The organism is Nonomuraea ferruginea, from assembly GCF_039540635.1.
In the GTDB taxonomy this organism is placed as follows: Bacteria; Actinomycetota; Actinomycetes; order Streptosporangiales; family Streptosporangiaceae; genus Nonomuraea; species Nonomuraea ferruginea.
Map to the genome: position 1 here is coordinate 1 of NZ_BAABFD010000024.1, position 113,912 is coordinate 113,912.

The following is a 113,912-nucleotide window of genomic DNA, read 5'->3' on the forward strand; positions in this document are numbered from 1 at the left end:
CGGCACACTGCCACCGGAACCGGACACAACCCCCCATCCACCACATACACCGACGTATTCGCCACCGGCGTGCCGATGAGGATCGTGGTGGCGTCACGCGGCACCCGGTAGGCGGTGGACCAGATGGTGGTCTCCGTCGGGCCGTAGAAGTTCCACAGCTCCCCGGCCACCTTCAGCAGCCGCGCCGCCAGGTCGGGCGGCAGGGGCTCGCCGCCGAGGATGACCCGCGGCAGGCCCGGCGGCAGGTGCCCGGCGACCAGGCCGGCCACCGAGGGGGTGAGCTGCACCAGGTCCACCCCTTCGGCCGCGCGACCGGCCTGACGGGGCACGCGGGAGGTGTCGTCCGGGGCGACGACGAGGGTGCCGCCGGACAGCAGCGGCGTGAAGATCTCCAGCGCGGCGATGTCGAAGGACAGCGACGTCATGAGCAGCGCGCTGCCGCCGCCGACCCGGCGGATCACGTCGGTGACCAGGTTGACGACCCCCCGGTGCGGCACCTCGACGCCCTTGGGCCGCCCGGTCGAGCCGGAGGTGTAGATCAGGTAGGCCAGGTTGTCCGGACCCACCCGTACCGGAGTCGCGGGCGGCCCTTCCGGCGGCCGGTCCAGCAGGAACACCGGCGGCCGGTCGGCGGGGAGGTCGCCGGCCAGGCGCGAGGTGGTGATCAGCAGGCGCGCGCCGGAGTCGGCCAGGATGTACGACAGCCGTTCCGCCGGGTACGCCGGGTCCAGCGGCAGGTAGTGGCCGCCCGCCCGCAGGACCGCCAGCAGCGCCACCACTAGTTCGGCGTCGCGGGGCAGGCACAGCGCCACGCAGGTCTCGGCGCCCACGCCGGCCGCCGCCAGCCGCCCGGCCAGCGCGCGGACGCGCTCGTCCAGCTCGGCGTAGGTGAGCGTGCCGCCGGCGAGGTCGCGGAGCGCGACCTCGTCCGGGGTGCGCGCGGCCTGCTCGGCGACCAGCTCGTGCAGGGTCCCGGCGGGGTATGGGGCGGCGGTGGCGTTCCAGCCGGTGAGCAGCTGCCGTTCCCGTTCCGGTGTCATCAGCGGCAGCCGCGACACCCGGATGCCCGGGTCGGCGACAGCGGCCTCCAGGACGAGCCGGTACGCCTCGGCCATCCGCGCCACCGTGTCCGCGTCGTACAGCTCGGTGCTGTACTCGAAGTAGAGGCCCGCGCCGGAAGGGGTCCTGACCACGTCGAGGCCGAGGTCGTGCTGGGCGGTGCCGTTGGGGAACTGGCCACGCGTGTCCATCGGCAGCAGGTTGAAGCCCACCTGGTACAGCGGGGTGCGGCTGGGGTCGCGGGCCGGCCGCAGCGCCTCCACCAGCCGGTCGAACGGCACGTCGGCGTGGTCCAGCGCCTCCAGGACGGTGCCCCGCACCCGGTCCAGCAGCTCGTCGAAGGACGGGTCGCCGGACAGGTCCGTGCGCAGCACCAGCGTGTTGACGAACATGCCGATGACCGGCTCGAACTCGGGCAGGTCCCGGCCGGCGACCGGCGAGCCGACCACGACGTCGTCCTGGCCGCCGTAGCGGGCGAGCAGCGCCTTGAACCCGGCCAGCAGCACCATGAACAGGGTGGCGCCGCGCCGCCTGGCCAGCTCCTCCAGCGCGTCGACGAGGTCCCCGGGCAGGGTGCGGGCGTACTCGTCGCCGGCGTGGCCGCGGGTGGCCGGGCGCGGCCTGTCGGTGGGCAGGCCGGTGTCGCCGGGCAGCCCGGCCAGGCGTTCGCGCCAGTAGCCGAGCTGGCCGGCGAGCACGCCCCCGGCGAGGTGCTCGCGCTGCCAGGCGGCGTAGTCGGCGTACTGGATGGGCAGTTCGGGCAGGTCCGGCTCGCGGCCCTGGCCGAGCGCGTCGTGGATCTCCTTCAGCTCACTGGTGAAGACGACGCCGGAGCGGGCGTCGAACACCGCGTGGTGCACGACCAGCACGATCCGCTGCAGCTCGTCGCTCATGCGGACCAGCCGCGCCCGCCACAGCGGCGGCCGGTCCAGGGCGAACGGCCTGCGCGCCTCGGCCAGGGCCAGGGCGCAGAACTCGCGTTCGGCCCGCTCGGGCGGCAGGCCGCGCAGGTCGGTGCAGGGCAGCGTGACCGGCAGGTCCACCCGGACGACCTGGACCAGGTCGCCGTCCTCGGTCGCCAGCGACGTGCGCAGCGTCTCGTGCCGCCGGACGACCTGGCGCAGCGCGTCCAGGCACCGCTCCGGGTCGCTGCGGCCGGGCAGCTCGATCACCGCGTTGACGTGGTGCGCGGGCGCGTCCGGGTCGAGCCGGGCGAGGAACCACAGGCGTTCCTGGGCGTACGAGGCAGGCAAGACGTAGGTGCCGGTCACGGCCGGTGTCCTCCTAGTGTTGGTCCATGGCCTCGCGCAGGCTGCGCGGGCGCATGTCGGTCCAGACCTGCTCGATGTGGTCGAGGCAGCTCTGCTTGGCGCCCTCGAACCCGGTCTCCCGCCAGCCGTCGGGGACGGGGCGTTCGGCGAACCAGATCGAGTACTGCTCCTCGTCGTTGACCACGACCTTGTACTGGCCGTCCCGCATGTCAGCGCCTTTCCGTCCGGGGGAGCCTGCTGATGGTGGTGGTGCCGGTGGCGGGGGCCTGCTGCTTGCCGCGCAGCTCCTCCACGAGCGCGGCCATGCCGGCCACGGTCGGCACCTGGAAGAGGCTGCGCATCGGCAGCCGGACCCCGACCTTCTTCCTGATGAGCGCGATGAGCTGGACGGCGACGAGCGAGTTGCCGCCCAGGTCGAAGAAGTCCTGCTCGACGCTGACCCGGCGGGCGCCGAGCACCTCGCCCCACAGGCCGGCGAGCGTGCTCTCCAGCTCGTTGCGCGGCGCGACGTGGTCGTCGGGAAGCTCGTCGGCGCCACCCGCCGCGGCGGCCGCGTCCAGCTCTCCGGCGACCGTGTCCTGGGTCAGCTCGCGCACGCCGGCGACGTACTCGGCCAGGTCGGTGGCGTTGACCACGACCTGCGGACCGAGGTTCGCGGCGAGCAGCCGGCGGAACGCCTCGGCGCCTTCTGCCGGGCTGATGCCGCGCTTGGCGCCGTCCACGTCGAGCGCCTGACCGGCGGCGGCCGACTCCTCGTCGACGGCGGTGTCCTCGGCCTGCCGGCGGGCGCCCTCGCCGACGGTCCGCGTGACGGCGTCCTTGTCGATGCGGCGCAGCACGAAGTCGGCGATGGTGACCACCGGTTCGCCGGCGTCGTCGTACAGGGTGAGGTCCGCGGCGAGCACCTCGCCGCCGCCGGTGTCGCGGTGGCGGGCGTGGCTCCACAGGCGGGCCGGGAGCGGCGCGTGCACGGTGACGCGGCCGTAGCCGAGCGGCAGGTAGCTGTGGCCGCCGGAGACGGAGCTTGACGCGACAGAGATGAACGCCGTCGCCTCGTCCAGCAGCGCCGGGTGGAGCGGCAGCCGGTCCAGGTCGGCGGCCACGTCGGGGCCCGCCTCCAGGCGGGCGAGCCGCTCGTCCCCGCCCTGGCTCACCGAGCGCAGGCTGTTCCAGCGGGGGCCGAAAGTGACCAGGCCGGAGGCGGAGGCGAACGGGCTCGGCCCGTCCTCGCCGCCGTACACGCATCGCTGCCGGGCGCCCGCCAGGTCCGACGGCGGCGGCTCCCCGGCGACCCAGGCGGCCGAGCCGCGGGCGTGCTGCGTGGCCTCGCCGCCGGTCACGCTGACCACCTCGAAGTCCATGCCGTCGCCCGCCGGGGTGAGCAGCACCCGAAGCTCGGCGGCGGCGCCGTCGGCGACGGGCAGCGGGGCGACGAACGCGACGTCGCGCAGCTCGATCGCGTGGCCGGGGCCCGGGCTCGGCACCGCGGCCTCGAACGCGGCCCGCGCCGTCTCCAGGTAGCCGGTGCCGGGCATGACGGGCACGCCCGCCACCCGGTGCTCGTCGAGCAGCCAGTGCGTGGACGGGGAGAGCGTGGCCGCGTACCAGGGCCGGCGGCCGGCGCTCTCGTGGCGGTGGCCGAGCACCGGGTGGTCGATCCTGGTCACCCGGTCGCCGCGCTGCAGCGCCCGGAACGCGGCCGGGGCCGCAACCTCGGCCGCCATGCCGACCTCCAGCCAGGCGCCCCAGTTGACCGAGACCGCCCGGCCGGGCCAGGCGTGCGCGCAGGCGTCCATGAAGGCGTTGGCGCCGCAGTAGTCGACCTGGCCGAAGCCGCCGGCCACGGCGGTGACCGACGAGCACAGCATGACGAAGTCGAGCGGCAGGTCGCCGAAGACCTCGCGCACCGCCAGCGTGCCGGCGAGCTTCGGGGCGAGCACGGCCTCGGCCGCCGCCCGCTCCTTGACCTCGGCCATGCCGCCGCCGGGAACCCCGGCCGCGTGCACCACGCCGTCGATGCGGCCGAACCGGTCGAGCGCCTCGGTCCTGGCGCGGCGCAGCGCCCCGGGGTCCGCGGCGTCGGCGGCCAGCACGACCACCTCGGCGCCGGCCCGCTCCATGCGGCGCACGGCGGCGACGGCGCGGCGGACCCGGTCGGGGGCGCCGTCGAGGGTGTCCCACTCCTCCCGGGGCGGCAGCCCCGACCGGCCGAGCAGGACGAGCCGGGCCTGCGCCCGACCGGCCAGGTCCTCGGCGAGGGTGAGTCCGATGCCGCCGAGCCCGCCGGTGATGACGTACACGCCGTGCCGGCGCAGCGGGTCGGCCTGCGGCGGCAGCGGCACCCGGGTGTACCCGCGCAGCCAGCGGCGGCCGGCGCGCAGCGCGACCGGCGACGGCGGCTCGCCCTCGGGCGGCTCGCCGGGCTCGGCGGCCAGCTCGGCGAGCACGGCGGCCGGGTCGTACGGGCCCTCCTCCAGGTCGACGTGGCGGGCCGTCAGCCAGCGGGCTTCCAGCGGGACGACGGCGGTGAAGCCGGCGACGGTGGCGTGCTCGGGCCTGGTGACGTCCCCGCCGACGACTCCCTGGGTGCCCCTGGTGACGATGTCGAGATGGACGCCGCCGTCCCGGTCGGCCTGGGCGAGCGCCTGGACGAGGCCGAGCAGGCTGAAGAATCCCAGGTCCTGGGCGGCGTCGGTGGCGGCGATGTCCCCGGCGGGGGTGCCGTCGAGCGGCCAGGCGTGCACGATCCTGGCGGGGACGCCGGTCTGCGCGATCAGCGCCTCGTAGTCCTCGCGCTCGGCGGGCCTGATGGTGACCGTGCCGTCGGGGGCGACCCCGTACGCGGTGCCGGGGACGACCTGGACCGCGTCGGCGCCGGCGGCGCGCAGGGCGTCGAGGAGCGGCACCCCGCCGGGCCCGGCGAAGACCAGGCAGCGGGCGCCGGCGAGGGAGTCCGCCGGGACGGGGGTGACGGGGGCCTGCCGCCAGGCGGGCACCGAGAAGCGCTCCTCCTGCGGCAGCGCCCCGGTCCGCGCGGCTCTCGGGTAGATCAGCTCGGGGTCGACCGCGGTCGGCACCCAGTGGCGGGTCCGCTCGTACGGGTAGGCGGGCAGCGGGACGCGCCGCGCGGGCTCGGTGATCGCGGTGACGTCGAGCGGCGCGCCCGCGGCCCACAGCGTGCCCGCGGCCGCGTACAGGACCTCGAGGTCGGACTTGGTGTCGGCGGGTCCTGGCAGGCTGGGCAGCGGGGCGGGCGCGGTGCGCGGCAGCTGTGTCCTGGCCAGGCCGGCGAGCTGGCGTCCTGGGCCGCATTCGAGCATCCGCCACTCGCCCTCCGCGGCGAGCGCGGCCACGCAGTCGCCGAACCGGACCGCCTCGCGCAGGTGGCGGGTCCAGTAGCCGGGGTCGGTGGCTTCCTCGGGCGTGATCCAGGCGCCGGTGACGTTCGACAGGAACGGGATCCTGGGCGCGTCGCGGGTGGCGGCGGCGACGGCGGCGTGGAAGTCGCCCAGGATCGGGTCCATCATCGCCGAGTGGAAGGCGTGCGACGTGCGCAGCGCGGTGTGCTGGACCTCGGCCTCGTCCAGCGTGGCCGCGTACCGCTCGACCAGCTCGGCCGGGCCGGCGACGACGCAGGTGCCCGGGCCGTTCACGGTGGCGACGGACAGCCCGTCCGGCAGGGTGCGGCGGACCTCCTCGTGGTCCTGGCGCACGGCCAGCATCGAGCCGGGCGGCATCGACTGCATGAGGCGGCCGCGGGTGGCGACCAGGCGCAGCGCGTCCGGCAGCGGGAAGACGCCGGCGACGGCGGCGGCCACGTACTCGCCGATGCTGTGGCCGATCATGGCGGCCGGTTCGATCCCCCACGACGACCACAGGCGGGCCAGCGCCCACTCGACGGTGAACAGCGCGGGCTGGGCCAGCTCCGTCTGGCGCAGCCGCTCGTCGGCGGCCTCCCGCTCGTCGTCGCCGGGGAACAGCAGCGTCCGCAGGTCCAGGCCGAGCTCGTCGCGGAGCAGCGCGGCGCACTCGTCCACGGCGGCGGCGAACACCGGCTCGGTGCGGTAGAGACCGGCGCCCATGCCGGCGTACTGGGCGCCCTGGCCGGAGAACAGCCACGCCACCCGGGGCGTGCCCGCCTTGGCCTTGGTCACCCGGCGTGAGTCGCGCAGGGCGGCGACCGCGTCGGCGGGGTCGGCGGCGACCACGGCCGCCCGGTGCTTGTGCTGCTTGCGCCCGGTGCGCAGCGTGTGCGCCACGTCGGCGAGGGAGACCTCCCGGTCCTCCAGGTGGCCGGCCAGCCGCCGCACGGCGGCGTCGAGCGCGGCCGGGGTGCGGGCCGACAGTTGCAGCAGGTGGGCGGGGCGCGGCCGGGCGGTCGGCAGCGGGGCGGGCGGCGCCTGCTCGACGACGACGTGCGCGTTGGTGCCGCCGATGCCGAAGGAGCTGACGCCGGCGCGGCGCGGGTGGCCGTTCGTCTCCCACTTGGTCAGGGTGGCGTTGACCCGGAACGGCCCGGACTCGAAGTCGATGCGCGGGTTGGGCCGCTCGTAGTTGAGGCTGGGCGGGATCATGCCGTGCTCCAGCGCGAGCACGGTCTTGATGAAGCCGGCGATGCCTGCGGCCGGTCCGAGATGGCCGATGTTGGTCTTGACCGAGCCGATGCCGCACCAGCCGGTCTCCTCCGAGGCCGCGCCGAGCACGCCGGCCAGGGCGGAGACCTCGATCGGGTCGCCGAGCGAGGTCCCGGTGCCGTGCGCCTCGACGTAGGTGACGGTGCGCGGGTCGATCTGGGCGACGCCGAGCGCCTGCGAGACCGCCGCGGCCTGGCCCTCGGCGCTGGGCGCGGAGAAGCCGACCTTCGTGGCGCCGTCGTTGTTGATCGCGTTGCCGATGACGACGGCGCGGACGTGGTCGCCGTCGGCGATCGCGTCGGACAGCCGCTTGAGCACGGCCATGCCGCCGCCACCGCCCCAGATCGTGCCCTGCGCGGACGCGTCGAAGGCCCGGCAGTGCCCGTCCGGGGAGTAGATGCCGTCCTGGTGGTACAGGTAGCCCCACTCGGCGGGCAGTTCCAGCGACGCGCCGCCGGTCAGCGCCATGTCGCACTCGCCGGCGCGCAGCGCCTCGCAGGCGACGTGCAGCGCCACCAGCGAGGACGAGCAGGCCGTGTGCAGGGTGAGCGACGGGCCGCGCAGGTCGAGCTTGTACGACACGAGCGTGGCCAGGTAGTCGGGGTGGTTGCCGGTGTAGACGGCCAGGTTGCCCACGGAGGCGAACACCTCGGTGTTGGGCCGCACGTACAGCCACTGGTACTCGTCGGAGCCGATCGCCCCGTACACGCCTATCTCGCCCGGGTAGCGCGCCGGGTCGTAGCCGGCGTCCTCCAGCGCGGTGTTGGCCAGCTCCAGGAACATGCGCTGCTGCGGGTCGCGCAGCTCCGCCTCGCGCGGCGACATGCCGAAGAAGGCGGCGTCCAGCGCGCCGTAGTCGTCGGCGACGGAGGCCGCCGGGACGAACATCGGATCGTCGAGCAGGTGGGCGGGCACGCCCATCGCCTCCTGCTCGGCCCGGGTGTGGAACTTCACGGACTCCACCCCGTCCACCAGGTTGCGCCAGAACGCGGGCACGTCCTCGGCGCCCGGCAGGCGGCAGGCCAGCCCGACGACCGCGATCGGCTCGACCCCGTTGCCTTCTTCGTGGTTCATTCGTTGCTCTCCTGTCTGGGCTGCTGTGGCCGGTGGGGTGAGGATCGTGCCCGCCGCGCGGCGACCCGCCGGGCGGCTCGGTCCCAGCCGGCCGGACGGCGTTCGCCGTCGAGGTGCGCGGCCAGATCTCGTACGGTCGGGAAGCGGAAGAGGTCGACGATCGGCACCTCACGGCCGAGCGAGGCGGCCAGGCGGGCCTGGACCTGCGCGGTGGCCAGCGAGTGCCCGCCGATCTCGAAGAAGTTCGCGCCGGCGGAGATGCTGGGCAGGCCGAGCACCTCGCGCCAGACGCCGGCGACCAGGCGTTCGGTGCCGGTGGCGGGCTCCTGGCCGCTCGCCGGCGCGGGGCGGGGCGGCGGGGCGGGCAGCCGGGCGCGGTCCACCTTGCCGTTGGGGGTGAGCGGGAGCGCGGGCAGCAGGACGAGCTCGGCCGGCAGCGCGTAGCCGGGCAGGCTCGCGGCCAGGTGACGGCGCAGCTCGGCCTGGCCGACGGCGGGCCCGTCGGTGACCGCGTACGCGAGCGGCACCCTGCCGCCCGGCCGCTCGGCGACCGTGGCCGCGGCGGCCCGCACGCCGGGGTGGGCCAGGATCGCGGCCTCGACCTCGCCGAGCTCCACCCGGTAGCCGCGGATCTTCACCTGCCCGTCGGCCCGGCCGGCGAGCACGACGCGGCCGTCCGGGTCGTAGCGGCCGAGGTCGCCGGTGCGGTAGCGGGCCGTCTCGCCGTCCCGCTCGCGGGCGAACCGCTCCCGGGTGAGGGTCTCGTCCAGGTACGACTCCGCCAGGCGGCGGCTCCTGACCACGACCTCGCCCAGCTCGCCGACGGCCGCGGGCGCGCCGGCCGCGTCGAGGACGAGCAGCTCGGCGCCGTCCACGCCGTGCCCGGCGGGAACCGGGTCGCCGTGGTCGGGCGGGTCGCCGATCTCGTGCACGGCCTGCGCCTGCGGAGTCTCGGTGGTGCCGTAGGCGTTGACCAGGCGGGCGTCCGGGGCGACGCGGCGGAACCGGGCGGCGTCGGCGTAGGTGAGCCGGTCGCCGCCGAACAGCACCAGCCGCAGATCAGGCAGCCGGACCCCGGCGGCCGCGATGAGCGCGGCGAGCTGCGGGGTGAGGTGGGCGACGGTGATCCTTCGCCCGCGCAGCCATCCGGCCAGCTTGGCGGGGTCCCGCACCAGGTCCGGGCCCGGCACGTGCAGGGTGGCGCCGAGCACCAGCGGGGTGAACGCGTCCCGCAGCAGCGGGTCGTGCGCCAGCCCGGCCAGGAGCGCGAACCGGTCATCCCCGGTGAGGCCGTACGCGCGCGGGTACCAGTCGAGGAACCGGGCCAGCGGGCGCTCCGGCGTCCGCACGGGCTTGGGCTCCCCCGTGGTCCCCGACGTGAACGCCAGATACCCCCGCTCCTCCATCGCCACCACCCGACAGGCCGTCCCACCCTGCTCTGAACCCGCCTCCGCCCTGTCACCACTCCCGTTCGTGACCGCTTCCGCCCCGTCACCACTCCCGCCTAAGAGCACCCCTGTCCGGTCCCCACTGCCGTTCGTGGCCGCTACTACCCGGTCACCACTCCCGTTCAGGACGTCGGAACCCGCCTCTCCCTCACCGAGCAGCTTCCGAGCGGCAAGATCGACCGACTCCCCCTCACCGCTCCCGCCAAGGACGCCAGGACCCGCGGTCCCTTCCTCACCGGTCAGATTCCGGGCCGCCAGGTCGGCTGGCCCTTTCTCACCGTTAGCGGGGGTACGGGGTTCTCCTGCTGGAGGGAGCCATGCCAGGTCGGGCGGGATCTGGATGCCGGGGCAGGCGATGATGCTGGTGGCGCCGGCCACGCGGGCTTGGGCCGCGAGCCGGGCGGGCGGCAGCGCCGTGTCCAGCACCGCCCAGCGGGCTCCCGCCGCCAGCACGCCCAGCATCAGGGCCGGCAGCTCGCGCGTACGCTCGGCGAGGATCGCCACCGTCTCCCCCGCCCGCACGGCCGCGCCCGCCGCATCGGCCAGCCGGGCCAGACCCGCGTACGTCAGCTCGCCGTCCTCGCCGCTGACCGCCACCCGCTCGGGCCCACCCGCCACCTGCTTGAGCACCCGCTCCACCACCCCGGCCCCGTCCCATCCGGACAGCACCGCAGTCCCGTCCGGCAGCCGGACCGCCCCGGATGCGTCCATGAGCCCCGTACTCACATCCGGCGAAGCACCGCCCCACACCCCGTGACCGCCCTGCGCCCCCGCCGACGCTCCGCCGTCGCGGAAGACCTCGCCGCCCTGAACCTCGGCGACTTCAGCCATGTCACCGGCGCCCACCACCCCGCCGTGGACTCCTGTCACCTTGGCCACGTCACTCGCCACCCCGTCGTGGACTCCGGCCACTTCCACCACGTCACCGCCCACGACCACCCCGGCGGGGACCCCCGTCACGTCACCGGCGCTCACCACCACCCCGTCCGCGGCTCCCGGCGTCCCGGCCGCATCACCGACGCCCACCACCCCGGCCTGGGCCCCCGCCGCCACCTCCACGCCATCGGCGCTGGCCGCCCCTGCCGGGATCAGCGGCTTGACCTCAGCCGGGTCCGGGAGCGGCCCGTCGTCACCTCGTCCAGGACGGGGGCGCAGGCGTGACTCGCGTACGGGACGGGCCGGGTCGGCGGTGAGGTCGGTGAGGAGGCGCAGGTAGCCGTGCAGCAGAGCGTCGACGCGCGACCGGCGGAACAGTCTGGGGTTGTAGACGGCCTGCAGCACGTAGCACCCGTCGCGCTCCCCCACGTACAGGGTGAGGTCGAACAAGGACCCGGGCAGCCCGGGAGGCAGCGGGGCCGCCGCGACGCCGGGCAGGTCCAGCCGCGGCTCGGTGAAGTCGTACATGTTGAACAACACCTGCACGAGCGGGTTGCGCGACAGGTCGCGGCCCGGCCCGAGCCGGTCCACCAGCCGCTCCAGCCGCACGTCCAGATGGGCCAGCGCACCCGACAGCGCCTCCTGGCAGCGGGTGACGTGCGCGGAGAACGGCGCGCCGTCGTCCACCCGCAGCCGCACCGGCAGCACCTGCACCAGGCACCCGGCCACAGGGTCGAGCGCCGGGTCGCGGCGGTCCGCGACGGGGGTGCCGACGATCAGGTCGGGCTGGCCGGACAGCCGCCGCAGGACCTGCCCGTAGGCGGCGAGCAGCACCGCGTACGGGGTGCCGCCGAGCCGCACGGCCAGCTCCCGCACGGCGGCGCTGACCCCGGCGCCCGCCTCGGCGGTGACGGACTCGCCGTCGAACGTCTGCACCGGCGGGCGCGGATGGTCGCGCGGCAAATCCAGCACCGTGGGCGCGCCGTCGAGGTGCCCGCTCCACCAGGCCACGTCCGCCTCGCCGTCGCGCCGGCCGAGCCAGTCCACGTACCCGCCGTAGGTGGCGCGCAGCGGCGGGAACGCCTCCTGCCGGTACGCGCGCGAGATGTCCTCGTACAGCACCTTCTGTGACCAGCCGTCGAACACCAGGTGGTGGACCGTGACGGCCAGCACATGCTCGTCCCCGGCGAGCCGCAGCAGCCTGGCCCGCCACAGCGGCCCCTCGGCCAGGTCGAACGCCAGCCGCGCCTCGGCCTGCAGCCGTTCGCGCAGCTCCGCGTCGGTCACGTCCTCGACGGGCAGCGGCACCGGGCCGGGCGGAGTGACCGTCACGGACGGGACACCGCCAGCCTGGGGCACCCGCCAGCGCAGCACCTCGTGCCGTTCGGCCACCGACGCCAGCGCCCGGCGCAGAGCCGCCACGTCCAGCGGGCCGGTGAGCCGCTGGGCCATGGCGATGTTGTGCGCCGGCGTGCCGGGGGCCAGCCGTTCCACGAACCACATCCGCCGTTGCACCGCCGACAGCGCCGCCGGTCCGTCGCCGGGCGGCTCCTCCCGCAGCGGAGGCGCCGCCGCGGCCCGGCGGGCGATCCCGGCCACGGTCCTGCCCGCCAGCACGTCCTCGACGGCCAGTTCCCGGCCCAGCCGGGTCCTCAGCAGCGCGGTCAGCCGCATGGCCAGCAGCGAGTGGCCCCCGCGGGCGAAGAAGTCGTCGTCCGCCAGCGGCTCCGCACCCCCGAACGCCTCCCCCCAGGCCGCGGCCACCTCCCGCACCATCACCTCACCCCCGCCCAGGTGATCGCTCTCGCGGGCCGCAGACGAACCGGCCCCCTGCTCGCCGTCGCGAGGAGTCGTCTGCTGGTCGGCCGTGGGCGGGGCCGTCCGATGGGTGCTGGTGGTTTCCTCGTGGGCGAGCCAGTGGCCGGATTCCTCCGTGGTGACCTCGGGGCCGGAGGGGTGGGCGTGCTGGTCGCCGAGGGTGCGCAGGGCGGCCAGGTCGACCTTGCCTGCCGGTGTCAGCGGGAGTGCGGGCAGGCGCAGCACCCGGGTGGGGACCATGTACGCGGGCACGCTGTCCAGGCAGTGGGCGCGCACCCCTTCCAGGTCCGGGGCCTCCTGCGGGGTCAGGTACGCGACCAGTTCCGTCAGCCCGCCCGCTCCGGTGCCGGCGTCCACGACGGCCTGGCGGATCTCGGGGTGGGCGCGCAGCACCACCTCGATCTCGCCGATCTCCACCCGCTGCCCCTGGACCTTCACCTGCCGGTCCAGCCGGCCGATGAACCCGATCCGGCCTTCCGCGTCCAGCACCACCCGGTCCCCGGTCCGGTACAGCCGCGCGCCGGGCTCGCCGTACGGGTCCGGCACGAACCTCTCGGCCGTCAGCCCAGGCCGGTGCAGGTAGCCGCGGGCGAGCTGCGGCCCGCCGACGCACAGCTCGCCGGGCGTGCCCGGCGGGACCGGCCGGAGCAGGTCGTCGAGGATGTACGCGGTGCAGCCCGGCAGCGGGTGCCCGATCGGCAACGGCCGGTCCCAGTCGCCGTCGAGCTCGGTGCCGACCACGCACACGGTCGTCTCGGTCGGCCCGTACCAGTTGTGGAACCGCCTGCGGCCCGGCCGCGACCACCGCGCCACCTGCTCGGGCCCGGCCGGCTCCCCCGCGGTGAGCAGGTCGCGCAGCGCCGGCAGCCGGTCGGGGTCGAGCAGCGGCAGCAGCGCGGGCGGGATCGTGCCCCAGGTGACCCGGTGCCGTTCCAGGAACCGCTGCAGTCGTACGGGATCGACCCGGTCCTCGTCGGCGGTGAGCATGACGCACCCGCCCCGCGCGAGCGGCGCGAAGATGTCGAGCACGGACACGTCGAACCCGAGCGCCGCGAACCCGATGGAGCGGCACGACGCGTCCAGGCCGAAGTACGCGCCCGCCATGGTCACGAACGCCACCGCCGACGCGTGGCTCACCACGACCCCCTTGGGCCGCCCGGTGGATCCGGAGGTGTAGAGCACGTACGCCGCGGAGCCCTCCGCGGCGGCGGCCGGTTCCGGGGGCGGGAGCTCGCCCTGGGCGGGGGCGACGAGGCGGAGGGGGAGGTCGCGCAGGACGCCGCGGCCCGCCTGGTCGGCGACCACCAGGGTGATCCCGGCGTCGCCGATGACGGTCTCCAGCCGCTTGCGCGGGTGCGACGGGTCGAGGGGGACGTACGCGGCGCCGGACATCAGGACTCCCAGCACCGACACCAGCAGTTCGGGCGTGCGCCGCCCGCACACGCCGATCCGCGTCTCCGGACCTGCGCCCAGCTCGCGCAGCCGGTGTGCCAGCGCTCCCGCCTCGGCGGTGAGCCCGCGGTAGGTCAGGCTCGTGTCCCACTGCCGCACCGCGGGCGCGTCAGGAGTGCGGGCGGCCTGGGCGGTGACGAGTTCGTGGAGCAGCGTCGCGGTGGTCACGTTCACCCCGTCATCCGGCCCGGTCGGGCAGCGTGTCGAATCTCAGCCGCACCCGGTCGTACGGCACGGCCACGGCGGCCGGCGCCTCGCCCCGGGCGGTGGGCACCGGCAGGTGGACGACCCGCCAGCCGGACAGCCGGCCTTCCGAGGCCCGCCACGGCGCCGGATCGGCCAGATCGGGGAACCCGGCGGCCGTCGGGTCGGCGCCGGGACCCGCCGCGGCGGCGAGCGCCCGCTTCGCGGTGACGGCCCGCAGTTCGAGCCACCGCCGGTCCTCTTCCGCGGCCCCTTCGACCTGCTCCCGCTCCCCGGGGCTCAGCCACCTCGCCGCGTCGACCGGCCCGGCCGGGTGCGTGAGGGCCACGCCCACGGTCGGGGCGCGGGTTGCCGCTGTCAGGACGAGGCCGGCCGCCTGGCAGGTGGCGACGGTCAGCCCGGCGTCTCCGTGTTCGCCGTACGGAAGCGGTCCGCTGCCCAGCCAGAGGTGGACCTCGCCCAGGTCAGGGAGGGGGTGGACGCCGGCGAGGTCGGCGGCGATGAGGGCCGCCAGGTCGCCGGGCCGGTCCTTGACGAACAGGTGGCCGCCCGCGAGGGTGCGCAGGCGGAAGCCGGCCGTCGTGTGGCGGGCCCAGCCGAGCATGTCCGCCGCGCCCACCTCGCCGTCGTCCAGGCCGGTGAAGGCGACGATCGGGGTGTCGACGGGCGGCTCCGGCTCGTACCGGTAGCTCTTGATCCAGGCGAAGTCGGCGCGGAGCACGGGCAGCAGCAGCTCGCGCAGCTCGGGCACGTGCTTGAGCTCGGGCAGCGCGCCCGAGCGGCGGACGAGCTGGTCGATGAACGCCTCGTCGGGCAGGTCGGCGGTGGCGGCGAGCGGGACCTTGCGGTGCGGCGGGTGGGCGCCGCCCACGTACAGGCGCGAGGGCGGCGGCAGGCCGCGCCGGCGCAGCTCGCGCACCACCTCGAAGGCGAGCCGCGCGCCCATGCTGTGCCCGTACAGCGCGTACGGGGCGCCGGTGGCGGGCTCGATCTCGTCGGCGATCTCGCCCACGGTGAAGGCCGGCGGCTCGGCGATGCGGTTCTCGCGGCCGGGGAGCTGGATGGGGGTCACCGTGAGGCCGGCGAGCTCGCGGAGGAGACCTCCGTAAGCGCTCGCGCCTCCTCCGGCGTAGGGCAGGCAGAACAGCGTGCGGGCGGGAGCGGGCACCGTGGGATGGGGGGTCCGCTGCGCCGCCGTCAAGAAGCCGGCGATCGTCCAGCACCTCCCCGGCGGGGAGCGGCGCAAGTTGTCGGAGTGTGATGGATTCGTCGCTCGATGTGCAGGCCGTCAATCGCCATGTTACGGCGCTCCTCGACAAATGCCTCGGAACAACTAAGCAAATGGGGAATTACTACGAAGGGTCACTACATTTCGTGCGATGTAACGCGGTAGTGCGACAAGAACTCTTATATCCAGGTTGAGAGGAGGAGTCAACGCCGCGATTAACGCTCTTCCGCCATGCGACGCGACAAAAATCAGACCCGGGGAAATATTGCCCAGGCAGCCCTGGGATGATAGGCGCGCGTGCGAGGCGGCCGAATGCGACCGAAACCAAATACGGCGGACCGATTCCGGGCCTCGCTGTCCGCTATATCCGCCTTTATCTCCAAATCTGCCTCTATAGGGTGATTCACTGCTGCGCCCAGCCGTCGGTGAGCTTCCGCACGGCGAGCCGGAGGCGCCCCCGAGCCTCAGGGCGGCCGGCCCCGTGACAAGAATTCCCGGCTCGCGCGTTTTTTCGTCAGATCCCGGCCCCGGCGGCCACGGTCCGGCGATCCGGCCACCACCATCGGCGCGATTCCACACCGCTTTCCGGCCCACATGAATAGGAGCTTGTCAAGGCGAGAAAGCTGTTCGAGCAATATCGGCCGTAGTCGCTACGAGCAGGCCGACGGCACCGTTCCCCGGGGACCGGAAACACGGGGAACCGCGACCGGGCACGACATCATGACAAGGACGGCCCTTGGTTGCAACACATCCAGTAAGAAAGCCTCGAAATCCCTCGCCCGCATTTCCCGGAGAAAAATCCCTATCAATATGAATGCGCCCCGCCTCGGAGCCGCCGGAAAACAATTCGCCCACGTTTGAACGGGCTCGATTCCGGTAGGGCGTCGCGTGTGGGTGGATTGCGGATGCGCGAGCGCTGGGACGACGTGGGTGGCCGCCGGATGCGGAGCCTGGAGGTGGGGCGCCGCGGCGAGACGGTCGTGCTGCTGCCCGGCCTGGGCGCCGTCGGCTACATGAAGGACACGCTGGCCGGTTGCGCCTCGTGGGCGCACGCGTTCCTGCTGGACGTGCCGGGGTTCGGGCACCGGCCGCCGAGGCCGTGCGCGGCCGAGGTGCCGGCCGTGGCGGAGGCCGTGGGCGACTGGCTGGAGACGGTGCCCGACGGGCCGGTGGTGCTCGCGGGGCACTCCAGCGGCGCCCAGGTCGCGCTGCGGGTCGCGGCCGCGCACCCGGCGCGGGTGAGGTCGCTGGTGCTGCTCGGGCCGACGTTCCCGCCGCGCCAGCGGACGCTGCGGCGGATGGCGCGGCCCTTCCTGCGCACGGTGGTGCGCGAGCCGCTGAGCGTGCTGCCCGTCACGCTGCCGTACTACCTGCGGGGCGGGCCGGCCGAGGTGCTGCGGTGCGTCCGCTCGGCACAGTCCGACTTCCCCGAGTACCTGATCGGCAAGATCTCCTGCCCGGTGCTGGTCGTCCGCGGCGCGCGCGACCACATGTGCCCGAAAACCTGGGCCGACGGCCTGGCCATCACGGCCCCGCTGGGGCGGTCGGTGACGGTGCCGGGGGCGCACGTGTTCCCGTTCCAGCATGGCGGGATGACGGCCTCGCTGATCGCGGAGGCGGCCGCCCTCGCCGACTCCTACGCCCCCGTGCGGCCTTCCTCCCGGTGGGCGGAACCGCCGGCCGTGGTGCTGCCGTCTTCGGAGGAGCCCCGGTCGGCCTCGCCGGGCGTGTAGTAGCGGCGCAGCCAGGCGGCCAGCCCGTCCAGGCCGGGCAGCAGCACCCGCTCGGTGATGCCCGCCTGGTCCAGCCGGTTCCTGATCTCCAGTTTGACCCGGGCGGGGAGCAGCCAGCCCCGCCACAGGTCCGGATGCCCGGCCAGCCATTCCTGCACCTGGTAGGCGGGGGAAGAGGTCGCCGACAGCACCGACGACTGGTTGACGACCCGCTCGTCCAGCGACGGCGGCTCGAAGAACGTCAGGAACGGCCGGTCGCCGGCCAGCCGGCCGAACCCGTCCAGGTCGCCCGCCACCCGGGCGAGCATCTCGGTGGTGAACACCAGCGCCCCCTCCCGCTCCAGCTCCTCGCGCAGCGGCCCGGGCAGCAGCCGGTGCGCGCGCTCGCAGTCGACGGCCAGCAGCGCCCCGTCCTCCTCCGGCCAGGACGCGGTCGCGAAGTGCAGGGCCACCAGCGGCGAGAACGTCCAGTCCAGCAGCCGGGTCGGCAGCCCGTGGTGCTGGCCGAGCGCCAGCCAGTCCCACACGGTCTCCCCCGGCGTGGCGCGGTGGGCGTACTTGCGGAAGTTGCGCACCAGGTGCCGCTCCAGGGCGGCGTAGTCGCCGCGCAGCCGCGACAGGCTGGACACGTGCGCGTCCGTGCTCCGGGCCAGCCCGCGGAAGACCAGCGTCGGATGCACGTGGGCGCTGCCGCGCGGCCTGCTGGCCTCGCAGATCGCGTCGTCCAGCTCCCGCCACGACGACACCTCGTGCGACCTCATCCCCGCACCGCTGCCCCGAGGCAGCCGGTTGACACCGATGACCTGCGACGTTACGCGCCGGCGCGGCCGTGCCACTCGGTGAGCAGGACCGTGGCGTCGTCCTGGAGCCGGCCCTCGTGGTGGTCCATGACGTCCTTGATGAGCCGGCGGAGCGTCTCCGGCACCGGCAGCCGGGCGCAGGAGTGCCGCAGGATGAAGTCGACGAACCGCTCCATCCCGAACTGCTCGCCGCGGTGGCGTCCCGCCTCGACGATCCCGTCGGTGTACATGAGCAGCCGGTCGCCGGGTTCGAGCTGCTCGTGGCAGACCTGCGCGGGAAGCTCCAGGCCGAGCCCGAACGGGGCCGTCGGCGGGCAGTCCAGCGTGGTGACCCATCGGCCGGCCCTGATGAGCACCGGCGGGTGGTGGCCGCGGTTCACCCACGACAGCATGCCGGTGCGCAGGTCGAAGTCGGCCATGATCGCGGTGACGAACCGGGCCGTCTCCCCGAACTCGCGCAGCAGCATGTTCTCGATGCCCTCGCTGGTCGCGGCCAGGCAGGCGCCGTCGCGCCGCAGGTTGCGGCTGGCGGCCATGACCAGGTTGGCGGCCAGCCCGGCGGCCACGTCGTGGCCCATCGCGTCGAAGATGGCCAGGTGGACGATCTCGTCGCCGAGCGCGTAGTCGAAGGCGTCCCCGCCGATCTCGTAGGCGGGCTCCAGCACTCCCGCGATGGTCACCTCGGCGTTGGCGAAGGTGAGCGGCGGCATCAGGTGCCAGAGCATCTCGGCGGCGACGTTCATCCGCCGCGAGCGCACCAGGCGCGTGTACGAGTCGCTGAAGGAGCGCCGGCCGGCGACCAGGAGAGCCAGCAACTGGGCCAGGTCGAGCACGTCCTCCTCGGCCACGTCGTCCGGCCGCTCGACGAGGACGCGGAGCGCGCCGAGGCGCTCGGCGCCGTTCAGCAGCGGCACCCACCAGCATTCCATGCCGCGCTCGGCGGGCTTGCGCAGGATGCGCACCTCCTGGAAGGCCCGGCCGCCGTAGGTGGCGTCGATGCGCAGGTCGTCGGGCGGCTTGTCCTCGGTGACGTCGTCCGGCGCGCCGGGGTGGCCGTACGGCCCGTCCCGCTCGGCGAGCAGCCGCAACGTGCTCTGCTGCAGGTCGGCCAGGTAGATCAGGCACTGCCGGACACCCACCTGCGGAGCGTGGCGGGCGGCCAGGTTCGGCAGGTCCTCCAGCGTGGCCTGCTGCCCGTCCCGCAGCAGGCCGCTCAGCGCATTCCGGACATCACGAGGGCCGCTCATCGGATTTCGCCCCCCATTTCGCCTTTATGGTTGCTGGCCATTATTCGCGGTTGCCGTGTCCCGCCGGTCAAAGGCGGCGGCAAACATCCGCAAACGCGTCGCATGGAGGGGGTGGCCGGGCTCTGACCTGGGTCATCACCCCGGAAAGCAAGAAACGCGCCGGCGAACCGCCGGCGCGTCCCTTGTCCTCACGGGCTCGTCACAGCACCGCGCCCGAGCCCTCGCGGGCTCGCTTGACACGCGGCTGCGGCGGCTCGGGCGGCGGCTGCTTGTCGAACCGGCCCAGCGTGATGGCCAGCGGCCCGGCCACGAACGACGACGACAGCGTGCCGACGATGATGCCCGTCACCAGGGCGATGGCGAAGTCGCGCAGCGAGTCGCCGCCGAACACCGCCAGCGCCATCAGGATGAACAACGCGCCCAGACCGGTGTTGATCGTCCGGGGCAGCGTCTGCAGGATCGCCCCGTTCACCGACTTGGCCAGGGGCTCCTTGCGGTTGAGCGCCCACAGCTCCCGGACCCGGTCGAAGACCACCACCTTGTCGTTGACCGAGTAACCCACGACGGTGAGCATCGCGGCCAGGAACACGCCGTCGATCGGCTTGCCCAGCCAGGCGAACAGCCCGATCACCACCGACACGTCCACCACCAGCGCGGAGACCGCGGCGGTGCCGAACGTCCAGCGGAACCGGTACGCCAGGTAGGCGAGCTGGGCGGCGATCGCCACGCCGAGCGCGATCAGCGCGTTGCGGCGCAGCTCCTCGCCGAGGCTCGGGCCGATGAACTCGTCGCGGCTCTTGTTCACCTCACCGCCGACCTCGCCCAGCGCCTCCTGGATCCGGTTGACCTCGGCGATCTCCAGCTCGCCCGCCCGTACGGAGACGTCCGGGCCGGAAGCCTGCACCACCGCGTTCGGGAAGCCGGCGTCCGCGACCGCCTGCCTGGCCGTGTCGGCCGTGATGGGGGTGGAGGTGGAGAACTCGACCAGCCGGCCGCCGGTGAACTCGACGCCGAAGTTGAGCCCGCGGGCGAACAGCCCGGCGAGCGAGACCACGGTCACCACCACCGCCATGCCCAGCCAGAGCGTCTTGCGGGCCATGACCTGCGGGTCGCGCTTGGTCAGCCAGGTCCTGACCCGCCCGACCGAGCCGAGGCCGGACACGCGCGGGCCCATCCGGTCGATGATCAGCGAGGTGAACACGCGGGTGATGAGCATGGCCGACACGAGCGAGGCCAGCACACCGATGCCGAGGGTCACACCGAAGCCCTTGACCGGCCCGGAGGCCAGCCAGAACAGCAGCCCGGCGGCGATCAGGGTGGTGATGTTGGAGTCGGCGATGGCGCTCCAGGCCATCTTGAACCCGCGGTCGAGCGCATGGCGCAGGCCCCGCTTGGGCGCTCCCGCGTACTCCTCCCTGGCGCGTTCGAACACCAGCACGTTGGCGTCCACGGCCATGCCGATCGCCAGCACGAAACCGGCCAGGCCCGGCAAGGTCAGCGTGGCGCCCATCGCCACCAGCGCCGCGTACGAGATCAGCCCGTAACAGGCCAGCGCGAGGGCGGCGGCGAGGCCGACCATCCGGTAGATGACGACGATGAACAGCGTGGTGAGAAGCAGACCCACCACGCCGGCCTTGGCACTGGCCTCGATGGCGTCGGCGCCCAGCGTGGGGCCGACCGTGCGCTGCTCGACCAGCTCCATCGGAACGGGCAGCGCACCGCCCTTGATCAGCACGCCCAGCTCGCGGGCTTCCTCAAGGGTGAAGTCACCGGTGATGTCGGTGCCGCCGCCGGGGATGCCGGCCCGGCACGCGATGGACGGGTCGAGCTGCGGGGAGGAGATGATCTCGTTGTCGAGCAGGATCGCGAGCCGCCGGCGCGGGTCGCCCGCCTCGAAGCAGGCGACCTCCCCGGTGAGCTTCTGCCAGGCGGCGGCGTCGCGGAACTGGACGCTCACCCACCAGCCCGGCCCCTGCTGGGGGTCGCTGCGCTCGTTGGCGTCGCTGACGCCGTCACCGCTGATGACCGGCGGGCCGAGCCTGAGACGCTGCCCGCTCTCGTCGGCGACGACGATCTCGCCGTTCTCCGCCTTCTCGCCCTCCTGGGCCACTCCCTTCACGGCGTGGAAGGACAGCTGGGCGGTCTTGCCGATGACCTCGGCCGCCTGCTCCGGGTCGAGCACGCCGGGCAGCTCGACGATGATGCGCTGCTCGCCGGAGCGGACCAGGGTGGGGTCGACGACGCCGAGCGCGTCGGCCCGCCGGCGGAGCACGTCGAGGGCGCGGTCGGTGGCCTCGGAGTCGGCCTTCATCGTGGGCGAGTCGCGCGTCTCGAACACGAGCTGGGTGCCGCCGCGCAGGTCGAGGCCGAGCCGCGGCGCCATGGTGAGGGCGAGGACCAATGAGGTCGCGATGACGGCGAAAGCCGCCAGTGCGCGCCAGAGCGGCGCACGTGACATGGGAAGCCTCCACGGGCTTGAGAGGAAAGAAGGGACCAGGTGTTCTCAGAGCGCCGTGGAGGAAGGGGGCGCGCGAGCGGGGGTGGTCTCCTGGCAGGCGGCGGTGAACCCCGCGCAGGCGTGCGGCCGCTCGGCGGCTGCGGCGTGCAGCGACGGACGCGGCGGGCCGGGCGGGAGCAGGGCGGCGCCGCCGCTCATCTCGTACGAGATCGTCCGGGCCTGGGCGGTGGACGGCGGGAGCGGCGACTTGCGCGCGCCCGGGTGGTGACTGCCCTGCTGGGCCTGCTGGGTCACCCCCTGCGCGGTGACGACCTGGACGACCTGTCCGTGGGCGGGGGCGGGCAGGAACCACGACAGCATGAGGAGGAGCGCTGCGGGCACCCTGGTGCGCACGGTCCCTCCTCGTCGCTGCCTTGATCTTGACGTGCTTGCGGTGTGGACGCCGGAGATCCGGCCGGGCCGCACGGAACGCGGCTTCCCCGCTGCGCAGCCGCCGCCATCGGTGACGATGATCTTACCGGGACGATCAGCGGGATCGTCCCGTCCACCGGCGGTACGCGACCGGACGGCTGGATCCGATCTCCATGCTGGCACACGCGCGCCGCGAAGGCACTCACGCGCGTAAGCCTCCACCCTACGGCGTGCCCGCCCCAGCACCGGACGCCTCGCCGGTATCGGCGCCTTTCAGGGGTGCTTTCCCGGGCCCGTTCCAGAGTGCGGACGCCACCCTGATCAGGCGACTTTGACCGGTGCTTCCACCAGGAAAGTGAGCTATGGTCGGCCTCATGGCGACCCGGAGCATCACACGTGGCTCCACCCCGTTTCTCGCGGTGGTGGGCCTGCTGCTGCTTGCCCTGGTCATGGTCGCCTCCACGCCTCGCTGGGCCGGGGTCCACCCGGTGCAGCAGCGCGTCCAGACCGCGGGGGTGATGACGCCCGGGTCGGAGGTGACGGCGGTGTCGACGCTGCCGCACCAGCAGGTCAGGGCGGAGCACCTGCCCCGCCTGTGGCCGGCGCGCCAGCGTGCCGAGACGGTGTCCGTCAGGCACGCCCCGTCCTGGCCGGAAGCGGGCTCGGCCGCCATCCGCGGCCCCCAGCAGCCGGGTCATCGCGCGGCCGGCTCCCGGAGCCCGCCGCCCGTCTAGAGATCCTCCCTCCCCGTGCTGTCGCGGCGCGGGGCCTCCTCGGCGTACGCGCCGGATCTCTCAGGCTAGGAGCGATGCCTCATGGCTTCATTGCAGACACTCATGCAGGACTACGACCAGCACCGTGCGCGGCTTGAGGAGCTGCGCGACCTGCTGGAGGAGCGGCTCGCCGCCGCTCGCGCCGACCTGTCGGCCGCCGTGACGGCGGGTTCCGCGGCGCTGGCCGGGCTCGCCCGCCGGGAGAGCGACGCGATCGAGTCGGCGCTCGCCCGGATGGACCGCGGCCTGTACGGCACCTGTGTGCGTTGTGGCGCCTTCATTCCGTACGGTGTGCTGCGCCGCATCCCGCACGAGCAGCTCTGCCTCGCTTGCGCCGGCACCAGGGAGCGGCAGGGGCACTCCGGCGCCACCGAGATCCCGGCGCCGCGCCCGGCCCCCGCGGGAGTCCCGGAGCGGAGCCGGCCCGAGGCGGCCGTCCCGCCGGGACCTGGAGCCGGAGACGAGGCGGGGAACGGGACGTGACCGGGAACGGCCGCGTTTCCTGGCTGGACGACAGGGCCGCGGTCGATCTCGGCACCGCGCGGATCCGCCTGATCGGTTTCGGCCACCCTTCGATCGTCGACGAGCCGTCCGGCGTGCCCGGCTCCGCCCGGCCGGTCAGGCACGGCCTGGTCGCCGACGTCGCCGCCTGCGCGCGGCTGGTCGACCAGGTGCTGCGCACCGCGCTGCCCGAGGGCGCGCGGACGCCCGGCCGGGTGCTGGTGGGCGTGCCGGTGACCGCCTCGCCCGCCGAGCGGGCCACGGTCACCGGCATCGTCGAGCGGGCCGCAGGCTGTGCGGCGACCGTGGTGGAGGAGCCGCTGGCCGCCGCGCTCGGCAGCGGCCTGGACATCACCGGCCCGCGCCCCCGGCTTCTGATGGACGTCGGCGCGGGCATCATCGAGGCGGTGGTCATCAGGGACGCCGCCGTCACCGACGCCGTCGCCGTCCAGCTGCCCGCCGATGGCGACGGGTCGCTGCCCGCGCACGTCCAGGACCGCGTCACCGAGATGGCGGCCGAACTCCTGGCCCGCCTGCCGGCCCGGCTGCGCCCGGCGGCGCGCGAGGGCGGGCTGATGCTCACCGGCGGCGGCGCGGCGGAAGCCGGGCTGGCGGGGCGCCTGTGCTCCAGGCTGCGCATGACGGTGAGCAGCGCCCCCGAACCCGCGCACGCCACCGTGCGCGGGCTGGCGCGGCTGTGCCTGCCTCCCATGGCGGCACTGCTCGCCCTTCCCACGGCCTGAGCGCCGTCCCCTCTTCCGCAGCTACGAACACCTCTCTCTCACGTAAGGACGCATTCCATGACCCAGCACGACGAGCACGTCATGCTCAGCGAAGTCCAGGTCCAGACCATCAGCGAGAACCTGCAGAGCCAGCTCATGTGGCGCGCCTCCAGGCTGGACGAGCTCCGGGCACTGGTGGAGGGAGGCGGTGGCACGGACGACGGCTCCAAGCAGGGCGTGCTGGCCGACCTGGCCTCCACCGAGCGGACCATCACCGAGATCCGCGACGCCCTGGAGCGGCTGGCGGACGGCAGCTACAGCCGCTGCGCCGACTGCGGCACCAGCATCCCGTTCGAGCGGTTGAAGATCAGGCCGCTGACCCGGCACTGCGTGCCCTGCCGTCAGCGGCACGAAGCCCGCTGAGCATCCGGTCCAGATAGCCGCGCGTCTTTCCCGGGGCGCGCGGCAGGCAAGACTTACGATTGGGAAACGGTCGGTAACGAAACCGCCTTGATCGGCCATGATTGTCTCGGCGCGCCGTTGACGTCTCACGGCCGGGAGTTCGTGCACGCTCGGGGAGGAAAGTGCTGGGAGCGCGGGTCGGGACTGGGCGGCGACGGGGCGAGGGGCTCCGGTGAGATCGCAGGTCGTGCTGCGCTACCTGCCGTTCGCCGTGCTGCTCGCGGTGGCGGTGACCGACCTGATGGCCGGCCGCGATCTGGGTTTTCTCCCGCTGCTGACGCTGGGCCCGACGTTCGCCTCCGTATACGGGAGCGTGCGCAGGACCGCTTTCGTGGGCGTGGCCGCGCTGGCGCTGTGCGTGCCCCTGGCGCAATACCAGGGCACGCTGCTGACCCGGCAGAACAACATCACCATCGCCACGGTCGCGGGCGTCACCGCGGCCAGCATGATCGTCAGCCGGCTGCGGCTGCGCCGCGAGCGCGAGCTGGCCAACGTGCGCCTGGTCGCCGAGGCCGCCCAGCGGGTGCTGCTGCGGCCGGTGCCGCGCCGAGCCGCCGACCTGCGGATCGCGCTGTCGTACACGTCGGCGGCGGCGGAGGCGCAGATCGGCGGTGACCTGTACGAGGTGGTCACGACACCGCACGGGGTGCGGCTGCTGATCGGCGACGTGCAGGGCAAAGGGCTGACCGCGGTGGAGACCGCCGCGTGGGTGCTCGGCGCCTTCCGCGAGGCCGCGTACGACATGAGCGAGCTGACCGAGGTGGGCGAGCGGCTGGAGGCCAGCCTGGGCCGCCACCTGAGCGCGGAGACGTTCGTGACGGCGATCCTGGCCGAGGTGCACGACGAGGAGATCTCGCTGCTGAACTTCGGGCATCCCGCGCCGCTGCTGATCCGCGGCGAGGGGAAGATCATCACGGTGGATCCGCCAGAGGAGAGCCTGCCGCTGGGGCTCGGAGCGCTCGCGACCGACCGGCCCAAGCCGCATCGGGTGGCGTTCGGCGTGGGCGACCAGATCCTGCTGTTCACCGACGGGGTGATCGAGGCGCGCAACCGCGGCGGCGACTTCTACCCGCTGACCGACCGCACCGGGCTCCTGCTGGCCGGTGAGCCGCAGGAGGCCCTCGACGCGCTGCGCGCCGACCTGATCCAGCACGTCGGCGGCCCGCTGCCGGACGACGCCGCGATGCTGCTGCTGCGCCGCCATCTCTCCTGAGTGGATCCCTCCGCTGGACCTTTCCGGGCCTTCGCGCGTAGTGTGTTGGACAGTCGTCCAAGGCGTTCGTCCAAAAGGAGGGTGTATGACAGCGGTTCCGACACGGCGGCGGCTGCTCGACGCGGCCGTGCCACTGATCGTGGAGGCGGGCTGGGGCGGGGTGTCCACGCGGATGGTGGCCGAGCGGGCGGGGGTCGCGCCGGGGGTGGTGCACTACCACTTCTCGTCGGTGACGGACCTGCTGGCCGAGGCGGGCACGGAGGTGACGGGGCGGCTGCTGGAGGAGTTCGCGGGCGGCCTGGCGCGGCACGCCGACCTCGGCGACGGGGTGCGCTGGATGATGGCCGAGCTGGGCCGCTATCCGGGCACCGACCCCGCGTCGCTGCTGGTCGCGGAGCTCTACCTGGCCGCCACCCGGATCCCGGAGCTGCGGGAGCGGCTGCGCGGGCAGGTCGGCGGGTTCCGGACGGTCGTGGCGGCGTGGCTGCGCGAGCGGGGGCACGAGGGCGACGCGGACGCGGTGGCGGCCGTGCTGGCGGCGGCGATGGACGGCATCGTGCTGCATCGCGCGCTCGACCCCGCCCTCGATCCGGACCGGCTGGCCGCGCCGCTGCTGGCCCTGGTGCGGGAGGGGACGCGATGAGAGCGGTGGTGTGCGGCGCCGGCATCGCGGGGCTGACGCTGGCCTGGCACCTGGAGCGGGCCGGGTGGGACGTGGAGCTGGTGGAGCGGGCCGGGTCGTTCCGCGACGGCGGCTACATGATCGACTTCTACGGCCCGGGTGCCGAGGTGGCCGCGCGGATGGGGCTGAGCGAGAGGCTGCGCGAGCTGCGTTACGAGGTGAACGAGCTCGGCTACGTGGACGGGGACGGGCGCACCACCAGCCGGCTGACGCTGCCGCCCGGCGCGTACGGGGTGACCAGCCTGCTCCGGGGCGATCTGGCGCGGGCCGTCGCCGACCGGGTGCGCTCGCCCGTGCGGTACGGACTCACCGTGGACGCGGTGGAGCAGGGCTCAGGCGGCGTGCGCGTCCTGCTCTCCGACGGGACGTGGCGGGACGCCGACCTGCTCGTGGGCGCCGACGGCGTGCACTCACGGGTGCGGGAGCTGGTCTTCGGGCCGCGGGAGCGGTTCGTGCGCTACCTGGGCCACCACGTGGCCGCGTACTCGCTCGACGACGAGGAGCTGAGCCGGCGGGTGGGCGTGCGCTACCGCATGCTGACCGTTCCCGGGATGATGGCGGGCGCGTACGCGCTGCGCGGCGGCCGGCTCGCGATGCTGTTCCTGCACCGCGAGCCCGATCCGGCCTGGCCCGCCGCCCCCGCTGCCGCGCTGCGTGAGCGGTACGGGCACCTGGGCTGGATCCTGCCCCGGGTGCTGCCGCACTGCCCGGACCCGCCGGAGCTGTACTACGACCAGGTGAGCCAGGTGGAGATGGACGCGTGGAGCCGGGGCCGGGTGGTGCTGCTGGGCGACGCCTGCCAGGCGGTGTCGCTGTTCGCCGGGCACGGGGCGTCGCTGGCGATGGCGGCGGCCCGGGTGCTCGCGGAGGAACTGACCGGTGGCGGGCCTGACGTGCCCGCCGCGGCGGCGCCCGGCGGAGGGCTCTTGGCGGACGTGCCCGCCGCGGCGGCGCGTTACGAGGCGCGGATGCGCGGGCCCGTGGCGCGGGTGCAGCGGTTCGGCCGCCGGTTCGTCAAGTGGATGGCGCCGCCGAGCCGGGGCCGGATCGCGGCCCGCGACTGGCTGCTGCGGCTGGCCGCGCTGCCGGGCGCGGGGCGGCTGCTGGCGGGCAGGCTCGGCCCCGGAGGTCACGAGCTGTTCAGCGCTTCACCTCATGCACCTGGCTCCTGGCCGGAGCGCTGATGCGCACCTTGCTCCCCCAGCCGGTGTAGCGGGTGTCGACGCTGATCGTCTCGCCGCCGTTGTGGCTGCGCCGCCACGGTCCGGACGCGGCGGGGAAGGTGGTGACGAGCCTCGCGGGAAGCTCGCCCGCGCTCAGCGTGAGCCGGTACTCCAGCACTTCCGGATCCGTGGGTTTGATCACCTTGGAGAGCCGGAACCAGGAAGAGTTCTTCCACAGCTCTCCTTCGCTGATCTTGCCGGTGTACGTGCGCCCGGACTTCTCGCCGGAGGTGATCAGCGCCTTCAGCGTGGCGGGCTCGGCCGGGTTGATCGTCTGGCTGTACCGGCCGCCCAGGCCGAGAGAGGCGCGGGGGAGCTTGACCCAGGTCTTGCCCTCCGGCGCGCTGCGGGACAGGATGCCCCCCTTGACGTAGGTCCGCTTGCCGACGGCGATCACCCGCTCGTCGTCCACGATGCCTCCGAGGTGGTCCGCGTCGTTTTTCACGGTGCGGGCACGCACCTCGACGGCGGCGGCGCCCTTCCGGTCCAGCGTCAGCTTCCCGGTGCGGCGCAGCGCCGCCGTCGTCCCCTCCAGGTCGATGTACGAGACGGTGTCGGTGAACTTCAGCCCCGTGCCCTTGGCCAGCCGCTTCTGCAGGACCTTCACGGGGTCGGCCGGGGCGGTCGCATGGGCGGGGGCGGCGGCGAGGAGGGCGGCGGCGCCCGCCAGCGCGGCTATGGCACGCTTCATCGGATGTCCTTCATGATCAGTACGGGATCGGGGCATCCTCGCAGACGATCATCACGGGGACGTCTCGGGGCCGTGTGAAACGATCGAGCCGAGCGTTGTCCCCTCACCCAGAAAGACGCGCATGGAGCCTGTCATCCACCACTTCAGGGCCTCCGGGGTCTCCGTGGTGATCGAATGCCCCTCCGACGCCCTGCCCGCCATCCTGCACTGGGGGCCCGACCTGGGCCCGCTCGACGACCGGGCGCTGGCCGCGCTGGCCTCCTCGCTGCGGCCCCGCCTCGACCTGACCTCCGACGTCCCCGTACGCACCGGCCTGGTCCCCGAGGCGCGCACCGGCTGGACCGGCATGCCCGGCCTGCGGGGTCACCGCGCGGGCCGCGACTGGTCGCCCGCCTTCACCGCCGTCACGTACGGGCTCGAAGAGGGCGGCGGGGTGCGGGCGCTCACCGCGGAGGCCGCCGACCCGCGCGCCCGGCTCACGCTGTCGCTCACCGTCGAGCTGCATTCTTCGGGGCTGCTGCGGGCCAGGGCCGGGCTGCGCAACGACCACGCGGACCCGTACACGCTGGAGGCGCTGCACCTGGCGCTGCCGGTGCCCGCCGTCGCCACCGACCTGCTCGACCAGGCCGGCCGCTGGTCCAAGGAACGGGTCCCGCAGCGGCGGCCGATCACCGTCGGCACCCACCTGCGCGAGGGCCGCCACGGCCGGACCGGCGCCGACGCCGCGACCGTGCTGTTCGCCACCACCCCGGACGCGGGCTTCCGGCGCGGCGAGGTGTGGGGGGTGCACGTCGCGTTCAGCGGCAACCACCTCTCCTACGCCGAACGCGTCCACACCGGCCGCACCCACCTCGGCGGCGGCGAGCTGCTGCTGCCGGGCGAGGTCGTGCTCGCCGAGGGCGAGTCGTACCCGGGGCCGTGGATGTACGCGGCGTACGGGCGCGGGCTCGACGAGGCCGCGCACCGCTTCCACGGCTTCCTGCGCGCCCGCCCGTCCCATCCGCCGGCGCCGCGGCCGGTGGTGCTCAACACGTGGGAGGCCGTCTACTTCGACCACGACCTGGACCGGCTGACCGAGCTGGCCGACCGGGCGGCCCGGATCGGCGTGGAGCGGTTCGTGCTGGACGACGGCTGGTTCAGGGGCCGGCGCGACGACCGGGCCGGGCTCGGCGACTGGTACGTCGACCCTGAGGTGTGGCCCGGTGGGCTCAAGCCTCTGGTGGAGCGGGTGCGGGCGCACGGCATGGAGTTCGGGCTGTGGTTCGAGCCGGAGATGGTCAACCCGGACTCCGACCTGGCCCGCGCCCATCCCGAGTGGATCATGGGGGCCGGTGACCGGCTGCCGCCCACCGCCCGTCACCAGCAGGTGCTCAACATCGCGCACCCGGACGCGTACGCCTACGTCAAGGAACGGCTGCTGGCCCTGATCGGCGAGTACGACATCGACTACGTCAAGTGGGACCACAACCGCGACCTGGTCGACGCGGGCTGGGCGGCGACCGGCAGGCCCGCGGTGCACGAGCAGACGCTCGCCCTTTACCGGCTGCTGGCCGAGATCCGCGCGGCCCGTCCGGGGCTGGAGATCGAGTCCTGCTCGTCCGGGGGCGCCCGGGTGGACCTGGGCGTCCTGGAGCACACCGACCGGGTCTGGGCCAGCGACTGCATCGACTCGACCGAACGGCAGCAGATCATGCGCTGGACCGCGCAGCTGCTGCCGCCGGAGCTGATCGGCAGCCACGTCGGCGCGCCCCGCTCGCACACCACCGGCCGCGTCCACGCGCTGCCGTTCCGCGCGGTGACCGCGTTCTTCGGCCACTTCGGGCTGGAGTGGGACCTCACCACGCTGACCGAGACCGAGCTGGCCGAGGTGGCCGCCTGGATCGAGCTGCACAAGCGGCACCGGGAGCTGCTGCACACCGGGACGGCGGTGCGGCTGGACGAGGCGCCTGAGGGCTTCCAGGCACACGGGGTGGTGGCCGGTGACGGCTCCGAGGCGATCTTCGCCGTCGCCATGCTGGCGCTGCCCGTCACCTGGCCACCGGGCCTGCTGCGGCTGCCGGGGCTCGACCCCGGCACCGCCTACCGCGTCCGCCCGCTGACGCCGGTGCGCTCCCGGCCGCGGAACGGCGACCCGGTCTGGGTCACGGGCGAGCACGTGCTCACCGGCCGGGCGCTGGGCGTCTCCGGCATCGGGATCCCGTCACTGTCTCCGGACGACGCGGTGCTGATCCACCTCACGGCGGTGTGACGGGCGACCGGCGGTCAGTCCGGCCGGCTCTGCCGCCGCCGCTCCTCCGCCAGCTCCTCGCGGAGGCGATCGAGCTCGGCCTCCAGTTCGAGGATGCGGCGGACGGCGACCAGCGTCATCCCCTGGTCGGTCATCCCGATGACGTGGCGCACGACCAGGATGTCGCGGCGCGAGTAGCGCCGCTGGCCGCCCGGTGAGCGCCGGGGGCTGATCACGTCGTGCTGGTCGAGGCGGCGCAGGAACGCCTGCTGGACCCGGAGCATGTCGGCCACCTGCCCGAGCGTGTAGAGCGGCGCGTGATCGTCGTCGATCGGCAGCTGGGACATCATGGCCTCCTCCGGGGCGGGGGGCGGGGAGCCGCCCCCCGCGCGGTGCGGCGTCAGCGCCTGATGGCCTTGACGTCCGCGCGCTGGATCTCGACCTTGCGCGGCTTGGCGCGCTCGAGGACGGGGATCCGCACGGTCAGGACGCCGTCCGCGTAGGCGGCGTCGATCTTGTCGCTGTCGAGGTGCTCCGACAGGTAGATCCGGCGGGTGAACGCGCCCATGGGACGCTCGCGGACGAAGAGACGCTCGTCGGCGCCGGTCTCTTCCTCACGGTGGGCGCTGACGCTGAGGACACCCCGGTCGATGGTGACCTCGATCGAGCCGGGGTCGATGCCCGGCAGGTCGAAGCGGAGCACCACGTCGTCGTCGCGACGCAGGCCGTCCATCGGCATGACGGCTCCGCCGGCGCCGAAGGCCTGACGGGTGAGCCTGTCGAACTGGCGCTCGAACTCCTGCAGGAACGGGTCGACGGTCGTCAGGAGCATGTCTGAACCTCCTCGCTGGCTAGGCACTAACCTCCAACTACACTTGCAGGTTACGTCAGACTCCACGAGAAGGCAACCGCCTCCGCGTCAGCCGCCGGGCAGGGCGCGGAACACGGTCCCCTCCCCCGTCAGCGGCAGCTCCGGGGCGTTCGCCGGGACGAACGCCGACTCGCCGGGCCCCAATGTGAGCCCGCCTACGACGGCGTGGCCACCGGTGCACAGCAGGATCTGCGGGACCCCGCCCGGCACGGTGTGCGCGGCCCCCTCGGTGAGGTCGTGGCGGACGAGCGCGAACTGGGTGGCCGGCGGGTGGTAGCCGTGCCGCCCGTCGTCCGCGGACGGCCGGACCCGGTGCGGCGGCGCGGGCGTGAAGTCGACGATCCGCATGAGCTCGGGCACGTCGCGGTGCTTGCCGGTCAGACCGCAGCGCAGCACGTTGTCGGAGTTGGCCATGATCTCGACCCCGACGCCGCCCAGGTAGGCGTGCGGCACCCCGGCGCCGAGGAAGATCGCCTCGCCGGGCTGGAGCCGTACGTGGTTGAGCAGCAGCGCGGCGGCCACACCCGGATCCCCCGGATAGGCGCGCGCCAGTTCCGCGTACACCGCGAGCCCGCCCGCGGGACCGGAGCCGCCGCGGGAGGGCGCGCCGGTCAGGGCGTGCTCCACCGCTTCGCGGGCGTCCTTGGAGGCGTCGCCGAGCATGTCCTGGAAGACCTCGCGGAGCGCTTCACCGGCGGGGCGGGCGCGCAGGGTCTCCACCCAGCGGCCCGTCTCGGGGATGTCCAGGCTCTCCAGCAGGTCCGCCGCCTCGTCCGGCGCGCGGAAGCCGCAGAGCCCGTGGAACGGCGTGAGCGCGCACACCATCTCCGGCTTCGGGAACGGGTCGCGGTAGGTGCGCGCCGGGTCGCCGATCGGCACCCCGGCGGCCTCCTCGCGGGCGAACCCGGCCCGCGCCTGCTCGGCCGTCGGGTGCACCTGCAGCGACAGCGGGCCCGCCACCGCCAGCACCTTGAGCAGGTAGGGCAGGCCGGGGCCGGACGCCCCGGCCATGCCCAGCGGGTCACGGGCGATCAGCTCGGTGAGCGGGACCCCGCCCACGGTGGACGGGGCGGCCGGGTGGGCGCCCATCCACATCTCCGCTTGCGGTTCGCCGGTCGCGGGGGTGCCGAACAACTCGGGGAAGGCGGTCGGCGACCCCCACGCGTAGGGCTGGATCACCGGCGCCAGCCGCATCGGTGCCGTCACGTCGTCTGCTCCTCTGGGACGGGGCTGCGGGACAGCACCAGTCTAAGGACGATCGATCAGCGGGCCGCGTCGCCGGGCCGGTCGTACGCCCCGGTCACGGCCGGGCTCAGCGGTCCACGTACAGCCTGCCGAACTCGGCCTGCGGGGTGCTGCCGGCGAAGTTGCGGTCCACCTCGGCACGCTCGGCGGCGCTCGGGTTGGCGTTCGTGCAGCTCACGGGGGCGCTGGAGCCGGACATCAGGTCGGTGCAACGGCCGGTGCGCCGGTCGGGCAGGCCCAGGATGTGGCCGATCTCGTGGGCGGCGATGCGGACCGGGTGGTAGCCCTGGTCGGTGGCCTGGCGGCCCATCCAGATCCGGCCCCGGCCCAGGCTGGTCGGCTGGGCGCGGGGCCAGCCGTTGTCGGCGACGATGACGAAGTCGGCGGGCGTGCCCGCGACGAGCCGGACGTTCACGACGCTGGCGTTCCAGATCTGCGCGGCCTGGTCGACCGCGCCGCGGAACTCCGCCGCCCGGCTGGCGTCGTAGCGGAGCACCCTGACCAGGGCGGTGGCCTGCGCGGGTGTGGTGGCCAGCAGGAAGGCCAGGGTGAGGATGAGAGAGAGCGCGAGACGGAGGGGTCTTGGCATCGTGTCTCCTCGGACAGTGGGGGTGCTGTCACGGTAGACGCGACGGCATCGTCCGGGGACAAGGCACTTTGCCCCTATCACCGCGGTATGGTTCACCGGTCCTCTCGGTAGTCGGCGGCGACGCCGATGAGGGAGATGAGGCCGGCGGCGAACTCCATGGCCTCGGCGTGGCCCTCGGCGAAGGGCGGCTGGAAGCCGACGCCCTCCCAGGCCCCGGTCCGCGGGTTCCACAGGTCGCTGCCGACCTCGAAGTCCCACCCGTAGACGCCGTGGTCGTACCAGAGCTCGTCGGCGGAGTTGCCCGCGGCCGAGTAGAGCACGTCGGTGACCGGCCCGGTCTGCTGCGGCCAGGTGACGGTGCCGCGCTCGGCGGCGATGGCCTCCAGGATGGTGCGGGCCGAGCGCAGGAAGTACGCCTCCTGCTGACGGCTGGGCCTGGGCAGGGTGACGCGGCCGTCGAGCCGGTAGGCGCCGGGCGGCCACATGAAGTAGCCGCCGTAGCTGTGCACGTTGAGCGCGAACCGGATGTTCGGGTACGTCTCCGCCAGCCAGATCACGTTGCGGCTCTCCGGCTCGGAGTGCTCGCCGGGCCCGGCGTAGGTGCCGCTCTGGCAGTTGGCCGAGGCGCCGAAGTAGCCGTCGAACAGCGAACCGACGGCGTAGTTGCGGTTGACGTCCACGCCCCAGGTGTTCCGCAGCGCCGGGTCGGACTGGGCGGCCGGGCAGTGGTTGGTCATGTTCTTGCGCTGGGCGTTGAAGTCGTAGAAGGAGTAGTTGGCGCCGTCGGGGTTCACGGTCGGGACGATGAAGATGTCGGCGCGGCGCAGCAGCTTCCTGGTGGCCGGGTCGCGCGGGTAGTTGCGCAGCAGCCGCTCGGCCGCCTCGATGGTGACCAGCGGCGTCACCCACTCCCTGGCGTGCTCCTGGGCGTAGGCGAGCACGCCGGTGCGCGAGCCGTCCCGGTGCGTGCCGATGCGCAGCGCCAGCACCCGCCACGGCTCCCGCGACACGTCCGCGGGCGCGCCGAGGAAGTCGCTGAGCTGGGTGAGCGGCGCGGGCGCCAGGACGCCCGCGCCCGGGTCGGTCCGGTACGTGGCCGCGGTCACCGGGCTGCCCGGCGCGCCGGTGATCGCGGCGGCGACCTCGGCGGCGGTGCTCACCGGAGTGCCGGAGCCGTCGGTGGCCAGGCTGACCCTGACCTGCTTGCCGTCCACGACCACCTCCAGCGGCCGGTCGGCCGCGCCCGGGTCGGACAGCTCCACGGCCAGGTCGTTGCCGCCTTCCGACCCGTACGCGCGCGAGGTGACCACGACGGCGGCGCCCGGCGGGGTGCCGATCAGGGCCTGGGCGTGGCGCCGGTAGCCGTTGGTCAGGTGGGGCAGCTCGATGATCTCGGTGAGGGCGGGGAAGCGGCGGTGCAGGTCCTTGACCCGGGCGTTGAGCTGCGCGGGCGGCATGTACTGGGTGATGAAGTCCTTCTGGTAGCCCGGCCGGTCGCGGTCGGGCCGCTCGCCGTCGGGCCACTCCCCGACCCGCGCCTCCGCCACGCCACCCGCGGCGGAGGTGATGGTGACGCGGTCCGGCCTGACGCCGGCGGGCACCGGGACGCTGAACTGGTGGCCCAGATAGGCGCCGGCGTCCACGTACGGGACCATCTCGACCTGGCCGGTCGCGCCGCCCTTGCCCTTCCAGGTCACGGTGAGCGCGGCGTCGGCGCCGGCGCTGCTGGACGCCTCGACCGACAGGAAGTAGCCGTCGCGGGACTGGAACCACACCGCCCGCTCGACCACGATGCGGTCCTTCGTGCCGCCGCGGTCCTCGGGGGCGGGCGCCGGGGTGCCGGTGGCCAGGGTGGCGCCGAGCGGGCGCAGCTCGGCCAGCCGGCTGGGGGTGACCACCGCGTCGACGCGGATGCTGCCGTCGGGCTGCGGCCGCACCCGGCCGGTGAGGTCGGCGCCCGAGCCCACCAGCCGCTCCAGCGCGGCCCGGTCGGGCACCGTGAGCGTCACCAGCGAGGCGGGCTCCGGATCGGCGGGGCCGGCGACCGCCGGGAGCGACGGCTCGGCGGCCACGAACGTCGTGAGCACCATCGCCAGGACAACTGCGGACGCCCGTGAGCCACGCATCGGTTCCTCCGGTGATCGCCGTATGGCCGTCATTGAAGGCCGAACCGGCGACTCCGGCAAGACCCAAGGTTCCGTCGCGAGGGTACTGCGCTGATCGATCTCGCCCCAGCACAATGGGCGGGTGTCTGGACATTCCCGCGTCACCGTGCGGCGCGTCAGGGCGGACGACGCCGAGGAGTTCGTCGCGCTGTCCGGCGCGAGCCGGAGCCTCCACCACGGCTCAGCCGCACTCGCCTACCTGGACGTCGTCCTGGGCCACCTCGCGCTGGACGACGCCCAGGACTGGAATGAGGCTACTGCCGGGGTGCGGCGGGGGCGGTCGAGCCGCGTACCACGAGTTCGGTGGCGAGCTCGATGTGGTGGGAGTCGATCCGTTCGCCGGCGGCCAGGCGCAGGGCCCGCCGGAGGGCGACGCCGCCCATCTCGCGGAGCGGCTGGCGGACGGTGGTCAGCGGTGGTGAGGCCATGCGGGCTATCTGGGTGTCGTCGAAACCGACGACGCTGAGGTCGTCGGGGACGCGCAGGCCGCGCGCCCGTGCGGCCTCCATCACGCCGAACGCGGTCTCGTCGCAGCCGGCGAAGATCGCGGTCGGCGGTTCGGGGAGGGCGAGGAAGCAGGCGCCGGCCTCGACGCCGTCGCCGTAGCGGAACCTGCGGTGCTGGATGTACTCCTGGCGCACCGCCACGCCCTCGGCCTCCATGGCGGCGCGGTAGCCGTGCAGCCGCGCCTGGTTGCACGCCGCCGTGGCGGGGCCGCCCAGGTAGGCGATGCGCCGGTGGCCGAGGGAGAGCAGGTGCTGGGTGGCGGCCAGCCCGCCGGCGAAGTTGGTCGACCCGACGCTGGTCACGCGGGTGCGCGGCAGGTTGAGCGGGTCGATCACCACCAGGGGCAGGCCGGCCTCGGCCAGGGCGGCGAGCTGGGCGGCGGTCAGCTCGCTGGTGACGGCGACCAGCGCGCGCCGGCCGGTCGCCGCCAGTTCCCTGGCCCACCTGCTGGTGCGCTCGGAGCCCTTGCGGATGCTGATCACGACCGACACGCCGAGTTCGCCGCCGGCCCGCACCGCCCCCTGGATGATCTCGTTGGAGTAGGCGTTCAGGTCGGAGTCGAACTGCAGCTCGACGGTGCCCGCGGTCTCGTCGCGCCGGGGCGGCGGGGCCACGTAGTCGTGCTGCCGCAGCGCCGACAGCACCAGCGAGCGGGTCGCCGGCGCGACGTCGCTGCGGCCGTTGAGCACCTTCGAGACGGTCGCGACCGACACGCCGGCGGCGGCCGCGATCGTGGCGAGCGTGGCGCGCTTGGCCGGCACGGCTAGTCCCGATCCCCCGCCGGGTGCACGTCCACCGGTGTGAACAGCCGCCTGTCGTGGCCGACAGCCCGCAGCGGCCCCGTGAGCCGGACGGTGCCGGCGCACGGCAGGTCGCGGGCCGAGGTGCCGGCGAGCACCTCGATGTCGCCGGGCTCGACGATCCGCTGCAGGTCACGGCCGGTGAAGGCGGTGCGGTCGGCGTGCACGCGGAAGCGCACGTCGGCGGCGGCCCCCGGTTCGAGCCGGACCCTGGCGAACCCGGCGAGCTGCCGCACCGGCCGGGTGACCTGGGCGAGCATGTCGTGCAGGTAGAGCTGGACGACCTCGTCTCCGGCGCGGGCGCCGGTGTTGCGGACCCGGACGGAGACGGTGAACTCGCCGTCGGTGGGCACCTCGGTGTCGCTGATCCGGAACTCGCCGAGCTCGAAGGAGGTGTAGGAGGTCCCGTACCCGAAGGGGAAGAGCGGGGTCGGGTCGAGGTTGCTGATGCCGTCGCTGTCGGCGCCGAGCGGCGGCTGCAGGTAGGTGTGCGGCTGGCCGCCGGGGGTGCGCGGGATCTGCACCGGCAGCCTGCCGCCGGGCTGGACGCGGCCGGACAGCACGCCCGCGATGGCCGCGCCGCCCTCCTCGCCGGGCATGAACGCCTGGACGAGCCCGGCCGCCCTGGGGTGGATCTCGCCGAGCGCGTACGGGCGGCCGGAGACGACGACCACGACGACCGGCGTGCCGGTGGCGGCCAGCTCGGTCACCAGGTCCTCCTGGACGCCGGGCAGGCGCAGGTCGTCGGCGTCGCAGCCCTCGCCCGAGGTGCCCTGCCCGAACATGCCGGCCAGGTCGCCGACGACGACCACGCACAGGTCGGCGTCGCGGGCCGCGGCGGCCGCGGCGGCGAACCCGGAGCGGTCCCCGTCGCGCACGTCGCAGCCGCGCTCGTAGGCGATCTCGGCGCCGGGCAGCTCGGCGCGGAGCGCGTCGAGCACGCTCGGCGCGTCGATGCCGAGACCGAGTCCGGGGTAGCGGGGCAGCACGTGGTTGGGGAAGGCGTAGCAGCCCATGAACGTGCGCGGGTCGTCGGCGCACGGCCCGACGACGGCGATCCGGCGCGGGGCGGTGCGGCCCTCGCCGAGCAGGGGCAGCGCGCTGCCCGCGTCGAGCAGGACGACGGACCTCTCGGCCAGTTCGCGGGCCAGCTCCCGATTGGCCTGCGAGTCCAGCTCGACGGTCTCGGCGCCGGTCACCGAGGACTGCGGTGTCCAGTCCGGGTCGAGCAGCCCGAGCTGCGCCTTCTGGGTGAGCAGGCGGCGCACCGCCCGGTCGATCAGCTCCTCGGGCAGCTCGCCGCGGCGCACCCGCTCGGCCAGGTGCTGGCCGAAGCCGAGGGTGTCGGGCAGCTCGACGTCGAGGCCGGCGGTGAGCGCCTGGACCCCGGCCTCGCCGGCGTCGGCGGCCACGAGGTGCATGGTGGCCAGGAACGGGATCGACCAGTAGTCGGAGACGACGGTCCCGGTGAACCCCCAGTCGTCGCGGAGCACCTCGGTCAGCAGCCACGGGTCGATGGCGGCGGGGACGCCGTCGACGTCGGAGTAGGAGTTCATCACCGAGCGGGCGCCGCCCAGCTCGATGGCCGACTCGAAGGGCGGCAGGATCATGTCCATCAGCTCGCGCCGGCCCATCGGCACCGGGCCGTGGTTGCGTGCCGCCCGCGAGGCGGAGTAGCCGGCGAAGTGCTTGAGCGTGGCGATGACGCCCGCGCCCTCCAGCCCGCGCACGTACGCGGAGCCGATCATCGAGACGAGGTACGGGTCCTCGCCCATCGTCTCCTCGACCCGGCCCCACCGGTAGTCGCGGACCACGTCCAGCACGGGCGCCAGGCCCTGGTGCACGCCGAGGGCGCGCATGTCGCGCCCGATCGCGGCGCCCATCCGGGCCACCAGCTCGGGGTCGAACGTGGCGGCCCAGGCGATCGCCGCCGGGTAGACCGTCGCGCCGTAGGTGGTGAAACCGGTCAGGCACTCCTCGTGGACCAGCGCCGGGATGCCCAGCCTGGACTGCGCGATCACCTCACGCTGCAACCGGACCACCTCGGCGGCGCCCTCGGCGGGGCTCACCGGGCGGCTGCCGTGCACCCGCGTCAGATGGCCGATGCCGTGGCGGACCGCCTCCTGGAAGGGGGAGGTGTTCGACGCGGCGAACGCGTCCTGCAAAGGGGCCACGTTGCCGGTGCCGCCGTCGCCCGGATCGGGGGCGGAGACGGGCTCACCCATGGTGTTGCCCTCCCACCGGCTGCCGAGCTGCGCGACCTTCTCCTCCACCGTCATCTCCGCCAGCAGGGCGTCCACCCGCTCCCCTACCGGAAGCGCGGGATCCTGCCAGGGACGGAGGGCTTGGCCCGCCGCCGGCCGATCTAGAGCCGTCATTGATCGCTCTCCTTAGAGGCGGCTCTTGCCGCAAAGTTTCGAAACATTTCGGACGCGCTGCGCGGGGGTGGCGTGGGAGCGCTCTCGGCTCCAGATCACCCAGCGTGGCGCCCGTGCGAGCGTATCCCACTCGTCTCGCTCTTGCCGAGAGGGAGTTTCGTGCGGGGAGAGGTTGACACCCCTTCGGCCGAAATCTAGATTGGCGTGCCACGCGGTCGTTTCGAAAATGTTTCGACACTGTGGAGCCGCGGCACCATCCCCCGGCGTTCGAGTACGGAGATCAGCGTGGAATCCAGGACAACGTCTCGCCGCAACTTCCTCGCCCTGTCCATGGGCCTGCCCCTGGGAGCCGCGCTCGCCGCCTGCGGCACCTCCGGCCCCGGCAGCACGAGCACCAGCGGCGGTGGCGGTGGTGGCGCCACCGCCAGCTACTGGTATCTGTCGACGGAGCCGCAGGAAGGCGTCCGCAGGCGGACCATGGAGCGGTTCAACCAGGCCAACCCCAACGGGAAGATCGTGGGGACGACCTTCCAGAACGACGCCTTCAAGACCAAGATCAAGACGGCGATCGGCGCGGGCGAGGCGCCCACGATCATCTGGGGCTGGGGCGGCGGCGGTCTGCGCAGCTACGTGCAGGCCGGCCAGGTCGAGGACCTCACCTCGTGGTTCGACGAGAACGCGGCCGTCAAGGACAAGCTGTTCCCCTCGTCCTTCGGCGCGGCGACCGTCGACGGCAAGATCTACGCGATCCCCTGCGAGACGATGCAGCCGATCGTCCTGTACTACGACAAGCGCGCCTTCGAGAAGATCGGCGCCGAGCCGCCCCAGAGCTGGGGCGACATCATGGACCTGGTGCCCAAGTTCAACGCCAAGGGCATCGCGCCGTTCTCGCTGGGCGGGCAGTCGCGCTGGACCAACATGATGTGGCTGGAGTTCCTCTTCGACCGCATGGGCGGCCCCGAGGTGTTCCAGGCCGTGTTCGACGCGGAGAAGGACGCCTGGTCCAACCCCGTCGCCATCGACGCGCTGACCAAGATGCAGGACCTGATCAAGGCCGACGGCTTCATCAAGGGCTTCTCCTCCATCACCGCCGACTCCAACGCCGACCAGGCGCTGCTCTACACCGGCAAGGCCGCGATGATGGTGCACGGCGGCTGGACGTACGGCGGCATGAAGCAGGACGGCGGCGACTTCGTCTCCGGCGGTAACCTCGGCTACATGAACTTCCCGCCGATCGACGGCGGCAAGGGCGACCCCGGCAACACCGTCGGCAACCCCGGCCAGTACATGTCGATCTCCGCCAAGGCCACGGCCGAGCAGAAGGAGATCGCCAAGAAGTTCTTCGCCACCGAGGTCATCAGCGACAAGTCGGCCGAGGAGTGGGTGGGCACCGGCGCGGTTCCCGTGATCAAGGGCTCGGAGAAGTTCTTCACCGGCTCCGAGGACGCCGACTTCCTCAACTTCGTCGTCGGCATCGCCAACAACGCCAAGGTCTTCCAGCAGTCGTGGGACCAGGCGCTCAGCCCGACCGCCGCCGAGGTGCTGCTCGACAACATCGCCAAGCTGTTCCAGCTGTCGATCGGGCCGCAGGAGTTCGCCACCAACATGAACGCGGTCATCGGCAAGTGAGCACGATCGTCACCGTTCCACCCCGAGGGAGACCGCCCGCCGCGACCCGCGTGCGCGGCAGCGGCTCCCTGGTGTGGCTGGCCGTCCCCGCCCTGCTCGTCTTCGTCGCCTTCGGCGTGATCCCCCTGCTCGGGGTGCTCGCGCTGAGCTTCACCACGTGGGACGGGCTCAGCCAGGACATCTCCTTCAGCGGGCTCACGAGCTGGAGCGCGGTGCTGAGCGATCCCGGGCTGCCGCACGCCCTGTGGGTGACGTTTCTCATCATGGCCCTGTCGTGGCTGGTGCAGACGCCGGCCAGCATCCTCATCGGGGTGTTCCTGGCGGGCCATCAGCGCTACCGCGCGCTGATCGCCGTGCTGTACTTCATCCCGCTGCTGCTCAGCTCGGCCGCCATCGCGATCACGTACAAGGCGCTGCTCGACCCGAATTTCGGGCTCGGCGCCGGCCTGGGCCTGGACTTCCTGGCGCAGGACTGGCTCGGCGAGGGCCCCCTCGCCGTCGGCGTGGTGATCTTCGTGGTGTCCTGGCAGTTCATCCCGTTCCACTCGCTGCTCTACCAGGGCGGGGTGCGGCAGATCCCGCGCTCGATGTACGAGGCCGCGGAGCTCGACGGAGCCGGGCGGGTGCGCAAGTTCTTCAGCATCACCCTGCCTCAGCTGAAGTACACGATCATCACGTCCTCGACCCTCATGGTGGTCGGCTCGCTGACGCTCTTCGACCTGATCTTCGTGCTGACGGCGGGCGGGCCCGGCGACGCGACCAGGGTGCTCGCGCTCGACATGTACAAGCGGGGATACCAGGCCAACCTGATGGGCCCGGCCAGCGCCATCGCCGTCATCCTCGTCCTGGTGGGCCTGGCCCTGGCGCTCGTGCTGCGCAGGCTCGGCGGGCGCGACGGCAGTGCGAGCCAGTTGGAAGGGGCCTGACATGGCGACCACGCTGTCCGACAAGCCGGGGCGGACGGTGATGCGGCCGTCCGGTCGCCGCCGCCGCAGGCCCAGGCTGCGCGAGACCAAGAACTGGATCGGCGGGACGATCTCGTGGCTCTGGCTGGCGATCGTGATCATCCCGATCTACTGGGTGGTCATCACCAGCTTCAAGGCCCAGAGCGACTACTACCTGTCGAACCCGATGGCGCCGCCCACCGCGCCGACGCTGGACAACTACCAGCTGGTCATCGAGTCCGACTTCCCGCTGTACTTCCTCAACAGCCTCATCGTCGCCGTCGGCTCGGTGGTCCCGGCGGTGCTGTTCTCGTTCATGGCCGCGTACGCGATCGTGCGGGCGAGCACCAACCGCTTCCTGAAGTCGGTGAACTGGCTCTTCCTCATGGGCCTGGCCATCCCCCTGCAGGCGACGATCATCCCGATCTACCTGATCATCATCAGGCTGCATCTCTACGACAGCCTGCTGGCGCTCATCCTGCCGTCGATCGCGTTCGCGATCCCGCTGTCGGTGCTGGTCCTGGCCAACTTCATCCGGGACGTGCCGAAGGAGCTGTTCGAGTCGATGCGGCTCGACGGCGCGAGCGAGCAGACCACGCTCTGGCGCCTGGCCTTCCCGCTGACCCGGCCGGCCGTGGTGACGGTGTCGATCTACAACGCGCTGCAGATCTGGAACGGGTTCCTGCTGCCGGTGATCCTGACGCAGAGCCCCGACAAGCGGACGCTGCCGCTCGCGCTCTGGTCGTTCCAGGGGGAGTACAGCGTCAACGTGCCCGCGGTGCTCGCCTCGGTCGTGCTGACCACGCTGCCGATCCTGATCCTGTACGTGGTGGGCCGCCGCCAGTTGCTGAGCGGCCTGACGGCGGGGTTCGGCAAGTGATCTGAGTCCCGCGCCGGGGCAGGAGTCCTCCCATGGAGGACGTGTGGGATCTCGTGGTCGTGGGCGCCGGGCCCGCCGGTTCCGCGGCGGCGCTCGGCGCGCTGCGGCGGCGGCCCGGCGCGCGGGTGCTGGTGCTCGACAAGGCGGACTTCCCCCGGGACAAGGCGTGCGGCGACGGCATCGCGGCCCACGGGCGTGACGAGCTGGCCAGGCTGGGCGTGCCGGGGCTGATCGACGACTACCGGCCCACGCCCCGCCTGACCGTGGTCTCCCCCGGCGGCACGCGGGTGTCGGCGACCGCGGCGCGGCCCAACCATGTGGTGCCGCGCCGGGTCTTCGACGCCCGGCTGGTCGAGGCGGTCCGGGCGGCCGGGGCCGAGGTGCGGCGCCACCGGGTCAGGGAGCTGGCCGAAGCCGGGCCGGTGGTGGTGATCGACGGCCGGATCCGGGCGCGGGTCGTGGTCGCGGCCGACGGGGCCAACTCGGCGGTGCGGCGGCTGATCGGGCTCCCGGTCACGCCGGAGCGGCACACCGCCATCGCCGTGCGCGGGTACGCGGACGTCCCCGACGAGGACGACGTGCAGCTCATCGCCATGCAGCGGGCGGGCTGGCCCGCGTACGCGTGGTCGTTCCCCATCGGCGACGGCACCGCGAACGTCGGGTTCGGGATGCTGCTGCCCCGGCTGCACGCCACCGGGCTGCCGGGGCGGCAGGTGCTGCACGGCAGGCTCGCCGAGCTGCTGCCCGACCGGCCCGCCCGCGACCTGCGCGCCCACCACCTGCCGCTGTCCACCGGCCGGCCGGCTCCCGGTGCCGGGCGGGTGCTGCTCGCCGGGGACGCGGCGAGCCTGATCAACCCGCTGACCGGCGAGGGGATCTACTACGCGCTGCTGTCGGGGCGGCTGGCCGGCGAGGCGGCCTCGGACGCGCCCGGCGACCCGCTGCCCGTCTACCGGCGCGGCCTGCGCGCGGCCCTGGGGCGGCACCTGCGGACCACGGACGTGCTGGCCCGGCTGGCGCAGTCGCCGGGGTTCATCGACGCCGCCATCGCCACCGCCGCCCACCGCAAGGAAGTGTTCGACCTGCTGGTGGAGGTGGGGCTGGGGTCGGGGACGGTGCCCGTCCCGCTGGCGTACGCGGTGGCTTCCCGCTGGCTGCGCGACACCGTCCGCCACCACCGACGCGGCCGTTGACAGTTGTATCCGCCCGCCATCAGCCGGTGAGGGAGGCACCGCCGGTCAGCAGCAGCGCCACGTCCACGCCCGCCACCGCGACGGCCGCCGCGAACGGCACCCGGGGGTGGTTGCGGCCCAGCAGAAGCCCGGCAGCCGTCAGGACGACGGCCGTGGCCAGCGCGATCCAGGCCATGGGGCTCGTACGGGCGAGGCCGGGAAAGGCCGGACCGTCCGCTTCGTCGGCGGACGGATCCGTGCTTGCCGGTGCCGATGGGGACGAGCCGTCCGAGAGCACGGCGGAGTGGCCCGTGGCAGCCGGAGGTTCGGCGGTGGGAGGGGTCGTGGTGGAGGGGCCGAAGGCGAGCAGGCAGGTGGCGGCGAGGAGCGGGAGCGGGAGCAGGGCGCGCAGGCGGGCGGCGCCGAGCCGCTGCGGCCAGCCCCGCACGCCGGTCGCCAGGTCGTCCGCCAGGTCCGGCAGCACGTTGGCCAGGTGGGCGCCCACCCCGAGCAGGGCCGCCGCCGCCGTCGCCCACCAGGCGGGCCACGGCTCCCCCGGCAGCCCCAGCGTCACGAACGCGGGCAGCACCCCGAACCCCACCGCGTACGGCACCCACGACAGCAGGGTCGCCTTCACCCCCAGGTCGTACGCCCACGCCGCGAGCACCCCGGCGAGATGCGCGGAGCCGGCGAGCGGCCCCGAGGCGAACGAGAGCGGCACGCAGCACGCCAGCGCCACCGCCGCCGCGATCCAGAGGGCACGCGGCGTGATCGTGCCGTCGACCGCCGGCTTGTCCGCACGCCCCGCCGCCACGTCGCGCCCGGCGTCGGCCGCGTCGTTGCACCAGCCGATCGACAGCTGGCCCGACAGCACCGCCAGACCCACGAGCAGGCATCCGGCCGCGCCGTGCCCGGCGGCGGCGGCGAGCGCGGTGACCAGTGACGTGACCGCCACGGTGGGCCCGGGATGGCAGCCGCGCGCCAGCCCGGCGATCATCCGGCGCCCGTCGTCCGTCACAGGCCGATGTTACTCGGGAGATCCCTTCGGCAGGCGCTCGCGGCGGGTGACGAATTGACCGGGCCTGACCGGCCGATCTACAGGGAAGACCGCCCGCTGGGCTTAGCAGATCAACCTGGGGGGAACCGTGGCATCGACGAGTGTTTTCGGCCGCCCGCCCAGGGGAGCCCTCCATGACCCATATCGCCGCAGTTCGCTGCGCCTTTCCCCCGAATCGATACGCACAGGCCGAGTTGACCGACATGGCGGCCCGTGTCTGCCTGCCTCCGGACGCCGACCGCCGCCTGCTCGACCGGCTGCACCGCAGCGCCCGCGTCGAGTACCGCAACCTGGCCCTGCCGATCGAGGACTACGAGAAGCTCGACGGCTTCGGCGCGGCCAACGACGCGTACGTGACCGCCGCGGTCGAGCTGGGGCGGGAGAGCGTCCGCGCGGCGCTGGACGGCGCCGGGCTGGTCCCGTCCGACGTCGACATGATCATGTTCACGTCGGTGACCGGCATCGCCGTGCCGTCGATCGACGCCCGGCTGGTGGGCGCGCTGGGTCTGCGGCCCGACGTCAAGCGGCTGCCGGTCTTCGGGCTGGGCTGCGTCGCGGGCGCGGCCGGGATCGCCAGGCTGCACGACTACCTGCGCGGCTGGCCCGACCACGTGGCCGTGCTGCTGTCGGTGGAGCTGTGCTCGCTCACCGTGCAGCGCGGCGACGGCTCCCCCGCCGGCCTGGTCGCCAGCGCCCTGTTCGGCGACGGCGCCGCGGCGGTCGTAGCCTGCGGCGACGGGCGCGCTCCGGACGAGACGGACGACCCGGCGAGTGACACGGCGGCCGGGCCTGTCGTGGTGGCGACTCGCAGTCATCTGTATCCGGACTCGGAGCATGTCATGGGCTGGCAGGTGGGCGGCGACGGTCTGCGGGTGGTGCTGGACGCGGGCGTGCCGGAGGTGGTGCGCCGCTATCTGGCCGACGACGTGTACGCGTTCCTCGGCGATCACGGGGTGACGGCCGGCGAGGTGACGGCCTGGGTGTGCCATCCGGGCGGCCCGAAGGTCCTGGAGGCCGTGTCGGACGTGCTCGACCTGCCGCCGGGCGCGCTCGACGTCACCTGGCGCTCGCTGGCGGCCCACGGCAACCTGTCGTCGTCCTCGGTGCTGCACGTGCTGGGCGAGACGCTCGCCACGCGGCGGCCGGAGCCCGGCACGTGGGGGGTGCTCATCGCGATGGGCCCCGGTTTCTGTTCCGAACTCGTCCTGCTGCGCTGGTGACCCCATGACCTGGTATCTCGTCCTCATCCTGCTGGTCGGCCTGGAGCGGCTGGCCGAGCTGGTCGTCTCCAAGCGCAACGCCGCCTGGAGCATGGCGCGCGGCGGCGTCGAGACCGGCCGCGGCCACTACCCGTGGATGGTGCTCCTGCACACGGCGCTGCTGGCCGGGGCGCCGCTCGAGGTGTGGCTGGCCGGGCGGCCGTTCCTGCCGGAACTCGGCTGGCCGATGCTCGTCCTGGTGGTGGCCGCGCAGGGGCTGCGCTGGTGGTGCATCACCGCGCTCGGGCCGCGCTGGAACACCAAGGTGATCGTGGTGCCGGGGCTGCCGCTGGTGACGCGCGGCCCGTACCGGCTGACCTGGTTGCGTCACCCGAACTACGTGGCGGTGGTCGTGGAGGGGTTCGCGCTGCCGCTGGTGCACACGGCGTGGGTGACGGCGCTGGTGTTCACCGTGCTGAACGCGGCGCTGCTGACGGTGCGCATCCGCACCGAGAACGCGGCGCTCATGCCGGCCGGGCGGCCCGCCACGTGATCGACGTGCTGGTCGCCGGTGGCGGCCCGGCGGGGCTGGCGACGGCCATCCACGCGGCGCTGCTCGGCATGGAGGCGGTCGTCGTCGAGCCGCGCGCCGGCCCGGTCGACAAGGCGTGCGGCGAGGGCGTCATGCCCGGCGGCGTGGCGGCGCTGGCCGCGATGGGGGTGACGGTGCCGGGGCGTCCGCTGCGCGGCATCCACTACCTGGACGACCGGCGCGGGGTCCGCGCGACGTTCGGCCCCGCCATGGGGCTGGGCGCGCGGCGCGTCGCCCTGCACGCCTCGCTCGCCCGGCGGGCCGCCGACCTCGGCGTGAAGACCGTCACCGGCCGGATCGCGCACGCCGTCCAGGACGGCGACGGGGTCGAGGCCGCCGGGCTGCGGGCGCGCTGGCTGGTGGCCGCCGACGGGCTGCACTCGCCGCTGCGCCGGTCGCTCGGGCTGGACGCGCCGCCCGGCGGAGTGCGGCGGTACGGACTGCGCAGGCACTACCGGGTGGCGCCGTGGACCGACTTCGTGGAGGTGCACTGGTCGGGCCACGGCGAGGCGTACGTCACCCCGGTGGGTGACGACCTGGTGGGCGTGGCGATCCTCAGCTCCGCGCGGCGCACGTACGACGAGCACCTGGCGGGGTTCGGCGCCCTGGCCGAGCGGCTGCGCGGGCCCGCCGTGACGCCGGTGCGCGGCGCGGGGCCGTTCCGCCAGCGGGCGCGGGCGCGGCGCGCCGGGCGCGTCCTGCTGGTGGGCGACGCGGCCGGGTACGTGGACGCGCTCACCGGTGAGGGGGTGTCGCTGGCCGTGCGCTCGGCGGAGATCCTGGCCCGCTGTCTGGCGGAGGACCGGCCCGAGGAGTACGAGGGCGCGTGGCGGCGGTTGTCGCGCACCCACCGGCTGCTGACGGGCGCGCTGGTGCAGGTCGCGCGGCGGCCGGCCACGGCGCGGCTGGTGGTCCCGGCGGCGCGGGGGCTGCCGGGGGTGTTCACGTCAATCGTCCGGCTATTGGCCTGAAACCGGGTCGGTCCATTCTGCCCTTATGGCTGATATATGCACTTTTAGCGTTATGAGCCGGTTCTGTGGTCCTCCGGGGGTGGTGAACGGCGGATGGCTCTCCGGCCTGCTGGCGGGCGAGCTGGGCGCGACGGGGCCGGTGGAGGTGACGCTGCGCGCCCCGGCGCCGGTCGAGACGCCGTTACGGGTGGCGCACGCGCCGGACGGGCTCGGGCTCTTCGCGGGAGATCGGCTGCTGGCCGAGGCCAGACCCGCCGCCGGGGACCCGGTGCCGCCGCCCGCCGTGTCCCTGCGCGCCGCGGCGGAGGCCGAGCGGCGCTTCCCCGGCCACCGGAGCCACCCGTTCCCCGGCTGCTTCGTGTGCGGCCTGCGCGAGGACGGGCTGCGCGTCCATCCGGGCCCGACGGCCGATCCGGAGATCTTCGCCGCGACCTGGTTCGCCGACCCGGAGCTGACCGGCGGACAGGAGGTCCTGCCGCCCGCGTCGGTGTGGGCGGCGCTCGACTGCCCCACCGGCTGGACGCATCTCGCACCGGGCGGCGCCGCGCTGCTCGGCAGGATGACCGCGCGGCTGCGCCGCCCGGTCAGGGCCGGCGTCACGTACGTGGTCGTCGCCCGCCGCGACGGCAGGGAGCGCCGCAAGCTGTTCGCCTCCGCCGGGCTGTACGAGCCGGACGGCACTCTGGTGGCCGCCTGCCGCACGACGTGGGTCGAGACCCGGGCGGCCCACGCCGGGAGCCCGGCCACGGGAACCGCCGTGGACCCGGGACTGCTGGAGCGCATCCGCGGCGGCGTCATCGGCGAGGACGAGGTCCTCGACGGCCCGTACGGGCCGCGCCGCATCACCTACGCCGACTACACCGCCTCCGGGCGGTCCCTGGACTTCATCGAGGACTTCATCAGGGCCCGGGTGCTGCCGCGTTACGCCAACACGCACACCGAGAGCTCCGGCACCGGCCTGCAGACCACCCGGCTGCGGGAGGAGGCCCGGCGGATCATCCACGACGCCGTGGGCGCCGGCCCGGACGACGTGGTCCTGTTCTGCGGCTCCGGCGCGACCGGGGCCGCCAACAAGCTCGTCGCCATCCTGGAGCTGCGCGACCGCGCCACCCGCGCGGGCGGCCGGCCGGTGGTGTTCGTCGGGCCGTACGAGCACCACTCCAACGAGCTGCCCTGGCGCGAGTCCGGAGCCGAGACCGTCGCCATCGGCCAGGACCGCGACGGCCGCATCGATCTCGGCGAGCTCCGCGCCCAGCTGGTGCGGCACGCGGACCGGCCGCTGCTCATCGGCAGCTTCTCGGCCGCCTCCAACGTGACCGGCATCCTGTCCGACACCGAACCGGTCTCCGCCCTGCTGCACGAGTTCGGCGCGCTGTCGTTCTGGGACTACGCCGCGGCCGGGCCGTACGTGCCGATCCGGATGGCGGCGAGCGCGCCGGGGCGGACCGACCACAAGGACGCGATCTTCCTGTCGCCGCACAAGTTCCCCGGCGGCCCGCAGACGCCGGGGGTGCTGGTCGTCCGGCGGGACCTGGTGCGCAACCGGGTGCCGACCACGCCGGGCGGCGGCACCGTGCGCTACGTGAGCCCCGGCGAGCACCGTTACCTGGACGATCCGGTCGCCAGGGAGGAGGGCGGCACGCCGGGGATCGTCGAGTCGATCCGCGCCGGGCTGGTCTTCGCGCTCAAGGAGGCCGTGGGCACCGGCCTCGTCCAGGAGCGCGAGGAGCGCCTCCGGGAGCGGGCGCTGGAGCGGTGGCGGCGCAACCCGGACATCGAGATCCTGGGCGACGGGCCCGCGCGCAGGCTGCCGATCTTCTCGCTGCGCGTCCGCGCGGGAGACGGGCTCTACCTGCACCACAACTTCGTGGTCGCCGTGCTGAACGACCTGTTCGGCGTCCAGGCGCGCGGTGGCTGCTCCTGCGCGGGCCCGTACGGGCACCGGCTGCTGGGCATCGGCGCCGGCCGGTCGGCGGAGCTGCGCGACCAGATCGGGTACGGGTACGAAGGGGTCAAGCCCGGCTGGGCGCGGGTCACCTTCGCCTATTTCATGTCCGACACCGTGGCGGACTACGTCGTCGACGCCGTCGACCTGGTCGCCTCCCGGGGCCGGCGCCTGCTCCCCCACTACCGGTTCGACCTCCGTACCGGGCTGTGGCGGCACCGCGAGGCGGCCGAGCCCGCCGTCAGCCTGTCCGACCTGGTGTTCCGCTCCGGCGAGCGGCCGGTCCCGGGTGCGCGGGCCGGGGAGGACGCGCTGGCCGGCTACCTGGCGCGGGCGCGCGAGCTGCTCGCGGCCCTTCCGGACGAGCCGGACGCGAGCCAGGCGCGGCTGCCCGGAGACGCGGAGCGGCTGCGCTGGTTCGCGCTGCCCGCCGGGTGCGTGGCTCCGGCGGTGAGTTCCAAGTCGGTTGCAAGTCAGATGATCTAGGTTGGCCCGCCATGAGGAGATTGGTGCCGGTGGGCGCTCTGCTGGTGTGCCTGAGCGGCTGCGTGATCACACCCATGGCCCCGATGACCGCGGACACGCGGGCGGGAGAGCCGGCCGAGACCGCGCGGGAAGAGGGGGATCGCATGGGCGTCGAGCCGGGGGTGCTCAAGGGCAGGGTCGTGGGCGCCGACGGCAGGCCGGTCCAGGGGGCCAAAGTCGTGGCCGACAACCAGTTGCTCTACAACAGCAACCTCATCGTGTCGACCGACGCCGACGGCCGCTACCGGGTCGAGACCGACATCGCGGCCACGTTCCACGTGACGGCCTCGATGACGGTCGAGCACAACGGCACCTCGTACCAGGTCGACCTGTCGCCGGACGACGACTCCTCGTTCGCCGGCCCGACCGGTGCGATCAGGGACTTCACCTGGAAGCTCACCGGCGAGAAGGCCGACGGCCTGGGCCACTACGGCGGGTCGGTCCTGTTCCACCTGGACATGACCGACCCGCGGAACCCGGAAGCGTTCCTGGAGGACGAGAAGGTCGAGCTCACGCTCACGCCCGAGAGCACGCTGCTGGACGGCTCGCAGGGTCAGGTCATCACCCGCAGGGCGGTCCGCACCCCTGACGGGTCCGGCCTGGTGGACGTCCCCATCGCCCGTTACCGCGTCTCGGCGTCCTACGAGGGACGCCCGCTGCAGGTGCGGCTCCGCGGTCAGGACGCGTACGCGCCCGAGATCGTCGCGGACTTCTCCCAGTACATCTCCAGCGTCTACTGGATCCAGCTCGAACTGAAGCTCTGACCTGTCACTTCCGGACTCCGCCCATGCCGCCGTCCGGCGTCATTTCACCTGAGGGGCGCTTTACCTGCCAGGTCATCGCCCTTGCGGGGAGTGCGCAAGAAAATGGCCGAGGGAGCGATCACTACTGCTCGCGATGACCCGGAGCACCGCATGACCCCGGAGGAGACGATGACAGCACCATCCCTGTCCGCGTTCGATGTCGATTCCCGCACCGATTTCGTGGCCGCCAACCGATATGCGGGCATCGTCACTGATCGCTGGCATGCGCTTGGCGGTGGTCCGAACGGTGGTTACCTGATGGCGATGTGTCTGCGTGCGCTGAAGCAGGAGATGCCGTTCCCCGATGTGCTCGTCGGCTCCGCCTTTTTCCTGCGCCCCGCGGTCATCGGACCGGCGGAGTTGCGCACCGAGATCATCCGGACCGGGCGGCGTGTCGCCACGGGCCAGGTCGTGCTGTCGCAGGAGGGTAAGGAACGACTGCGGGCGACGGCCACCTTCGGCACCCTCGACCAGGCCGACGGGCGTACGCTCGTCACCGGCGAGCCGCCGGTCCTCCCGGACCCGGATGACTGCGTCGATCCGCTCGGCGGCAAGTCGCTGGACGGTGTCAGCATCACCGAACGTGTGGAGTTCCGGTTCGCCGAGGTGCCCGGCTGGTGGCAGGGGAAGCCCGCCGAGCATGCCGGAATAGAGTTCTGGATGCGCTTCCGGGACGGCCGCCACGCCGATCCAGACGCGTTGCCGTTGCTGCTGGATGCCGCACCTCCGGCCGTGCTGGCCGTCGGCGAGTTCGCTTCCGCCACGCTCGAGTTGACCGCGCATCTACGGGCCCGGCCCGCTCCTGGCTGGCTCGCCTGTCGCGCCACCACGCGTCACCTGATCAACGGATACCACGAAGAAGACTTCGAGATCTGGGACACCAAAGGCGTCCTCGTCGCCCAGGGCCGGCAACTCGCCATGCTCCCGTAATCGGTGTCACGCATGCTGCTGCGTGCTTCTCCTTGGGCAGCCCCCGCCGTCGGCGAATTTCGCGAGCCCTCTCGCTCTCGGATCCGCCGGCGGCGATACATGGGGATGGCGTCACCTGAGTCGGCGTCGCTCATATTCGGGGACGATCACCGCTACGGCGTGGCACATATCTGGCCGATATCCGCTATTTCCCATCCTGGATGGAGATCCAGCGATGTGGGGCGCCGTATCTCGCGCGCGCCCTTCACGTCCGCCTTGACACAATTCGGATATATCAAGCATTTGCCACAATCACGATAAATCGGATGGTTACAAAACGACAACTTTCCGTCTGGAAGTGTCCGAAACTGGCCAGTGCGAGAACCCGTACAGAGGCGAGGGCGTCTCTTACTCGCGGCCGGATGACCATCCCCCGACATTCCACGTGCCGGGGATTCACCTGAGGAATTCCTCTATGAATGCAGGCGTGCGACACAGGACCTGTCGCGCATCCCGCGGACCCGTGGCCCTGACGCCGACGATCGCCCATCTTCTCTACGGGGCGTGCCGCCGCCCGGGAGGAGGCTCGTGAACCGCTGTGTGATCCGGCTCGACCTGCGCTCCACCACCGGCGAGGAGGCGGTCGCGAGGGCCGGGGCGCTGCTGTCGGGCGAGGAGCAACCCGATCTCCGGCTGCTCCTGCTGGTCGACGACGCCCGGGCGCTGAAGGCGCATCAGCGCGCGTACGAGACGCTGACGTCCTCGGGGTACACGGACGAACTGCTGTGCGTCGCGGTCGGGCCGATCGACGGAAACCCCCCGAGACTGGAGGTGCCGGGCAACCTCGCTCAGGGCGCGGGGATCATCTGGGTGCCGGACCCGTGCGGGATCGACTGGGAGCTCGCCGCCGCGGCTCCCGCCACGCGCAGGAAGCGGAGTCACGGGCCGGAGACCGAGCTGCTCCGGCTGCTCGACGTCCTGTCCCAGCCGGAGGTCTTCCACGGGACCCTCAGCCGCGTCCGGCGGACGCCGGACCTGATCGCCAACCCCGGCCTGCGGCTGGCGGGACCGAGCGGCGACGCGGGCGATCTCCAGCCGGCCATGGCCTCGGCCGCCGCCCGCATCCTGGCGCCGGGCAGAGGCCGGGCACCGGAGCTCCCCGGCGGAGAGGAGCACGGACAGAGCCGGCCGATCCGGCTCCGTTCCGGCGGGCCGCTGGCGGTCGCCGCCGACGAGGCCAGGACTGCCGTCGCCGAGGCCACCGCGGTGGCCGGCGAGCTGATCGACGGCGCCTCCTTGTTCACCGGCGCCCCCGGCGCCGAGGCGGTCGCGGCCGACGCCGGCCGCCACCTGAAAGCGCTGCGGGCGCGGCTCGAAGACCTTCTCTCCGCCGCGCACACCACCACGGGCCTCACCACCCGTCAGCAGGAGGCGATCGAGCGGGCCGGCGTCGTCCTCCCCGGCTTCGAGGAGTTCGAGCCCGCGGTGGCGCGTGACGCCATCAGCGGCTACCTGACCCGCGGGCTGCGGGCGGGAGCGTCCCTGCCCGTGCTCATCGGCGGCCTGGACGAGTGGCAGGAGAGGCTGACGCCGGCGGGCAGCGGAGCCCGTCTCCCCGACCTGCGCCGGGCCTGCCCCGACGAGCTCCTGACCCGGCTGCTCCGTCCTCTGCCGATGCCGGAGCCGCAGAGGTGGCTGCCGGCCATCGGGCTGGTGACGGCCGCGCTCGCGACGTTCGCCCCCTTCGGCCCGGCCGGTGGGGTGCTGATGGCGGCGCTCTGGACCCTGCTGGTGGCGCTCACCGTGACGCGTGGTCCTGGCGGACGGCTCGGCGCCCGGGCCGGCGCGCTCGTCGCGAATGCGGCGGCGGGGGCGGCGGGGGTGGTGTGCGGGACGGTGATCACCATCAGGGCGATTCCCGCGCCCTTGCCGCCGGAGGTCTGGGCGCCGCTGCTCGTCGCGGCGCTGACCCTGGCGCTCGGGGCCGCGCGCGCCTCATGGCGGTCCAGAGCCGGCGCCTGGGCCCGGGATCGCGGGCTGGATTCGGCGGAGCGGGCGGTCGGCGACCTGCTCGCCGTCGCCACCGCCGCCGCCGGGGACTGGGCGCGGGCGGGGGCGCGGGCCGCCACCGCCGACGCGGCGGCCCGGGTGGGCGCGGCGCTCGAACAGGTCTCCGCGGTGATCCGGAACCACGTCTCCTCGGCGCAGGTCATGCCCCGGCCGGACCCCCGGATCGAGCGCTGTCTCGCCGACCTGGTGGAGCGGGCGATGGCGCCACGGGTGCGCGACCTGGCGGCGGGTTCGACCGCCGAGCACGCCGAGTGCGCCCGCGTCGTGACCACCGAGCTGCTCGCCGTCTGGCAAGCGCACGCGTCCGAGCACGGGGTGTACGCTCCACCGCCGTTCGCCCGCGAGCGGGACGGGGAGGCGGCCGCCCTACCCGAGGAGGAACTGCCCGAGCTGATAGCGGCCGCCGGGGCCGACGCGCACGCGACCATGTGGCAGCTCTGCGCGGCCGAGGACCTGCCCCTGCTGGACCTCGGTTCGGCGCCCACCGCCGTGGTCCGGTTCGCGCCGCTGCGCGACCGCGCCGCCCTCGAAGACCTCCTGCCCGCCGGAACCGTGTGGACCCGGTCGGCCCGGCGTGCCGGCACCCTGCGCCTGGTCCCGGCACGGCCCGGTATCGCGTACCAGAGCCGGGCGGGCGAGGCGGAGCAGGAGGCCGGCCGCTGATGTCACCCCCCAGCCGGCCGTCGCCAGGCCGGCGGAGGAGTCGCTTCCCCTACTTGCGCGGGGTGCGGATGCGCGGGATCGGCACCTTCGACCAGTCCATGTCCGAGGCGAGGTAGAAGCTCGGGTAGGCAGGCTGGTTGTAGGTGGTCTGCTGGCGCGCGACCTCGACGCGGTACTGCGGGTCGTGCATCAGCGTGTACAGCTTGCGGTCGGTGACCTCCGTGCTCAGGTAGATCCGTACGGCGGTGCTGTCGGCGGTGCGCACCAGCAGTTCCTCGCGCCAGTCGCCGAGCACGTCGGCGACCAGGCCGGGGTTGCCCTTGGTCCAGTTGTTGGTGAGCGTGCCCTCGGCGGTGAGCAGGGTGCCGCGCTTCCAGTCGTCGATGGTCGGCGTCTGGAGCACGGTGGTGGCGGTGCCGTTGACGACCTGGGTGGTCATGTCGGCCGCCCAGCGGATGCTCATGTTGGTGCCGGGCACGTTCCTCCCCAGGTGGTCGCCGCGGGCCGACCAGAGGCCGGCGTCGATGGCCTGGTCCGGCGGCATCGAGGACCACGCCTCCAGGCCGCGGACGGCGGGGTCGATGTCGCCGGCCATGCCGCGGCCGGTGTCGACGCCGCTGTAGCCGCCGAACAGCACCTCGCCGGTGGCGGCGGCGCGCATGGCCCAGCCGTACGGGGCCCACTGGCCGCCCTCGTGCACCGTCCAGATCTCCAGGCCCTCGCGGTCCGGGTCGAGGTCGGCGACGTGCATGGCGTCGCCGTGGCCGAGCCGCACGTTCTGGCCGGGGACGGCGCTGCCGGGCGGGCCCTCGGCGAACGAGGAGTACAGCAGGCCGCCGTCGTGGTCGATGGTCGCGGCCCCGTACACGATCTCCTGCTTGCCGTCGCCGTCCACGTCGGCGGCGCTCAGCGAGTGGAAGCCCTGGGTGGTGAGGGTGGCGTACTCGGGGTCGGTGCCGTCGACGCCGTGCGGGGAGGCGTTGAACGGGTTGTCCATCGGCACGTGGCCGCTGTCGACGTACCAGGCCTCCTTGAGCCGCCTGCCGTCCCAGTCGTAGGCGACCAGCGTGGAGCGGGTGTAGTAGCCGCGGGCGAAGACCGCCGACGGGCGATCGCCGTCGAGGTAGGCGACGGCGGACAGGAAGCGGTCGACGCGGTTGCCCGGCTCGACCCTGGCCATGGCGTAGTCGCCCCACAGGAGGCCGTCGTCGCCGCGGCCGGGCTTGTAGGGAATGGTCTGCAGTTCCCTGCCGGTGGCGCCGTCGAAGACGGAGAGGTATTCGGGGCCGGTGAGAATGAAGCCCTCGAATTCCCGCAACCGGTTGTTGCCACTGCGGGCGGGCGCGTACACGTCCACGAAGTAGGTCGCCAGGTCGGCGGCCGACTCGCGGGAGAGCGGGTAGGCGTGCCGGGGCTCGATGCCGAACGCCTGCTCCAGCGTGGCGGGCCAGCGCCCGGCCACCACCTCGGGGTGCTCGTGCCAGCCCTGGAACATCTCGACGAGGTGGTCGAAGTAGCCGGCGGCGCTCTTGCGGTAGTCGTCGGCGTGCGAGTATCCGGCCCTGACGTCCTTCTTGGGCATCGTGATGTGGCGCTCGGACAGCACGCGGCCGTCGCGGCCGTAGCGGGTGACCTTCGTGCCGGGCGCGGTCTTGAGCATGGCCTCCGAGCGGCCGTCGCCGTCGAAGTCGTAGACCAGGAACTGGGTGTAGTGGGCCCCCGCGCGGATGTTGACGCCCAGGTCGAGCCGCCAGAGCAGGGTGCCGTCGAGCTCGTAGGCGTCGATGTAGGCGTTGCCGGTGTAGCCGCGCTGCGAGACGTCCTTGGAGTTGGACGGGTCCCACTTGACGACGTACTCGTACTGGCCGTCCCCGTCGACGTCGCCGACGCTCAGGTCGTTGGCGGAGTACGTGTACGCCTCGCCGGCCGGGGTGACGCCGTCGGCGGGCTTCTTCAAGGGAAGATCGTGAAACGATTCAACCCACGGCGTCACGGCAGGGCCGCGCGGCCCCTCCCGCCCCTTGACGATCGGGGCGATCCGGTAGGAGGACGTGGCGGTGCCCGCGCTGTCGAGATAGTTGGTGCTGTCGGTGACGGTGGCGATCGGCCGGCCGTCGCGGTAGACGCGGAAGTCGGTGCCGGTCATGCCCCACCGGCCGTGCCCGGTGACCTCGTCACCGAGCAACCGCCAGCTCAGGAACACGCCCTGACCTGTCGGGACCGCGACCAGGCCGCGGTCGAGGCGTTCGAGCTGGACGCCGCCGTGGCGGCCATGACCGTCGCGGCCCGCCTCGGCGGGCTGGGCGGCGAGGGTCAGCGAGAGCAGGGCGGCGGAGGCGGCCGCCAGGAACCGGCGGGCGCTGCTGGGGGGAGACATGCCCGGATTGAATCGATATAACAACCGTTTGTCAAGAGCGGGATTCCTCGCGGCGACTTTTCCGCAGGAATCGCTGTTCGGCTTCTCCCTTGGATTTCGTTCGGGTAAATGTCAATTGGTGGACGGGACAGAGAGCAGTGCCCGGGAGCCGCTCGTACGGGTGAAAGGTCTTCACTGGGAGGCCGACGGCCGGCCGCGCGGCCTGACGCCCGACCCGCTGGCCGTGCGGTCCGGGCAGACGGCGGTGCTCGTCGCGCACGACGCCGAGGAGGCCGACCTGGTCGCCGACTTCCTGCTCGGCCTGTCCTGGGGCCACGACGGCGTGATCACCATCGGCGGCGAGCAGGTCACGCAGGCGACGTGGGAGCGCGAGATCGGGCTGGTGCCCGCCGGCGCGGGGCTGCTCCCCCACCTGACCGTCGAGAAGAACCTCGTGCTCACCTCCTTCGACGAGCGGGCCAGCGCCCGGGTCCAGGGCCGGGTCGCGTACATGGCCAGGCGGACGCAGATCGAGGGATTCCTGCACGCCCGGCCGCACGAGCTGGCGCACGACGAGCGGCTGGCCGTCGCGCTGACCCGGGTGCTGTGCCGGCACCGCCCGGTCAAGGTGGTGGTGATCGAGGACCGTACCGGGTTCGGGCCGTGCCACGCGGCGGTGAGCGCCGCGCTGAGCGCCGACCCCGGGCTGGCGGTGCTGGTGATCACCGACGACCGCACCCGCGTGGCGAGCCTCGCGCCTCCCACGCTGTTCTGGGATGTCACCGACTGGGACGTGACCGACGAGGAGGTGGCGGGTGCTCAGCCGTAGACGGTTCCTCGCGGCGATCCCCGCCGCCGGGCTGGCCGCCGGGTGCGCCGGGACCAGGCCGCTGCGGGTCGCGGTGGTGTGGAGCGGCGACGAGTTACGCCGGTTCCTCACCGTGGCGCGCGACTACCCGCACCGGACGGTCACCGTCTACTCGGCGGGCGACAACATCGCCGCCCTGCTGCGCGGGCCGTCGACGGAGGTCGCGCCGGACGTGGCCGTCATCCCCCGGCTCGGCATGCTGTACGAGCCGGGGATCCGGGCCGGGATCAGGCCCCTGGAGGACCCGCCGCCCCAGCCGGAGTTCTGGCGGCGGCTGGTGTCGCCGGTGCCGGGCCGGGTGCTCGGCGCCTGGTTCAAGATCGCGCACAAGTCGCTGGTCTGGCACCGCGACGACCACGGTCTCCCGCTTCCCGAGACGCTCGACGCGTGGACGCGGCCCCGGGGCACGCTGTCGATCGGCGCGGCCGACGGGTGGATGCTCAGCGACTGGTTCGAGAACGTGCTGCTGGCCCGCAGCCCCGGCACGTACCCCGGGCTCGGCTCCCAGGCGGAGCTGTGGGGGTCCGCCGAGGTGGCGGAGGCGCTGGAGCTGCTGGCGGCCGTCTGGCAGGCCGGCATGACCGCGGAGCAGGGCCGCCGGGCGCTGACCCTGCAGTTCCACGACTCGATCCTGGACGTGTTCACCTACCGCACCGCCGATCTGGTGGCCGCGCCCGACTTCGCCTGGCCCGTCATCGCCCGCTACGGCGCGGCGGGCGTGACGGCCGCGCACTTCCGCTTCCCCGCCGCCTCGGCCGCCGCCGGGCCGCCGCTGGTCGTGGGCGGGGACGTGGCGCTCGCGCTGAACGCGGGCGACCCGGACGCGGCCGCGTTCGTCACCTGGCTGACGGGCCCCGAACGGCCCGCTGCGCTGGAGGCGTGGGCCGGCGAGGGCGGGTTCCTCGCTCCGCACATCCCGCCGGAGGTGTCCCCGCCGGGGCTCCGGGGACCCGCGGGCGAGCTCGTCCAGGCGCGGAACGCCCGGTACGACCTGTCCGACCGGCTGACCGGCCCGCTCGCCGGGGGCGACGGGCGAGGGCTGTGGCTGATACTCACCGACCTGTTCACCGCGGCGACCGTGACGCGGGAGCGTCCGGCGGCGGCCGCCGCCGCGGCGGCCGCCCGGCTGGTGGCGACGGCCCGCAAGGGGGCGGCGTGAGCGAGGACGCGTTCCTGTACGAGGTGGCGCCGCACCACGACACCCGGGCCCCGGCCGCCCAGCACGGGATCGGCCGCTGGCGGGCGGCCCGCTACCTGCTCCTGGCGGTCCTGCTCGCGGCGGGGGTGCTGCTCGCGCCGCTGGCCGCCACGGTGCTGATCAGCCTGTCGGACGGGCTCGGCCACTACCGGGTGCTCACCGACCCCGACGTGCTGCGGGCGCTCGGCAACTCGCTGGTGTGGCTGGGGCTGGCCGTGCTGGTGTGCGCCGCCGGGTTCGGGCTCGCCTGGCTGGCACGTGACGTCGGCCGACGGCTCGGCGGCGTGCTCCGCGTCGTCCTGGTGCTGCCGGCGGTGGTCTCGCCGCTCACCACCGGCGCGATCTTCCGCCTGCTGTTCGACACCAACCCGCAGCGGGGCGCGGTCAACGCGGTGCTGGCGGCGTTCGGCGCCGACGTGGCCTTCCTCGGGCTCGGCTGGATCTGGCTGGTGCTGGGGCTGGCGTTCTTGTGGCAGTGGTCGGGGGTGGCGTTCCTGGTCTTCCACGAGGCGCTGGCCAGGATGCCGGCGAGCCTGCTGCGGATGGCGCAGGCGTTCGGCCTGGAGCGGCGCCGCCAGATCTGGTCGATCGTGCTGCCGTCGCTGGCCGGGGCGGCGTCGCTGGCGTACCTGCTGGCGGTGGTGGCCGCGGCCCGGGTGTTCGACCTGGTGCTGATGGGGGCGCCGGGCTCGATGCAGCCGTGGGTGGAGCCCGGCGGTCAGTTCTGGTGGCGGCACCACAGCGACCTGGGCACCGGGCCCGCCGCCGCGCTCGCCGTGCTGCTGTCGGTGCTGGTCGGGCTGCTCGCGCTGCCCGCGCTGGCCGGGCTGCGCCGGCAGGTGACCTGGCCGGAACAGCGGGCCGTCCCGCACGGGCGGCGCTCGCGCCGGCGGCTGCTGATGGGGCCGCTGGCGGCGCTCTGGCTGCTGCCGTTCGTCGTGCTCGTGCTCACCTCGCTGCGCGCTCCGGAGGCGGCGGCCGTGTCGGGATGGTGGCACATCCAGGCCGACCTCCGCTCGTACGGGGACGCGCTCGCCGACAGCGGGTTCACCGGCGCCCTGCTGACGACGCTGGTGCGCACCGTGGTGGTGGTCGCGCTGGTGCTGCTGGCCGCGGTCCCGGCCGCGTACGTGCTCGCGCAGGAGCACCTGGTGCCCCGCAGGGCCTGGCGCCCGGTGCTCCTGGTGGCGGTGGCGCTGGCGGCGCTGCCGCCGCAGGCGTTCGCGGTGCCGCTGCAGGAGTCCCTCAGCCGGCTGGTCGGCTCCACCCTGGCGCTGGTCACCGTGCACGCGGCGCTGGTCATCCCGCTGGCCGTGCTGGTGCTGCACCGGGGGTTCGCGCGGGTGCGGGCGCCGGTGATGGCCCGGCACCGGTGGGCGCTCGTGCACGCGGTGCGCGAGGGGTCTCCGTCGGTGGTGCTGGCCGGGGTGCTGGCGTTCGTGCTGGTGTGGAACGACACGCTGGTCGGGCTGCTGCTCAACTGGCCGGCGGGCGACCATCTGCCGCTGATCCTGCTGGAGCAGAATCGCCACTTCATGAGCACGGCAGGGACGCTGGCGGCCCAGTCGGTGATCGCGACCGCCGTGCCGGTGGCCCTGGTGATCGTCACCAGGCGCCTGTTGTACCGCGGGCTGACGGGCGGGGTGCGCGCATGACCGGGATGTCGCGTAAGGAGCGGCTGCGCTTCTGGCTGGACCGCACCTCCCGGCAGGCGCGGGCGCACCTGCCCGAGCTCGGCCTGTCCGGGCTGGTGACGGCCGGTGAGCTGGTGCTCCTCCTGCAGGACGAGTTACGCGGGAAGGCGATCGACGCCGTGGTGGCGGTGCTCCCCGCGCCGCTGCTCATCCCGCTCGCGATCGTCGCGCCCGTCGTGGCGGGGCTCGGCACGCACCTCACCCGGCGCCTGCGCGCCCGCGAGACGCCGCCGCCGCTGCCCGTCGGCGGGCAGATGTCCTTCCCTGACCGGGTGGAGCCGCTGCTCGGGCGGGGGGACAAGGTGCGCGAGGTGGTGGACCGGTCGCACGACAGCGGCGTCGTGGTGGTGCAGGGCGGGACCGGCACCGGCACGTCCACGCTGGCCGTGCACGCCGCCTGGGAGCTGGCCCCGGAGGAGAGCCGGCAGCGGTACGTGGACGTGCGCGGCCCCGACCGGGACCGGCCGGAGACCGAGCTGAGCGTGGCCCAGCGGGTGCTGCGCGCGCTCGGCAGCCAGCCCGGCCTGATCCAGGAGCCGCACGACGCCGCGCCGCTGATCAAGGAGGCGCTCTCCGGCAGGGACCGGGTGCTGCTGCTCGACAACGTGAGCACCTGGAGCCAGGTCGCGTGGCTGCCGCCCCGGGTGCCGGACGCGCACATCGTGATCGCGGGCGAGCTGGCCGGAGAGCTGCCCCAGCACATCAAACCGGTCCAGGTGGGCCCGCTCTCTGCGGAGGACGGGGAGGCGCTGCTGGCCGCGCAGGTCCGCGACGACCGGGTGACCGGCGACCCCCTGGCGCTGCGGTCACTGGTGGAGGCGTGCGTGCGCAGCCCCGCCGAGATCGTCAAGCTCGGCCGGTGGCTGGAGCGGAACCCGGGCGTGACGCTCGCCGCCCTGGTCGACGACCTGAGCCGGCTGCCGGTGGACGAGAGGCTGGGGTTCGTGCTCCAGCGCAGCATGCAGGGGGTGGACCCGGCCGCCAAGCGGCTGTTCGTGCTGCTGGCGGGCCTGCCGGTGGCCGAGGTCGACCACCGGGCGGCGGCCGCCCTGCTCGGCGTGCCGTCCGCGGACGACGCCATCGCCGAGCTGTCCGGGCGCGGCCTGGTGGAGAACGTGCGCATGACGCGCGTCCGGGTGATCGGCGCGTTCCACGACAGCGGCTCGGCCGACGACGCGGCCTGGCGGCGGCTGGTCGAGCACTTCGCCGCCCAGGCCGAGGCGTACGCCTCCCTGCTGCCCGACGATCCGGGCGCGGGCGCCTGGTTCGCCGCCGAGGACCGGGTGCTGCTGCAGGTGCTGGCCCGCGAGCAGCCCGTACGCAAGACCGCACGCGCGCTCGGCCGCATCGGCGCGGCGCTGGAGGCCTGGTTCGCGCTGGAGCAGCGGCACGAGGACCGGCTGCGGGCCGCCGCCCTGCTCGCCTGGGCGGCGTGGGAGCTGGGCGACGAGCGCGTACGGGCGGCGGCCGAGCTGCGCCAGGCGAAGGCGCTGATCACGCTCGGCAATCCGGAGAAGGCGCGCCAGCACTTCAACCGGGCCGCGGCGGCGTGGGGCGCGGTCGAGGCGTGGCCGCCCGAGCTGCACCTGACGCACGCGACGATCCTGCTCGCCTCCGGCGACGAGTTCACCGCCGTGGAGTCCGCCCTGGTCCAGTACGGTCAGGCGCTCGCCCACGGTGACACGGCCGGCCACGCGATCAGGCTGGTCAACGTGGCCGCGCTGCTCATGCGCCGCGCCCAGCCGCTGGACGGCGGTGAGGCGCGGCGCCTGTACGCGGACGCGCGGGCCGTCCTGTTCGAGGCGCTGCACCAGGCCGAGCAGAGCGCCGACGAGCGCACGCGGGCGCACGCCCACGAGCTGCTGGGGCTCGCCCACTGGCAGCTGGACCACGCTCGGGACGCCATGAAGCACTGGAAGGAGTCCGAGCGGCTGTACGAGCGGACCGCGGACGACATCGGCCGGGCCCGCTGCCGGGTGCAGCGGGCGACGGCCTGTGCGGCGGAAGCGGCCGCCCTCCCGGACCGGGCCGCGGCGCTGGCCGGAGAGGCGGCGCGGCTCAGACGGGAGGCGGCGGCGCACCCGGACCGGGCGGCGCGGCTGGAACGTGAGGCCGTGGCGGTGCTGGAGGAGGCGTCCGCCCTGCCGGCCCAGGCGGCCGCGCTGGAACGGGAAGCGGTCGCGCTCCTGCGGGAAGCCGAGCCGCGACTGCCACCGGAAGGCCTCACCACGGCACTCGCCCACCTGCAACTGGCCGCCCTCTGCCGCGCCGAGGCGGCGACGCACCGCGCGGCGGGCCTGGCGGCTCTCGCGCCATGGGACGGGATCGCCGAACCCCGGCAGGTGACCGAGATCCGCAACCGCCTCCAACCACCCGAACCCCATCCGCCAGCCCCATCGTGACCCCCTACCGTCGCCGGGCATCTGCGGGGACAGTTCGAGCGAGCCCCACCACAGCCACAAACACCCGCACACACCGGAACCTCGATCGGGCCCTACGACAGCCACAAACTGGCACAGGAGATCTGAGAAGGCAGACCGAGCGGGCGGCGTCCGCGAGCACCCGTGAGGGCTCGGCCCAGGCCGGACGCGCCTGATCCTCTGGATCAACAGGCGCCTGGAGGCGTGGTGGCACTCAGGAGCACGCCTGGTCCTCGTGACAGGCAGGCTCTCCCGCAGGCGAGGCAGATCGAGCGGGGGACGTCCGCGAGCGCTTGCGAACGCTCGGCCCGGGCCGGGCGCGCCGGACCTTCGGGGCCAGCAAGCGCTTCCGCAGGCGCGGTGATGCTCGGAAACGCGCCTTAGCCCTCAGATCAGCAGGCGCGACTGGAGGCGCGGTCGCGCTAAGGGGCGCGCCTGATCCTCGGGATCAGCAGGCGCGGTCGCGTTCGGGAACGCGTCTGGTCCTCTGGACCGGCAGGTGCTCCGGGGGCGTGGTCAGCGCTCGGGGTGCGCGGGTGCCGGTCTCACGGTCGCGTGCCGTCTGGGTGAGGCGATCGGGAGATGGTCATGCCGCCGCGGTGGGGTGTGATCGTACGATCGTGCCGGTGATCTGCTGTGGGGCGCGGAGCAGGTTGAGTATGGGGCACACGCGCTCAACCTCGGCGTGCAGCCGGCCCAGTTCCTCGTCGGAGGCGGGCGAGTCGATCAGCACCTCGTAGCGGAAGTCGTACGGGTGGACCGGGACGCCGCTCTCGCCCGGTTGCTGGGCTCTGGGATCGTACGAGGCCCGTACGTCCACCTCCAGGGCGTCCAGAGGCACTTCCAGCTCGGCTGCCTTGATCAGGAAGATGTGCGTGACGCAACTGCCCAGCACGCCCGCCTGCAGCTCCGGTGACCCGGGGCCGAGGTCGTAGCCGGCGAAGTCGGGGCCGCTGTCGCTGAGGATCCGGTGGTCGCGGATGCGGATGCGCCGCACGCCGCTCCGGCCCTCGGCCGTGACATGCGCGTGGAGGGGCACCGGGCCGCCGGCCGGGGCGGCGCGGCGGGCCAGCAGGGCGGCGCGCTTCTGGGACAGGTACTCGCGAAGGGTGCTCATGCTCTCGTTTCCGGTTCAGTGCAGGGTGATGGGGCCGAGCGGGGTGGTGAGGACGGCGCGGAGCGCGGGCTCGGGGCCTTGTGCGACGTCGAGCGGGGCGCCGACGGCGGCCAGGTCGCGGCGGAGGGCGTCCGGGTCGGGGTGGGAGGCGGTCAGGGATTCCAGCTCCAGCTGTGGCAGCCCGGAGTCCGCCGGGTGCGGGGTGCCGCCCCAGTCGATGAGGAACGGCACCGGCCTGACCGCCGCCGGAACGTCCCGCCTGGTGAGCCGCCACTCCAGCAGGACGCCGCCGGGGGTGCGCCGGGACAGCGGCTGGACCTCGCCGGGGTCGTAGCCCTTCTCGCGCGCCCTCCGGACGGCCTCGTCGAGGTCGTCCGGCCTGATCGCCCAGGCGGCCAGGCGGGGTTCACGCAGGTTCTCCAGGCCGAACGCGCGCGGCCGGGCGCCCGGCCGGTCCGGGTCGGGGCCGATGATCTCCAGGTAGCGGCCGGAGCCGAGGCCGACGAGGTGGTTGGCCGTGCCGCCGGGATGGCTGCCGCCCGCCACCGGTTCGACGCCGGTCAGCGCGGCGAAGGCGGCGACGCCCTCCTTCAGGTCGGGCACCGCGTAGACGAGGTGGTCGATGGTCACCGGTCCTCCTTGACGGGTTCGCCGAGCGAGAGCATGAGCCGGTTGGCCCAGTTGAAGAACGCGGCGGCGTGGATGACGTCGCTGATGGCCAGGTCGTCGAGGCCGGCCGCGCGCAGCGCCTCGACGTGGGCCACGTCGAACTCGCCCGGGGTGGCCGCGACCGCCACCGAGGCGTCGATGATCGCCCGCCATCTGCCGTCCTGCGGCGCTTGCACGCCCTCGTCGAGCAGCCGCCGCACGTCGTCCGGCCGCTTGGCGTAGTGGGCGGCGAACCGCGCGTGCACCGACGCGCAGAACACGCACCCGTTGCGGCGCGACGTGGCGGTGGCCGCCAGCTCACGCTCGGCGCGCGGCAGCCCGCCGTCGGTGTTGTGGAAGATGTCGTTGTCGGTGTGCGTACGCGCCTGCAGCACGTGCGGGTCACGTGCGAGCAGCAGGAAGTACGGCGACGCGGCGCGCGCCCGGTCGACCAGCGCCTCATGGTGCTCGTCGGTCAGCTCCTCCGCGCTCAGCGGCGCCAGCCACGGCGCCCACCCGAGCCTCTCCAGCGTGAAACCGCTCATACCGCCACCTCCGTACGATCGAGCCGCTCCAGCGTCACGACATCCACGCCCGCCACCCCCGCACGATCGACCCGGTTCTTCGTTACGACACTCACGCCGCCACCTCCGTACGGCCGAGCAGACGCAGCCCGGCCGCCACCCGGATCTGGAAGCTGAGGAAGGCGACGAGCTGTGAGAGTGTCACGATGCCGGTGGTGCTCCAGCCCGCCTTCTCCAGCGCGCCGAGAGCTTCCCGGCTCGCCTCGCGCGGCCGGAACACGAGCAGGTGGGTGTGCTCGAACGCCGCGGTGAGGCGGACACCCAGCGCGCCGGGGTTCCGTACGCGATAGCGGAGTCCCTCGGCGCCGTCGGCGGGCAGGGCGGGGTCGATCCCGTACGGTCCGGTGGTGAGTCCGGCCGCGGTCTCGGCCCGTACGGTGTCCGCCAGGCGAGGCGCCAGCTCGGCCAGCCGGTCGGCGTAGAAGCGGACGGCGGGGTCGTCACGGTGCAGCCCGGCCACGAAGGCCGCGACCGCGTCCCGTTCGACGAGCCTGACCTCGCTCTCCGAGCCGGGCGCGAACAACGCGTCGAAAGAGCGCTGGGCGTGCTCACGGGCGGCGGGCCGCCGACGGCGCAGCCCGTCGAGCGGCGACCCGGGCGCGACCCCGGCCAGATGGTCGATGACGTCGGTGATCATGTGTGGCTCTGTGCCGAAGCGCGGCTCCCCGCTCAGGCGCGGCTCGATGGTCACCTGCGGCTCCAAGCTCAAGCTTGGCCCGGTGTTCACCTGCGGCTGCGGGCTCAAGGGTGGTTCGGCGGTCATGTGCGGCTCGCTTCCTGGGCGGGGGTCCAGCCGAGCGCCGGGGCGACCTCGGTCGCGAGGAGCTCGATGGAGCGGAGGATGAGAGGGTGCGGCGGGTCGACCGAGTGGACCTGGAGGACCAGGTCGGTCGCCCGGTCGAGGGTCGGGTCGGCCCGCAGGCTTTCGATGACGTCCTGCGGGGTGCCGACGTGCACGTCGAAGGCGGCGATCCGGGTGTCGAGGCCGCCGTCCGGCAGCTCGAAGGGCAGCCTGCCGCGGCCGAGCCCGCGTTCGGCCCAGCGCAGCGCCTCGGCCCTGCTGTCGGCCACGAACGCGGTCCGTGACGCCATGATCCGCGGGACGGCGCCGGGCGGCAGGTTGTCGTGGTAGGCGTCCACGATGGGCCGCTGGATCTCCGCGAGGGTCGCCTGCGGCCGGTCGGCGGGCCTGGGCTGGGTGCGCGACAGCATGAGCCCGTGCCCGGCCCGGCCCGCGCGGGCGCCGCCGGCGGCGGAGAACGTCGCCTCCCAGACCGCGCCGGGCAGTCGCGACGCCGGCGGGTAGAGCCGGTTGCCGCCGCCCAGGTCCGCGCCCGACCAGGCGGCGATGAGCACGGCGAGGTGCTCGGCGTAGAGGGCGGCCCGGTCGGCGCTGTCGTGGCCGAACGGGGTGAACGACGCGGGCGTGCCGCCGCTGCCCACCCCGACCTCGAGCCGGCCGCCGGTCAGCTGGTCGAGCACGGCGGTGTCCTCGGCCACCCGCACCGGGTGTTCGAGCGGCAGCGTGATGATGCCGGTGCCGAGCCGGATGCGGCTAGTAGTGGCGGCCACGTGGCCGAGGAAGACCAGGGGCGCGGGCAGGCCGCCCTCGTCGCCGTCGAAGTGGTGCTGGGCGACCCAGGCGGTGTCGAAGCCGGCGGCCTCGGCGTGCCGGATCTGCTCGGCGGCGAGCCGGTAGCGCTCACCCGGCGGCACGTCGTCGAGCAGCCGGGTGAAGAATCCGAGCCTCATCGCACCGGCTCCGGGATCGTGGCGAGCAGCTCACGGGTGTAGGGGTCGCCGGGCTCGGTGAAGACCTGCCGGGTGGTGCCTGATTCCACGATTCGTCCTTCGCTCATGACGGAGACGGTGTGCGAGATCTGCCGCACGACGGCGAGGTCGTGCGAGATGAACAGGTAGGTCAGCCCCAGGTCCCGCTGGAGCTGTTCGAGCAGGTCGAGGATCTGGGCCTGCACGGTGACGTCGAGGGCGGAGACGGCCTCGTCGAGGACGAGCACGCCGGGTTCGACGGCCAGCGCGCGGGCGATGGCGACCCGCTGGCGCTGGCCGCCCGACAGTTCCCTGGGCCGGCGCCCGGCCAGGTCGCGCGGCAGCGCCACCCGGTCCAGCAACTCGGCGACCCGGGCAGCGCGGGCCGCGCGGTCGCCGAGCCGGAAGTTGCGCAGCGGCTCGGCGACGATCTCGGCCACGGACTGGCGCGGGTCGAGCGAGCCGTACGGGTTCTGGTGGACGAGCTGCACGTGGCGGCGGGACCGGCGGCCCTCGCCGGCTCCGGGGATCGTCACGGTGCCGGAGGTGGGCTCGGTGAAGCGCACCACCATGCGCGCCGTGGTGGTCTTGCCGGAGCCGGACTCCCCCACCAGCGCGTGGGTGGTGCCGCGCGGCACCTCGAAGGAGACCCGGTCCACGGCGCGGAACGGCCGCCGGCCGAGCCGGAACTCCTTGACCAGGTCGTGGAGCACGATCGCGGGCTCGCGGGGGGCCGGCTCCGCCTCGCGGTACTCGCGTACGGACAGGGCGGGCGCGTCCCGCAGGAGCTTCGCCGTGTACGCGGCCTCGGGGGCGGCGAGGACGGCGGCCGTGGGGCCCTGCTCCTCGACGCGGCCGGCCCTCATCACGACGAGCCGGTCGGAGCGGGAGGCGGCCACGCCGAGGTCGTGCGTCACCAGCAGCACGGCCGTGCCGAACTCGGCGCGCAGGTCGTCGACGAGGTCCAGGATGCGCCGCTGCACGGTGGCGTCCAGCGCGCTGGTCGGCTCGTCGGCGATGACGAGCCGGGGCCGCAGGGCGATCGCGATGGCGATGAGCACCCGCTGGCGCATGCCGCCGGACAGCTCGTGCGGGTACTGGCGGGCCCGCGTCTCGGGGTCGGGCAGGCCGACGCGGGTGAGCAGCTCGACGACCTGCCGCCGGATCTCCCGCCGGTCTCCCCGTCCGTGGATGCGCATGACCTCGCCGACCTGGGCGCCGATGGTCTTCACGGGGTTCAGCGAGTTGGCCGGGTCCTGCGGCACCAGGCCGATCTGGGCGCCGCGCAGCGCCTCCATCCGCCGCGCGGACCAGGTCGCCAGGTCGGCGTCGCCGAGCAGGATCCGCCCCCGGTCGACGGTGGCGTTGCCGGGCAGCAGGCCGATGACGGCGTGCGCGGTGGTCGACTTGCCGGAGCCCGACTCGCCGACGAGGGCCACGACCTCGCCCGGATCGACGGTGAACGAGATGCCCTCCACCGCGCGCCGCCCGTCGTAGGAGACGGCGAGATCGCGTACGTCGAGCAGGCTCATGGGGTGTCCTTTCCGATCGAGCGGCTGATCCGGCCGGCCGCAAGCACGACGGCGACCACGACGGCGCCCGGCAGCGTGGTCAGCCACCACGACGTCGCCAGGTAGTTGCGTCCTTCCGCGATGAGCAGCCCCCATTCGGGGGTGGGCGGCTCGGCGCCGTAGCCGAGGAAGCCGAGCGTGGAGATGGCGAGGATGGCCAGGCCGAACTGCAGCGCGGCCAGGGCGACGACCGGCCCGAGCGAGTTGGGCAGCACGTGCCGCCAGAGCACGGCCGGGTAGCGTCCGCCGCTGCCGAACGCGGCCTCCACATAGTCGGTGCGGCGCACCCGTACCACCTCGGACCGGGTGAGGCGGGCGAAGGCCGCGACCGATCCGACGCCGACCGCGACGGCCACGTTGACCGTGCCGGGACCGAGCAGGATGATCACCGTGAGCGCCAGGAGCAGGCCCGGCACCGACAGCAGGACGTCGACCAGCCGCATGATGGCGTCGTCGGCCAGCCCGCCGGCCGAGCCGGCCAGCACCCCGAGCAGGGTGCCGAGCAGGAGGCCGACGGCGACGGCGGTGAACGCTCCCGACAGCGAGTGCGCCGAGCCGTGCACCACGCGGGCGAGCAGGTCACGGCCCACCGGGTCGGTGCCGAACAGGTGCGGTCCGCCCGGCGGCCGCAGCTTCTCGGCCGGCACGCCCGCGATCGGGTCGTAGCCGGTGAACAGCCCCGGGACGACGGCCCAGAGCAGCGCGACGGCGATCACCAGCCAGGCGGCGGCGAGCCCGAGGCCGACGCGGTTCACGGCGCCGCCTTCAGCCGCGGGTCGAGCACCGGGTAGAGCAGGTCGACGACCAGGTTGACGAGCACGAACACGACGGCGGCGAGCACCACGACGGCGAGCATCACCGGCGTGTCCTGCGCGTTGACGGCCTGCTCGGTGAGCCGGCCGATGCCGTTGCGGCCGAACACCGTCTCGGTGACGACGGAGCCGGCGATGAGCTCGCCGAAGACGAGCCCCGCCATGGTGAGGGCGGGCAGCGTCGCGTTGCGTGCGACGTGCCGCCACAGGATCCACTGCCGCGAGGCGCCCTTGGCCGCCACCACGGGCACGAACGGCTGGGCCCTGACCTGGTCGACGGCGCGGGCGAGCACCTGGGCGATCGGCGCCGAGATGGGCACCGCGAGGGTCAGCACCGGCAGGATGAGCTGCTGGGCCGCGCTGCCGCCGATGACGGGCACCAGGCCCAGCCGGAACGAGAACACCTGGATGAGCAGGATGCCCAGCCAGAACACCGGCACGGACACGAACAGCGCCGGCACCGACAGCAGCGCGCCCCTGATCCACGAGGACCTGCTGGAGGCGGCCCCGAAGGCGATGGCGACCGCGATGAGCACCGCCAGCCCGAATCCGGCCGAGGCGAGTTTGGCCGTCTCCGGCAGCGCCTCGGCCAGCCGCTCGGTCACCGGCGTGCCGGTGTCGATCGAGTAGCCGAGGCTGCCGCGCAGGAAGCCGGACAGGGTGTCGAGATAGGTCGCCAGGGCGGAGGCGCCGCCGTCGTAGTGGGCGCGGATCTCCGCGATCTGCTGCGGCGACAGCCCCAGTTCGGGGTTCTGGAACTTGATCAGGATGGAGTCGCCGGGCAGCAGCCGCAGCAGGACGTACGCGGCGGTGAAGGCCGCCCACAGCACGAGGACCGCCTGACCTGCCCTGAACAGGACGTATCTGGTCATCTAGCTTTTCCAGGTCGCGTAGAACCAGGGCCTGGCCACGGCCTCGAAGGCGATCCCGTGCACGTGCGGGGCGCCGCCGTAGACCTGCGGCTCCTCGAACAGGGGGATGGCGTAGGCCTGGTCGATCACGTAACGCTGGATCTCGCCGACCTTGGCGTTGCGCGCGGCGACGTCGGGCTCGGCGGACTGCTCGGCCAGCAGCCGGTCGAGCTTCTCGTCGTCGGACAGGATGGCGTCGCGGTTCTCGCTGTGGAAGTGGCTCTTGATGACGTCCTGGTCGGCGCGGCCCACCATGGAGTGCTGCAGGGGCGTCTTCTCGGCGTCCTTGATGTCGACGGCCTGGGTGCCGGCGTCGGCGGGGCGGATCTCCAGCTTGACCCCGAGCTCGGCCCACTGCTGGCCGATCAGCTCCAGCGTCTGCTTCGACAGCGGCTGCGGGCCGGCGACGAAGACGCCGAGCCGCAGCTTCCTGCCGTCCTTCTCGCGGACGCCGTCGGCGCCGCGGGCCCAGCCGGCCTTGTCGAGCAGCGCGTTGGCCTTGTCCGGGTCGTGGGCGAGCCGCGGCGACAGGTCCACGTAGCCCTGGGCGAGTTGGCTGAGCACCGAGGTGGCGACCGGGTAGCTCGGCGTGAACAGGGTGTCGACGACCTCGCGGGCGTCGGTGCCCGCCAGCAGGGCCTGGCGGACGTCGGGGTCCTTCAGGATGCTGTTGCCCGGCCGCAGGTAGAGGCCGTTGTTGACGCCTCTGGTGGGCTCGGCGTAGATGGTGAAGCCGGCGCTCTTGACGGTCTCCTCGTCGTACGCCTGGACGTATCGCACGAAGTCGGCCTGCCCGGAGGTGAGGGCGCCGACGCGTACGTTGTCCTCCGGCGTCACGATTATCTTGATCTCGTCCAGGTACGCCCGGCCCTGGTGCTCGGAGGAGGGCGGCGCCCAGTCGTAGTCCTCGCGGGCGGCCAGGTGCACCTCCTTGTCGACGACCTGGTGCTTGACGGTGAAGGGGCCGGAGCCGGCGATGTTCTTGAGCTGGCACTGCTCCTCGTACGGCAGCGAGATGGTCTTCTTGGAGACCAGGCCCGCGCCGATGACGGAGGTGCCCTGCAGGAAGCCGGGCGAGGGCTTGGCGAAGTGGAACCGCACGGTCAGCCGGTCGACGACCTCGCTGCGTTCGTAGTTGTTGACGAACTCGGCCACCGGGAGCTTCAGCTTCTCGTCGCCGAGGCCGTACACGTCGAAGTTGGCCGCGACGGCCTCCGCGTCGAGCGGGGTGCCGTCGCTGAACGTCACGCCGTCGCGCAGGTGGAAGGTGTAGGAGGTGGCGTCCTCGCTGACCTCCCACCTGGTGGCGATCCACGGCTCGATCTCCAGGGTTTCCGGGTTCTGCCAGGTGAGCTTGTCGGTGATCTGGTTGAGGATGCCGCCGTTGGGATAGAAGCCCGCGGCCGGCAGGTAGAGGCAGGTCGGCGGCTGGTGCTCCAGGTAGGTGAGGGTGCCGCCGTAGACCGGCTCGCCCGCCGCCCTGGCCGCCCCGGCGGGGCCCGCACCGCCACAGGCGCCGAGCAGCCCCACGACGGCGAGCATGGCGGCGCCGGCCACGGCTGTGGATCGCAGTCTGGATCGTGACATGGGGAAATCGCCCTTCGAGGGAACGAAACGGGATAAAATCAAGTATAACCTACTGGAAAAGCATGAAATAACCATGGGGGTGCCCCCGGGTAAGTGGGCGTGGATGCTCTAGGAAGGCGCGGACCGGGACATGACGTCCGCGAGGGTGACCTCGCTGAGCAGGGAGTTCTCGTGGTCGCGCAGGCGGGCCCAGATCGCGTCCAGGGGCGCGGCCGCCCGGGGGAACTGCCGGGTGGCCTGCTCGACCCCCTCGGTCACGCGGATGACGTCGGCCAGGGAGATCTCGGCGGCGGGCCGGGCGAGCCAGTAGCCGCCGTCGGGCCCGCGCTGGCTGTGCAGCAGGCCGGCGCGGCGCAGCTGGAGCAGGATGTTGTCGCAGAACCTGCGGGGGATCTCCTGCGAGTCGGCGACCCGCTCGGCGTGCACCGGGCCGCCGGCCTCCGCGAGGGCGATCATGGCGGCGAGGGCGTACTGGGTGCGTGCGGAGATTCTCATGGATTCCCGTGCTGGTCGGAAAGGGCCCGGCTCCCGGAGGCGGGGGCCGGGCCCTGCGGGCGGTCCGGTGGGTCAGGCGGAGGCGGTGGGCTCCTCCTTGCGGAGCTCGGCCTCGTACGCGTCGACCGACTCGTTGGCCTTGTCCTTGCGGTACTCGCGCACCGAGTAGGTGATCGCGCCGGCCCAGAGGATGGCGATGGCCAGGTAGGCGACGGTCTGCACGCCGCCGGAGGCGTCGATCCAGTCGCTGCGCAGCAGCGTGCGCACGTTGGTCAGGATGATGAGGCCGCCCACCGCCGAGCCGAGGATGCGCGGCGGGATGTGGCGGACCAGCCACGCGGCGATCGGCGCGGCGATCACGCCGCCGGCCAGCAGCACGGCCACCCAGGCGAAGTCGATGTTCTCCGAGCCGATGCCGACGAGGAAGCCCACGCTGGCCGCGATCGCCACCAGGAACTCCGAGGCGTCGATCGACCCGATCACCTTGCGCGGCGCCAGCCGGCCGCTGGCCAGGATGGCGGGGGTGCCCACCGGGCCCCAGCCGCCGCCACCGGTCGAGTCCACGAACCCGGCGACCAGTCCGAGCGGGGCCAGGAACCGCTTGCGCAGCGGCTTGCCCAGGTTGCCCCGAGGCAGCCCGTAGGCGGTGAAGCGGACCAGGATGTAGACGCCCAGGGTCAGCAGGATGAGCGACATGACCGGGGCCGCCACCTCGGTCGAGAGGCTGGACAGGAACGTCGCGCCGGCGAACGCGCCGATCGCGCCCGGTACGCCGATCTTGCCGACGACCTTCCAGTCGATGTTGCCGAAGCGCCAATGGGAGATGCCCGAGGCCAGCGTGGTGCCGATCTCGGCCAGGTGCACGGTCGCCGAGGCCGCGGCGGGGTTGGTGCCGATCGCCAGAAGCAGTGTGGTGGAGGTGACGCCATAGGCCATGCCCAGGCTTCCGTCGACGAGCTGGGCGGCGAAACCGACCAGCCCGAGCAGGAGGAGTGCTCGCACGATCGACCCTTTCCGATAAATCCTACTTAACTTGTAGGGTTAATCCTGAAGCAGGGACGGGGCTCGGTCAAGCCCTAAATCCCTACTTTCTTGGACTGGATACTGGCTTGGGGGGCGACCCGCTCCGCCCAGCCCGCGAGGATCTCCGGAAGATCGGGCAGCCGGGACTCCAGCACGGCCAGGCCGGGGGTCGGCACGGTGGCGCCCAGCTCCACCAGCAGCGGCCGCAGGTGGACCTCCACCGCCAGCGAGTGGGCCGGATCCCCCATGACCAGCAGCGGCAGCGCGACCGTGCCGGCCAGGGCCCGGGGCGGGAGCCGGTCCAGGAACGCCTTGAGCAGGCCGGTGTAGGTGCCCTTGTAGGTGGGACTGGCCACCACCAGCACGCTCGCCTCCGTGACCAGTTCCAGCGCCACCTCCACGTCGGCCGACGGGATCGGCGACAGCAGGTGTGGACCGAGGGCCGCCAGGTCGATGACGTCGTGCGGCGCCGGCAGCTCGACCCGCTCGCCGACCGCCAGCGCGGCCTCGACGGCCACGCCGCGCGTACGGGAGCCCTCCCGGGGGTTGCCGACCAGGACGACGAGGCTCATGCGGCCCTCCAGGGGATGAGGCGACTCAGCCGGCTCCGGGGCGCGGGGGCCTCGTCGAGCTCCACTTCGTCGTCCGGCAGGTCGTACCAGTGGACGTCGCCGGGGTAGTCGTGCTCTGGCATGAGTTATTCCTATCTGAAATACATGGAATAGAAGCTATAGGGCCGCGGGCGGCACCGGGATGGCGGGGAACGGGTTGTCGGGGAGGAGGATGACGCGCCGCGCGTGCTCGACGGCGTCCAGATGGAGCAGCGCGGCCCCGATGCCGGCCCCGCCGACCAGGTAACCGGTGTCGGCCGTCACCTCGGCGGGCCGCAGCCGCCGGTAGGCCTGATACCAGCGGTAGCCCCGCCCGTCGTGGTCGGTGGCCCGGCTGATCAGGTCGTCGGCCAGCGAGCGGGCGAAGGTCAGGTGCGCGCGCCGCCCGGTCGCCGCCCACAGGCCGACGAAGAGCTCGACCAGGCCCGCCGTGCCGCAGCACTGGCAGGCCACGTTCCAGTACCCGTCGGTGCGGCGGCGCGGCACTCCGCTCCGTACCACGCCGTTCGCGAGCCGCTCCACCCACTCCAGGTCGCCCGGGTCGCCGTCCACCCGGTGCAGCTCGTAGAACATCCGCGCCACGCCGGCCGACCCCGAGCAGAAGCCGAGGTAGTGCAGCTGCCTGGCCTGCGGCACGTGGTGCGGGACGACCGCGCACTGACCGGTCACGACGCTGAGCTCGCGGACGAAGCCGGCGCCCCGGCGCGCGGCCCGGAGGAAGACCTCCTCCCCCGTCACCCCGTACAGGCGGGCGAGCAGGAAGGCGGTGCCCGCGGTGCCGGCCAGGAAGCCCGGCGTGACCGCGTCCAGCGGCAGGTCGGCGCAGTCGCCGAAGCGGTGGCCCGGCACGGGCAGCGCGGCGATGCGCAGCCCGGCCTCGACGGCCGCCTCCTCGTACGCGGGCGCGCCGAAGTGGGCGGCGGCGCGCAGCAGGCCGAGGACGATGCCGCCGTCGCCGCGCTGGGCCGGCTCGCGGGACCAGCCGACGCCGTCGCCGCCTTCGCGCCCTCTGCGGACGAGTTCGTCGGCGATGGCCGCCGCCTCCACCTCGAACAGGTCGTCACCGAGCGCCCACCCGGCCTCCATGAGCGCGACCATGGTGCCGGTCAGCCCGTGGTACAGGGTGGGGTCGCGCTGCTCGCGCCAGGTGGCGGCGAGCCTGCGGGCGCCGGCCCGGGCGTCCTCCAGGTACGCCTCGTGCCCGGTGGCGGCGGCCAGCTCCAGGAAGAACAGCACGATGCCGGCCGCTCCCGAATAGAGGGAGGACGGCTCCGGGGTGACGGCCGATCTGCCGCGCGCGTCGGGGTTGGCCAGCCAGTGCCTGCCGTGGTCGTCGTCCACGGCGGCGGAACGGATCCACCGGCCCGCCGAGATGGCGGCGGTCAGCGGGGAGTCGGCCCTGGTTCTCTGCGGGCGCATCTCATCCAGGCTCACGGCTAGATTATCCCATACTTTTGGTAGGAAAATAAGGTTACCGACGGAAGGACGATGACGATGCCCCTGCCGGACTTCCTGGTGATCGGCGCCCCGAAGGCCGGGACCACCGCCCTGCACGCCGCGCTCCGCGAGCACCCCGGGCTCTACCTGCCGCCCGTGAAGGAACCCAAGTTCTTCCTCACGGACGGCCCGCCGCCGGACCGCGGCGGGCCCGGCGACCAGCAGACCTACCGGGAGCACGTGTGGCGCAGAGCCGACTACGAGGCGCTGTTCGCCGCCGCGCCGCCGGGCGCGGCGCGCGGCGAGGCGACCCCCTTCTACCTCTACGACCTGGACGCGCAGCGCCGCATCCACGCGGCGATCCCGCACGCGCGGCTCATCGCGATCCTGCGCGACCCGGTGGAGCGGGCGCACTCCAACTGGACCCACCTGTGGTCAGCGGGGCTGGAGCCGATCGGCGACGTGGTGCGCGCGTGCGCCGCCGAGGAGCGGCGCGTCGCGGACGGCTGGGCACACTTCTGGCACTACGTCCGGCTGGGCAGGTACGGCGAGCAGCTCGCCCACCTGTTCACCCTGTTCCCGCGCGAGCAGGTGCTGGTCTTCCGCTACCGCGACCTGGTCGACCGGCCGGCGCACACGCTGGACCGCATCTGCGCCTTCCTCGGCGTGGAGCAGGGCCTGCTGACCGAGGCGCCGAGGGAGAACGTGACCGCGCACCCGGACGCGGGCGGCAGGCACCTGCTGCTCTCCGCGGCCCTGCGGGCGCTGGCCCGCACCGGCCGCGCGCTCCCCTACGGGCTGGCGCGGGCGCTGACGGAGCCGGTGGAGCACCTGCTGCAACGGCGGTCCGCCGCCCGCCGCCCGCTGACCTGGGAGCAGCGGCAGCAGCTCATCCCGCGCTTCGCCGACGACATCGAGCTGCTGCAGCGCGTCACCGGCGAGGACTTCGGCGACTGGGTGCGGCCCAGGGAGCGTTCGGGCGGGCAGGTCGGCGTGCGGCCGGACGGCCAGCGCCAGGCCCGCAACGGCCGCCCGGTGATCGGCTGATCATGGGCCGGTGCCACGCCGGTCAGCGCCGCAGCTCGGTGCGCAGCTCGTGCGCCCCGTCGGAGCGGGTGTACTCGTAGTAGAGGCGGACGCCGCCGTCCGGCAGGTCGACCACGTCCAGGTAGCGGAGCCCGCCGCCCGCGTACGGCGAGGCGGCGAACGGCTCGGACCCGAGCGGGGTGAGCGCCGCCGGGTCCGTCCCGGCCGCGACGCCGGTGCGCTCCTCGTAGTTCTCCGCCGCGCTCGCCCTCCCGTCGTAGAAGGCGAGCACGCCGTCATCGGTGAAACGCACCGCGCTCACCCGGACGCCGCGCGCGTCCCAGCAGCCGGGACGGCCGGTCAGCGCGGTGCCGTGCCAGGTCCAGGCCAGGCCGTCGGCACTGGTGGCGTAGTCGGTGACCATCCGGTCCTCCTCCCCCGGCCCGGTCAGCGGGTGGCAGGAGGCCCACAGGTGCCACGTGCCGCCCCGGCGGACGATCACCGGGTCCTTGACCCCGGTCTTCGGGTCGCCGGGCAGCACCGTGGCGCGCAGCCGGGGGTCGAAGGCCGCCGGGGCCGCGGCCTCCAGCACCTCCACCCGCCAGTGCTTGCTCCCGTAGGTGGCACAGCTCAGGTAGAGCCGCCAGCGCCCGTCCTCCGTCGTCGTCAGCCACGGGCGCTCCAGGGACTCGGCGTCCATCTCGTCCCTGGTGATCGTCAGCAGGGTCTCGAACCGCTCGCCGCCTGCGGAGCGCGCCACTACGACGGCGTGGCCGCGCCCTTCCCCGACCGGCCTGCGCAGCCGGTAGGCGAGGTAGACGAACCCGTCGGCGACCACCGCGCAGGGCGCACCCGCCCAGTGGCCGTCGCCGGCGCCCGGCGGGACGACCGCGACCACCGAGCGGGCGGGGTCGGGAAGCCAGGCTGCGGCGGCGTTCTCATCGATCGGCATGCGCCCGAGACTAGGCCCCGTACCGGAGGCGCTCATGTGGATCCACCCTCTCCTTGGCCAATCTATGTATTTCCGATTACTTTGCCATAGAACCGGCCGCGGAGCGCGGGATCAGGACGGCCCGGGACGCGACCAGCCGTCCAGATGGAGCACCTGGTCAAGCGGGACCCGGGGGGCGGACTTGAAGGTGTCGCCGGTGTAGTAGGCGGTCGGGATGAGGGCGCCCTGCCGGACCTCCGCCGGCAGGCCGAGCAGCTCGGCGATCTCGCTCTCGTACGCCAGGTGCAGGGTGGTCCAGGCGGTGCCGAGGCCGCGCGCCCGCGCCGCGAGCATGTAGCTCCACGCGGCGGGGAGCAGCGACCCCCACAGCCCCGCCTGGTTTCCCTCGGGGAACCCGCCGCCGGGCACCTCGATGCACGGGATGACCAGCACCGGCACCTCCCCCATGTGCTCGCCCAGGTAGGCGGAGCTGTCGGAGATGCGCCGCTGCGTCGCCGCCCGGTCCGGGTCGTCCTGGAACAGCTTCCCGGCGGACGACCCCGACGCGTGGTAGGCGCGTACGGAACGCCCGTAGTAGTCGCCGATCCGGGCGCGCAGGCCGGGATCGGTCACCACGATCCAGTGCCAGCCCTGGCGGTTGCCGCCGCTCGGCGCCTGCAGGGCGATCTCCAGGCATTCGCGTACGAGCTCCGCCGGCACGGGCCGGCGCAGGTCGAGGCGCTTGCGGACGCTGCGGGTGGTGGTGAGCAGCTCGTCGGGGCTCAGCGGCAGGATCGTCATGATCTCATCCTGTCAAAAACGACGTCCGCAGCGCGAAGTGCTCGCCCGTGTGGTCGACCTGGTGGATCTTGCCGGGGTCGGCGTACAGGCCGCGCACGCGGTCGCCCACGACGGCGTCGGTCAACGGTTATACATAGATTGATTTTTACGAACTTGTGTTCGAGCATCAACTTGACGTCAGCATGATCGTCTATACATGATCAGCTGTCCCCACCCCCCGGTTTCCCAGAAGCAGGCCATGTCGCCCCTCACCCCCGCCCGAGAGCAACCCTCGCCGCCCAGCGGCGCGGTCTTCGTCGACCACAGCGGCCGGCGGAGGAGGTGGTTCACGATGGGCGCGGTCCTGGTCAGCACGCTCACCCTGGCGGCGACGGTGACGCTCGTGGGCGCGGTGCTCGCGGACACGCCGCTGCCGGCCGGCGGCTGGCCGAGCCGGCACGCGAGCCCGCCGCCCGGCGGCACGCCCTCCGACGACGCCGCTCCCGGCAGCGAGCAGGCCGAGCCGGAGCCGTCCCTCTCCCGGTCCAGGTCCCGGCGGGCGCCGACCCGGTCAGCGCCCACGCGCGCCTCCGGCCGGCGCACCACCGCCGCGCCCTCCCGTACGCGAGCCAAGAGCCCGTCCGCCCGCCCCGCCTCACCGTCCGCGCGGCCGTCCCGTACGTCCGAGCCCCCGGACACGGGCGTGGCCGTGGAACCCGAGACGGCCCGCGACACCACACCCCCCGGCGAGACCACCCCCACCCAGCAACCGGAGCCCGCCGCGACCCCCTCCCCGGACTCCAGCGACGAGCCCTCCCAGACCCGGAACCCCACCACCCCCGGAACCCCCTCATGACCCCCCGCCGCAGACGCCCCGTCCCACAACCGGACAGCGCGCCCGCGCCCGGATGGGGGCAGGCACACGACCCGGGTCTCGGCAGGACGATCGGGCAGGCGGCGGATCGGGTGCCCGGTCCGGCGTACGGGCGTGACGTCCGTCGGGGTGGGCGGCGGCGGGGCAGGAGGCGGGTGGCCGGGCGGGGTGTGGAGCCTTCGGGGCACTGGCTGATGTTGCTGGCCGGGGTGGCGCTGGCGGGGTGCGCGCTGACGCTCGACGGGTTCGTCAAGAACGTGGTCGGCGAGACCGGGCCCCAGCGAGGCGGCGGGGACCCGGCGTCGTGGCTGGAGCCGGTGCGCCGCAGCGGCCCGGTGCTCGACCTGACCGGGGACAAGCCGGCCGGCGCCCGCCCGAAGGCCCGCACGGTGGCGCTGACGTTCGACGACGGGCCCGACCCCGAGTGGACGCCGCTCGTGCTGGACGCGCTGAAGAAGCACGGGGCGAAGGCGACGTTCTTCACGGTCGGCTCGAAGATCGCCGCCCATCCGGAGCTGACCCGCCGGATCGTCGCCGAGGGACACGAGATCGGCAACCACACCTACACCCATCCCGACCTGTCCGCCGTCCCCGCCTGGCGGGCCGAGCTGGAGCTGAACCTCACCCAGAAGGCGCTGGCCGGGGCGACGGGGCTGCACACGATGCTGGCCCGCCCTCCGTACTCCTCGACCCCTGACGCCATCACCGGCGAGCAGTGGGACACCCTGGCGATGCTCGGCCGCGAGGGCTACCTGATCGCGCTGGCCGACCTCGACACCGAGGACTGGAGCAGGCCGGGCGCGGCCGGCATCGCCAGGGCCGCGTTCCCGCGGGGCGGGCGCGGGGCGGTGGTGATGATGCACGACTCCGGCGGCGACCGCGCCCAGACAGTCGAGGCCGTCTGCCGCCTGCTCGACCGGCTGGACCGGGCCGGCTACCGCGCCGAGACGCTGACCTCCGCGCTCGGCATGCCGTCGGCGCACCGGCCGGCCGCGCAGCCGGAGCGGATCGCCGGCGCCGCGCTCGGCCTGGCGCAGCGCGCGGCGAACGCGTTCACGGACGCGCTGTGGTGGGTGCTGTTCGCCACCGGCGTGCTGACGCTGGCCCGGCTGCTGCTCCTGGTGGTGCTGGCCCGGGTGCACGCCCGGCGCTCCCGGGGTCCGGGACCGGCCCTGACCTGGGAACGGCCGCCGGGGGTGAGCGTGATCGTGCCCGCGTACAACGAAGAGGCGGGGATCGCCGCGACCGTGCGCTCGCTCGTCGCGACCGCGTACCCCGGGCCGGTGGAGGTGCTGGTGGTGGACGACGGTTCCACGGACCGCACCGCCGAGGCCGCCGCCGGGCCGCGGCTGCCGGGAGTACGGGTGATCAGGCAGGACAACGCCGGCAAGGCCGCCGCACTGAACACCGGCATCCGGCACGCGCGCCACGAGTTCCTCGTCATGGTCGACGGTGACACGGTGTTCGAGCCGGACACGATCGGGCATCTCGTGCGCCGGCTCGCCGACCCCCGCGTGGGCGCGGTGAGCGGCAACACCAAGGTCGGCAACCGGCGCGGGCTCATCGGCCGCTGGCAGCACGTCGAGTACGTGATCGGCTTCAACCTGGACCGGCGCGCGTTCGAGCTGCTCGACTGCATGCCGACGGTGCCGGGGGCGATCGGCGCGTTCCGGCGCGGCGCGCTGGTCGGGCTCGGCGGGGTGAGCACCGACACGCTGGCCGAGGACACCGACCTGACGATGGCGCTGTGCCGGGCGGGCTGGCGGGTGGTGTACGAGGAGCGGGCGCTGGCGTGGACGGAGGCGCCCGCGACCCTGGGGCAGCTGTGGCGGCAGCGCTACCGCTGGTGCTACGGCACGATGCAGGCGATGTGGAAGCACCGCCGCGCGCTGGCCGAGCCGGGTCCGTTCGGCCGCCGCTGCCTGGGTTACCTGGCGCTGTTCCACGTGCTGCTGCCGCTGCTGGCGCCGGTGGTGGACCTGATGGCCGTCTACCACACGGCGGTCGGCGACCCGCTGCCGGCGGTGGCGGTGTGGGCCGGGTTCGTGGTGGTGCAGGCGGCGGCGGGCTGGTACGCGCTGCGGCTGGACCGGGAGCGGGTGTCGGCGCTGTGGGTGCTGCCGCTGCAGCAGTTGGTGTACCGGCAGCTGATGTATCTGGTGGTGTTCCAGTCGGTGGCGACCGCGCTGCTCGGGGTGCGGCTGCGCTGGCACACGGTGCGCAGGCAGGGCACTTTCGCGGCGCCGTGACGGCACCGGCGGGAGATTTTACCCGGAGGCCGGATTCCCTTACGTACAAGGGGTTTCGGGGGTGCTACCCCGGGTCCGAACCGCCAAACCGGATATGTCATACTTGCAATATTTTTGTCTGCATATATACCTTTTGCGTATTCGCGGTGATACCTCAACTCTGTTGCCGCATCGATTGACCGGACCGTGCGCTGTCCTGACGGTGTCCCCCTCACGCCAGGGCAGCGCACGGCCGCCGAATCCGCGTCTCGCGGAGCCGGGGACCCACTTCCTGGGGTGAATCGGACGCCAGCGTCCGTAGGGGACTTCCAACTCCGAACCCGTCAGCTAACCCGGTAGGCGGCATGGAAGCAAGGAGTCATTTCCTCATGCCCAAGCCTCGGCTTGCCGCTGCGCTGAAGTACCGTCCCAGCAACCGTCTCAAGTACGCCTTCGCCGGCGCGCTGCTGGCGGGGACCACCGCCGTCGCCAGCGTGACCGGCACCGCCATCGCCGCCACCGGCGGCGCCGCCGCCCCCGTCGAGCCGAACCCGGCCATCGCCCAGCAGCAGGCGGCCCAGCTCACGTACGGCCAGGACGTGTCGAACTACCAGCCCGACCACGACTGGGAGGCCAGCCCGGCCGAGTTCGGCATCATCAAGGCCACCGAGGGCACCGGCTTCACCGACAAGACCTTCGCCCGGCACTGGCAGGAGCTGGACAAGAAGGGCATCGTGCGCGGCGCGTACCACTACGCGCACCCGCGCAACAACCCGATCGCCGAGGCCGAGCACTTCCTCTCCGTGGTGAACTCCCAGCCCGCCAAGCCCGGCGACCTGCTGGTGCTGGACCTGGAGACGACCAACGGCAGGTCCGTCTCCGAGGTGAACGCCTGGGCCAAGGCCTGGCTGTCGCACGTCAAGGCCAAGACCGGCGTCACGCCGCTGTTCTACAGCGGCTGGCACTTCGCCGACACCTACGGCGCGGGACTGTCGGAGTACCCGCTCTGGGTGGCCCACTACAGCAAGCCCAAGGGCGAGATCACCCCGCCGGCGGACTGGAAGTCGTGGACCATCCACCAGTACTCCGACAAGCCCATCGACCACAACGTCTCCGCCCTGACCCCCGACCAGCTCCGCAGCCTGGGCCGTCCGGCCTGACCCGCTCTGTGACGCCTCCCGTTGAGGGAGGCGTCACAGTCGTCTCAGCCCTGGTGGATCCTGAGCCCACGCTCCTCCATGCGCCGCAGCAGCTCGGCCGGACCCACCGCCGTCTCCGGCAGCAGGTAGAACTCCTCCAGGATCGGCCCCGCGTCATCGGGCGCGGCCGCGTCCCAGATCACCTCGTCACCCGGCGCCGTGACCTCGAAGGTGAAGAACGCGCAGCACGCCTTCTCCCGCGCGGCGAGATCCCGTACCCACTCCTCGACCCCGTCACCGGCACGGAACCGGAACCGGATGCCCCCGGCGGTCCGCTCGCGTCCGGTGAGCGCCTCGCCGAACAGCCGCCGGTACTCGGCCAGCCGTTCCTCGGGGGTGTCGCGGGCGGTGGTCATGTCGCAGACGATCGGTGGGGTGTCCATGATGTGCTCTCCTTCCGTCACTTCCGGAGCGTAGAGTCTGGACCTAGGTCCAGGGTCAAGAGGAGAGCGGTGTGAAGATCGGCGAGGTGGCCCGCGAGGCCGGGGTCAGCGTGGACACGGTCCGCTTCTACGAGCGCCGCGGCGTGCTGCCGGCGGCGGGGCGCAGGCCGTCGGGCTACCGGGTGTTCGACGCGTCGGCGGTGTCCAGGATCCGCGCCGCCAAGGCCCTGCAGGAGCTGGGTTTCACGCTGGACGAGGTGGCCGGCGCCCTGCGCTCCCACGACGCGGGCGGCGCGACCTGCGCGAGCGAGCGGTGGCGGCTGGAAGCGGTGGTGGAGCGCATCGACGCGAGGATCGCCGAGCTGGCCCGGGCCCGCGACCTCGCCGCCCGGAGCCTCGCCGACTGCCGCTCCGGCGACTGCCGCTTCCCGACCGGCCTGTCCTTCTAGCGCGAGCCCTCGCCTGACTCGGCCAGGTCGGCCTCCTCCTTGGTCTTGTGCACGGTGCCGTCGGCGTGCTCGGGCGGCCCGTACGCCGTGTGGAGCACGAGCGGCGCGGCGCCGGTGTTGACGAAGTTGTGCGGGGTGCCCGCCGGGACGGCGACCAGGTCGCCCGCCTTCACCGGACGGACCTCACCGCCGACACGGGCCTCTCCGGTCCCGGAGACGAAGGTGAGGATCTGGTCGGTGTCCTCGTGCACCTCCTCGCCGATCTCACCACCCGGCGGGATGGTCATGGTGACGACCTGGACCTTCTCCCCGGTCCACAGGACCCGGCGGAAGTCGGTGCTCTCTTCGGCGACGGTGGCGATCGCGAAATGGTGCACGGTCGGCTCCTGTGTCTCGCGGTTCAAGCTGGCGTATGACTCTTGCCAGGACAAAAGCTGACATAAACGTAATGTCCGGCAGGCGGACACCGGGCGCGGTGCTAGTTTCGCCGTCATGAAGGTGCCGGAGAGGCTGCTGTGGGCCGTCGAGACCCTGGAGACGCGGCCGGGCGAGCGGGTTCTGGAGATCGGCTGCGGCCGCGGCGTCGCCGTCGGACTGCTCTGCGAGCGCTCCGCCTCCGTCACCGCGATCGACCGGTCGGCGACGGCGGTAAAGGCCGCACGCGAGCGCAACGCCCGCCACGTCGAGGCGGGCGCCGCGGTGATCGAGCAGGCCGAGCTCGACGGCGGCGGGCTGCCCGGCGGCCCGTACGACAAGGTGTTCGCCGTCAACGTGAACGTCTTCTGGACCCGCTCCCCCGCCGCCGAGCTGGCGGCGGTCAAGCGGGCGCTCGCGCCCGGCGGCTCGCTCCACCTGTTCTACGAGCCGCCGGGCGCCGCCAAGGCTCAGGAGATCGCGGTCAAGGTCGAGGCCGCGCTCGCCGGGTCCGGCTTCACGTCCACCACCCTGACGCACGGTCTCCTGCTGTGCCTGAAGGGTGAGCTCACCCCGTGACGGTGACCGTCAGGTCCCCGGTGACGGGCGCGCCGCCCGGCGTGCGGACCGTCAGCGTGCCGGTGTAGGTGCCGGGCCGGCTGAAGGTCCTGGCCGAGGTCACGGTGAAGGCGGCGTTGATCCGCATGCCGGGGATGCTTCCCTCCCTGGTGGTGGCCGGGGTCACGGGCTCCTGGACACCGTCGCTCCAGGTGACGGCCGCCTCCAGGCCGGCGGCGGTGTGGCCGGGCGCGGTGAGGGTCCAGGAGGCGCCGGTGGGCCGGCCGGTGCGGGTGCTCACCGATCCGCCGAGGATCTCCAGCCGCCAGGGCACGTCGGCGGTCGGGAAGAAGTTCGTGCCCTGCACGGTCAGCCTGCCGCCCATCTTCGCCAGGCGGTTCTTGAAGTCGGCGTAGTCCCGCTGGTCCTGGGGTGTCCAGCCGACCTCGGCGGTGGCGATCAGGCGCGGGTAGGCGTAGTACTGCGCCTGCTCGACGCGGCGGATGAACTCGCCCCACACCGCCGACTCCACGCCGAGCACGCTGCTCTCCTGGATGCCGGGGATGTACGTGCCGGGGTCCCAGTTGTAGTGGCGGTCCAGGCCGCACGGCCCGCCGCACGCCCAGGTGCCGCCCTCGGGCTGGCGCGAATCCTGCTTCTGCGGCACGTACGCGTGCGCGGCCGGGGAGAGCACGACCTGGGCGCCGCGGTCGTTCACGGCGGCGGCCACGGCGTTCCGGTTGCCGTTCCAGAACTGCACCACCGCGTTGTCCCGCGGCAGCGCGGTGCCGGCGTACTCGTTCCAGCCCACGACGGTCTTGCCGAGGGCGCGCACGTTGCCGGTGAAGGCGTCGACCATCTTGACGTAGTCCGCGTGGCTGGTCGAGAACGCCTCGTCGCCGCCGATGTGCAGGTAGGGACCCGGGGTCATGGCGGCGATCTCGGTGAGCACGTGCTCGGCGAACTCGTACGTGACCGAGCTGTGCGCGTCCAGGGAGGAGTAGCCGACGGCGCCGGTGCCGTTGTGCGGGACGGTGGTCTCGCCCGGCTTGAGTGCCGGCCGCGCGCCCGGGGTGTTGAGCTGCGGGACGGAGTGCAGCGCCGAGTTGACGTGGCCGGGCAGGTCGACCTCGGGGATGACGGTCATCCCGTGCTCGCCGGCGTAGCGGACGATCTCGGCGTAGTCGGCCTTGGTGTAGAAGCCGGTGATGCCGGGCTCGGTGCCCCGCTCGGTCATCGCGGTGGCGCCGCCGACCTCGGTGAGGGCGCCGTAGTCGATGCCGGACGGGTTGCTCGCCGGGTCGTCGAGGGCGATGCGCCAGCCCTGGTCGTCGGTCAGGTGCAGGTGCAGGCGGTTGACCTTGAACTGGGCGGCGGCGTCGATGTAGGTCTTGACCTCGTCCACCGGGTAGAAGCTGCGGGCGACGTCGAGCATCATGCCGCGGTGCGCGAAGCGCGGGTAGTCGGTGATCTCCACGGCGGGCACCGTCCATTCGGCGCCGACGACCTCGCCCGACTCGGCCCACTGCGGGAAGAGCTGGCGGAGCGTCTGGACACCGTGGAGCGCGCCGTTCGGGGTGGCGGCGCGGATACGCACCTCGGCGGCGGTCACCGACAGCGTGTAGCCCTCGGCCTCGTGGCCCTCGGGCGCCTTGCCGGCGCCGACCTCGATGACGATGGGCGCCGGGCCGCGGCCGGCGGCGGCGACCGTCAGCTTGTGGCCGGTGGCCCGGCGCAGCAGGCGGGCCAGGTGGTTCGCGGGCGCCTGGGCGCCGTCGCCGAGGGCCAGGACGCGGGTGTTGCGGTGCAGCGTGTACGGGGCGCCGCCGGTCTCGGTGAGCGACACCGGCTTGGGCAGCAGGCCGAGCGTGGGCTCGGGGGCGGCGGGCGGACCGTCCCAGATCTCGAACTCGGAGATCGAGTAACCGTACGCGGCCCAGCGCTGCTTCCCGTGCACGCGCACGTACGAGACCGGCTCTGCGGAGCGCACGTCGATCACGTCGGTGCGCGGGCACGTGTCGCGCCGCAGCGAGGCGACGTCGGTCCAGGTCTGACCGTCGGCCGAGGTCTGCAGGACGAAGTCGCGCGCGCAGGCGTTCGGCCAGTGGAGTGTCACGTGGTCGACCTTGGCGGGTGCGGCGAGCTGGACCTGGACCCAGTTGTCGTCCTGGTACTTCGATGACCAGCGGGTGGCGGTGTCGCCGTCGTTGACGTGCGCGGCCACGAAGTCGGCGCGGTCCAGCTCGACGCTGGAGGCGCTGGCGGCGCCGGCGAGCGCGAGGTTGACGGGCCCGGCGGCGGCCTGGGCCGGTGCGGGGATGGTGAGTGCGGGAGTTAAGAGCGCGGCGGTCGCTAGGGCCACGAGGGAGCGGCGCATGGGACTCCTTATCGATGCGCGGTGGTTCGCACAGTGTGATCACCCTTGCCGATTAACGTCAAGAGAGCGGAAATAAAGTAGCGGTAACGCCCAGGTCGCCCCTCTTGCGGTCAGCGCTGGTCACCTTTAACGTAAACGCCCAGGAAAAAATGAGCGATCGGAGTACGGGTGACCAGTCCACGCAACGTCCTGTTCCTGATGACCGACCAGCATCGGGTGGACACTCTCGGCTGCTACGGCAACCCGGAGGTCCGCACGCCCGCGCTGGACGGCCTGGCGGCGGAGGGCACGCGCTTCGACCGGTTCTACACGCCGACCGCCATCTGCACCCCGGCGCGGGCCTCGCTCTTCACCGGCCTGCACCCGTTCCGGCATGGCATGCTCGTCAACCCGGAGCGCAACGGCGGCGGACGCGACGAGGTCGCCGCCGGCCAGCCGGTCATGTCCGAGCCCCTGCTGGCCGCCGGCTACAACATGGGCCACGTCGGCAAATGGCACATCGGCCGCGAACGGGGCCCCGAGTTCTACGGCATGGACGGCGAGCACCTGCCGGGCGCGCTGAACCCGTTCCACCACCCCTCCTACCAGAGCTGGCTGAAGGAGCACGGCCATCCCCCGTTCGCGGTGGAGCGGCCCGTCTTCGGCACGGCCCAGAACGGCACCGGCCGCGGCCACCTGATCGCCGGCCGTCTCAAGCAGCCCGCGGCGGCCACGGTGGAGACCTTCCTCGCCGACCGCACGCTGGAGCTGCTGGAGCGCTACGCCGGCGACTTCCACCGCGGCGACAGGCCGTTCGTGCTGTCCTGCCACTGGTACGGGCCGCACCTGCCGTACCTGATCCCGGACGAGTTCTACGACATGTACGACCCGGAGCGGGTGCCGCTGCCGGAGTCCATGGCCGAGACCTTCGACGGCAAACCCGAGGTGCAGCGCCGCTACTCCGAGTACTGGTCGGCCGACCACTTCGACGCCGACGCCTGGCGCGGGCTGATCGCCGCCTACTGGGGCTACGTGTCGCTGATCGACGCGCAGGTGGGGCGCCTGCTCTCCGCCCTGCGCGAGCTGGGTCTGTGGGACGACACGGCGGTGATCTTCACGGCCGACCACGGCGAGTTCACGGGCGCGCACCGGCTCAACGACAAGGGCCCCGCCATGTACGAGGACATCTACCGCATCCCGGGCATCGTCCGGGTGCCGGGCGCCCCGGCGCGGACCGTGGACGCCTTCGCCACGCTGATCGACCTCAACCCCACGATCCTCGACCTCGCCGGGCTGCCGCCGCAGGATCCGTGCGACGGCGCGAGCCTGCTCCCGCTGATCGGCGGCGAGCCGCCCAAGGGCCGCGACTCGGTGGTCACCGAGTTCCACGGCCACCACTTCCCCTACTCCCAGCGCATGATCCGGGACCACCGCCACAAGCTGGTGTTCAACCCCGAAGGCGTGCACGAGCTGTACGACCTGGACAGCGACCCGCACGAGCTGCGCAACGTCTACGCCGTGCCCGCCTACGCGGCGGTCCGGCGTGACATGACCGCGCGGCTCTACCAGGAGCTGCTGCGCCGCGGCGATCCCGCGTACAGCTGGATGAGCTACATGGCCGACATCGGCGAGGGCCGAGCCCCCGACGTGGACGGCGTCGCTGACGAGGTGGCCTGATGCCGCCCGTCACCCCACCCGTGAACCCAGAAAGGACCTCCCGATGAGGCGTCCTCGCATACTGGCCGCCGCCCTCGCGGCCCTGGCCATCCTGCTGCCCGTCACCGCGTGCGGCTCCTCCTCCGAGGAGGGCGGCGCCGAGCCCGCGAAGGTGCGCTTCGGCTACATCGCCGACTTCGCCGGCGCGGCGGTGCTCGCCGCCGCCGACAAGCAGGGCCTGTGGGCCAAGCACGGGCTGGAGCCTGAGCTGAAGGTGTTCACCAACGGCCCGCTGCAGATCCAGGCGCTCGGCTCGGGCGACATCGACTTCGGCTACATCGGCTCCGGCGCCACCTGGCTGCCCGCCAGCGGCAAGGCCAAGATCATCGCCCCGAACATGCTGGGCATGGCCGACCGCGTGATCGTCCACCCGGGCTCCGGCATCTCCTCGATCGCCGACCTCAAGGGCAAGAAGATCGGCGTGCCCGAGGGCACCTCCGGCGACATGATCCTCGAACTGGCGCTGAAGGAGGCCGGGCTGACGGGCAAGGACGTCGAGAAGGTCAACATGGACCCCAGCACGGTCGTGACCGCCTTCAGCGGCAAGCAGATCGACGCGGCGGCCATCTGGTACCCGCTGATCGACACCATCAAGAAGAACGTGCCCGACCTGGTGGAGCTGACCAAGAGCGAGGACTACTATCCCGCGCTCAGCTTCCCCAGCTCCTTCGTGGCCCGCAACGAGCTGGTCGCCGAGGACGCCGCGACCGTCACCAAGGTGCTCAAGGTGCTGCAGGAGGGCAACGACTGGGTGGCGGCCAACACGGCCGAGGCCGAGACGCTGACGGCCACGTTCCTGAAGGCGCCCGGGGAGCAGTTCAAGGGCGCCTCGGCGGTGACGAAGATCGTGCCGACGGCGGAGCTGCGCAAGATGGCCGAGGACGGCTCGGTGGCCGGATGGTACAAGGGCCTGGCCGACATCTTCGTCACCATGGGCAAGCTGACCGAGTCACCCGACCCCGCCACGTACTTCACCGCCGACCTGTACGCGTCGGCGGCCGCGGGCTGATTTTTCGCGAGAAGATGACAGAAATCCGTCGCCCACCATCATGGTGCCATGTCGACCCCCACTGACGCGCTGCAGCGGCTGCGGCGGGTGCACGAGGACGCCGTGCTGTCCGCGCTGCGCTCGGCGGGCGCGCTGAGCCGCGCCCAGCTCACCGAGCGCACCGGACTGTCGCGTACGACCTTGTTCGCCATCATCTCCGACCTGATGGAAAGGGATGCGGTGATCGAGACCGAGGCGGTGCCTGCCGAGCCGCGCGGCCGGGGCAGACCCGCCGCGCTGGTCTCGCTCAACCCGGCCGCCGGCCTGCTCCTGGGCCTCGACCTGGGGCGGGGCCGGGTACGGCTGGCCGTGGCCAACGCCGCGCACCAGGTCGTCGCCACCGCCTCGGCCGCCCTGCGCGAGGACGCCGCCCCTGCCGAGCAGGCGGAGGCGGCGGTGCGGCTCGTCCGCGAGGTCGCCGCGGAGCGCGGGATCAGCCTCGGCGCGCTGGAGGCGGTCGGCCTCGGCCTGGTCGGGGTGCTCGACGACCATATCCGCACCCCCACCCCGGCGCCGACCACACCCGCCCTCTCGGAACCCACGCACGCACCGTCCAGCCCTTCGGAATCCGCGGACGCGGCCGGACCTCCGGGACCCCACGCGCGGTCCGGCAATGCCGGACCGGCGGGCGTGGCCGGACCCTTGGGATCTCGCGCTGGTTCCGGCGAGCGTGCAGGGCTGCCGGAAGGGGTGCCCGCGCGCTACCTGCCGCTCGCCCTGCGGGTCGCCGAGGAGTTCGGCGTGCGGGTGGCGGTGGACAACAACGCCAGGCTGGCGGCGCTGGCCGAGGCGACCTGGGGGGTGGCCAGGCCGGTCCGGGACATGGTGTACGTGCGCTGGTCCGTCGGCGTGGGCGGCGGGTTCCTGGCCGGCGGCAGGCTGCTGCGCGGCGCGCACGGCGCGGGCGGCGAGGTGGGCCACGTCTCGCTCGACCCCGGGGGCCCGCCCTGCCACTGCGGCGGCCGGGGCTGCCTGGAGGGCCGCATCGGCGGTCAGCGCCTGCTGGACGCCTGCGCCGCGCGCGGGGTGCCGCTGGCGGGCCTGGACGAGCTGGTCACCGCCGCGCAGGACCGGGTGCCCGCGGTGTGCGAGGTGGTCGCCTCGGCGGCGGCCGACCTGGGCCGGGTGCTGGCGGGCACGGTCACCCAGCTCGACCCCGCGCTGGTCGTGGTGGGCGGCGAGCTGGCCGCGCTGGGCAGCCTGGTCCTCGACCCCATCCGGGACGCGATCTCCCGTCAGGCGCTGCCCCGGTCGCCCCGCCAGATCGAGGTCACCCAGGCCGACCTCGGCGTGAACGCCTCGGCGATGGGCGCGATCGCGCTCCTGCTGCACGAGGAGCCGTCGATCCCCGCCCACCTCCGTCCCGCACTACCGTGATTTGTCCGAAAAAAGCCCAATATTCCAGGACCTTGTGGGCAATTGCGCCACCGAAGAGGATCTCCACTGAGCCATGAAGAGTCCCAGAACATGACCGCCGTGAGCGTGACCGACCCTCCGCCCTCCCCCGGCCGCCGGCTCCGGCGGCCGGGCCGCACCCTCGTCCTGAACGTGGTCGCCGTCCTGGCGGGCCTGGGCGCGTGGACGGCGCTGTCGATGTCCGGCATCACGGGCCTGAGCGGCCCCGTCGAGGTGGCCGCGCGCGGCGTCGAGCTGGTCGCCGACGGCACCCTGACCAACGACATGCTGGCCAGCCTGCGCCGCGTGTTCACCGGCTTCGCGCTGGGCACCCTGCTCGCCATCCCGGTCGGCTTCCTGATGGGCTGGTACGCCACCGCGCGTGCCCTGATCGAGCCGTACGTGCAGTTCTTCCGTACGATCCCGCCCCTGGCGATCATCCCGCTGGCCATCCTGCTGATGGGCATCGGCGAGACGCCGAAGGTGTTCGTCATCTTCCTGGCGGCGTTCCTGTCGAGCGTGGTCTCGACGTTCCAGGGCGTGCTCGACGTCGACAAGACGCTCATCAACGCCGCCCGGGTGCTGGGCGCCTCGGACCGGACCATCTTCCTGAAGGTCGTGGTGCCGGCCTCGACGCCGTTCATCATCGTGGGCATGCGGATCGGGCTGGGCGCGGCCTGGGGGACGCTGGTGGCGGCCGAGCTGATCGCCGCCCAGGAAGGGCTGGGCTACCGGATGCAGCAGGCGCAGCTCTACTACGACCTGCCCACGATCTTCGTGGGACTGATCAGCATCGGCGTGCTCGGCCTGATCATGGACCGGCTGCTGCTGCTGGCCGAGCGCCGATTCACCGGATGGCAGGAACGCCGATGAACACCAAGATCTCCTTCCAGGGCGTGTCGAAGACGTTCGAGCTCAAGGGCGGCCGGTTCCTCGCCCTCGACCGGGTGGACCTGGACATCGCCGACCGTGAGTTCGTCACCGTCGTGGGCCCGTCGGGGTGCGGCAAGAGCACGCTGATGGGCATGGCGGCCGGGCTGGTCGAACCCGGGACGGGCCGGATCCTGCTGGACGGCGCGCCGGTCACCGGACCGGGGCCGGACCGCGGGGTGATCTTCCAGCAGTACGCGCTGTTCCCGTGGCTGACCGTGCGCAAGAACGTCGAGTTCGGGCTCAGGCTCCAGCCGATCTCCGCCGAGGAGCGGCACCGCCGCGCCCAGCACGCGATCGACCTGGTGGGGCTGACGGACTTCGCCGACGCGCTGCCCAAGACGCTGTCGGGCGGGATGAAGCAGCGCTGCGCGATCGCCCGCGCCTACGCGGTCGGGCCGCAGGTGCTGCTCATGGACGAGCCGTTCGGCGCGCTGGACGCGCTCACCCGCGTGCAGTTGCAGGATCAGCTGCTGGACACGTGGAGCCGGGAGCGGCGCACGGTCATGTTCATCACGCACGACGTGGACGAGGCCGTCTACCTGGCCAACCGGGTCGTGGTCATGGCGGCGCGGCCGGGCCGCATCCACCGGATCATCGACGTGGACCTGCCGTACCCGCGCACCGAGGAGGTGCGGCTGTCACCGGAGTTCTCCCGCATCCGCAACGAGGTGTGGCACTCGGTCTACCACCAGGCCCCCGCGGCCTGACCCGTACGCCGGGGGCGGGCGCCCCCGGCCGGCCGGCGGTCACGTCGCCTCGGGAGGGGCCGGGCCCATGCCGGTCGCGCGCAGGAACGGCTCCAGCAGGGCCCTGGCCGACTCCCAGACGGTCCGCAGGTCGGTGCCGGACTCGATCAGCCGGGACCCGGCGAACACGATGGCGTTGATCATCTCCGCCGTCTCGGGCACCGCGGGGACGCCGAGGCTGTGCAGCGTCTCCACGAGCGGCTCCAGGAGCTGCTGGTGCATGGTGCGGCTCTGTTCGGCGACCGTGTCGCCCGGTGCGACCTCCGCGAGGACGGTGGCCAGCGCGTGCTCGCCCTCGGTGATGAGCTCGAAGTTGGTCAGCACGTACGCGAGCACGCGGTCGGCCGGGGTCGCGGCGGCGTCCATCGCGACGGCGACCCGGGCCGACCAGCGGGGGAAGACGTCCTCCACCACCGCGTTGAGCAGGTCCTCCGATGACCGGAAGTACTGGTAGAGGCTGGGCCGGGCCAGCCCGGCGCGCGCCGCGACCCGGCTCAGCGTGGGAGGCCGGCCGGTCTCCGCGAGGATCTCCCTGGCCACGTCGAGCAGCGCCCGGTGCTGGGCGGCCCGATGCTCGGCGACGGTCGACGCCCGGATGCGCGGCACGTGCCCTCCTCCACCATGGTCGGCCTACTCCGACAGTCTCCCATCGACCATCGACAGGACGCGGTCGCAGTGGCCGAGCACGTCGTGATCGTGGGTGACCATGATCGTCGCGACAGCGGATTCGTGCGTCTCGTGCGCGAGCAACGTGACGATGTCGTCGCTGCGGGCGCGGTCGAGTGCGGCGGTCGGCTCGTCCACCAGCAGCACCGCCGGGCGGGTGACGAGTGCGCGGGCGATGCCCACACGCTGCCGCTCGCCGCCGGACAGCTGGTGGGGCCGGTGTCCCACGCGGTGGCCCATGCCGACCCGGTCGAGCAGCTCTCGCGGGTCGTGACCGTCACCCGCACGTCTGCCCGCCACGTCGAGCGCGAAGCGCAGCTGGTCCAGCGCGGTGAGGGCCGGGATGAGGTTGCCGGACTGGAAGACGAACCCGATCCGTTCGCGGCGGTGGCGTGCCTTCTCCCGGGAGCTCGCCCGGGAGATGTCGACGCCGTCGAGCAGGACCCTGCCGGTGTCGGGCGTGGTGAGCGCGCCGGCGACCGCGAGCAGGCTCGACTTTCCGGAACCGGAGGGCCCGACGACGGCGACGAACTCGCCGGACGCCACGTGGAGGTGGACGTCGTCGAGCGCGGTGACGGTGGCGTCGCCGTCGCCGAGGGCCAGGGTGACGCCCTCCACCCGCAGGCCGCCGCGTTCCTCGGCGCCGGTCCGGCGGGAGTCCGGGCGCGGGGACGTGTGGCTGGTGGTCATCTCTGCCCTCCCAGGGCTGCGAGCGGGTCGACTCGGACGATGCGGCCCACGGCCGCCGCGGCGCCGGCGAGGCCGAGGCCGACGAGCAGCAGGGCTGCGACGACGAGCGGGCCCGCCTCCAGGGCGAACGGCATGGGGGTGGTGGTGAGCAGCGCGCCGCCGCCCACTCCCATCAGGAAGCCCACGGCGGTGGACACGGTCAGGATGACGGTCGCCTGGATCATCGTGTCGCGCATGAGGTAGCCGGTCGAGGCGCCCATGGCCCGTACGACGGCGAGTTCGTGTTTGCGCTGGATCGTCCACACGGTGAAGAACGTCCCGACGACGAGCGCGGAGATGGCGTACAGGAAGACCTGGATGAGCGTGAGCGTGGAGATCTCGGCGGTGTAGCCCGGGGAGGCGCCGAAGGAGTCCTCCAGCGTCATGCTCGTGGTGCCCGCCGCGGCGTCGCCGCCGGACAGGTCGATCTCGTTCCCGTCCCGGGCGCGCAGGGCGATGGCCGTGGCCTCCTCGTACGCCCCCTCGCGCGCCTCGTCACCCGGCCCGGCGCCCGCGTGCACCTGCTGCCAGGTGCGCAACGGCAGGTACGCCACGTCGACATGGCCGAAGGTGCGCTGGTCGCCGGTGGTGCCGATGACCTTGAGCCGGGTGCCCAGGCGGTCGATGACGACGGTGTCGCCGATGGCCACGCCGTCGTCCAGGACGGTCTGGCTGACCACGATCCCGTCGGGGTCGCCGAGTCCGGCGCCGTCGGACACGGCGGGCGCGAGGAACGAGCCGGGGTCGACGCCGAACAGGGCCAGGTCGATCGGCGTCTGGGCGCCCGCGGCGGTCGTGACCTTGGCGTTGACCAGCATGTTGCCGAACGGGACGGCGTCGCCGACGTCGTCGCGGCCCTTCCACGTCTCGGCCTGGTTCACGTTGACGGTGCTGCGGGAGAAGGCGGAGTCGGTCTTGGTCCCCTCGGCGAAGGCGAACGCGGTGACGGGCAACCGCTGGAGCCCGGAGACACCGTCGTTGACGAGCCCGGAGGAGAGACCGGACAGCAGGACGACGAGGATCGCTATGAGGGCGACGACTCCGCCCATCAGGCCGAAACGTGCGCGGGCGAAGACCAGCTCGCGCCAGGCCAGGAACATGGCACTCCTTCACAGGAAGGGATTTCACGGGACGGATGAGCGCCCCGACTTCCCGACGCGCCGTTGGCAAGATACCAACACTGCGTCGGAAAGATGCAACCGCCGAGGTCACGGCCGATGACACGCGTAGGGCTGAAGGTCCCTTTCCGATGGTCTTTCTCCTCTACCGGCGGCCTGGCGTTCCGCGATTGGCTGAGCCCGCAAGGAACGGCAGAAGGAGGCACGACATGAGACGCCGGAACGCGCCGGTCGCCATCGACCCCGCCGACGTTCGGGTCGAGACACGTGGCCCGGTCCGCCAGGGAGCCGTCGAGCACGCCAGGGAGGCCGTCGCCGCGCTCACCCGGCTGGCCGGCGAGCCCGTGCTGTTCGCGCGGGTCAAGCTGACCGCCCCGGACGCTCCCGACGCGAAGCGGCCGTACACGGCGCAGGCCAACCTCGACGTCAACGGGCGCCTGATCCGCGCCCAGGCCGCCGGCCCGTCCATGTACCAGGCACTCGACCTGCTGGAGGACCGGGCGCGTACCCGGTTGCGGCGCACCGCCAGGCACTGGGAGGAGACGCGCGGACGCTACTCGCCGGAGCGGCGGGAGTCCTCGCTGCCGGTCCTGCCGCGCCCGGCGGACGCCGAGCGGGAGATCGTCCGCCGCAAGACGCTGGCCGCCTACCGGGCCACTCCGGACGAGGCCGCCTTCGACATGGAGCAGCTCGACTTCGGCTTCTACCTGTTCACCGAGGCCGGCAGCGGTCAGGACAGCGTCCTGTACCGGGCCGAGGAGGGCTACCGGATGGCCCAGGTGGAGCCGAGGCCGGAAGCGCTCGGCGAGGTGGCGGTGCCGCTCGCGATCGATCCGGGCGCGGCGCCCCGGCTGACCACCGCCGAGGCGGTGGACCGGCTGGAGGTCAGCGGGCGGGCGTTCGAGTTCTACGCCGACGCGGAGACCGGCCGCGGCCGGCTGATCTACCACCGTTACGACGGCGGCTACGGGCTGATCACGATCGACTGACCGGCCGCCCACCGACCGGCGCCGGGACCTCAGCCCCCTGAGGTCCCGGCGCCCGCATCTCCGGGAGGGCACGAAGTCCCGCGGAACGGGAGCTCTCGGGCCAAGATCGAGACTTGGGATCTTCCTCGCGTTAGGCTCTGTCGCGTACAGCCCCTTCCCGGAAGGCACGACGATGACCGACGATCCGCTCAGCCGTGTGAACACCGAGATCCCGAGCCCGGCCCGGATCTACGACCTGTGGCTGGGCGGCAAGGACAACTACGAGGTCGACCGCGTCGTCAGCGAGCAGATCCTCCAGGCGGTCCCCGAGCTGCCGATCCTGGCCAAGACGAACCGCGAGTTCCTCGGCCGGGCGGTGCGCTACATGGCCGGGGAGGCGGGCGTCCGCCAGTTCCTCGACATCGGCACCGGGATCCCCACGGCCGACAACACCCACCAGGTCGCCCAGTCGGTCTCGCCCGACTGCAAGGTCGTGTACGTCGACAACGACCCTGTGGTGCTGGCCCACGCGCGGGCGCTGCTGCGCGGGCCGGGGCAGGGCGACACCTGGTTCATCGACAGCGACCTGCGCGAGCCCGCCGAGATCGTGGCCGCGGCGGCCGAGTACCTGGACTTCTCGCAGCCGGTCGGGCTGGTGCTGCTGGGCGTGGTGGAGTTCCTGCCCGACAGCGACCGGCCCAAGGAGATCATCCAGCGGCTGATGGCCCCCATGGCCCCGGGCAGTCACCTGGCCATCTCCCACGGCCTGGTCGGCAAGCAGCTGGAGGACGGGGTGCGCAGCTGGAACGAGAGCGGCGCCGTACCGATCACGCTGCGCACGCACGAGCAGCTGACCGGCTTCTTCGACGGGCTGGAGCTGCTGGAGCCGGGCGTGGTGGCGCTGCCGCGCTGGCGCCCCACGCCCGAGACGCTCTACGCCGACCGGGAGGCCGTCTACTACGCGGGCGTGGGCCGCAAGCCGTAGTCAGGAGAACGCGGCGGCGTTCTCCTCGATCCACTGGCGGAAGGTGCGGGGCGGCCGTCCGGTGACCTGTTCGACGGTGGGCCGCACCGTGCGGCCCACCTCCGGGGTGTCGGCGCACACGGTGAGGAAGAACGCGACGTCCTCCTCGGAGTAGCCCTGCCGCCGCCACTCGGCGGTGATCTGCTCGCGGCTCAGCTCGACGAAGCGGATCTCCCTGCCGAGGACCTCGCCCAGCACCCGTACCTTGTCAGCCGTGGTGAACACCTCCGGGCCCGTCACCACGTACTCCCGCCCGGCGTGCCCGCCGGAGGTGAGCGCGGCGGCGGCCACGGCGGCGATGTCCGCGTCGTGCACCATGGCGCTCCTGGCCTCGGGGAACCCGTCGCGGACCACGCCCTCCTCCTTGACGGAGCCGGCCCATTCGAGGACGTTCGACATGAACTCCACCGGTCCCACGAAGGTCCACTCCAGGTCGCTCGCCGCGACCGCCTCCTCCAGCGGGCTCCTGGACAGCCCGCCCTGGAGCACCGTCACCCTGCGCACCCCGGCCTCGACGGCGGCGGCCACGATGGCGGGGCCGTTCGCCAGGGGCGAATGGTCGGCCCCGTCGAAGGTGATCAGATGGGCGGCGGTGACGCCTTCGAAGGCGGCGGCCAGGGATCCGGCGTCGGCCAGGTCGCCGGCGACGGCCCGCGCGCCTTCCGGCAGGTTCGCGCGCGCCGGGTCGCGGGTGAGCGCGCGCACCCGGTGGCCGGCGGCCAGCAGCCGCTCCACGAGCGGGCGGCCCACGTTGCCGGTGGCGCCGGTGACGAGGATGGTCATGCGGATCTCCTTCGGTCGGTGACGCCCGAACGGTAGGAGATCTCGCGGTCAGTTCCTGTCCGCGAACGGGACCTTTCACCGGGACGCACCGTACGGCCGCCCGGCCGGGCCGGGCGGCCGGGGCCTGGAAGGAGGCTAGAGGCCGGGCGCGGGCTGCCAGAGGCTGATGACCGTGCCCTGGTCGTCGGTGCAGGCGCAGCCGCGGCCCGACTTGCTCTCGTACGGCTCGTCCGTGGTGCCGCCCAGCTCGTGGACCCGGGCGATGGCGGCGTCCAGGTCGTCGACCTTGTAGTAGAGGTTCGGCTGGGACGACGGGCCGCCGGCGTTCAGGCCCATGGGCAGGGTGCTGTTGGTGACGTGCAGGTACGTCTCGTGCTCGCGCGTGAACTCCCAGCCGAACAGCGGCCCGTAGAAGGCCGCCGCCCGGTCCAGGTCCTTCACCGACAGGGTGTAGTAGCCGAGCTCGGTAGGCATACGCGAAACCTCCGCGATAATATTCAACGACAACGTTAAGCACTAATCTAACCGAGAAGGCAACGATTAACCAACACGTTAACGACTTGGACGCGACGCTGGCCGCGCTCGCCGACCCGACCCGGCGCAAGGTGATCGACCTGCTGCGTGACGGTCCCCGGCCGGCCGGGGAGCTGGCGGAGGCGGTCAGCATGAGCGCGCCCGCGCTGAGCAGGCACCTGCGGGTGCTGCGCGCGGGCGGCCTGGTACGCGCCGAGGCCGGCGGCGACGACGCCCGGCTGCGCGTCTACACCCTGCGGCCCGAGCCGTTCACCGCGTTGCAGGCCTGGCTCGACCAGGTACAGGCGTTCTGGGCCGAGCAGCTCGGCTCCTTCAAGGACCACGTGGAGCGCGGCCGGTGAACACCGTCAGGGCCGGCGTCACCGTGCCGGTGGACCCCGCGACCGCCTTCCGGGTCTTCACCGACGAGATCGACGCCTGGTACGTGCGCGGCCGGCACAGCTGGGTCGACCCGGAGCGGGCCGTCGGCATCCGGTTCCAGCACGGCTACCTGCGCGAGCTGTGGTCCGACGGCGGCCACGTCGACACCGGCCGGATCCTCACCTGGGATCCGCCGCACCGCCTGGTCTGGGCCGACCTGATCAACCCGACCGGCCGGATGGAGATCGAGGTCGCGTTCACCGAGGTCGACGGCGGCACCGAGGTGACGCTGGAGCACCGGGGCCTCGACACGCTGCCGCCCGACGTAGCCGGGCGGATCCGGCGCGGCTACTCGTGGAACATCGTGCTGGGCTGGTTCGCCCGCCGGTGGGCCTAGCGTTTGCCGTACTTCTTGTGCACGGCCTGCTTGGTGACGCCGATCGCGTGCGCGATCTGCGCCCAGGCCAGGCCGGCCACCCGGGCCCGCCGCACCTGGACGGCCTCCACCCGCTCGATCTCGCGGCGCAGCGCGGCGGTGGCCTGCAGCGCGCGCAGCGGGTCTTCGTCCTGGGCCTGCCGCACCAGCTCGGCCAGATCGTCCGCCATGGTCTAAAGGTAGTCCAGCAACAGCCGGGTGACCTCCTCCGGCCGCTCCAGAGCGGGCAGATGGCCGGCCCACTCCAGTTCGACCAGCTCGGCGTCCGCCAGCCGGCCGGCCAGGTGGCGGGCGCCGGCGCGGAAGTACGGCAGGTCGTACGGGCCGGTGACGATCAGGGCGGGCACCGTGATCGCGTCGAGGTCGTACTCCGGCGAGAACTGCGAAGGCTCGGGGTCGGCGGCCAGCTGCCCCGCGAACGCGTGCCGCTGCATCTCCACCACCCGCCGCCGGGTGGCCTCGTCCGCCTCCGGCCCGAGCCAGGTGCGGGCGTTCAGCTCGGCGGCGCCCTCGACGTCGCCGGCCTCCAGCAGCCGGTCCTCCTCCTCGCCGAACGCCACCACATCCTCGGTCTCGGGCAGGCCGGAGCCGGGGTTCATGAGCACCAGCCGGGTGGCCAGGCCGGCCAGCTGCAGCGCGACCCGGCACCCGTACGAGGAGGCGACCAGCGCCGCCCGCTCGACGCCGAGCTCGGCGAGCACCTCGGCCACGTCGCCGGCGTCGCTGTAGGGCCGGTCGGCCTGGTAGGGGGTGTGGCCGAACCCCCGGTAGTCGACCCTGATCACCTGGAACCGCGCGGCGAGCGCGTCCCACTGGCCGTCCCACATGCCTGCGTCGGCGGCGCTCGACGGCAGCAGCACCACCGGCTCGCCCTCGCCCGCCCGCTCGTACCAGATCGTCATCGGCCCTCCAGCGCCAGTCGCACACCCAGCCCGACGAGGACGGCGCCGGACACCTGCTCCAGCCGCCGCTTGACCGCGGGCCGCCCGAGCAGGTCCTTGGCCCGGGTCACCGCCCACACCAGCAGCCCGTACCAGAGCATGTCGACCAGCACCCAGACGACGGCGAGCGTGACCAGGGTGAGCGGCACGTCTGCGCCCTGCGGCACGAACTGCGGCAGGAACGACATCGCGAACACCGCCGCCTTCGGGTTGGCCACGCACGTGCCGAGCCCGGCCAGGTAGGCGCGGCGGCGCCCGTCCACCGGCGCGACCTCGACGGCGGCGGCCCCGCCCTTGCGGGCCTGCCAGAGCGCCTGCGCGCCCATCACCACCAGGACGACCGCGCCGGTGACCCGCATGACGTCGTAGGCGAGCTGTGAGGCGAGCAGCAGCGCCGACAGGCCGAAGGCGGCGGCCAGCCCCCACAGCAGGATGCCGGTCTCGTTGCCGAGCGTGGCCGCCATGCCGGAGCCGCGGCCGGAGCGGAGCGTCTGGCGCAGGATGACGGCGGTGCTGACGCCTGGGGCCATCGCCACCAGGACACACGCGCCGATGAACGCTAGGAGATACATACCGGGCATCGTGCCAGGAACGGGCCCGACTTACTCATACATTTTCCGCAGCTCCGCCACCGCCTCCACCATGAGAGCGCGCAGTTCGGGCGGGCCGAGCACCTCCACGCCCGCGCCCATGCGCAGCAGCAGCCAGCGGGCGTGGGTGATCGACTCGACCGGCAGGGTGAGCGTCCGCCACCCCTCGGCGTCGGGCTCGGCGGCCCCGGCCAGGGCGCCCGCCACCACGTCCTGGCCCATCGTGTAGGCGAGCAGCTCCTCCATGCCGGGGGCGAGCCTGATCTCGGCGGTCGCGGTGTACATCCGTTCGCGGAACTCGGCCGCGTACGCCTTCCAGAACCCGGCCAGGTCGAAGCCCTCCGGCCGGTCGAAGCGGCCGGGCTCGGCGGCGAGGGTGAGGACGCGCGCCACCCGGTAGGTGCGCGGGCTCTCGCCGGGCGGAGCGGCGACCAGATACCACGACCCGCCCTTGAGCACGAGCCCGTACGGGTGGACGAGCCGCTCGACGACCTGCCGTCCCCAGCGCCGGTAGGTCATCCGCAGCGGCCGCTGCGCCCACACCGCCTCGGCCACCTCGCTCAGGTGGGGCACGTCGTCGGGCCCGCGGTACCAGCCCGGCACGTCCAGCAGGAACCGCTCGCGCATCCTCGCGGCCTGCGAGCGCGGCTCCGGCGGCAGCGCGGCCAGCAGCTTCAGCTCGGCGTTGGCGGCCAGCTCGGCCATGCCCAGCTCGGCGGCGGGGCCCGGCAGCCCGGCCAGGAACAGCGACGACGCCTCCTCGGCGGTCAGCCCGTTGAGCCGGGTGCGGTAGCCGTCGAGCAGCTGGTAGCCGCCGGCGGGGCCGCGGTCGGCGTAGACCGGCACGCCGGCGGCCGACAGGGCCTCCACGTCGCGGTAGATCGTACGGATCGACACCTCGAGCTCCTCGGCCAGCTCGGGCGCGGTCATCCGGCCGCGCGTCTGCAGCAGCAGGAGGAGGGAGAGCAGACGGCTGGCGCGCATGCACCTATTGTAGAGCGCACATTGTCTATGTTTATATGAACATATGGATCGTTTACATCGCATACTCAACGCCCTGCGGACGAACGACACCGTCTCCGTCGCCGAGCTGGCCGAGGAGCACGGGGTGTCGGAGATGACGATCAGGCGCGACCTGGAGGAGCTGTCCCAGCAGGGGGTGGTGCGGCGGATCAGGGGCGGCGCGCTGTCGCTGCTGCTGCGCGGCGAGGAGCCGCCGTACGCGCTCAGGGAACGGGAGGCGGTGGAGGCCAAGCGGCGCATCGGCGCCGAGGCGGCCTCGCTGATCGCCGACGGGGAGGCGGTGGTGCTCGACGGCGGCACCACGGCGGCCGAGGTGGGGCGGGCGCTGGTGGACCGCCGGCTGACCGTGGTGCCGCTGGCGCTGCAGGTGGTGTCGCTGCTGTCGGCGGCGCCGCGGGTGCGGCTGGTGCTGCCCGGCGGCGAGGTGCGGCCGGGCGAGCTGAACTTCATGGGCCCGCTGGCCGAGACGTCCATCGGGGCGCTGCGGTTCGACACGGCGGTGGTCGGCTGCTGCGGGCTGTCGGCCGCGCAGGGGCTGACCGCGCACGACCTGCCGGAGGTGGCGATCAAGCGGGCGGCGATCGCGTCGGCCCGGCGGGTGATCGCGGTGTGCGACTCGGGCAAGTTCGCGCGCACGGCGTTCGGCGCGGTGTGCCCGATCTCGCGGCTGGACGTGGTGGTGACGGACGACAGGATCCCCCGCGAGGAGCACGACGCCCTCCTCGCGGCAGGGGTCACGGTCCGCGTCGTCCAGGAACCCTCGTGACCGCCACACCCGGGCGCGCCCCCCGGCCCCCGGAAAACCCCGAGACCGCCGCACCCGGCCACAACCCCCGATCTCCCCAGGACCCCGCGACCGATCCGGTGGGAAGTGGCGGCGCGGGAGGCGGGGACACGGGCCTCGACCCGGGCGACGTCCGGCGCGCCAGGGTCGCCGTCTACCTGCTGTTCCTGCTGGCGGGGGCCGCGATAGGCACGTGGACGGCCCGGATCCCGGCCATCAAGCAGGACCTCGGGCTCGGCGAGGGCGAGCTGAGCCTCGCGCTGCTGGGGCTGGCGGCCGGCGCGATGGCGGGCATGCAGGCGGTCGGCCGGCTGGTGGACCGGTTCGGCAGCGCCCGTGTGATGATCCCCGCCGCGCTGCTGCACGGCCCCGCCCTGGTAGCCCCCGCGTACGCGGTGAACCTGGCGACGCTGGCACTGGCCCTGCTGGCCTTCGGCGCGGTGCACGGCGTGCTGGACGTGTCCATGAACGCCAACGCGGTGGTGGTGGAGCGGGCGTGGGGGCGGCGCGTCATGTCCTCCTTCCACGCCGTCTTCAGCCTCGGCGGGTTCGCGGGCGCCGCCGCCGGCGGGCTGTTCGCGCAGGCCGGCCTCTCCCCCGCGGTCACGTTCTGGTCGGCAGGCGCGGCGATCACCGCGCTCGCGCTGTGGGCGTCGCTGTGGGCGCTGCGCCCGCCACCGGTCAGGGAGCCCGCCGGGCCGGGGAGCCGGCCGAAGGGGATCGTGTTCCTGGGCGTGCTGGCGTTCTGCTGCCTGGTCGGCGAGGGCGCGGCGGCCGACTGGAGCGCGGTCTACCTGCGCGAGCACATGGGGGCCGCGGCCGGGTTCGCGGCCGCTGGCTACGCCGCCTTCTCCATCATGATGACGGCGGGCCGCCTGGCGGGCGACCGGCTGGCGGCCAGGTTCGGCCCGGTGCCGCTGGTCCGGGCGTGCGGCCTGCTGGCGGCGGCCGGGCTCGGGATGGCGCTGCTCGTCGGCCACCCGGTGGCGGGCGTGGCGGGGTTCGGCCTGTTCGGGGCCGGGCTGTCGTGCATCGTGCCGCAGGTTTTCTCGGCGGCCGGGCACCGCGACCCGGCCTTCGCGGGCCGGGCGCTGGCCAGGACGGCGAGCATCGGCTACCTGGGCTTCCTGTCGGGCCCGGTGCTCATCGGCGCCGCCGCGGAGCTGACCGGCCTACCCCGGGCCCTGGCCATCCCCGCGATCCTGGCCGCCTTCGTCGCCCTCGCCGCCGCCGCCCTGCGCGCCCGCTGACGGTGTCCGTACGAACACGTCACCTGACCGTCAGCCGAACTGCTGCCAGGCGAGCCTGGACACCATGGCCGCCACGACGCAGAGCAGCACGATCCGGACGAAACCCGTGCCTCGCCGGATCGCCATGCGGGCGCCGGCCTGGGCGCCGGCGATGTTGCAGGCGGCCATGCCGAGGCCGAGCACCCACAGCACGTGGCCGTGCCAGCCGAAGAACAGCAGGGCGCCGATGTTCGTGCCGGTGTTGATGATCTTCGCCGAGGCGGAGGCGGAGACGAAGTCGAGGCCGAGCAGGGCGGTGAACGCGATGATCAGGAACGTGCCCGTGCCGGGGCCCATGATGCCGTCGTAGAAGGCGATGGCCACGCCCGCCGTCAGCACCGCCACGGTCACGCGGGCCCGGGTGCGGAGCTGCGGGCGGGCGACCGCGCCCATGGCCGGGCGCAGGGTGACGAACGCCGCCACGCCGAGCAGGATCACCATCACGAGGGGCCGCAGCACCTCCGCCGAGATCGCCGCCGCGGCCGACGCGCCGAGCGCCGCGCTGAGCACGGCCAGCCCGGCCGCGGGCAGCGCGACCGGCCGGTCCACCTTGGTGGTGCGGGTGTACGTGACGGCGGCGGACGCGGTGCCGAACACGGAGGAGAACTTGTTCGTCGCCATCGCCTCGACGGGCGCCACCCCGGCCATCATCAGCGCGGGCAGTTGCAGCAGCCCGCCGCCGCCCACGACGGCGTCCACCCAGCCCGCTCCGGCGGCGGCCACCAGCAACATCAGGACCTGCTCCAGCGGCACGCCACTTCTCCCCCGAAACCCCGACAAATCCCCGCAAGCGTAGCGACCTTCGTCCAGCGCCGGAGGGCACGGGGCCAGGGCTTACAGGTGCGGGCGCCCGGAGCCCATCTTCCGGGCGCCCGCGGCTCAGCGGGCGGTCACCAGGGACCGCTTGCGGGAGGCGTAGATGTCGTCGATCAGCCGGTAGGTGCGCGCCTGCTCGGCGGTGAAGACGCGGTCACGCTCGATGTCGCGCCTGATCTCCTGCGCGGTGCGCCCGGTGTGGCGGGCCAGGATCTCCTCCTGCTGGTCGCGCATCCGCAGGATCTCCCTGGCGTGGATCTCCAGGTCGCTCGACTGGCCCCGGCCGCCCTCGGTGGCCGGCTGGTGGAGCAGGATCCGGGTGTGCGGCAGCGCGGCCCGCTTGCCCGGCGTGCCCGCCGCCAGCAGCACCGCCGCCGCCGAGGACGCCTCGCCGACGCAGACGGTGTGGATCTCCGGCCGGACGAACTGCATCGTGTCGTAGATGGCGGTCATCGCGGTGAACGAGCCGCCCGGCGAGTTGATGTAGAGGTTGATGTCCTGGTCGGGGTCGATCGACTCGAGCGTGAGCAGCTGGGCCATCACGTCGTTGGCCGCGGTGTCGTCGATCGGGGTGCCGAGGAAGATCACCCGGTCCTCGAAGAGCTTGTTGTACGGGTTCATCTCCTTGATGCCGTACGAGGTGCGCTCGGTGAAGGACGGCAGGACGTATCGCCCGCTCATGTCAGTTCATCCCTTCGGCGATGTGGTCGACGAACCCGTACTCCAGAGCCTCCTGCGCGGTGTACCACCGATCGCGGTCGGAGTCGGCCTGGATGCGCTCCAGCGGCTGGCCGGTGTGGTGGGCGATGATCTCGGCCATCCGCCGCTTGGTGTAGATCATGTTCTCGGCCTGGATCTGGATGTCGGTGGCCGAGCCGCCGATGCCGCCGAGCGGCTGGTGCATCACGACGCGGGCGTTGGGCAGGGCGTAGCGCTTGCCGGGCGCGCCCGCGCACAACAGCAGCTGCCCCATCGAGGCGGCGAACCCCATCGCGACCGTCGCCACGTCGCACGGCACGAACTGCATCATGTCGTACAGCGCCATGCCGGCCTGCACGGAACCGCCCGGCGAATTGATGTAAAGCGTGATGTCGCGCTTGGGATCCTCGGCCGCCAGCAAAAGCAGCTCACCGCACAGCCGGTTGCATATGTCGTCGTCGACTTCCTGGCCGAGAACGAGGATGCGTTCCTTCAGAAGGCGCTGGCTGAGCTGGTCAGGCCATTGCGTGCGCGCGTTCTCCGTCATGGACGTCGCCCTTTCCGACTCGAACCAATTGCATGGTCGACGCTAGACCCGCGCGCCCTCGACTAAGGAATCTTTTCGCCTTGGGCGCATTTCTCCAAAAGCGCATTCCACCGAGAGCGAATAAAGCTCGACATAGAATCACCGGTGTGACATGGAATCGGCGCCTGGCGCGGCGGTGGGCGTGCCTGATCCTCGGCGGGGCGCTGCTGATGCCGTACATGATGGCCGGGGTGCTGATCGCCGGATGGGCGCAGCGGGAGTCGACGACCCTGCTGTTGCTGCCCCTGCAGCTCGGCGTGTTCGCCGCGGCGCTGCCGGTGGTGGCGCTCACCGGGCTGTTCCTGCCGGTGCGCGCGCTGGAGGTGAACGCGGCGCAGAGCCTGCTCGGCGTCGCGGTCGAGACCGCCCCGCAGGAGGGCCGGCGCTCCTGGCAGGAACGCCGGCGCACCGCCGCCTGGTACACCCTGCACCTGGCGATCGGCGGCTTGGCCAGCGGCTGCACGCTCGCGATCGTGCCGTTCACGGCGGTGACGATGGCGCTGCCGTTCACCGGCGATCCGGCCGACGTGCTCGGCGTGCGCGTGCAGCCAGGCTGGTCGGCGATCGGCTGGCCCGCCGCGGGGCTGGCCATGCTGGCGCTGCTCGTCCTGCTCGTGTCCGCGTCCGGCGGGCTGCTGGCCAGGCTCGCCCCGGCGCTGCTCGGCCCCACCCCGGCCGAGCGGCTGGCCGCGGCCGAGTCGCGGGCCCGCGTGCTGGCCCAGCGCAACCGGCTGGCCCGCGAGCTGCACGACTCGGTGGGGCACGCGCTCAGCGTCGTCACGCTCCAGGCCGCCGCCGCGGGCCGGGTCCTCGACCGCGACCCCGGCACCGCCAGGACGGCGCTGGCGGCGATCGAGCAGTCGGCCCGCGCCGCCCTGGAGGACCTGGACCACGTGCTCGGCGTGCTGCGCGCGGGCGACGACCGCGACCGGGCGCCGCGGGCCACCCTGGCCGACCTGGACGCGCTGGTGCGCTCCACCGGGGCCGAGGTGCGGCAGGAGGTGGGCGACCTGTCGTCCGTGCCCGCCGTGGTCTCCCGAGAGGCCTACCGGATCGTCCAGGAGGCGCTCACCAACGCCATCAGACACGGCCGCGGCCCGATCAGCCTGTCGGCCCACGTCCGCGACGGGGACCTCTGCCTGCGGATCGGCAACCGCACCGGCGCGAACCACGGCACGCCGGGCGGGGGCAGAGGGCTGGAGGGGATGCGGGAGCGGGTCAGGCTCCTCGGCGGCGAGATCACGGCGGGGCCTGACGGGGGCGGCTGGCGGGTCTCGGCCCGGCTCCCGCTACGGTCGGAGCCATGACGATCAGGGTCGTGCTGGCCGACGACGAGGACCTCATCCGGGCCGGGCTGCGGATCATCATCGACACCGAGCCGGGCCTGACCGTGGTCGGCGAGGCCGCCGACGGCGCCGCGGTGCTGCCGGTGGTGCGGCGCGAGCGGCCCGACGTGGTGCTCATGGACGTGCGCATGCCCGCGCTCGACGGCATCGAGGCCACCCGCCGCCTGACCGCCCTGGAGGAGCCGCCCAAGGTCCTGGTGGTGACCACGTTCGAGAACGACGACTACGTGTACGACGCGCTGCGCGCCGGCGCCGACGGGTTCCTGCTCAAGCGGGCCAGGCCGGAGGAGCTGGTGCGGGCGGTGAAGCTGGTGGCGTCCGGCGAGTCGCTGCTGTTCCCCGCCGCCATCCGCGCGCTCGCCGCGCGACGGCCCGCCGTCCGCGTGCCCGGCGTCGACCGGCTGACCGGGCGCGAGGGCGACGTGCTGCGGCTCATGACCAGAGGCCTGTCCAACGGCGAGATCGCCGCCGAGCTGGTGGTGAGCCCCGAGACCGTCAAGACCCACGTCGGCAACGTGCTCACCAAGCTCGGCGCGCGCGACCGCACGCAGGCGGTCATCGCCGCCTACGAGTCCGGCTTCGTCTCCCCCGGCTGACCGGCGCGCCCCTACCCGGCCGTACGGACGATCTCGGCGACCGGCAGCCCCGACAGCTCCGCCACCGTCCTGCCCGTCCCGGCCAGCGCCCGGTCCACCAGCCGCAGCCCCACCGCGTACCCGGCCATGTTGGGGATCCCCTTGGGCTCCTGCCCGAACGCCCGGGTCGCGTCGTCGCCGAGCACGTACGCGGGCGTGTTCCACATCCCCCGCAGCCCGAAGTCCGCCATGATCCGCTCGTACGCCAGGTCGAAGTCCGCGCCGGTCACCATCGACGACCACGGCCCCATCGCCTCCGGCCCCGACAGCTCGCGCACGAACGCCTCCGCCAGCCCCTCGGAGATCACGTGCTCCCCGACGGTGACGTTCTCCGGGTCCCACTCCACGTTCGTGTACCGCACGTTGTGGTGGAACTCGTGCACGGCGCAGTGCGCGATCCGCCCGATGACCCGCTCGTCCGGCCAGGCCAGCAGGTAGAGCCAGCCGGGGGCGCCGCCCATGCCGTAGTAGCCGCCCGCGGTGCCCATCAGATGGGCGTTGTCCGGGTTGCCGAGCACGAACATCACCTGCAGCGTCTCGGCCTGCTTCAGGTGCCCCAGCGCCGCGGAGGCGCGCTCCAGCTCGCGCTCCACCTGGCCCAGCACGTCCGCCGCGGCGAGCCGGTCGAGCGCCTCCAGGTAGCGGGGGTCCTCGCCGTCGACACGGAAGCCGCCGCCCTGGTGGTGGATGTCGACGATGTCGCCGGGCATCGGGATCACCTCGCGCATCGGGGCCAGCATCTCCCGCAGCGCGTCCGGCCGCCGCTCCAGCGGCTCCCGGAGCGTCGCGGCCATGGCGGAAACGGTGTCGTGAACGATGAACTCCATGACGGCGAGGCTAAAGCCTCCCGTTACGGGAGAGTCAAAGCTGCGGATCCTGCGAGGAGTCGTCACCGGGCGAGCGGCCGGGCGTCTGCTCACCGCTCTGCGACGGCGAGGGCGACGGCGACGGGGTCGGCTCCTGCGGCTCCGGCGAGGTCGGCGTCGGCGGCGGGGTCGGCAGGAACTGCGTCGGCGGCAGCGGCTGCGGCATCGGGTCGCCGCCGGAGCGTCCCAGCAGCATCAGCAGCAGGAACACCGTCACCAGCAACAGCAGCAGCACCAGGGCCAGGGCCGCCATCAGCACCCGCTTGCGCGTCTCGGTGAGCGGCCGCCGCCTGACCGGCGGCGCCAGCGCCGGCGCCCGGTCGGTCAGCCAGTACGGGACGAAGTCCGGGCCGTGCGCCTGCCCGATGAGCGTGCCGCCCACCATCACCGGGTCCAGGAACCGCTCGGCCCCCGGGCGGCCCGGCGCGTACGGGACCGCCACCCACGGCGCCCGGCCGGTGTTGATCGCCAGCACCGGCGGCGTCTCGTCCAGCACCGCGGTCCGCGACCTGCCGCCGCGCCCGAACCAGCCGCGCACGCCCGGCCGCTCCTGCTCCGGCGCCGCCTGCCTGATCGCGGTGACGAACCGGTCGCGCGCCGCGGGGTCGAACGCCGCGCCTCTCGTCAGCAGGGCCAGTGAGACCGCGCGGCCGTCGGGCCCCTGGCCCAGGTAGACGAAACCGGCCGGGGCGGTGTGCAGGCGCGCCTGCACCACGTACGGCCCTAGCCGTGGTGGATCGCCGTACTGAAGCGGACTGGCCACATCTGCCATGAAAGCACAGACGTGGCGTCGTGCACGTTTGCGACACCTTTGGTGGAATAGCGTCATGAGCGTCGCCGAAGAGTTGCCAGGCGGAACGGACGCGGACGTGCTGCGTCAGACCCTCGACGAGGTCCGGCGGGTCATCGTCGGGCAGGATCACATGGTCGAGAGGCTGATCGTCGCGCTGCTGGCGCGTGGTCACTGCCTGCTGGAAGGCGTCCCCGGCGTCGCCAAGACCCTCGCCGCCTCGACCCTGTCCACCGTCGTGGGCGGCACGTTCGCCCGCATCCAGTTCACGCCCGACCTGGTGCCGAGCGATATCGTCGGCACCCGCGTCTACCATCCGTCCACCGAGAAGTTCGACGTCGAGCTGGGCCCGGTGTTCGTCAACTTCCTGCTCGCCGACGAGATCAACCGCGCCCCCGCGAAGGTCCAGTCGGCGCTGCTGGAGGTCATGGCCGAGCGGCAGGTCACGCTCGCCGGTGTCACCCACCCGCTGCCCAGGCCGTTCATCGTGCTGGCCACCCAGAACCCGATCGAGTCCGAAGGCGTCTACCCGCTGCCCGAGGTGCAGCGTGACCGCTTCCTGTTCCGGGTGCGGGTGCCGCACCCGAGCGCGCACGAGGAGCTGCAGATCCTCCAGCGCATGAGCGTCACCCCGCCCGCGCCCTCCCGGGTGCTCGACCCCGAACGGCTGACCGCGCTGCAGGAGACGGCCGAGAACGTCTCGGTCCACCAGCTCGTCGCCGACTACGTCGTCCGGTTGGTCATGGCCACCCGCTCCCCCGCCGAGTACGGCCTGCCCGACCTGGTCGACACCATCGAGGTCGGCGTCAGCCCGCGCGCCACGCTCGGCCTCGTCTCCGCCGGGCGGGCGCTGGCCGTGCTGCGCGGCCGCGACTACCTGCTGCCCGACGACGTGCGCGACGTGGCCGTGGACGTCATGTCCCACCGGCTCATGCTCACCTTCGACGCCCTCGCCGACGGCGTCGACCCCGAAGAGGTCGTACGCCAGATCCTGCACGCCGTCCCTCCGCCCCTCGTCGTCTGGAACCAGAACCGTTGAGCATCACATGAGCACAGCCGAACAGGCCCTGCGCCGCCTGGAGCTCACCGTGACCCGGCGGCTCGACGGGCTGCTGCACGGCGCCCACCAGGGCCTCCTGCCCGGCACCGGCAGCGAGGCCGGCGACAGCCGCGTCTACGTGCCCGGCGAGGACGACGTGCGGCGCATGGACTGGAACGTCACCGCCCGCACGACCGTCCCGCACGTGCGGGACCTGGTCGCCGACCGCGAGCTGGAGACCTGGGCGCTGGCCGACCTGTCCCCCAGCATGGACTTCGGCACCGCCGACACCGACAAGCGCGACCTGGTCGTCGCCGCCGTCGGGGCCATCGGGTTCCTGTCCAGCCGGATGGCCGACCGGTTCGGGGCGCTCGTCATCCACGACGAGCACATCCACCGCATGCCCGCCCGCACCGGCAGGCCCGCCCTGTACGGGCTGCTCAGCGCGCTCATGGACGCCCCGCGCGGCCAAGTTGTCGCCGACCCGCCCGACCTCGCCGAGGGCATCGACGTCCTGGCCGCCACCCGCAGGCGGCGCGGCATGCGCGTGATCGTCTCCGACTTCCTGGATGCCGCACCCACCCTGGACCCGGACGCCGAACGCCCCTGGGAGCGCCCGCTGCGCCGCCTGTCGGCCCGCCACCAGACGCTGGCCGTCGAGGTCATCGACCCGCGCGAACTCGAACTGCCCGACGTGGGCCGCGTCGCGTTCGCCGACCCGGAGACCGGGAAGGTACGCGAAGTGCACCTTTCCCCGAAAATCCGCCGTGACTACGCGGAGGCCGCCGCCCTCCAGCGGGAGGGCACCCGCCTCGCGCTGCGCCGTGCGGGCGTCGGACACCTGGTGCTGCGCACCGACCGCGACTGGGTGTTCGACGTCGCCCAGTTCGTCCTGCGCCAGCGGCGCATGAGCCACCTGGCACACCGGAAGGTGAACCCTTGACGTTCCTGTCGCCCGCCTGGCTGTGGCTGTTCGTGCTGGTGGTGCTCCTCATCGCCGGTTACGTGGCCGCGCAGTTCGCCCGGCGCCGCTACACCGTGCGCTTCACCAACCTGGCCCTGCTCAACCTTGTCGCGCCGAGCGGCCCCGGCTGGCGCCGCCACGTGCCCCCCGTGCTGTTCCTGGTCATGATGTCGCTACTGGTCGTCGGCGCCGCCCGGCCCGCCGGCGAGGTACGGGTGCCGCGCGACCGCGCCACCATCATGATCGCGCTCGACGTCTCGCTGTCCATGGACGCCGGCGACGTCGAGCCCGATCGCATCTCCGCGGCCAAGACCGCCGCCCAGGCGTTCGTCCAGGAGCTGCCCGACCGGTTCAACGTCGGCGTGGTGGCCTTCGCCCGCGCCGCCAACGTGGTCATCTCCCCCACCACCGACCACCAGGCCGTGGCGACCGCCATCGGCAACCTGACCACCCGCCCCGGCACCGCCATCGGCGAAGCGGTCTTCAACTCGCTCGACGCGGTCCGCTCCTTCGACCAGGACGCCACCAGCGACCCGCCGCCCTCGGCGATCGTGCTGCTGTCCGACGGCGACAACACCTCCGGCCGCTCGGTCCGCGAGGCCACCGACGCCGCGCAGCAGGCCCACGTGCCGGTCTCCACGATCGCCTACGGCACCCCCGACGGCACCGTCTCCATCGACGGCCGCCCCGTGAACGTCCCGGTCAACAAGCAGACCCTGCAGGCGCTGTCCGACGGCACCAGCGGCCGCGCCTACACCGCCGAGTCCGGCAGCGAGCTGCGCGAGGTCTACGAACAGATCGGCACCTCGCTCGGCTACAAGGTGGTCGAACAGGAGATCACCCAGCAGTTCATCCTGGCCGCGCTCTTCGCCGGGCTGCTGGTCGGGGGCGCGGCGGTCTTGTTCGGCAGCCGGATCCCGTAACGTTCTCCGCTGTGGGGCACTACTTCTCCGAACGGCCGGGGGCCGAGAGCAGGCCGGGTCAGGCCGACCTCGTCCTGCCCGACCTCCATCTGCGGCTGGAGACCGACAGCGGCGTGTTCTCGCCCGAGCGGGTCGATCTCGGCACGAAGATCCTGCTGGAGACCGTCCCGCCGCCGCCCCCGCACGGCGACCTGCTCGACCTCGGCTGCGGCTACGGCCCGATCGCGCTGACGATGGCCTCCCGGGCGCCCGAGGCGACCGTGTGGGCCGTCGACGTGAACCGGCGGGCCGTCGAGCTGACGGCGCGCAACGCCCGGGCCGCGGGCCTTGACAAAGTAAGGTCGATGCATGTCGACGACGTCCCCGACGACGTGACGTTCCAGGCGATCTGGTCCAACCCCGCGATCCGCATCGGCAAGGCGGCCCTGCACGACATGCTCACCAGGTGGCTGACGCGGCTGGCCCCCGGCGGCGCCGCCCACCTGGTCGTCCAGAAACACCTCGGCTCCGACTCCCTGCAGCGCTGGCTCGGCGAGCAGGGCTGGCGGGCCTCCCGCGAGGCCTCCAGGGCCTCCTACCGCGTACTGAAGGTCGAAAGATGAGAAGGCAGCTGCGCCCCACCGACGTCAAACGGCTCAACCGCACCTGGCGCAGGAACACCGCCAACCGCCTGGCGCTGATCCTGGAGTCGGTCACCGGCCCGTTCAACGTCGGGTCGATCTTCCGTACCGCCGCGGCGTTCGGCGTGGAGCAGATCTGGCTGGCCGGCAACGCCACCCCGCCCACCAACCCGAAGGCGGGCAAGACCGCGCTCGGCACCGACCGGCTGGTGAAGTGGCACGACCCGGTGCCCGCGCTGGAGGCCGTCAAGGCGGCCAGGGAGGACGGCTTCACCGTGATGGCGGTCGAGCTGACCGCCGAGGCGGTGCCGCTCCACCGGGCCGCGCTGGGCCGCGACGTGTGCCTGGTCGTCGGCAGCGAGGACCACGGCTGCTCCCCCGCGCTGCTGGACGCCGCCGACGGCGTCTGCTACATCCCGCAGGTGGGTCGGGTCGGCTCGGTCAACGTGGCGGTGGCGGCCGCCATCGCGCTGGCCGAGGCCCGCCGCCAGGAGTGGCAGAATCTACCCGATTCGTAATCTTTTTGTTCACCCGTGGAAGGCATACTTCAGACCGTGCTCAGCCGCCGATTCGCCTTTCTCGACCATCCGGGCCCGCTGGCCTTCGCCCACCGGGGCGGGGCGCTGGAGGGGGCGGAGAACTCCTTCGAGGCGTTCGATCGGGCCGTGCGGCTCGGCTACACCCATCTGGAGACCGACGCGCACGCCACCTCCGACGGCGTGCTGCTCGCCTTCCACGACCACACGCTGGACCGGGTGACCGACCGGCGGGGCCGCGTCTCGGAGCTGCCCTACCAGGAGGTCAAGCGGGCCCGCATCGGCGGCGTCCACGAGATCCCGCTGCTTGAGGACCTGCTGGGCACCTGGCCGGAGATCCGGTTCAACATCGACGTGAAGGAGCCGGGGGCGATCGCGCCGCTGGCCGAGGCGATCCGCCGGACGAACTCCTACGACCGGATCTGCCTCACCTCGTTCTCCGACGAGCGGCTGGTGCTGGCCAGGGCGGCGCTCGGGCGGGAGGTGTGCTCGGCGCTCGGGCCGCGCGGCGTGGCCGCGCTCCGGGCCGCCGCCGCCACCTCCGGCTACGGCCGCCTGCTGGCCAGGCTGAAACGCGCGGCGATCCCG

At 73.3% G+C, this 113,912-nt stretch carries 101 protein-coding genes and 1 riboswitch (1 of these 102 running past the window's edge); of the genes, 49 read left to right on the forward strand and 52 right to left on the reverse strand.

What is annotated here, in order from left to right; all coding sequences use genetic code 11:
* From ABD999_RS36175 to ABD999_RS36195, 5 genes are all read right to left on the reverse strand, one after another.
* Positions 1–2,330, reverse strand: a 2,330-nt coding sequence (locus ABD999_RS36175) for a non-ribosomal peptide synthetase (RefSeq protein ID WP_345483116.1), incomplete at its 3' end; no start/stop codon positions are given.
* 13 nt (positions 2,331–2,343) lie between these two features.
* Positions 2,344–2,538, reverse strand: coding sequence for an MbtH family protein (locus ABD999_RS36180; RefSeq protein WP_271280471.1), 195 nt, complete (start codon positions 2,536–2,538; stop codon positions 2,344–2,346).
* A 1-nt stretch (position 2,539) separates the two neighbouring features.
* The gene (locus ABD999_RS36185) at positions 2,540–8,038 is read right to left on the reverse strand and encodes a type I polyketide synthase (RefSeq protein WP_345483117.1); all 5,499 of its coding nucleotides are present in this window, start codon (positions 8,036–8,038) and stop codon (positions 2,540–2,542) included.
* Positions 8,035–13,806, reverse strand: a complete 5,772-nt coding sequence (locus ABD999_RS36190) for a non-ribosomal peptide synthetase (RefSeq protein ID WP_271279759.1) — start codon at positions 13,804–13,806, stop codon at positions 8,035–8,037. Before ABD999_RS36190 ends, ABD999_RS36185 begins: the two co-directional genes overlap by 4 nt.
* A gap of 4 nt (positions 13,807–13,810) precedes the next feature.
* The gene (locus ABD999_RS36195) at positions 13,811–15,082 is read right to left on the reverse strand and encodes a thioesterase II family protein (protein ID WP_345483118.1); all 1,272 of its coding nucleotides are present in this window, start codon (positions 15,080–15,082) and stop codon (positions 13,811–13,813) included.
* 887 nt (positions 15,083–15,969) lie between these two features.
* Here ABD999_RS36195 and ABD999_RS36200 point away from each other — a divergent pair.
* Positions 15,970–16,797 (forward strand): alpha/beta fold hydrolase, encoded by an 828-nt coding sequence (locus ABD999_RS36200; protein WP_271279757.1) that lies wholly within the window; start codon positions 15,970–15,972, stop codon positions 16,795–16,797.
* On the opposite strand, the gene ABD999_RS36205 is transcribed toward ABD999_RS36200, so the two are convergent.
* The 4 genes from ABD999_RS36205 to ABD999_RS36220 all read right to left on the reverse strand — a co-directional run bounded on the left by ABD999_RS36205 (position 16,701) and on the right by ABD999_RS36220 (position 21,695).
* Entirely contained in the window at positions 16,701–17,558 is an 858-nt protein-coding gene (locus tag ABD999_RS36205) for an FRG domain-containing protein (RefSeq protein ID WP_271279756.1), read from the reverse strand. The two genes, ABD999_RS36200 and ABD999_RS36205, sit on opposite strands and share 97 nt — an antisense overlap.
* Before the next feature lie 50 nt (positions 17,559–17,608).
* Complete coding sequence (locus ABD999_RS36210; RefSeq protein WP_271279755.1) at positions 17,609–18,844, reverse strand: PP2C family protein-serine/threonine phosphatase; 1,236 nt, start codon at positions 18,842–18,844, stop codon at positions 17,609–17,611.
* Between the two features lie 199 nt (positions 18,845–19,043).
* Positions 19,044–21,302 (reverse strand): protein translocase subunit SecD, encoded by a 2,259-nt coding sequence (secD, locus tag ABD999_RS36215; protein ID WP_345483119.1) that lies wholly within the window; start codon positions 21,300–21,302, stop codon positions 19,044–19,046.
* 45 nt (positions 21,303–21,347) lie between these two features.
* Positions 21,348–21,695 carry a hypothetical protein gene (locus tag ABD999_RS36220; RefSeq protein WP_148031527.1) on the reverse strand — a complete coding sequence of 116 codons (348 nt, stop codon included), beginning with the start codon at positions 21,693–21,695 and terminating at the stop codon, positions 21,348–21,350.
* Positions 21,696–22,087: 392 nt separating this feature from the next.
* On the opposite strand from ABD999_RS36220, the gene ABD999_RS36225 reads away from it, so the two are divergent.
* The 7 genes from ABD999_RS36225 (at position 22,088) to ABD999_RS36255 (ending at position 27,250) form a co-directional block, all read left to right on the forward strand.
* Positions 22,088–22,447: a hypothetical protein gene (locus ABD999_RS36225; protein WP_148031526.1), complete on the forward strand. Its 360-nt coding sequence runs from the start codon at positions 22,088–22,090 to the stop codon at positions 22,445–22,447.
* 81 nt (positions 22,448–22,528) lie between these two features.
* Positions 22,529–22,969, forward strand: a complete 441-nt coding sequence (locus ABD999_RS36230; protein WP_271278578.1) for a TraR/DksA family transcriptional regulator — start codon at positions 22,529–22,531, stop codon at positions 22,967–22,969.
* Positions 22,966–23,730, forward strand: a complete 765-nt coding sequence (locus tag ABD999_RS36235; RefSeq protein WP_148031524.1) for a rod shape-determining protein — start codon at positions 22,966–22,968, stop codon at positions 23,728–23,730. The genes ABD999_RS36230 and ABD999_RS36235 overlap by 4 nt, the downstream gene beginning before the upstream one ends.
* A 57-nt stretch (positions 23,731–23,787) precedes the next feature.
* Positions 23,788–24,132, forward strand: a complete 345-nt coding sequence (locus ABD999_RS36240) for a TraR/DksA family transcriptional regulator (RefSeq protein WP_271278579.1) — start codon at positions 23,788–23,790, stop codon at positions 24,130–24,132.
* Positions 24,133–24,343: 211 nt separating this feature from the next.
* Positions 24,344–25,384, forward strand: coding sequence for a PP2C family protein-serine/threonine phosphatase (locus ABD999_RS36245; protein WP_271278580.1), 1,041 nt, complete (start codon positions 24,344–24,346; stop codon positions 25,382–25,384).
* Positions 25,385–25,469: 85 nt separating this feature from the next.
* Positions 25,470–26,027: a TetR/AcrR family transcriptional regulator gene (locus ABD999_RS36250; RefSeq protein WP_148031522.1), complete on the forward strand. Its 558-nt coding sequence runs from the start codon at positions 25,470–25,472 to the stop codon at positions 26,025–26,027.
* Positions 26,024–27,250 (forward strand): FAD-dependent oxidoreductase, encoded by a 1,227-nt coding sequence (locus ABD999_RS36255; RefSeq protein WP_148031521.1) that lies wholly within the window; start codon positions 26,024–26,026, stop codon positions 27,248–27,250. The genes ABD999_RS36250 and ABD999_RS36255 overlap by 4 nt, the downstream gene beginning before the upstream one ends.
* Here ABD999_RS36255 and ABD999_RS36260 read toward each other — a convergent pair.
* Complete coding sequence (locus ABD999_RS36260) at positions 27,207–27,980, reverse strand: hypothetical protein (protein ID WP_271278581.1); 774 nt, start codon at positions 27,978–27,980, stop codon at positions 27,207–27,209. The two genes, ABD999_RS36255 and ABD999_RS36260, sit on opposite strands and share 44 nt — an antisense overlap.
* Before the next feature lie 121 nt (positions 27,981–28,101).
* Here ABD999_RS36260 and ABD999_RS36265 point away from each other — a divergent pair, with 121 nt between their 5' ends.
* Positions 28,102–30,228 carry an alpha-galactosidase gene (locus tag ABD999_RS36265; RefSeq protein ID WP_271278582.1) on the forward strand — a complete coding sequence of 709 codons (2,127 nt, stop codon included), beginning with the start codon at positions 28,102–28,104 and terminating at the stop codon, positions 30,226–30,228.
* A gap of 14 nt (positions 30,229–30,242) precedes the next feature.
* Here ABD999_RS36265 and ABD999_RS36270 read toward each other — a convergent pair whose 3' ends face one another.
* The 7 genes from ABD999_RS36270 to ABD999_RS36300 all read right to left on the reverse strand — a co-directional run bounded on the left by ABD999_RS36270 (position 30,243) and on the right by ABD999_RS36300 (position 38,762).
* Positions 30,243–30,557 carry a MerR family transcriptional regulator gene (locus ABD999_RS36270; RefSeq protein ID WP_219546639.1) on the reverse strand — a complete coding sequence of 105 codons (315 nt, stop codon included), beginning with the start codon at positions 30,555–30,557 and terminating at the stop codon, positions 30,243–30,245.
* Between the two features lie 50 nt (positions 30,558–30,607).
* Positions 30,608–31,039 (reverse strand): Hsp20/alpha crystallin family protein, encoded by a 432-nt coding sequence (locus ABD999_RS36275; RefSeq protein ID WP_148031517.1) that lies wholly within the window; start codon positions 31,037–31,039, stop codon positions 30,608–30,610.
* 87 nt (positions 31,040–31,126) lie between these two features.
* Positions 31,127–32,284: a mannose-6-phosphate isomerase, class I gene (gene manA / locus ABD999_RS36280; RefSeq protein ID WP_271278583.1), complete on the reverse strand. Its 1,158-nt coding sequence runs from the start codon at positions 32,282–32,284 to the stop codon at positions 31,127–31,129.
* Between the two features lie 106 nt (positions 32,285–32,390).
* Positions 32,391–32,912 carry a snapalysin family zinc-dependent metalloprotease gene (locus tag ABD999_RS36285; protein ID WP_271278584.1) on the reverse strand — a complete coding sequence of 174 codons (522 nt, stop codon included), beginning with the start codon at positions 32,910–32,912 and terminating at the stop codon, positions 32,391–32,393.
* 92 nt (positions 32,913–33,004) lie between these two features.
* Entirely contained in the window at positions 33,005–35,038 is a 2,034-nt protein-coding gene (locus ABD999_RS36290; protein WP_271278585.1) for a M14 family zinc carboxypeptidase, read from the reverse strand.
* 293 nt (positions 35,039–35,331) lie between these two features.
* A complete protein-coding gene (locus tag ABD999_RS36295) occupies positions 35,332–36,345 on the reverse strand; it encodes a LacI family DNA-binding transcriptional regulator (protein ID WP_219546636.1) in 1,014 nt (337 codons plus the stop codon).
* Between the two features lie 2 nt (positions 36,346–36,347).
* Positions 36,348–38,762, reverse strand: a complete 2,415-nt coding sequence (locus ABD999_RS36300) for a beta-xylosidase/alpha-l-arabinosidase (protein WP_271278586.1) — start codon at positions 38,760–38,762, stop codon at positions 36,348–36,350.
* 285 nt (positions 38,763–39,047) lie between these two features.
* Between ABD999_RS36300 and ABD999_RS36305 the strand changes: the two genes are divergently transcribed.
* Genes ABD999_RS36305 through ABD999_RS36320 form a run of 4 tightly spaced genes read left to right on the forward strand, consistent with a single transcriptional unit; the run spans position 39,048 to position 43,408 of the window.
* Positions 39,048–40,391: an extracellular solute-binding protein gene (locus ABD999_RS36305; protein WP_271278587.1), complete on the forward strand. Its 1,344-nt coding sequence runs from the start codon at positions 39,048–39,050 to the stop codon at positions 40,389–40,391.
* Complete coding sequence (locus ABD999_RS36310) at positions 40,388–41,317, forward strand: carbohydrate ABC transporter permease (RefSeq protein WP_271278588.1); 930 nt, start codon at positions 40,388–40,390, stop codon at positions 41,315–41,317. The genes ABD999_RS36305 and ABD999_RS36310 overlap by 4 nt, the downstream gene beginning before the upstream one ends.
* 1 nt (position 41,318) lies before the next feature.
* The gene (locus ABD999_RS36315; protein WP_271278589.1) at positions 41,319–42,215 is read left to right on the forward strand and encodes a carbohydrate ABC transporter permease; all 897 of its coding nucleotides are present in this window, start codon (positions 41,319–41,321) and stop codon (positions 42,213–42,215) included.
* A gap of 32 nt (positions 42,216–42,247) precedes the next feature.
* Positions 42,248–43,408 (forward strand): NAD(P)/FAD-dependent oxidoreductase, encoded by a 1,161-nt coding sequence (locus ABD999_RS36320; protein WP_271278590.1) that lies wholly within the window; start codon positions 42,248–42,250, stop codon positions 43,406–43,408.
* Positions 43,409–43,427: 19 nt separating this feature from the next.
* Here ABD999_RS36320 and ABD999_RS36325 read toward each other — a convergent pair whose 3' ends face one another.
* Complete coding sequence (locus ABD999_RS36325; RefSeq protein WP_271278591.1) at positions 43,428–44,405, reverse strand: UbiA family prenyltransferase; 978 nt, start codon at positions 44,403–44,405, stop codon at positions 43,428–43,430.
* Between the two features lie 173 nt (positions 44,406–44,578).
* On the opposite strand from ABD999_RS36325, the gene ABD999_RS36330 reads away from it, so the two are divergent.
* The 7 genes from ABD999_RS36330 to ABD999_RS36360 all read left to right on the forward strand — a co-directional run bounded on the left by ABD999_RS36330 (position 44,579) and on the right by ABD999_RS36360 (position 54,121).
* Positions 44,579–45,664 (forward strand): type III polyketide synthase, encoded by a 1,086-nt coding sequence (locus ABD999_RS36330; RefSeq protein ID WP_271278592.1) that lies wholly within the window; start codon positions 44,579–44,581, stop codon positions 45,662–45,664.
* A 4-nt stretch (positions 45,665–45,668) separates the two neighbouring features.
* Entirely contained in the window at positions 45,669–46,196 is a 528-nt protein-coding gene (locus ABD999_RS36335; RefSeq protein ID WP_219546631.1) for an isoprenylcysteine carboxyl methyltransferase family protein, read from the forward strand.
* Positions 46,193–47,206 carry an NAD(P)/FAD-dependent oxidoreductase gene (locus ABD999_RS36340; protein ID WP_345483120.1) on the forward strand — a complete coding sequence of 338 codons (1,014 nt, stop codon included), beginning with the start codon at positions 46,193–46,195 and terminating at the stop codon, positions 47,204–47,206. Before ABD999_RS36335 ends, ABD999_RS36340 begins: the two co-directional genes overlap by 4 nt.
* A gap of 52 nt (positions 47,207–47,258) precedes the next feature.
* Positions 47,259–49,637 carry an aminotransferase class V-fold PLP-dependent enzyme gene (locus ABD999_RS36345; RefSeq protein ID WP_271280372.1) on the forward strand — a complete coding sequence of 793 codons (2,379 nt, stop codon included), beginning with the start codon at positions 47,259–47,261 and terminating at the stop codon, positions 49,635–49,637.
* Positions 49,638–49,648: 11 nt separating this feature from the next.
* Positions 49,649–50,440, forward strand: a complete 792-nt coding sequence (locus tag ABD999_RS36350) for a carboxypeptidase-like regulatory domain-containing protein (protein WP_271280371.1) — start codon at positions 49,649–49,651, stop codon at positions 50,438–50,440.
* Between the two features lie 150 nt (positions 50,441–50,590).
* Positions 50,591–51,409, forward strand: coding sequence for a thioesterase family protein (locus ABD999_RS36355; protein ID WP_271280370.1), 819 nt, complete (start codon positions 50,591–50,593; stop codon positions 51,407–51,409).
* Positions 51,410–51,976: 567 nt separating this feature from the next.
* Positions 51,977–54,121: a hypothetical protein gene (locus ABD999_RS36360; protein WP_345483121.1), complete on the forward strand. Its 2,145-nt coding sequence runs from the start codon at positions 51,977–51,979 to the stop codon at positions 54,119–54,121.
* Positions 54,122–54,170: 49 nt separating this feature from the next.
* Here the strand turns inward: ABD999_RS36360 and ABD999_RS36365 are convergent, their stop codons facing one another.
* Positions 54,171–56,498: a rhamnogalacturonan lyase gene (locus ABD999_RS36365; RefSeq protein ID WP_271278859.1), complete on the reverse strand. Its 2,328-nt coding sequence runs from the start codon at positions 56,496–56,498 to the stop codon at positions 54,171–54,173.
* Positions 56,499–56,658: 160 nt separating this feature from the next.
* Between ABD999_RS36365 and ABD999_RS36370 the strand changes: the two genes are divergently transcribed.
* The 4 genes from ABD999_RS36370 to ABD999_RS36385 are packed head-to-tail and all read left to right on the forward strand — an operon-like array spanning position 56,659 to position 62,639.
* Positions 56,659–57,306 carry an ATP-binding cassette domain-containing protein gene (locus ABD999_RS36370; protein WP_271278860.1) on the forward strand — a complete coding sequence of 216 codons (648 nt, stop codon included), beginning with the start codon at positions 56,659–56,661 and terminating at the stop codon, positions 57,304–57,306.
* A complete protein-coding gene (locus ABD999_RS36375) occupies positions 57,293–58,504 on the forward strand; it encodes a hypothetical protein (protein ID WP_271278861.1) in 1,212 nt (403 codons plus the stop codon). Before ABD999_RS36370 ends, ABD999_RS36375 begins: the two co-directional genes overlap by 14 nt.
* Positions 58,501–60,198: an ABC transporter permease subunit gene (locus ABD999_RS36380; protein ID WP_271278862.1), complete on the forward strand. Its 1,698-nt coding sequence runs from the start codon at positions 58,501–58,503 to the stop codon at positions 60,196–60,198. Before ABD999_RS36375 ends, ABD999_RS36380 begins: the two co-directional genes overlap by 4 nt.
* The gene (locus tag ABD999_RS36385) at positions 60,195–62,639 is read left to right on the forward strand and encodes a hypothetical protein (protein ID WP_271278863.1); all 2,445 of its coding nucleotides are present in this window, start codon (positions 60,195–60,197) and stop codon (positions 62,637–62,639) included. Before ABD999_RS36380 ends, ABD999_RS36385 begins: the two co-directional genes overlap by 4 nt.
* A 604-nt stretch (positions 62,640–63,243) precedes the next feature.
* On the opposite strand, the gene ABD999_RS36390 is transcribed toward ABD999_RS36385, so the two are convergent.
* The 14 genes from ABD999_RS36390 to ABD999_RS36455 all read right to left on the reverse strand — a co-directional run bounded on the left by ABD999_RS36390 (position 63,244) and on the right by ABD999_RS36455 (position 75,220).
* Positions 63,244–63,774, reverse strand: a complete 531-nt coding sequence (locus ABD999_RS36390; protein ID WP_271278864.1) for an OsmC family protein — start codon at positions 63,772–63,774, stop codon at positions 63,244–63,246.
* A 15-nt stretch (positions 63,775–63,789) separates the two neighbouring features.
* A complete protein-coding gene (locus ABD999_RS36395; RefSeq protein ID WP_271278865.1) occupies positions 63,790–64,404 on the reverse strand; it encodes a VOC family protein in 615 nt (204 codons plus the stop codon).
* A complete protein-coding gene (locus ABD999_RS36400; RefSeq protein WP_271278866.1) occupies positions 64,401–64,967 on the reverse strand; it encodes an alkylhydroperoxidase domain protein in 567 nt (188 codons plus the stop codon). Before ABD999_RS36400 ends, ABD999_RS36395 begins: the two co-directional genes overlap by 4 nt.
* A gap of 91 nt (positions 64,968–65,058) precedes the next feature.
* Positions 65,059–65,697, reverse strand: a complete 639-nt coding sequence (locus tag ABD999_RS36405; RefSeq protein WP_271278867.1) for a CMD domain protein — start codon at positions 65,695–65,697, stop codon at positions 65,059–65,061.
* A gap of 68 nt (positions 65,698–65,765) precedes the next feature.
* Positions 65,766–66,758 carry a putative FMN-dependent luciferase-like monooxygenase gene (locus tag ABD999_RS36410; RefSeq protein ID WP_271278868.1) on the reverse strand — a complete coding sequence of 331 codons (993 nt, stop codon included), beginning with the start codon at positions 66,756–66,758 and terminating at the stop codon, positions 65,766–65,768.
* Positions 66,755–68,308 carry a dipeptide ABC transporter ATP-binding protein gene (locus tag ABD999_RS36415; RefSeq protein WP_271278869.1) on the reverse strand — a complete coding sequence of 518 codons (1,554 nt, stop codon included), beginning with the start codon at positions 68,306–68,308 and terminating at the stop codon, positions 66,755–66,757. The genes ABD999_RS36410 and ABD999_RS36415 overlap by 4 nt, the downstream gene beginning before the upstream one ends.
* Positions 68,305–69,102 (reverse strand): ABC transporter permease, encoded by a 798-nt coding sequence (locus ABD999_RS36420; RefSeq protein ID WP_271278870.1) that lies wholly within the window; start codon positions 69,100–69,102, stop codon positions 68,305–68,307. The genes ABD999_RS36415 and ABD999_RS36420 overlap by 4 nt, the downstream gene beginning before the upstream one ends.
* Entirely contained in the window at positions 69,099–70,031 is a 933-nt protein-coding gene (locus ABD999_RS36425; RefSeq protein ID WP_271278871.1) for an ABC transporter permease, read from the reverse strand. The genes ABD999_RS36420 and ABD999_RS36425 overlap by 4 nt, the downstream gene beginning before the upstream one ends.
* Positions 70,032–71,657 carry a TIGR04028 family ABC transporter substrate-binding protein gene (locus ABD999_RS36430; protein ID WP_271278872.1) on the reverse strand — a complete coding sequence of 542 codons (1,626 nt, stop codon included), beginning with the start codon at positions 71,655–71,657 and terminating at the stop codon, positions 70,032–70,034. It abuts the gene before it with no gap.
* Positions 71,658–71,765: 108 nt separating this feature from the next.
* Positions 71,766–72,152: an RrF2 family transcriptional regulator gene (locus ABD999_RS36435; RefSeq protein ID WP_271278873.1), complete on the reverse strand. Its 387-nt coding sequence runs from the start codon at positions 72,150–72,152 to the stop codon at positions 71,766–71,768.
* Positions 72,153–72,224: 72 nt separating this feature from the next.
* Entirely contained in the window at positions 72,225–73,154 is a 930-nt protein-coding gene (locus ABD999_RS36440; protein ID WP_148031489.1) for a sulfite exporter TauE/SafE family protein, read from the reverse strand.
* A 74-nt stretch (positions 73,155–73,228) separates the two neighbouring features.
* Positions 73,229–73,747: an NADPH-dependent FMN reductase gene (locus ABD999_RS36445; RefSeq protein WP_271278874.1), complete on the reverse strand. Its 519-nt coding sequence runs from the start codon at positions 73,745–73,747 to the stop codon at positions 73,229–73,231.
* The gene (locus ABD999_RS36450; RefSeq protein WP_271278875.1) at positions 73,744–73,869 is read right to left on the reverse strand and encodes a hypothetical protein; all 126 of its coding nucleotides are present in this window, start codon (positions 73,867–73,869) and stop codon (positions 73,744–73,746) included. The genes ABD999_RS36445 and ABD999_RS36450 overlap by 4 nt, the downstream gene beginning before the upstream one ends.
* Before the next feature lie 34 nt (positions 73,870–73,903).
* Positions 73,904–75,220, reverse strand: a complete 1,317-nt coding sequence (locus tag ABD999_RS36455) for a lanthionine synthetase LanC family protein (protein ID WP_271278876.1) — start codon at positions 75,218–75,220, stop codon at positions 73,904–73,906.
* A 54-nt stretch (positions 75,221–75,274) separates the two neighbouring features.
* On the opposite strand from ABD999_RS36455, the gene ABD999_RS36460 reads away from it, so the two are divergent.
* A complete protein-coding gene (locus ABD999_RS36460; RefSeq protein ID WP_261808530.1) occupies positions 75,275–76,270 on the forward strand; it encodes a sulfotransferase family protein in 996 nt (331 codons plus the stop codon).
* A gap of 22 nt (positions 76,271–76,292) precedes the next feature.
* Here the strand turns inward: ABD999_RS36460 and ABD999_RS36465 are convergent, their stop codons facing one another.
* Positions 76,293–77,201, reverse strand: a complete 909-nt coding sequence (locus ABD999_RS36465) for a glycoside hydrolase family protein (RefSeq protein ID WP_271278877.1) — start codon at positions 77,199–77,201, stop codon at positions 76,293–76,295.
* A 111-nt stretch (positions 77,202–77,312) separates the two neighbouring features.
* Positions 77,313–77,981 carry a nitroreductase family protein gene (locus tag ABD999_RS36470; protein WP_271278878.1) on the reverse strand — a complete coding sequence of 223 codons (669 nt, stop codon included), beginning with the start codon at positions 77,979–77,981 and terminating at the stop codon, positions 77,313–77,315.
* Between the two features lie 238 nt (positions 77,982–78,219).
* Here ABD999_RS36470 and ABD999_RS36475 point away from each other — a divergent pair, with 238 nt between their 5' ends.
* The 3 genes from ABD999_RS36475 to ABD999_RS36485 all read left to right on the forward strand — a co-directional run bounded on the left by ABD999_RS36475 (position 78,220) and on the right by ABD999_RS36485 (position 82,222).
* Entirely contained in the window at positions 78,220–78,816 is a 597-nt protein-coding gene (locus tag ABD999_RS36475; RefSeq protein ID WP_345483122.1) for a hypothetical protein, read from the forward strand.
* A gap of 173 nt (positions 78,817–78,989) precedes the next feature.
* Positions 78,990–81,083 carry a bifunctional polysaccharide deacetylase/glycosyltransferase family 2 protein gene (locus ABD999_RS36480; protein WP_345483123.1) on the forward strand — a complete coding sequence of 698 codons (2,094 nt, stop codon included), beginning with the start codon at positions 78,990–78,992 and terminating at the stop codon, positions 81,081–81,083.
* Between the two features lie 223 nt (positions 81,084–81,306).
* Positions 81,307–81,440: riboswitch (cyclic di-AMP (ydaO/yuaA leader) on the forward strand.
* Positions 81,441–81,451: 11 nt separating this feature from the next.
* Complete coding sequence (locus ABD999_RS36485; protein WP_187281150.1) at positions 81,452–82,222, forward strand: glycoside hydrolase family 25 protein; 771 nt, start codon at positions 81,452–81,454, stop codon at positions 82,220–82,222.
* Between the two features lie 44 nt (positions 82,223–82,266).
* Here ABD999_RS36485 and ABD999_RS36490 read toward each other — a convergent pair whose 3' ends face one another.
* Positions 82,267–82,644 (reverse strand): hypothetical protein, encoded by a 378-nt coding sequence (locus ABD999_RS36490; protein WP_271279983.1) that lies wholly within the window; start codon positions 82,642–82,644, stop codon positions 82,267–82,269.
* Between the two features lie 71 nt (positions 82,645–82,715).
* Between ABD999_RS36490 and ABD999_RS36495 the strand changes: the two genes are divergently transcribed.
* A complete protein-coding gene (locus ABD999_RS36495; protein WP_148031482.1) occupies positions 82,716–83,093 on the forward strand; it encodes a MerR family transcriptional regulator in 378 nt (125 codons plus the stop codon).
* On the opposite strand, the gene ABD999_RS36500 is transcribed toward ABD999_RS36495, so the two are convergent.
* Complete coding sequence (locus ABD999_RS36500; RefSeq protein ID WP_271279984.1) at positions 83,090–83,470, reverse strand: cupin domain-containing protein; 381 nt, start codon at positions 83,468–83,470, stop codon at positions 83,090–83,092. The two genes, ABD999_RS36495 and ABD999_RS36500, sit on opposite strands and share 4 nt — an antisense overlap.
* Before the next feature lie 115 nt (positions 83,471–83,585).
* On the opposite strand from ABD999_RS36500, the gene ABD999_RS36505 reads away from it, so the two are divergent.
* Positions 83,586–84,086 carry a class I SAM-dependent methyltransferase gene (locus ABD999_RS36505; RefSeq protein ID WP_271279985.1) on the forward strand — a complete coding sequence of 167 codons (501 nt, stop codon included), beginning with the start codon at positions 83,586–83,588 and terminating at the stop codon, positions 84,084–84,086.
* On the opposite strand, the gene ABD999_RS36510 is transcribed toward ABD999_RS36505, so the two are convergent.
* Complete coding sequence (locus tag ABD999_RS36510) at positions 84,076–86,442, reverse strand: family 20 glycosylhydrolase (protein WP_271279986.1); 2,367 nt, start codon at positions 86,440–86,442, stop codon at positions 84,076–84,078. The two genes, ABD999_RS36505 and ABD999_RS36510, sit on opposite strands and share 11 nt — an antisense overlap.
* 168 nt (positions 86,443–86,610) lie before the next feature.
* On the opposite strand from ABD999_RS36510, the gene ABD999_RS36515 reads away from it, so the two are divergent.
* From ABD999_RS36515 to ABD999_RS36535, 5 genes are all read left to right on the forward strand, one after another.
* Positions 86,611–88,098 carry a sulfatase family protein gene (locus ABD999_RS36515; protein WP_271279987.1) on the forward strand — a complete coding sequence of 496 codons (1,488 nt, stop codon included), beginning with the start codon at positions 86,611–86,613 and terminating at the stop codon, positions 88,096–88,098.
* Between the two features lie 43 nt (positions 88,099–88,141).
* Positions 88,142–89,146, forward strand: a complete 1,005-nt coding sequence (locus tag ABD999_RS36520) for an aliphatic sulfonate ABC transporter substrate-binding protein (RefSeq protein WP_271279988.1) — start codon at positions 88,142–88,144, stop codon at positions 89,144–89,146.
* A gap of 48 nt (positions 89,147–89,194) precedes the next feature.
* Complete coding sequence (locus ABD999_RS36525; RefSeq protein WP_271279989.1) at positions 89,195–90,562, forward strand: ROK family protein; 1,368 nt, start codon at positions 89,195–89,197, stop codon at positions 90,560–90,562.
* Positions 90,563–90,652: 90 nt separating this feature from the next.
* Positions 90,653–91,453 carry an ABC transporter permease gene (locus ABD999_RS36530; protein WP_345483124.1) on the forward strand — a complete coding sequence of 267 codons (801 nt, stop codon included), beginning with the start codon at positions 90,653–90,655 and terminating at the stop codon, positions 91,451–91,453.
* Positions 91,450–92,220, forward strand: a complete 771-nt coding sequence (locus ABD999_RS36535; protein ID WP_148031476.1) for an ABC transporter ATP-binding protein — start codon at positions 91,450–91,452, stop codon at positions 92,218–92,220. The genes ABD999_RS36530 and ABD999_RS36535 overlap by 4 nt, the downstream gene beginning before the upstream one ends.
* Before the next feature lie 39 nt (positions 92,221–92,259).
* Here ABD999_RS36535 and ABD999_RS36540 read toward each other — a convergent pair whose 3' ends face one another.
* From ABD999_RS36540 to ABD999_RS36550, 3 genes are read right to left on the reverse strand one after another with little or no spacing between them, the layout of a single operon-like run.
* A complete protein-coding gene (locus ABD999_RS36540) occupies positions 92,260–92,865 on the reverse strand; it encodes a TetR/AcrR family transcriptional regulator (protein ID WP_271277734.1) in 606 nt (201 codons plus the stop codon).
* A gap of 24 nt (positions 92,866–92,889) precedes the next feature.
* The gene (locus ABD999_RS36545) at positions 92,890–93,615 is read right to left on the reverse strand and encodes an ABC transporter ATP-binding protein (protein WP_271277733.1); all 726 of its coding nucleotides are present in this window, start codon (positions 93,613–93,615) and stop codon (positions 92,890–92,892) included.
* Positions 93,612–94,754: an ABC transporter permease gene (locus tag ABD999_RS36550; protein ID WP_271277732.1), complete on the reverse strand. Its 1,143-nt coding sequence runs from the start codon at positions 94,752–94,754 to the stop codon at positions 93,612–93,614. Before ABD999_RS36550 ends, ABD999_RS36545 begins: the two co-directional genes overlap by 4 nt.
* A 227-nt stretch (positions 94,755–94,981) precedes the next feature.
* Here ABD999_RS36550 and ABD999_RS36555 point away from each other — a divergent pair, with 227 nt between their 5' ends.
* Both ABD999_RS36555 and ABD999_RS36560 read left to right on the forward strand, forming a co-directional pair.
* Complete coding sequence (locus ABD999_RS36555) at positions 94,982–95,761, forward strand: sigma 54 modulation/S30EA ribosomal C-terminal domain-containing protein (protein ID WP_271277731.1); 780 nt, start codon at positions 94,982–94,984, stop codon at positions 95,759–95,761.
* A 172-nt stretch (positions 95,762–95,933) separates the two neighbouring features.
* Positions 95,934–96,725: an SAM-dependent methyltransferase gene (locus ABD999_RS36560; protein ID WP_219545693.1), complete on the forward strand. Its 792-nt coding sequence runs from the start codon at positions 95,934–95,936 to the stop codon at positions 96,723–96,725.
* On the opposite strand, the gene ABD999_RS36565 is transcribed toward ABD999_RS36560, so the two are convergent.
* Positions 96,726–97,547 (reverse strand): NmrA family NAD(P)-binding protein, encoded by an 822-nt coding sequence (locus ABD999_RS36565; protein ID WP_271277730.1) that lies wholly within the window; start codon positions 97,545–97,547, stop codon positions 96,726–96,728.
* A 135-nt stretch (positions 97,548–97,682) separates the two neighbouring features.
* Positions 97,683–98,021, reverse strand: a complete 339-nt coding sequence (locus ABD999_RS36570) for a VOC family protein (protein ID WP_148031470.1) — start codon at positions 98,019–98,021, stop codon at positions 97,683–97,685.
* A gap of 86 nt (positions 98,022–98,107) precedes the next feature.
* On the opposite strand from ABD999_RS36570, the gene ABD999_RS36575 reads away from it, so the two are divergent.
* Both ABD999_RS36575 and ABD999_RS36580 read left to right on the forward strand, forming a co-directional pair.
* On the forward strand, positions 98,108–98,422 hold the full coding sequence (locus ABD999_RS36575) for an ArsR/SmtB family transcription factor (RefSeq protein WP_246640116.1): 315 nt from the start codon (positions 98,108–98,110) through the stop codon (positions 98,420–98,422).
* Positions 98,419–98,838: an SRPBCC domain-containing protein gene (locus ABD999_RS36580; protein WP_271277729.1), complete on the forward strand. Its 420-nt coding sequence runs from the start codon at positions 98,419–98,421 to the stop codon at positions 98,836–98,838. The genes ABD999_RS36575 and ABD999_RS36580 overlap by 4 nt, the downstream gene beginning before the upstream one ends.
* On the opposite strand, the gene ABD999_RS36585 is transcribed toward ABD999_RS36580, so the two are convergent.
* The 4 genes from ABD999_RS36585 to ABD999_RS36600 are packed head-to-tail and all read right to left on the reverse strand — an operon-like array spanning position 98,835 to position 101,392.
* The gene (locus tag ABD999_RS36585; RefSeq protein ID WP_271277728.1) at positions 98,835–99,047 is read right to left on the reverse strand and encodes a hypothetical protein; all 213 of its coding nucleotides are present in this window, start codon (positions 99,045–99,047) and stop codon (positions 98,835–98,837) included. The genes ABD999_RS36580 and ABD999_RS36585 overlap by 4 nt on opposite strands.
* 3 nt (positions 99,048–99,050) lie before the next feature.
* A complete protein-coding gene (locus ABD999_RS36590) occupies positions 99,051–99,779 on the reverse strand; it encodes an alpha/beta fold hydrolase (protein ID WP_271277727.1) in 729 nt (242 codons plus the stop codon).
* The gene (locus ABD999_RS36595; protein WP_148031465.1) at positions 99,776–100,390 is read right to left on the reverse strand and encodes a LysE family translocator; all 615 of its coding nucleotides are present in this window, start codon (positions 100,388–100,390) and stop codon (positions 99,776–99,778) included. Before ABD999_RS36595 ends, ABD999_RS36590 begins: the two co-directional genes overlap by 4 nt.
* Before the next feature lie 30 nt (positions 100,391–100,420).
* Complete coding sequence (locus ABD999_RS36600) at positions 100,421–101,392, reverse strand: helix-turn-helix transcriptional regulator (protein ID WP_148031464.1); 972 nt, start codon at positions 101,390–101,392, stop codon at positions 100,421–100,423.
* Between the two features lie 43 nt (positions 101,393–101,435).
* Between ABD999_RS36600 and ABD999_RS36605 the strand changes: the two genes are divergently transcribed.
* Together ABD999_RS36605 and ABD999_RS36610 are read left to right on the forward strand one after the other, a co-directional pair.
* Positions 101,436–102,197: a DeoR/GlpR family DNA-binding transcription regulator gene (locus ABD999_RS36605; RefSeq protein ID WP_271277726.1), complete on the forward strand. Its 762-nt coding sequence runs from the start codon at positions 101,436–101,438 to the stop codon at positions 102,195–102,197.
* Complete coding sequence (locus tag ABD999_RS36610; protein WP_271277725.1) at positions 102,194–103,465, forward strand: MFS transporter; 1,272 nt, start codon at positions 102,194–102,196, stop codon at positions 103,463–103,465. The genes ABD999_RS36605 and ABD999_RS36610 overlap by 4 nt, the downstream gene beginning before the upstream one ends.
* A gap of 30 nt (positions 103,466–103,495) precedes the next feature.
* On the opposite strand, the gene ABD999_RS36615 is transcribed toward ABD999_RS36610, so the two are convergent.
* The 3 genes from ABD999_RS36615 to ABD999_RS36625 all read right to left on the reverse strand — a co-directional run bounded on the left by ABD999_RS36615 (position 103,496) and on the right by ABD999_RS36625 (position 105,566).
* On the reverse strand, positions 103,496–104,257 hold the full coding sequence (locus ABD999_RS36615; RefSeq protein WP_148031461.1) for a TSUP family transporter: 762 nt from the start codon (positions 104,255–104,257) through the stop codon (positions 103,496–103,498).
* Between the two features lie 126 nt (positions 104,258–104,383).
* Positions 104,384–105,001 (reverse strand): ATP-dependent Clp protease proteolytic subunit, encoded by a 618-nt coding sequence (locus ABD999_RS36620; RefSeq protein WP_271277724.1) that lies wholly within the window; start codon positions 104,999–105,001, stop codon positions 104,384–104,386.
* Between the two features lies 1 nt (position 105,002).
* Positions 105,003–105,566: a ClpP family protease gene (locus ABD999_RS36625; RefSeq protein WP_148031459.1), complete on the reverse strand. Its 564-nt coding sequence runs from the start codon at positions 105,564–105,566 to the stop codon at positions 105,003–105,005.
* 146 nt (positions 105,567–105,712) lie between these two features.
* Here ABD999_RS36625 and ABD999_RS36630 point away from each other — a divergent pair, with 146 nt between their 5' ends.
* Positions 105,713–106,912 carry a sensor histidine kinase gene (locus ABD999_RS36630; RefSeq protein ID WP_271277723.1) on the forward strand — a complete coding sequence of 400 codons (1,200 nt, stop codon included), beginning with the start codon at positions 105,713–105,715 and terminating at the stop codon, positions 106,910–106,912.
* Positions 106,909–107,547 carry a response regulator transcription factor gene (locus ABD999_RS36635; protein ID WP_271277722.1) on the forward strand — a complete coding sequence of 213 codons (639 nt, stop codon included), beginning with the start codon at positions 106,909–106,911 and terminating at the stop codon, positions 107,545–107,547. The genes ABD999_RS36630 and ABD999_RS36635 overlap by 4 nt, the downstream gene beginning before the upstream one ends.
* An 11-nt stretch (positions 107,548–107,558) precedes the next feature.
* Here ABD999_RS36635 and ABD999_RS36640 read toward each other — a convergent pair whose 3' ends face one another.
* Both ABD999_RS36640 and ABD999_RS36645 read right to left on the reverse strand, forming a co-directional pair.
* The gene (locus tag ABD999_RS36640) at positions 107,559–108,413 is read right to left on the reverse strand and encodes a DUF2268 domain-containing putative Zn-dependent protease (protein WP_271277721.1); all 855 of its coding nucleotides are present in this window, start codon (positions 108,411–108,413) and stop codon (positions 107,559–107,561) included.
* A gap of 34 nt (positions 108,414–108,447) precedes the next feature.
* The gene (locus tag ABD999_RS36645; RefSeq protein WP_187281146.1) at positions 108,448–109,224 is read right to left on the reverse strand and encodes a hypothetical protein; all 777 of its coding nucleotides are present in this window, start codon (positions 109,222–109,224) and stop codon (positions 108,448–108,450) included.
* A gap of 55 nt (positions 109,225–109,279) precedes the next feature.
* On the opposite strand from ABD999_RS36645, the gene ABD999_RS36650 reads away from it, so the two are divergent.
* The 6 genes in view from ABD999_RS36650 to ABD999_RS36675 are tightly spaced (at most 36 nt apart) and all read left to right on the forward strand, a layout consistent with a single transcriptional unit that may run on beyond the window.
* Complete coding sequence (locus tag ABD999_RS36650) at positions 109,280–110,281, forward strand: AAA family ATPase (RefSeq protein WP_148031456.1); 1,002 nt, start codon at positions 109,280–109,282, stop codon at positions 110,279–110,281.
* Between the two features lie 7 nt (positions 110,282–110,288).
* Positions 110,289–111,224 (forward strand): DUF58 domain-containing protein, encoded by a 936-nt coding sequence (locus ABD999_RS36655; protein WP_148031455.1) that lies wholly within the window; start codon positions 110,289–110,291, stop codon positions 111,222–111,224.
* A complete protein-coding gene (locus tag ABD999_RS36660; RefSeq protein WP_271277720.1) occupies positions 111,221–112,168 on the forward strand; it encodes a VWA domain-containing protein in 948 nt (315 codons plus the stop codon). Before ABD999_RS36655 ends, ABD999_RS36660 begins: the two co-directional genes overlap by 4 nt.
* Before the next feature lie 11 nt (positions 112,169–112,179).
* Positions 112,180–112,770, forward strand: coding sequence for a class I SAM-dependent methyltransferase (locus ABD999_RS36665; protein ID WP_271277719.1), 591 nt, complete (start codon positions 112,180–112,182; stop codon positions 112,768–112,770).
* A complete protein-coding gene (locus ABD999_RS36670) occupies positions 112,767–113,306 on the forward strand; it encodes a TrmH family RNA methyltransferase (RefSeq protein ID WP_148031452.1) in 540 nt (179 codons plus the stop codon). The genes ABD999_RS36665 and ABD999_RS36670 overlap by 4 nt, the downstream gene beginning before the upstream one ends.
* A 36-nt stretch (positions 113,307–113,342) precedes the next feature.
* Positions 113,343–113,912, forward strand: the 5' portion of a protein-coding gene (locus tag ABD999_RS36675) for a glycerophosphodiester phosphodiesterase family protein (RefSeq protein ID WP_148031451.1). It continues 231 nt past the right edge of the window; only the first 570 of its 801 coding nucleotides appear in the window; its start codon is at positions 113,343–113,345; its stop codon lies beyond the right edge, outside the window.

Bases quoted from the DNA above. Each gene is read 5' to 3' on its own strand.
- ABD999_RS36345 (WP_271280372.1), top strand. From the start codon at position 47,259: ATGAGCCGGTTCTGTGGTCCTCCGGGGGTGGTGAACGGCGGATGGCTC.
- ABD999_RS36275 (WP_148031517.1), bottom strand. From the start codon at position 31,039: ATGCTCCTGACGACCGTCGACCCGTTCCTGCAGGAGTTCGAGCGCCAG.
- ABD999_RS36535 (WP_148031476.1), top strand. From the start codon at position 91,450: ATGAACACCAAGATCTCCTTCCAGGGCGTGTCGAAGACGTTCGAGCTC.
- ABD999_RS36650 (WP_148031456.1), top strand. From the start codon at position 109,280: ATGAGCGTCGCCGAAGAGTTGCCAGGCGGAACGGACGCGGACGTGCTG.
- ABD999_RS36410 (WP_271278868.1), bottom strand. From the start codon at position 66,758: ATGAGGCTCGGATTCTTCACCCGGCTGCTCGACGACGTGCCGCCGGGT.
- ABD999_RS36335 (WP_219546631.1), top strand. From the start codon at position 45,669: ATGACCTGGTATCTCGTCCTCATCCTGCTGGTCGGCCTGGAGCGGCTG.
- ABD999_RS36550 (WP_271277732.1), bottom strand. From the start codon at position 94,754: ATGTTCCTGGCCTGGCGCGAGCTGGTCTTCGCCCGCGCACGTTTCGGC.
- ABD999_RS36645 (WP_187281146.1), bottom strand. From the start codon at position 109,224: ATGGCAGATGTGGCCAGTCCGCTTCAGTACGGCGATCCACCACGGCTA.
- ABD999_RS36490 (WP_271279983.1), bottom strand. From the start codon at position 82,644: ATGGACACCCCACCGATCGTCTGCGACATGACCACCGCCCGCGACACC.
- ABD999_RS36355 (WP_271280370.1), top strand. From the start codon at position 50,591: ATGACCCCGGAGGAGACGATGACAGCACCATCCCTGTCCGCGTTCGAT.
- ABD999_RS36330 (WP_271278592.1), top strand. From the start codon at position 44,579: ATGACCCATATCGCCGCAGTTCGCTGCGCCTTTCCCCCGAATCGATAC.
- ABD999_RS36425 (WP_271278871.1), bottom strand. From the start codon at position 70,031: ATGACCAGATACGTCCTGTTCAGGGCAGGTCAGGCGGTCCTCGTGCTG.
- ABD999_RS36555 (WP_271277731.1), top strand. From the start codon at position 94,982: ATGAGACGCCGGAACGCGCCGGTCGCCATCGACCCCGCCGACGTTCGG.
- ABD999_RS36290 (WP_271278585.1), bottom strand. From the start codon at position 35,038: ATGCGTGGCTCACGGGCGTCCGCAGTTGTCCTGGCGATGGTGCTCACG.
- ABD999_RS36510 (WP_271279986.1), bottom strand. From the start codon at position 86,442: ATGCGCCGCTCCCTCGTGGCCCTAGCGACCGCCGCGCTCTTAACTCCC.
- ABD999_RS36450 (WP_271278875.1), bottom strand. From the start codon at position 73,869: ATGCCAGAGCACGACTACCCCGGCGACGTCCACTGGTACGACCTGCCG.
- ABD999_RS36200 (WP_271279757.1), top strand. From the start codon at position 15,970: ATGCGCGAGCGCTGGGACGACGTGGGTGGCCGCCGGATGCGGAGCCTG.
- ABD999_RS36300 (WP_271278586.1), bottom strand. From the start codon at position 38,762: ATGACGGCTCTAGATCGGCCGGCGGCGGGCCAAGCCCTCCGTCCCTGG.
- ABD999_RS36600 (WP_148031464.1), bottom strand. From the start codon at position 101,392: ATGCGCGCCAGCCGTCTGCTCTCCCTCCTCCTGCTGCTGCAGACGCGC.
- ABD999_RS36505 (WP_271279985.1), top strand. From the start codon at position 83,586: ATGAAGGTGCCGGAGAGGCTGCTGTGGGCCGTCGAGACCCTGGAGACG.
- ABD999_RS36640 (WP_271277721.1), bottom strand. From the start codon at position 108,413: ATGGAGTTCATCGTTCACGACACCGTTTCCGCCATGGCCGCGACGCTC.
- ABD999_RS36460 (WP_261808530.1), top strand. From the start codon at position 75,275: ATGACGATGCCCCTGCCGGACTTCCTGGTGATCGGCGCCCCGAAGGCC.
- ABD999_RS36525 (WP_271279989.1), top strand. From the start codon at position 89,195: ATGTCGACCCCCACTGACGCGCTGCAGCGGCTGCGGCGGGTGCACGAG.
- ABD999_RS36415 (WP_271278869.1), bottom strand. From the start codon at position 68,308: ATGAGCCTGCTCGACGTACGCGATCTCGCCGTCTCCTACGACGGGCGG.
- ABD999_RS36620 (WP_271277724.1), bottom strand. From the start codon at position 105,001: ATGAGCGGGCGATACGTCCTGCCGTCCTTCACCGAGCGCACCTCGTAC.
- ABD999_RS36350 (WP_271280371.1), top strand. From the start codon at position 49,649: ATGAGGAGATTGGTGCCGGTGGGCGCTCTGCTGGTGTGCCTGAGCGGC.
- ABD999_RS36260 (WP_271278581.1), bottom strand. From the start codon at position 27,980: ATGAAGCGTGCCATAGCCGCGCTGGCGGGCGCCGCCGCCCTCCTCGCC.
- ABD999_RS36185 (WP_345483117.1), bottom strand. From the start codon at position 8,038: ATGAACCACGAAGAAGGCAACGGGGTCGAGCCGATCGCGGTCGTCGGG.
- ABD999_RS36520 (WP_271279988.1), top strand. From the start codon at position 88,142: ATGAGGCGTCCTCGCATACTGGCCGCCGCCCTCGCGGCCCTGGCCATC.
- ABD999_RS36210 (WP_271279755.1), bottom strand. From the start codon at position 18,844: ATGAGCGGCCCTCGTGATGTCCGGAATGCGCTGAGCGGCCTGCTGCGG.
- ABD999_RS36205 (WP_271279756.1), bottom strand. From the start codon at position 17,558: ATGAGGTCGCACGAGGTGTCGTCGTGGCGGGAGCTGGACGACGCGATC.
- ABD999_RS36225 (WP_148031526.1), top strand. From the start codon at position 22,088: ATGGCGACCCGGAGCATCACACGTGGCTCCACCCCGTTTCTCGCGGTG.
- secD (WP_345483119.1), bottom strand. From the start codon at position 21,302: ATGTCACGTGCGCCGCTCTGGCGCGCACTGGCGGCTTTCGCCGTCATC.
- ABD999_RS36585 (WP_271277728.1), bottom strand. From the start codon at position 99,047: ATGGCGGACGATCTGGCCGAGCTGGTGCGGCAGGCCCAGGACGAAGAC.
- ABD999_RS36320 (WP_271278590.1), top strand. From the start codon at position 42,248: ATGGAGGACGTGTGGGATCTCGTGGTCGTGGGCGCCGGGCCCGCCGGT.
- ABD999_RS36530 (WP_345483124.1), top strand. From the start codon at position 90,653: ATGACCGCCGTGAGCGTGACCGACCCTCCGCCCTCCCCCGGCCGCCGG.
- ABD999_RS36390 (WP_271278864.1), bottom strand. From the start codon at position 63,774: ATGAGCACCCTTCGCGAGTACCTGTCCCAGAAGCGCGCCGCCCTGCTG.
- ABD999_RS36385 (WP_271278863.1), top strand. From the start codon at position 60,195: ATGACCGGGATGTCGCGTAAGGAGCGGCTGCGCTTCTGGCTGGACCGC.
- ABD999_RS36465 (WP_271278877.1), bottom strand. From the start codon at position 77,201: ATGCCGATCGATGAGAACGCCGCCGCAGCCTGGCTTCCCGACCCCGCC.
- ABD999_RS36475 (WP_345483122.1), top strand. From the start codon at position 78,220: ATGTCGCCCCTCACCCCCGCCCGAGAGCAACCCTCGCCGCCCAGCGGC.
- ABD999_RS36435 (WP_271278873.1), bottom strand. From the start codon at position 72,152: ATGAGAATCTCCGCACGCACCCAGTACGCCCTCGCCGCCATGATCGCC.
- ABD999_RS36470 (WP_271278878.1), bottom strand. From the start codon at position 77,981: ATGACGATCCTGCCGCTGAGCCCCGACGAGCTGCTCACCACCACCCGC.
- ABD999_RS36655 (WP_148031455.1), top strand. From the start codon at position 110,289: ATGAGCACAGCCGAACAGGCCCTGCGCCGCCTGGAGCTCACCGTGACC.
- ABD999_RS36595 (WP_148031465.1), bottom strand. From the start codon at position 100,390: ATGTATCTCCTAGCGTTCATCGGCGCGTGTGTCCTGGTGGCGATGGCC.
- ABD999_RS36230 (WP_271278578.1), top strand. From the start codon at position 22,529: ATGGCTTCATTGCAGACACTCATGCAGGACTACGACCAGCACCGTGCG.
- ABD999_RS36590 (WP_271277727.1), bottom strand. From the start codon at position 99,779: ATGACGATCTGGTACGAGCGGGCGGGCGAGGGCGAGCCGGTGGTGCTG.
- ABD999_RS36635 (WP_271277722.1), top strand. From the start codon at position 106,909: ATGACGATCAGGGTCGTGCTGGCCGACGACGAGGACCTCATCCGGGCC.
- ABD999_RS36605 (WP_271277726.1), top strand. From the start codon at position 101,436: ATGGATCGTTTACATCGCATACTCAACGCCCTGCGGACGAACGACACC.
- ABD999_RS36560 (WP_219545693.1), top strand. From the start codon at position 95,934: ATGACCGACGATCCGCTCAGCCGTGTGAACACCGAGATCCCGAGCCCG.
- ABD999_RS36315 (WP_271278589.1), top strand. From the start codon at position 41,319: ATGGCGACCACGCTGTCCGACAAGCCGGGGCGGACGGTGATGCGGCCG.
- ABD999_RS36570 (WP_148031470.1), bottom strand. From the start codon at position 98,021: ATGCCTACCGAGCTCGGCTACTACACCCTGTCGGTGAAGGACCTGGAC.
- ABD999_RS36285 (WP_271278584.1), bottom strand. From the start codon at position 32,912: ATGCCAAGACCCCTCCGTCTCGCGCTCTCTCTCATCCTCACCCTGGCC.
- ABD999_RS36365 (WP_271278859.1), bottom strand. From the start codon at position 56,498: ATGTCTCCCCCCAGCAGCGCCCGCCGGTTCCTGGCGGCCGCCTCCGCC.
- ABD999_RS36445 (WP_271278874.1), bottom strand. From the start codon at position 73,747: ATGAGCCTCGTCGTCCTGGTCGGCAACCCCCGGGAGGGCTCCCGTACG.
- ABD999_RS36625 (WP_148031459.1), bottom strand. From the start codon at position 105,566: ATGACGGAGAACGCGCGCACGCAATGGCCTGACCAGCTCAGCCAGCGC.
- ABD999_RS36240 (WP_271278579.1), top strand. From the start codon at position 23,788: ATGACCCAGCACGACGAGCACGTCATGCTCAGCGAAGTCCAGGTCCAG.
- ABD999_RS36265 (WP_271278582.1), top strand. From the start codon at position 28,102: ATGGAGCCTGTCATCCACCACTTCAGGGCCTCCGGGGTCTCCGTGGTG.
- ABD999_RS36400 (WP_271278866.1), bottom strand. From the start codon at position 64,967: ATGAGCGGTTTCACGCTGGAGAGGCTCGGGTGGGCGCCGTGGCTGGCG.
- ABD999_RS36670 (WP_148031452.1), top strand. From the start codon at position 112,767: ATGAGAAGGCAGCTGCGCCCCACCGACGTCAAACGGCTCAACCGCACC.
- ABD999_RS36255 (WP_148031521.1), top strand. From the start codon at position 26,024: ATGAGAGCGGTGGTGTGCGGCGCCGGCATCGCGGGGCTGACGCTGGCC.
- ABD999_RS36485 (WP_187281150.1), top strand. From the start codon at position 81,452: ATGCCCAAGCCTCGGCTTGCCGCTGCGCTGAAGTACCGTCCCAGCAAC.
- ABD999_RS36430 (WP_271278872.1), bottom strand. From the start codon at position 71,657: ATGTCACGATCCAGACTGCGATCCACAGCCGTGGCCGGCGCCGCCATG.
- ABD999_RS36270 (WP_219546639.1), bottom strand. From the start codon at position 30,557: ATGATGTCCCAGCTGCCGATCGACGACGATCACGCGCCGCTCTACACG.
- ABD999_RS36250 (WP_148031522.1), top strand. From the start codon at position 25,470: ATGACAGCGGTTCCGACACGGCGGCGGCTGCTCGACGCGGCCGTGCCA.
- ABD999_RS36565 (WP_271277730.1), bottom strand. From the start codon at position 97,547: ATGACCATCCTCGTCACCGGCGCCACCGGCAACGTGGGCCGCCCGCTC.
- ABD999_RS36180 (WP_271280471.1), bottom strand. From the start codon at position 2,538: ATGCGGGACGGCCAGTACAAGGTCGTGGTCAACGACGAGGAGCAGTAC.
- ABD999_RS36545 (WP_271277733.1), bottom strand. From the start codon at position 93,615: ATGACCACCAGCCACACGTCCCCGCGCCCGGACTCCCGCCGGACCGGC.